The organism is Amycolatopsis albidoflavus (assembly GCF_039525725.1).
In the GTDB taxonomy this organism is placed as follows: Bacteria; Actinomycetota; Actinomycetes; order Mycobacteriales; family Pseudonocardiaceae; genus Amycolatopsis; species Amycolatopsis albidoflava.
This window is the reverse complement of record NZ_BAAAHV010000013.1, coordinates 115,343-200,902: the sequence shown is the minus strand read 5'-3', so window position 1 is coordinate 200,902 and position 85,560 is coordinate 115,343. Positions and strand designations below refer to the sequence as shown.

The window sequence follows — 85,560 nt, the reverse complement described above, 5'->3', positions numbered from 1 at the left end:
GCATCACCCAACGCCTTGTCAAAAGCCTTATCCACCGCACCCTTCGCATCCGCCACCGACGGCTGCCCGTTGGCGCCCAGGCCGTCGATCGCCTTGTCCGCGGCATTCTTCGCGTCCGTCAAGGCCTTCTGAACAGCCGGGCTCTGCCCCTTCGCGACACCGTCGACCGCGCCGTCGACCGCCTTCTTCGCCTCCGAGGGATCCACCGGGAGCTGCCCGACCGGCACCCGGTTCCCCGGTGTGCCGCCAAGAGCGTCGATGGCCTGTCCGGCCGCCTGTTTGGCCTTGTCGAGGGCTTGCTGGGCAGCCGGGTCGGTGGTCTGCCCCTTCACCCCGTCGATCGCGTTGGTGGCGGCCTGCTTCGCGGCGTCCAGCGCCTGCTGCGTGGCTGGATCGACACCGCCGGCGGAACCGGGAGAGCCCGAGCCGGAGCCCCCGGAGCCGGAGCCCGGGGCACCGGAGCCAGCACCGGAGCCCGGGTCACCGGCACCCCCGCCGGCGGGCGACCCGCCTGCCCCGCTCAACCCGCCGATGGCGTTGTCGGCAGCCTGCTTGGCCTTGTCCAGCGCCTGCTTGGCAGCTGGGTCAGTGGTCTGGCTCTTCACTCCGTCAATCGCTTTGTCTGCGGCCTGCTTCGCCGCATCCAGCGCCTGCTGCGTCGCCGGGCTGGCCCCGCCCGATGCCGACGGGTCGCTGCCGGACGGCGGCCCCGAACTCTTGTAAGCAGGCGCGTTCGGCGACTGCTGGTTCAAGCCCTGGTCCAGCCCCGGAGTCGGCGCTGGCGGCGCGCCGGTGCCCGAACCGCTGCCGCTGCCGCTGCCGGTGCCCGAACCGCTGCCGCTGCCACTGCCGCTGCCCGGATCGCTACTGCCGCCAGAGCCGGAACCGCCGCTTCCGCTCCCGGAACCGCTGCCGCTCCCGGAGTCACCGCTGCCGGAACCGGAACCGCCCGAGCCGGAACCGCTGCCGCTGCCGGAACCGCTCCCGCTGCCCGAACCGCTCCCGGAGCCGCCGCCCGGAGTGCCCGTGATGATGTGCAGAGGCCGAAGATCGCCGCCTCGCGCCGTGTACTGGTTGCCCAGTCCCTGAAGCAACTGCTGCAGTTCTTTGACCAGTTCAACCTCGGCCTTCGCGGCCACGGCCTGCATAGCGGCCTCGTAAATACTCGCGTTCTGCGGGTCGGTCTCGGCACCGAGCGCCAGCGCGTCGACCGACAGCTGGGCCTGCGTGTGCGAACCGTCAACCGCCTGCCACCAGGCACTGGAGAATGCCTGGATGGCATGGCCGATGCTGTCGCAGATCGAGCCGTACCGTTGATTGTTCAATGTCTGATACAGCTCTTCGCTTTTGCTGAGCAAGTCGCCGGCGTACCTCTGGAACTCATCGCCCGAGGCCCCCTGCAGACTGTCCTTCAGCGCCTTGAGTTCCGTGGTGAACGCACTGTTCGCGTCACCCAGCGCTTTAGTCGCCGCATCGACCTTGTGCGCGTAGTCGTACCAAGCCTCGGCCTGGTGATTGCTGCTGAGGCCGGCGTGCGCGCCGTCCCTCGCATCGTTGTGGGTCAGGTCCGCAGTTGCCGCGTCGATGACACCCCAGGACGTGTACTGGCTGACGTTCAAGGCCGGCGCCGCATCGTTGAACTGGCCGACGTCTTGCGGTGAAGAATCAGACATTGCAGAACCTCACTGGGAACCGTTTCTTGGGCGATCCGAAAGGGACCGATCAGGGCAGGTCAGATGACCGTCGAGCCGTGCTGCCGACCGCTCGGCAACGCGCGGAAGGCAGCAGTCGGGGGTTGTCGTCGGTCGATCCGCAGGGGAAATCCGGAGAGTTCGAGTCGGAGTTGTCCGACGGAGGAGGCGCGCTCTCCGGCGCAGACAGGAGGTGCGCGGAGCTTTCGTGCGCCAGGCCCCGAACCTCGGCGTCGGGTCGACGAACTGGCCAGCTCCGTGCAATGAATCGTCACTTCCGCAACTTCACCGGGTGAATACTCCCGGTGAAGTTGTTGATTCTCCGGGACTGATAGAGGAAACAATTGGACCGCCACAAGATGCTCACTTCTGGTAGTGATTCTTCTTGCTCGAATCAGAATCAGCCGGCGGAGGAGGCGGAGGAGGCGTGGAAGCCGGAGGAGGAGGCGGCGGCGTGGAAGCCGGGGGCGGCGGAGGCGGAGGCGTGGAAGCCGGCGGAGGAGAAGGCGGAGGCGCGCTGCCCGGCAACGGCACCATCTCGAACGGCGCGTTGGGCAGTCCGGGAGCGGTGAAGGTCTGGCCGCCCATGTCGCCGTCGATGCTCTTCTCCATGTCCGTGACCGCGGACTTGATCTGGTCGGCGTTGTTCCCGTCGATGCTGTCGAACGTCGACACCAGATTGCCTAGGAAGGACTGCATGTCCTTGCACGCGGTCTGCAAATGCGACGCGTGCTCGACGATCGCCGTGGCACGGTCGTTCACCAGCTTTTCGAGCCACTTCGCGAGATCGAACACGCCGGCATCCGGGCAGCTCACCCCGAGCGCCTGAAACGCGCTCATGTCGGAAAGGATGTTGCCCAGGTTGGTCGCCGATTTCTGGATGGCGTCCTTGTTGTACTGGGTAGTCATTTCGCCGCCTCACGCATCCGCGGGGCCGGCGATGCCGGTGTTCTGCAGGAGGTCGGCGGAGCTTTCGTGCACCTCGACCCGGAGGCCGGCGATGCTCTTGGTGATCTGGTCCGCGTTGTCCCCGTCGACGTTCTTCACTCCGTCCACGACCTGATTCAGAGTCGAATCCATGGCCGCGAGAGCCGACTTGAGGTTCGCCGCGTGCGCGACGACACCGTCGCGGCGGTCGTCTGCCACCGCGTCGAGCCACTGTGCGAGATCGAAGTTTCCGAACTTCGGCAGATCGGCCTTCAGACCGTCGAAGGCCGACATGTCGTCCATGATGTGCCCGAGCTCGTTCGCCGCACCAACAATGGCGTCGGGATTGTATTTTGTGCTCATGTCGCCTGCTCCTTGCCTGAAAGTTGCGAGATGTCGGCGCGCGGCGTGCCGGGTCGCACCCGGCACGCCGCGCGCGCACTAGTGCAGGCCCTTGCCGCCCCGGCTGTCCTGCTGCTGCATCGCCGCCGCGCCTGCCTCCAGTTTGCCCCTGAGGTTCTGGAGGTTGCCCACGTTCGCGTGGAGCGAGCCACGAAGGTTGTCGCACAGCTGGTTGTAGGCGTCCGCGGTGGACCCCTTCCAGTCGACCATGATCTTCTTGACGTCAGCTTCCAGCTCGTCGGTCTGAGCTTGGATTTCGCTCGCCTTCCGGGACATCATGTCGACGCAGGTCTCGAGAGTAGTGTAATCATAGGTGATTGTGTCGTCGGCAGACATGAACCTGGGTCCTTTCGTTCAGGTGGTCAATTCTTCGGAGCAGGGATCAGATTCCGAGGAAATCCCCGGTGTCCATCGGAACGTTCAGCACGTCGTGCATGTTCTGCTCGTCCACCGCGCTCTGGTTGTTCGCTTCGGCGCGGATGTCTTCCGCCATGGTGTGCAGGTGCTTCAGCACCGACTGCCGAACCGATTCGACCCAGTGGTCGCAGGTGGAGCTCAATGCACGGGTCGCAGCGCTGGGGCTGGCCGCCAGAGTGGCGTCGACCTGGCTCTTGAGCTGGTCCAGCTGTCCGCTGATACTGTCTGCGGTCTGGTCATGGCGGCTCGCCTGCGTATTGATCGTGGCGGGACTGAGCTGAGTTGAATGAGACATTTGCTCCTCCTTGCGGTAACTCCGGTCGAAACTGCACAGCCGAAACAACCGCCCGGCTATACCCTCGATTTTAGTTCCCTATCTGATACTCGCCCTCGATTCGCACTGCTCCGGACGGACTAGAGGGATTCCCCTCGCGAGAATCCCGCCCGAGTCATTGCGCCGCCCCGCCGGCCGGGCTCACCGCGGCGTCAATGCTGAGCAGCGGCCCTGCCGGAACCAGCGCGAGCAATTCGGGCGGCACCCGCTGCGCTGCGGTCCCTCCGTATCCGAGTGCACTCACGACGTCCGGATTCGCCAGCGGATACTTCATGCCCGTCTCGGTGATGAGAAAAGCGGCTCCCGGTGGGGACGCCGCCGTCGGCTGCTGCTGCACCAGCGCCCCGCCGCCTGCGGAGACGGCGATCCGGTCCGCTGTCGCGCCGGCGACGTGCGAAGCCACCGGCATGGCCCGCGCCTCGACCTCCGCCGCCGGGCGTAGCGCTCCCGAGACTCGTTCGGCACCGTTCTGGTCAGCGGTGAAATCCATGCACGGGACCGAATCCACGGACGGATTCGCGATGGTCGGCGGCTGCGGCGGCAACCCGTCGCCGAACTGACCGGACGGCGAGGTCTGCGGCAGCCCGGTCATCGCCGTCGGCCCGACCGCGATGGGCTCCACCGGCAAGCCTGGGTATGCCTTGGCGGTTTCCGGAGCGGCGAGAACCAGCGCGGCAGCGGTCGGCGTCACCGGCACCACCCCGTCCTGGCGCACCAGGTAGAGCTGATCCGAGCCGATCGCGGTGTTGCGCACCTGGTAGATCTGCCCGGCCAAGGTCGTCCGCCCGTTGATCATCGGGCCGGGCTGCCCGACGCCGGGCGTCGGCGGTGCCTGGAGATCCGGCCCTTGCGGCACGGAGTTCAGCCAGCCGGACGTGACCAGGACCGGCGGAGAGGCCGCGTAACCCAGCGATTCGAGCGCCGAACGCTTCGTGATGCGATAGCGCTTCCCTTGCCACACCAGGAACTTGCCGCCGTCCGGCGCGGACACCAGGAATGCCTGGTTCGCCGCCAATTGCTGGCCGCCCGGCTGGCCCAGCAGCAGGGTGACGACCGGGCTTCCTTGCTGACCGCCGTCCGGCGGCTGGACGCACACGGTCCAGGTGCCGGTGCTCAGGCTGCCGGCCGCCGGGATCCCGTCGGGCGCGCCGGGAATGCCGATCGGCTGCCCGACCGGCGCTCCGGCAAGCGACTTCTGGGCGACCGAAATGACCTGGCCGGTGCTCGACTTCCCGCCCGCCAGCCGGGCCGAGGAGTAGTTGAGCACCGGGCGCAGCTGGTTGTCGAGGTAGACGTAGCGGGCTCCGCTGTCCTTGTCCATCACAATAGAGCCGGATTGCCGCCACGAGGTGTCGCCTCCGGGCACGAAGATCCCGACGATCCCGAAAATGGCTGCCATGATGCCGCCGAGCAGCAGGCCAAGCACCGTTCCCGAAGTCAGCCGCCGGTTCGGCGGCTGCAACGCGTCGGGGCGGCCGTGCACCACGGCCGCCGCCAACCGGCCCACCACGAAGAAGTAGGCCTGCACCTGGTCTTTGCGAGATTGCATCAGCCCGCCAATCCGCGCATTTTCATGAATACGTCCAGCACCTGAAGCAGCAGCGGGAGAACCGCGATCGCGGTGATCGACTCCAGGATCTCCACCACCCGCCCCCAGTACGGGCGCAACCGCCGGCCCGGAACGATCCGGCCGAACACCAGCAACGCCACACCGGCGAGGAGGACCGGCACGCACACCGCGACCAGCCTTCCGGTCTCGCTCTGCGCGTTCGCCGCGGCGACCAGGTTCGCGGCCACCGCGACGATCGCCGGCCCGGTGATCGCCCACCGTTGCACCGCACCGCCGGGATGGCGGGAACGCAGGAGCAAGAGAAACGCGATCACCAGAGTGAACGTCGTCGTCCAGCCGTCGTGGGAGACGACGGCCATCGGCAGCAGTACCGCCTGGGCCGCGCCGAGCCCGAGGTGAAGCGACATGGAGTAGGCGACGACCGCGGCCCCCCGCTCCACCACGACCTCGGCCGGCACCGGCTCGATGTCCTCGGACAGTTCGTCGGCGCCAGTGGGCAGCATCGGCAGGGACAGCCCAGACAGCCGGAAGGCCGTCTGGGGCACGAAAACTCCGATGACGAGCGAGACCACCAGCCCGATCGCGGCGGCCTGTGCCCCGGTCAGCCCGGTCGTCGAGCCGATCAGCCCGGCGGTGCCTACGACGAGCGTGAACAGGATGGCACCGGCGAACAACAGCGCCGCGTCCGCGACCGCGGTCAGGCCGGCGAACAGGAAGAAGATCAGTCCGGCAGCCGCGCCGGTCAGTCGCATCGGCACCGTCGCGACCGGGTCGGCCAAGCCGATGAGCAGCGAACCGCCCAGTGCGCCGTACGCGGCCGCAGCTCCGGCCACGATGGTCGCGGACGCCGAGTCGGCCGCGGCGCGCGCGACGAGTGCGCTGCCGAGCAAGAACAAGACCGCGATCGACAATGCCGTCAGCGCCTGCACCCGGACAGAACCGGCACCGGGAAGCAGCCACAGGCCGAACGCCAGCGCCAGCGCCGCGATCAGCCGGAACATCCACCGGCTGTACCCGGGAGTCCACGCGCTGCGATGCTCGCGAACCTGCTCGCCGACACCGTCGACCAAGTCGTCGTAGTCAATCGCAGCGAGCTGGTCCGCGCGCGGCCGGAAGTACACCGTTTCGCCGTCGAGCAGGTTCAGCTCCGTCAGCGTGCGGTCCTCGTCCAGCGGCGGCTGACCGAGCCGCTGGACGATCCATCCCTCGTGGTCCGCGCCCTGTTCCACCAGGTCGCCGCCGAACTGGGGCAGGATCGCGGGCAGCAGGTCGGCCAGAGCCGCTTCGGCCGGCAACGCCACATCGACGGTTTTCTTGCCGAGGACGAAATGTAGCCTAGCCGAGCTTGTTGTGCGATGCTGTGTCTGCTCTTCCATGTGGTGTCCGGGTCCTTTCCTGCCAGGGATTACAGACCGAGAACCGGCCCGAACCTAGCCACGACCAGCCAGGTGCACGCGCCGTTCGCGCCGATCGGGCCAAAACAGGGGAAGTCCCCCCACCGGAGGGAGAGCACCGTGAGCACCGTCCTGTTCGCGAGGCGGGCACGACGGCCGAAACCGGCCGCACCCGCCGACGAAATCGAGCTTCAGGAACCGCCTGCCGTCCCGGAGGACACCGGCGGCGGCATCAGCTCCGTGTTGATGTACGCGCCGATGGGCCTCGGCTCGATGGCGATGGTGATGATGTTCGTCCGGCCGGGTTCGGGCGCGCTCACCTACATCGGCGGCGGGATGATGCTGACGTCGGTGGTGGGCATGCTGATCGTCCAGCTGGTCCGCGGTTCGGTGACCCACAAGCAAAAGCTCCACGGTCATCGCCGCGACTACATCCGCTATCTGACTCAGCTCCGCATCCGGGTCCGTCGTTCGCTGGCGGCGCAGCAACGCGCGGCCCGCTGGATCCATCCCGATCCGGGTGCGCTGTGGTCGATCGCGCTGGGCTATCGGCTGTGGGAGCGGCGGCCGGCGCACGACGATTTCGGCGAGGTCCGGCTCGGCGTCGGCACCCAGCGGTCGTCGCTGGCGCTGATCCCGCCCGACACCAAGCCGATCGAGGACCTCGAACCGCTCGCGGCCCACGCGCTGCGGCGTTTCCTGAAGGCTTACACGACCGTGCCGAAAGCGCCGATCGCGGTATACCTGCGCGGTTTCGGACAGGTCCAGCTCAGCGGGGACGACGAAGTCATCCTCGGCTTGGCGCGCGCGGTCATCGGCCAGCTCGCCACCTCGCACGCCCCCGGCGACCTCAGGTTGGCTGTCTGCGCGGCCGAGGACCGGATCGAGCGGTGGGAATGGCTCAAATGGCTGCCGCATCACCAGGACCCGGAGACCCGGGACGCCGCGGGAGCGGTGCGGTTGCTGGCGAGCGGAATCGACGAGGCGGAACTGCTTCTGGGCGGACCGGCTTTCACCGGCCGGCCCCGGTTCGAGCCCGACACCCCGATCACCGCGTCGGAGCCGTTCGTTGTGCTGATCCTCGACGGCGTCCCGGTTCCGGGCGACCACCGCGCCGCGGACGAGGGTTATCGCAACGCGGTCGTGCTGGACGTCGCCGGCTCGCTCCCCTGGCACCAGCGGCCCGGTGTGCTGTTCCTCGACGTCGACGCGGACCAAGCACGGACGGTGACCTTCGACCGGCTCGGTAAGGCGCACGCCACTCCGTTGTGCGTGCCGGACAAGCTGAGCGAGATCGCGGCGGCCGCGCTGGCTCGGTCGATGGCCCGGTACCGGGTCGGCGAGGTGACCGAGGACGACGAGCCGATGGCCGCCGACTACGACCTCGCCGCCCTGTTGGGGATCGGCGACGTGGCGCAGTTCGAGCCGAACCGGTACCGGCGCGAGCGGATGACCGCGAAACGCCGGCTGCGGGTGCCGATCGGCATCAGTTCCACCGGCGCGCCGCTGGAACTCGACATCAAGGAGGCCGCCGAGGACGGCATGGGCCCGCACGGGCTGTGCGTCGGGGCCACCGGCTCGGGCAAGAGCGAACTCCTGCGCACGCTGGTGCTCGCCCTAGCCACCACACACAGCTCCGAGGATCTCAATTTCGTGCTGGTGGATTTCAAGGGCGGTGCCGCGTTCCTCGGCTTCGATCAGTTGCCACACACCTCCGCGGTGATCACGAACCTGGCCGAGGAACTGGAGTTGGTCGACCGGATGCAGGACGCGCTGACCGGCGAAATGAACCGGCGGCAGGAATACCTCCGCGCGGCCGGCAACTACGCGTCCCGCCGCGACTACGAAGCCGCACGGGCGCAGGGGGTGCCGCTCGAGCCGATGCCCGCGTTGTTCATCGTCGTGGACGAGTTCAGCGAGATGCTGTCCAGCAAACCGGAATTCATCGACACCTTCGCGATGATCGGCCGGCTGGGCCGCAGTCTCGGCGTGCATTTGCTGCTCGCCTCGCAGCGACTCGACGAAGGCCGGATCCACAAGGTCGAAACCCACCTGTCGTACCGGATCGGACTCCGGACGTTCTCCGCGATGGAGAGCCGCAGCGTGATCGGCGTCCCGGACGCCTACGAGCTGCCCAACAGTCCCGGAAACGGCTACCTGCGCCCGGACACGCAGACGCTGATCCGGTTCAAGGGGGCGTACTCCTCGGCTCCCTACCGGACCAGGCGGCACAACACCTCGCTGGAGTCGGTTGAACAACACGTGGTGCCCTTCGGTGTCCGGTACGTCGAGCCGATCGCCGCGCCCGAACCGGAACCGGAGCCCGAACCGGACGACGGCAAGGAAGCCACCGACACCATGCTCGACGTCCTGATGGAACGGTTGTGCGGCGTCGGGCCGCGCGCGCACCAGGTCTGGCTGCCGCCGCTCAAGCGCGCGGCCACGCTCGACCAACTGCTTCCTCCGCTGGTCGACGATCCCGAACTGGGCCTGCGCCCGGTCGGCGATCTGCAGTCCGGCCGGCTGGTCGTGCCGATGGGCCTGATCGACCTGCCCGCACAGCAAAAGCGCGAGCTCCTGATCGCGGATCTGTCCGGCAGCAAGGGAAACGTGGCCGTCATCGGCGGACCGCAGAGCGGCAAGAGCACGATGCTGCGGACGCTCATCGCCAGCCTGGCGCTGACCCACTCGGCGGCCGAAGTCCAGTTCTACTGCCTGGATTTCGGCGGGACTCTGACCTCACTGGCCAAACTGCCGCACATGGGGAGCGTCGCGAACCGGCTCGACCGCGACCGGGTCACCCGGACCGTCTTGGAGATCACGAACCTGATGGCCCGCCGCGAAGCGATCTTCTCCGAGCACAACATCGACTCGATGGCCAGCTACCGGCGGGCCCGACGGGAGGGCAAGTACCTCGACGCAGACCCGTACGGCGACGTGTTCCTGATCGTCGACGGCTGGTACACCGTCCGGCAGGATTTCGAGGACGTCGAGGAGCGGTTCACCGAACTGGCCGCGCGCGGGCTGTCCTTCGGCATCCACCTGGTCATCGCGTCCAATCGGTGGTCGGAGATCCGGCCGTGGCTGCGGGACGTGCTGGGCACCAGGTTCGAGCTGCGGCTCGGCGACCCGGTCGACTCGGAGATCCAGAGCCGTTTCGCGGCAACGGTTCCGGCCATCCCCGGCCGGGGCATCATCCCGGAACGCCTGCACTTCCTCGCCGCACTGCCCCGGATCGACGGTCAATCCGAGACCGAAGACCTGGCCGACGCGGCCGTCGAACTCGCGGAGGCGCTGGCATCGCCCAATGCACCGCGGGCACCGAAGGTGCGACTCCTGCCGAACACCCTCACCGTGGCGGAACTGCCCGGCCCGAGAGCGCCTCGTCCGACGGCGGAGATGCAAGTGCCGCTCGGCATCGACGACGTCGAGCTGGCTCCGCTCTGGCACGACTTCGATGCCAGCCCGCACCTGCTGATCTACGGCGACGCGGAAACCGGGAAGACCAATCTGCTGCGGCACATCGCGCGTTCGATCGCCGCGCACCATACTTCGTCCGAGGCCCGGGTGATGTTCGGCGACTTCCGGCGGGAGCTGCACGATTCGATCCCGCCGGCGCACCAGCTCGAATACGCGGTCGGGACCGAGGCGCTCACGAAATCCATCGCGGGCGCGGCCTCGGTGATCAAGGCGCGGATTCCGGGGCCGGAGATCACGCCGAGCCGGCTGCCGCTGCGCGACTGGTGGAAGGGCGGACGGCTCTACATCATCATCGACGATTTCGAACTGACTGAGGCGTCCGGCGGCGGCCCGCTGGACCCGCTGGTCCCGCTGCTGCCCCAGGCCGCCGACATCGGCGTGCACGTGATCATCGCGCGCAGCACCTCCGGTGCCAGCCGATCAATGATGAATCCGGCGATCCGGCGGATGTGGGAGCTGGGCACCCCGGCGCTGCTCCTGTCCTGCCCGAAGACCGAGGGCGCGTTCCTCGGCAATCTCAAGCCGCGGGTGCTCCCGCCTGGACGAGGCCAGTTCGTCAACCGGCGGCGCGCGGTCCGCCTGGTGCAGACCCCGATGGCCGAAGGCACCCAGCCGAAGGACGGCTCCTGACCGCCGGGATGCGCTCGGCGCGGACGGCGTCGAGCGCATCCCGGAGTGCGGTCTGCCGGAAACGAGGGCCGTAACCGGGAGGTTCCGCGAAGCGGCGGATTCTCCGTACGGCCGCGCACCGTCGGCTGCTGGGTATTGTTATTCGACGTCGAAGCAGTATCTCTCGTACGTGGACCGGTCGGCGTCGGCCGTCCTCCCGGCGGCGGCGCGCTCGGAGAGGCGAAATCCTCGCCCAGATGCCAGTAGCCGCCTGCGTCAGGCCAGCCCGCGGCATAGCGGATCTCCGGCAAAAACGCTCAGCCCTGCGCTTCCTCCGCCGAACCCGCCTGGACCACCATGTCGATCAAGTCCTCGACAGCAGACTGGGACAAGTACGGGTTGACGAAGGTGAATTTGAGGCAGACTTCCGGCAGGCCGGACGGGGTGGCCACGTCCACTCGACCGACCGAACCGCCGGTTTCCCGCATCAGGCGACGGCGGATGCCGGCGTTGATCCGGCTGATCACGTGCGATTCGCCGTCCGCGACCGGCAGGTACCGGAACACGACGACGCTCAGCTGAGGTTCGGACACCAGACGCAGCCTGGGGTGGGCGCTGATCCGATCCGCCGCGTGGACCGCGAGATCGAGACACGCGTCGACGAGTTCGGCCATCCCGTCCCTGCCGAGGACCCGCAAAGTGGCGACGATCTTCAGCGCGTCCGCTCGCCGGGTCGTCTGCAACGTCCGGGCGAACCGCCCGACGTACCCGGCTTGCTCGTCGTCCCGGGGATTCACGCAGGCGACATTGCAGTCGAGGGGAATTGCCGTCGCCGGGTCGCGCAGCAGCATCGCCGCGGCGGGAGCCGGCTGCCAGCCCAGCTTGTGGAGATCCAAGCTCACCGAGTCAGCCCGTTCGATGCCCCGGAACCTCCCCCGCGCCCGGTCGGAGAACATCGCCGCACCGCCGTACGCGGCATCGACGTGAAACCAGGCCGAATGGGATCGGGCCAGGTCGGCCAGGCCGTCCAGCGGGTCGACGGATCCGAAGTCGGTCGTCCCGGCCGTGCCGACAAGAGCCATCGGGAACTCGTCTTCGGCCAGCCCGGCGATGCGGTCGGCAGCCGCTCCCACCAACATCCGATTTTCGGCGTCGATCGGCACCGGAATCACCGCGTCCTGTCCCAGCCCGAGCACGCCAGCCGCGCGCTGGATCGACAGGTGCGCGAGTTCGGAGGCGAGGATTCGCGGCCGCCGGCGCGTTGGCCCGATCCCGTTCTCGAACGACGCGCCAAGGCTGGATTGCTCGCGTGCGAGCAGAAGGGCCAGCAAATTCGACTGAGTGCTTCCCGGGGTGAGCACGCCGTCGCCGCCGGAATGGCCGAGAAGGTTCCACAGCGCAGCGATCAGTTCCCGTTCGAGAGCGATTCCCGACGGGCCGCTTTCCCAGGCGTCCACCGACTGGCCGGTCACCCCGGCCGCGAAATCGGCGACGGCGGCGATGGCCAGCACTGGCGCCTGGAGATTCGCGGCCACGGTATCGGCGGTCAGATCGACGATGCCGGCGACGAATCCGCGCAGAAGCTCCGGCCAGTCCCTGCCGCCCCGCCCGCGGTCCGGAAGGATTCCGCCGGCGAGCACCGCCGCGACGACGTCGTCGACCTGGCCGGGACGGCCCGCAGGCAAGGCGGTTTCCCGGTCGCGCATTCCTTTGCGGATCTGCTCGACGGCGGCGACTGCGAGATCGGAAACGGCGGTCAGGCCGACGTCGCTCGCAGCGAGCGACGATTCTTCGGAGCGGGCCGAAAACATCGGTCCGGGCATCGAAATTCCTCCACTTGCGCCAACTCGGATCACGACCGCGGCAACAGGCGGTCCGCGATGTCCGCGAACGCACCTCGCCGCAGGAACGCAGTTGCCTTCCCCGGAACGCGCACTCACGAGCCCCGGCTGCGCAACCTTGTGCGACTCAGCGCTAGATCACGCCTGCCCGCATCGCGTAGGCCACTGCCTGCGGCCTGTTGCGCAAGTTCAGCCGGTTCGTGATGGCGTAGATGATGTTCTTTACGGTCCGCTCCGAATAGCTCAGCTCGACCGCGATCTCGGCAGTGTCGAAGCCGTCCGCCATCAGCCGCAGCACATCGACCTCGCGCGGTGCCAGCCTGGACGAGCTCAGTCCTTGTGGAGCAAGGACTTCGCGATGCAGCCGCTCGGTGTCCTCCAACAGTTGCGCGAGAAGCTTCGGCGGGAGATGCGCACCGTCCGCCGCGGCCGAACGGACACACTGCGCCAAGCGGTCTTCGACGGTGGCCGCGGCGCGCGAGAGGATGGCGACGGTCTGGCATTCGACTGCCACGACCAGTTCGACCTCCCGGACTTCGTTGGCGATCAGCACGATCGGCTTGTCCAGTTCGTCGGCGGTCCGGCGCAGCAGATCGACTTGCTCGGCGGAAAACCGGTCCATCGCCAGCACCACGACGTCGACCGCGTCCCGTTGTGGCTGCTCGACGACGTCGATGCCCGTGTCGGCGTCCAATTGGCCGGCCACCCCGGCCACCGTCAGCGCGTCCAGACCACGGATGGTCACGCGAACTTTGTCCATGATGGCCTCCACATCAAACTCGGTTGCACCGATTCTCGGAGACCCGTCTTCACGCCGTCTCCACGTCCGGCCTTCGGCGCCCCGAAGCGGGCCTGGACCTGCTGAAATCGGGGCCATCCCGGCGTTTGTTCACTATCGGCGACGTGCCCGTCCGGGCCGACGTCGCTGGCCACGCGTACCCGTACTCGGCGGTAGCCCTGCCGGAAAGAGCCTGGCCGGCACATCGTTGGCGGCATGCCTTCCCCGGGGAACGGCGCTACCAGAGATGAAGTGACCACAATGGACCCAATGGACCCCGCAACGCTCAATCACCGGGAATACGCCATCCTGTGCGCAGTCGCCGAGGGCCGGGCCGAAATGCTGGTCGGCTGCGAGCCCGGCCTGACCGTCGACGGCGGCTGGTGCGACCGCGCCGCCGTCTCCGTCCTCGTGGCGGAACAGTGGATCGCCCCCGTCCGGCCCGCCCCGGTCGGCGAGCGCGTGCCGGCCCAACTCACCGGACCGGCCCGCGACGCGCTCGACCGCTGCCGCCCGAAGACGGCGTGAGCCCGCTGCCGCCCCTCGGGAACCTGCGGTTGAAGACCGGATTTCGCGAACCTGTCCGCGGTGCGAACCGGCACTGCCCAGCGCCGTCGACCTCGTTCGCGGCCGACTCTCCGGCCGCACGGCACCGACCGGGTCCAAGCAAGCACCAGTCGGCCGGAGCAGCAAGCCGGCCAACCGACTGGACGTCATCGAACGGGCGGTGGAGCGGGTTTCGGGCACGGCAGGTCGCCCAGCATGCTCGCCGAGGACGGCGCGCTGTCCGCGAAGGACCGTCGACGACCCCTGCGAATGCCCGTTCGCGGACCTGAAACCCGATGGGCGGGCCGCACGAGCCGTGAACCCGGTATCTTTCAGGCAACCGCTAAAGACTTTCGGCTTCCTTCTTCATGATCAGGTCGACGCCGGTATAGCCGCCGTCGACCAGATAGTTGGCACCGGACACGAACGACGAGGCGTCACTCAGCAGGAACTTGATCACCTCGGCGATCTCCTCCGGCCGGGCGTTCCGGCCGAGCGGGGTCAGCTGGCCGGCCTCTATCGACGGCTCTGTCGACATGCCGGTGTCCGCCCACCCCGGCGAGACGGCGTTGACCCGGATCCCGGCCGGCCCGAGCACATTGGCGAGGCTCCGCGTGAGGTTGATCAATGCGGCTTTGCTCGCGGAATAGGACATCGATGCATACGTCCCGATCATCCCGTCCTTGCTGGCAAGGTTGACGATCGAGCCTCCCGGCGGCATCGACTTGGTCAAAGTGGTCGTCACCGACAGCACGGCGCGCAGGTTGATGTCGAAAACCCGGTCCCACGACTCCAACGTGAACTCGCCCCAGCGCTCGAATTCGATCGCCCCGGCGTTGTTCACGATGCCGTTGAACGGCCCGGACGCCGCGAGGTCGGCGAGCACTCGCGCGGTTTCCGCACGGTCCGCGAAATCGACCCGCACCATTTCGACGACGCCGAGGCCGGTCAACTCCGCGGCTTCTTGGTTTCCGCTGTTGTACGTGCCGACAACGGACACTCCTTCTCGCACCAGCAGTTCGGCCACCGCCCGGCCGATTCCCCGCGACGCACCGGTCACCAGCACGCGACCACCGCTGAACTCCACCTGTCCCACCTACCCTTTCACCTGATACAGCTCGGACTTCCGGCACAGCACCATGGACTCGTCGGCGTGCAGCCACGTCTTGATCCGGGCAAGCGCGTCGTCTACGGCTGGCAAGGACACGTCACGATGCGTCACAAACCGCAGCCGGCCGGCGATCTCCGAAGCAAGCACCCCGTACCGGGACAGGCGTGCGATGGCCGACGTTGCGTCCGGCACCTCCGCCAGCACGATGTTCGTCTCCGGCTGGTTCACCTGCCATCCCAGCTCGGCCAGGCCGCTGGCCAGCCTGCGCGCCTTCTCGTGGTCTTCCGCGAGCTGCTCGATCCGGTCCAGCGCGACAAGCCCGGCAGCGGCCAGGATGCCGCCCTGCCGGACTCCCCCGCCGAGCATCTGCCGCGCACGCCGCGCACGCCGGATGAAGTCCTCGCTGCCGGCCAGCACCGAACCGACCGGTGCGCCCAGCCCTTTCGACAGGCAGACCTGCACCGAATCCACGCCGCCGGTCAAGGCCGCCGGCGGCACGCCGAGTGCCACCGCGGCATTCCACAGCCGAGCGCCGTCGAGATGAACCCGGAGCCCGCATTCCCGGGCGACGTCCGTCAACTCCGCCTGTTCAGCGGGTGGCATGACCGCACCGCCCGCCGCGTTGTGCGTGTTCTCCAAACAGAGCAACGTGACGTCGAGCTCGTTGTAGTCGGCCCGTCGCGGCGGGCAGATGGCCCGGACCGAAGCCGGACTCGGCCGGCCCGGGCCGGCGTCGTGGGCGAGCGGCATCGGCATTCCCCCGGCGAAAGAAGCGGCGGTGCCGAGCTCGTCGACCAGGATGTGCACGTCCCGTGGCGCCAGGAAAGCGTCGCCCCGCCGGAGATGAAGCATCATCGCGACCAGATTGGCCATCGTGCCGCTCGGCATCCAGAGCGCCGCGGGCAAGCCGAGCAACGACGCGACCGTCCGTTCGAGCTCGGCCATCGTCGGGTCGGCGTCGAGAACGTTGTCCCCGACGACGGCGTGTGCCATGGCGTTGCGCATCCGGCGGTCCGGCGCAGTGACCGTGTCGGACCGGAGATCGATGGTCTCGCTGTGCGGATTGTCCATCGCTACCCGATCACTCGTGATCGCACGTCGCGCGTGCGATGGCTGTTCCGGAGATCGCGGGTCAGATTGATCCGCTTGAGCCAGCGGTCCTGGCCGTCGAAACGCGCGGCGAACGCCCGACGGCCGTGCACCACCCGGTAGTTGTCGACAAATGCCAGGTCGCCCGGCTTCAGCACAACTCCCGTGGCGGCCGCGCGCAAACTGTCCTCCGTTTCGCCGATCGCGGCACTGGCTGCGTCGTCCAGTCCGGACATGAACTCGGCGTCGAACCGCAGATAGGGCTGAGCAGCCGGGCCGAAGAGCACCGGCCCTGTGCTCGGCCGCGCGGCGGTGCCGGTGTGCGAATCGTCCGGGTGGAACCGAAACCGGTCCTGGCGCAGCAACTGTCGAGTCTCGGGCGAAAGCACCGCATCGTCGATCCGCGAGACCGAGGTGGCTACCGCGTCCGGATTCCGGAGACAGAAAAGCGAGACATAGTCGGCGCGGCAGGGATGATGGACGTCCTCGGTGTGCAGCGAGAGCGCGGTCAGGCTGCTGGCGCTGGTTTTGGAGTTCGCCGCCTGCGGGGCCGGGCACACGTCGTGCACGAGCCGACCGTTCTGCTGGGTTGACCAGCAGAACGGATCTCCGACCAGCGAGCCGCAGAGCAGCAGCACCAGTTCCTCGCGCAGCCCGGCACCGGTTCGCTCAGCGGCCGCCCAGTTCTCCGGCGTCGGCGGCAGATCGGTGCTCACCGGCAGCCCGGAGACCAGGAAGACCTCAGACTCTCGCTGCCGGGCCCTGACGAGAAACTGCCGCAGCCGCAGCGGCAGCCCCTCTGCCGCGGGCCTGACCTCCTCCGCGAGACTGCCAGCGTCTCGCGATCGGGCCACGCCGAGCAACTGATCGAGGAGGCGTTCGACTTCTCCGGCCTCGGCGGGAGCAAGGACGATTCGCTCGACGTCCGTGCCTGCCCGCGACGAGGTGCCGGAACTTTCCGTTGTCCGACCGACTGTCATTGTCATGCGCCAAACTGTCGGTCACCGCCGACCGGTTGCGTAGCGCTTCGGAGCCGTTCGAGCAGGAATGCCAGCCCCTTCCGACTTTCACGTTCCGGACGCGAGTAACCCGTCTCAGTGTCCTTTCCGGACTCAACGACTTCCCCTTCCGTGGCACCAGTGTGATTCAGCGGCAGTTCGGGCAGAGTCGGCATCCGGACGGCTCTTCGTGCTGCGTACCGCCGTCCTGGGCACATACGCTTCCAGCCGGCAATGATTGCCCGCACAACGCGCGGGTCTCGTCAGCGTCGCCCGAGAGGCCGGTAGCACACATGGGAACCGTAATCGCGACCAGTGCGACGCGGACGCACGCCGCGCCCTGCCCGTGCCCCGTCCCGGGATGCGCCTGGCGGGGCATCTGCCCGGATCACGATCCACGAGCCGAGACCGAGCCGGACGCCGACCTAAACCGGCTGATGCGGATGCGCCCGTTCGGTGCCGGCCGCAAACGGCAACGTGCGGCAGCCCGCTACGAGACCCGGTATCTGGTGAAATCCGCAGTCTCGGTCACCAGCATCGCCGAGCGGCGCGAGAACCCGGTAGCGCCGGTCCGACAGGGAAGCCGGATAGTGCATCCTGATCCATTCGCCTATCTGCACGACCGGTATTCGAACCGGCCTCAAGCCGGTCGTCCAACGACGACCGGCACCGACGAGGAAACCGAGACCCGGCCGGCGGATCCCGCCGCCGGCGAGCCCACCTCGCCACCGCCCGTTCCTGTCGCCGACGAGGCGGATCCGGCGGAGACCACCGCGCCCACGCCTGCGACGCTGGCGAGTCTCCTGAGGGCGAAATCCACGCCGCCGGTCCCGGCGGCCGCGACGGCGTCCCAGTCAGCAGCCGGGGACGCGCTGCCCGCCGCGCGCCGTCGTCGGGGCCGGCGGGTGAGCGTTTCCCCCGCGGCAGCCCGGTCGACGCGGCGGGCACGCCGCCGGCAGCCTGGCCGCGCAGCGGACTGATCCGAGGGTCGTGTTCCGTTGCGATCGCAGGGGATTGCCTCCCTGTGATCGAACACCTTCGCGGCGGTTCGCTGACCCGCCGGTCACACGGCGGACCGCCACGAACGGACGCATGTGAACTGCCCGTTCAGTCCGGCCCCCGGCAGATCAGCGAACCCCGTTTCTCGCATGAGCACAGACTCCGGACGCGATCGCTCGGCTGCTGCCCCTTCGGACCTGCGCCGTCGAGTCCATCCGAACCACCAGGCCCGGGCCTAGCGCCGCTTGTCTGCGCGGCAGATCCCGCTGCGCCCGTCTGCCGCGCACCACACACGATGACCGCACGAACATCCGGCGACTGCCGCCGCCCGGCCGGCGACTCCGCCGAATCCAAGCGTCTGAATCGTGCACTACGGACAGCACACCGAGCGTCCGCACGCAAGCGGGGCGGAGGCCTGGTGTGCTGTTCCGTTGGCTCGGACTGGTCCGCCGCACAGCGGTGCTCTGGAATCTCCGCCCGCCGGCAGGTGCGGCAATGCGCGGATTGCGGACCTTCCCACGCATGGCTCCGCCGAACTGCGCCGTCGCGGATCGCGACAACACGCAGCAATTCGGACCGAATCGAAAGAGTGAATCTTCAAACAAGTCATGTCACCGGAAATCAGCTTGCGCCCGGCAAGCAGATCGCATGCCGTTTCAGACCGGGTCACGCAGACGCTGAGCCGCCCTCCGAGCCAGGCCATTAAAGGTCCGGCCCGCCCCTCCCCCGCCGTAACAGTGAGGCCCGTCCGCGATCGCCCGGGAAATGTTATCGGAGGGCAAACTCACCCCTCCTGAGCACGCCGAATCCGTCACCCCACCGGACGGCAAAGAGGATATTTCGCCCGTCCGGAGCCAGCAAGTACGACGCCTGCCGCGGCACGTTTCCCGCGCGAGGCGCGCGAACAGGTTCCATTGCCGACCGGTCCGACCAGACCGCCGCGCGCCATCCGCAGCGGCTACCCGGCGAGCCGCGCCGCCAACTCCTTGAGGACGGATTCGAGCTCGCCCGCCAGCGCGCCGCCGTCTTCCGGCCCGGCCGGCGACGCCGGCCGGAAGACGACCAGCTCACCGCCGGGATTCTGGCGTTCCTCGGCGAGGAGCACTGCTTCCTGCTCATTGATGATCCGGTTCAGGACGTCGTTGACGTCGCGGAAAGTGTCGCTCATGTGCTCGCCCTCCATATACTGTCCGGCTTGTTCTGTCCTCAAGTATCAACGGCCGTTCTTCATGTCTTCTCCATCGCATGACCGGGCCGCGGCAGCCTCCGCGACGGCGACATGCGAGAAGCGCACACTGATCGGCCGACGGGCAACCGGTCCCGCGGCCGCGCTGGGACCACCGGCGCCGCGAGCAGCCCTGCCCGGTTCGGAGAATTCCGGACAGGACGAAAGCCGACCGTTTTTCAGCTTTTGCCGCTCATTTGAGCGCCAGTGATTTTTTCGTGCTCGTCGCCATTCGCCGCAGCCGCGCGACAACCAGTTAGACATTCACGAATGCGGACAAAGAGTTGAAATTTCCCCAATCGCCACGGGCAGGCTGACGTGGCGTCAATGACCGGACGCATTCAGCGAGCCGCGCGCACTTCCGTGCGCTAAAGTAACCGCCGAGCTGCGCTAGAGTGAGCAAATGTTGATCTGCGTAACGAAGGGCTGCAGTCGCGCCGGCGCCGCCAGCGCGGGAGACAAATCGATCTCCGGCATCACGAGCGTGACGCCGGCGTGACGGCAATTCGGGACGAAGCGCATGCCAGCGAAGAGCGAACCGGCACTCCGTGTTCAACTGCTCGGCCCGGTCCGGGCGTGGCTCGATGACAGCGAGCTCGATCTCGGCGGTGCCCGGCAGCGGCTCGTGTTCGCGATCCTCGCGCTGAGCGCGGGCCAGGCGGTGTCCCGCGAGGAACTGGTCGACGGCGTGTGGGGCGAGAAGCCCCCAGCCAAGGCGGCGGGCATCCTCCACACCTACATCTGGGGCCTGCGGCAAGTCCTGGAACCGCGGCGCCGTAAGGAAGATCCGCCAGCGGTGCTGATCTCGCCAGGTTCGGGCTACGCATTGCAGTTCGCCGCGGACCAGCTCGACGCGCAGCGTTTCGGCCGGCACCAGGACGCCGCTCAACGGCACTGGCAGCGCGGCGCACTGCAGCCGGCCATGAGCGAGCTCGAGGCCGCTTTGTCGTTGTGGCAAGGAGAGGCGCTCGCCGGCCTGACCGGTACCGTCGTGGACTTGCACCGGACCCGGCTCGCCGAGTCGAGGCTGGCCGCGCTCGAACGGCTGGCGGAAATGAAAATCCTCGTCGGCGACGACGACGGAGCGATCGCCGGCCTGCGCAGCCTGGTCGCGGACCATCCGCTCCGGGAGAAGCCGTTGGCGCTCCTCATGACCGCGCTCTATCGCGCGGGCCGCCGGGACGAAGCCCTCGATGCCTATTCCGGCGCGGCACACCGGCTGGACGCCGAGCTCGGCATCGAACCGGCGGCGGCGGTCCAGCGGGTCCACGCGCAGATCATCGGCGGCGAACCGATCGCACTCCAGAACCGCGGCACCGTCGTGGCCGCCCAGGTGCCGGGCGAGACTGGGAGCGGTTCCGCCCGGCCGTGGTCCGCTGTCCCGCCAGCACCTCCCGTTCTGATCGGCAGGAAGGCAGAAGTGGCATGGCTGCACGCGCTCGCCGACGGCCTGGAGCACGGCCGGGGCGGCTGCGGCTGGGTCGAGGGGGTACCGGGCATCGGCAAGTCGGCACTGCTCGCCGCCGCTTTCACCGGACGCCGGGCGGTCTGGATCGCCGGCGAAGAAATGGGCCGGCACGCCCCGCCCGACCGGTCGAGCGCGCACGACCAGCGGCTGGCCGGTGTCGATCGCATGCTCGCTCTCGTCGAGCAGCTGTGCGCCGAGGGTCCGCTGGTCGTCGTGGTCGACGACCTCCAGCGCGCCGACGAGACCGGCGAGCTGCTCTGGAGCCGGCTCACCCGGCTCACCCGGAGGCTCCCGTTGGTCCTGGTCGGTGCCTGCCGAACGTTTCCGCGCACCGCCGGGATCGAGCTGTCCCGGGACGCGATCAGCGCCGCCGGCGGCCGGACGATCGCGCTCGGCCCGCTGACCGCCGAAGAAGTCGGCGAGCTCGCCGCCCGCCGGCTCGGCTCCCCGGCATCGTCCGTGCTCGGCGAATATCTGGACGGCGCTCTCGGAAATCCGTTGTATGTCAACGAACTGGTGGACAGATTCCGCCGGGTCGGCAGGCCGGAGACAGGTGCGGTGACCTCCGAGCCCGACGACCGCCTCCGCGCGGATCTGCGGGCGGCTCTGGCCGACACCGTCGCCCGCCGCCTCGGCTTCCTCACCCCAGCCACCCGGAAGATGCTCGAGTGGGCGGCGTTGCTCGGCACCCGATTCGATCTCGGCGACGCGGCCGTCGTCGTGCACTCCTCCCCGGCAGACCTCATCCCAGCGGTCGAGGAGGCGACAGCGATGGGAATGCTGGTGGACACCGACCGCGGGCTCGACTTCCGCAGCGACGCGGTGCGGCGCGCGCTCTGCGAGGACCAGGAGTCGGCGGTGCGGGTCGCGAGGCACCGCGCGGCCGCCGAAACGCTGGCGTCGTCCGGAGCGCCGGTCGAGCAGGTGGCCGCGCAGTTGCTCGGGGCCGCACCGGAATTCGATCCGTGGGTGGTCCGGTGGCTGCTCGCCAACAGCGACGCGGTGGGCACCCGCGACCCGTTCCTGACAGTCGACCTGCTGGAACGCGTCATGGCCGCGAACCGGATCAGTGACGGCGACCGGGAACGGCTGGCCGTCCACCGGGCGCGCTGGCTGTTCTACTTGGGACGACGGCCCGAGGCCGAGGCCCGTGCCGTGCTCTCGACCACCACCGACGCCGAGCATGCCGCCGAGATGCGCTGGATCGTCTCCCAGCTCATCCACGACGGAGGCCAGTTCCGGGCGGCGCTCACCGACCTCGAGGACGCCGAGCGCAACCCCGAAGTCCCGGACTTCTGGAAAGCGCGCTACAAGAGCCTGCGTGCCCGTTTCGAGCGGACCGGGCTCGACGATCTGGAAACCTCGTCCCGCACCGCGCTGGCGGTGCTGGACCAGCTGTCCGGCCCGGCCGACCCGGTGGCGCTTTCGGAGGCGTGCCAGGAACTCTGGTACGTCGAAACGGTGCGGCGCGACCACGTCGCGGCGCTGGCTCACGTGGACCGCGCGCTCGCCGCGACCGTCGGCGTTCCTAATCTCGCCCGGTGGCAGCTGCACCTGCTCGACAACCGCGCGTTCAGCCTGCAGAACCTCGATCGTCTCGACGAGGCGTCCGAAGCGCTGGCCCGGATGCGAACGCTGTCGAACCACGTCCGGCCCCGGGCTAGCCGGCATCACGTGGCGACCGCGGTGCACTGTTACTGGCTCGGCCGCTGGGACGAGGCGCTGGCCGAACTCGACCTGATCGCGCAGTCCGCAAACCGGGCCGAATTCTTCGATCTGCGCCCGCAAACGCCGCTGCTGCAATACGGCATCGCGGCGATCATCGCCGCGCAGCGCGGCGACGCGAGGACGTTGCGCACGCAACTGAAGGCGGCCGACGCCCATCCGATCCTGACCCTGGGCGACATGGAGAACAGCGACTTCTCGGTCGTGGCCCGCGCCATCGACGCCGGCCGGACCGGCGGCCCGGATGCCGAACTGGCGCACCTCGACGTCCTGCTGGACCTGGACTACGGCCACACCACGCTCCGGCACCAGTGGACGCCGATGATCGTCCGCCTCGCCCTGGCCGCGGGCGATCGCGCCCGGGTCAAGGCCGCGCTCGACGTCAGCGAAGCCGAGGCCGTCCGCGAAACTCCGCCGGCCCGCGCGAGCACCGCCCTGACCTGGTGTCGCGGCCTGGTCGGCGACGACCCGTCCGCTCTGCTGGCGATCGCGCACCGGCACGGCGACGTCGGCCGTCCGGTCGAGATGGCGGCGGCGCTCACCGACGCGGCGGCGGCGCTGGCCCGGCACGGCGAGAGCGAACGCGCGCACCACACCTTCGGCAAAGCTCTGATGCTGCTGACCGAATTGGGCGCCGCGGCCGAGATCGACCGCGCAGTCGGGCGGATGAACGACCTCGGCGTCCGGCTCCAGGACGTCGCCGACAGCCCGCTGGTGACCGGCTGGCATTCGCTGTCAGACCTTGAACGACGTGTCGCGGAGCTGGCCGCGGCGGGAATGGCGAACGTCGAGATCGCCGTCGAGTTGACGATGTCCCGGCGCGAAGTACATTCACACCTGTCCCGCGCTCTGCAGAAACTCGAAGCCGGTTCACGAGAGGAGCTCGCGGAAATGATCACTTCTGCCGTGGACCGGTCCGAGCCGGGCGACACCGCCGAAGCCGGCGGACGATGACGAGGTGCCAGGCACGATCGTGAACGACGGACAACAGAATGCGGCGACTTCCGGTCCCGAGCCGTTGCGGGTCGAGGTCCTCGGCCCGATACGAGCCTGGCGCGGCGAAGCGGAGATCCGGCTGGGCCCTACACGCCAGCGGGCCTTGTTCGCGGTGCTGGCCATGCGGCACGACCACGTGGTCAGCCGGAGCGAACTGGTCAACGCGGTGTGGGGCCACGACGCGCCGACCACCGCTGAGGGCAGTGTCTACACCTACGTGTCCGGCTTGCGCCAGGCCTTGGAACCGGACCGCCCACGGCGTGCCGCGAGCACGCTGCTCCTTTCCGAGGGAACCGGATACCGGCTGCGGCTGGGCATGGACGCGCTCGACGTCCCCGGGTTCGAGACGTTCGGCGCCGCCGCCGCCGCGGCGCTGGCCGACGGCGACGCCGACCGCGCCATCGAGGCCGCGGACCGCGCGCTGACGCTGTGGCGCGGCGAGCCCCTGTCCGGTCTCCCCGGGCCGTTCGCGGCCGGCCTCCGAGACCGCCTCGGCGAAGCGCGCCTCGGCTTGCTGGAAACCCGCGCCGCCGCTGATCTGCTCGCCGGGCGGCACGCCGAAATCGTGGCCGAACTGGGCACCCTCGCCGCCCGGAATCCGCTTCACGAAGGATTGCGCGGCCTGCTGATGACCGCGCTGTACCGGTGCGACCGGCAAGCGGACGCGCTCGATCAGTTCCGCCAGTTCCGGCAGGTGCTGGCCGCCGAACTCGGCGCGCAGCCCGGACCGCGGATCGTCGACATCCACCGGCGGGTCCTCGCCAACGACTTGCCGGCCGCCGCGCCCGCACCGAAGCCGTCGACGGCGGTCGGGCCGCGGTGGTCGACGGTTCCGCGCCCTCGGTCCTCCGGCCTGGTCGGCCGCGGACGCGAACTGGCGGTCCTTCGCAACGCCGCGTCGGCGCTGTCGGACGGCCACGGCTGCCTGGTGTGGCTGGACGGCGAACCGGGAATCGGCAAGTCCGAGCTGCTGACCGCCGGGCTCGGCGGCCTCGACCCGGAGGCCGTCCAGCTGTGCTGGGGATCCGGCGACGAGCTCGCCCAGCGGTTCCCGTTGCGGGCCATGCTCGAGTGCCTCGGCGTCGAACCGGGATCGCCGGACGCCCGGCGGGCGCGGCTGGCCGAGCTCGCGCAGCGTCTGTCGGACGGGCAGGACCCGCTCGGCGGCGACAACACCCTCGGCGTCGTCGACGGGCTGGTCGACCTGGTGCGGCGGATGTGCGCCGACGGACCGGTCGCGCTGATCGTCGACGACATGCATTGGGTGGACGAGGCGAGCCTGCTGGTGTGGAACCGGCTCGCCCGGTCGGTGCCGCAGCTCCCGCTGCTGCTGGTGGGCGCGTGCCGGCCGCTGCCCCGGACGGCCACCCTCACCGCGCTCCGCAACACCGTCGTCAGCCAGTCCGGCGCATTGGTCGAAATCGGCAGGCTTCCCGAGGTCGAGGTCAAGAACCTGATCACGACGATCGTCTCCGCCGCGCCCGGGCCCACCCTGCTGAGCCTCGCCGACCGGGCGGCCGGGAATCCGCTCTATCTCCGCGAGCTGATGGACTCGCTGATGCGGGACCGGGCAGTGCTCGTGGCGGCCGGGACGGCCGAGGCGAGCGCCTGGACCGAAGTGACCGCTCCGACCTCGCTCGCTTCGGCGCTCACCCACCGGCTCCGCTTCCTGCCGATCGGGGCGCTGGCCATACTGCGGCACGCGGCACTGCTCGGAACGGACTTCCGGCTCGAAGACCTTTCGGTCATTTTCGCGCAGCCGCCCGGCGAACTGCTCCCTTCGATCGAGGAGGCGATCGTCGCCGGTGTGCTGCTGGCCGACGGCGACCGGCTGTCCTTCCGCCACCCGTTGATCCGGGAAGCGCTCTACGACGGGATGGCGCAAGCGGTCCGGGCCGTGCTGCACCGGCAGGCCGCCCAGCGGCTGAGCGACGCGGGGGCTTCGATCGACACCGTCGCCCGGCAGCTCACCGCGGTGCCGTTCACCGCGGACTCGTGGGCGATCGGCTGGGTATTCCAGCACGGGGAGAAGATCGCGAACCGGGCTCCCGACGTCGGCGTGGAGCTGTTCCGCCGAGTGGTCGAAGCCTGCGATCCGGACGATCCGCGCTGCGAGCAGCTCACTGCCCGGCTCGCGCGCGTCCTGTACTGGCTGGGCGAGTCCCCAGAGGGTGAAGTCCGGTCCGTGCTCGCCTCGACCGTCGACCCGGATCTGGCCGGCGAGATGCGCTGGATCCTCGGCTGTATCCACTACCGGCGCGGAATGGATCGGCAAGGCGTGGAAGCGTTGCGCGAGGCGGCGAACGCGCCGAGCGTATCGGCCGTCTGGCGAGCCCGCTGCCGCGCGTTGCTCGCCGGACGGGAGGCACTCGGGCTCGGCGAACGCGACGCGGCCGAAGCCAATGCTTGGCGCGCCATCCGGGAGGCGGAGAAAGCGGGCGACCTCTTCGCCAAAGGCTACGCGCTGGAGAACCTCTGGCTGTTCCGGTCCATCGACCGGGACCACGCCGACGGTCTGCGGCTGGTAGACGAAGCGCTGCGGTCCTTGGAGATCGCGTCCGGAGACCACGACGTCGACTCGACCGTCGCGCATCTGAGCCTGAGCCTGCTGGACAACCGGGTGTTCAGCCTGCAGAACCTCGACCGGCTCGGACAAGCCGACGAAACGCTGCGCACCGCAGAGGAATTCGTCCGGCGGCATCAGCTTCCGGGCGGGCTGGCGGCCTCGTCCGCCGTCAACCACTACTGGTCCGGCCGGTGGGACGCGGCGATGGCCGTACTGGCCGCGTCCGTCGACGCGCGCGGGCTGGACATGGCCTTTCGCGGTCTGCGCGAAAGCGGTCCGATGATGTTGCTGCTGCACGGCGTCGCCGCGCTGATCGGCGCGCTCCGCGACGACAGCGAAGTGGTCAGCGCCCACCTCGCCGCGGCAGACGAGATCCCTATGCTGACTTCGGCCGACCGGGAGAGTTGCGACTTCCTCATCATTGCCGAGGCTCTGGCGGCCGAGCGGGAAGGCCGCGGCGAGGCGTCGCTGATGGCGCTCGCGCCGGTCATCGACGAGCGATACGCACCGATGATGCTCCGGCACCAGTGGCTGCCGGACGCGGTGCGGATCGGGTTGCAGCTTGGCGAGACCGCGACCGTGAAGCGTGCGCTGGAGATGTGCGAAACCGAAGCGAGCCGGGAAGTCTACCCGGCGCGGGCCGCGGCGGCGGCGGCCCGTTGCCGGGCAATGGTCCACAACGATCCTGACGCGACGATCGCAGTCGCCCGGCATTACGAGCAGGCCGGCAGGCAGGTCGAAATGGCGCAGGCGCTCGAAGACGCCGCCGTCCAGCTCGCCCGCGCGGACCGCGGCGAGGAGGCGTGCGCCGTCGCGGGCAAGGCGATCCGGACGTACCACCGTCTGGGCGCGAAGTGGGCGATCCGGCGTGCCAAGGAACGAATCGACGCGGCGTCGCATGGTGTCTGATGCGATCCCGTGGCTCGCCGGCCGATGACTCGCGAGGCGAGGCCGTCGGCCGGTCGTCCGGGGGTACCATCGGAGGAACCGGCAGCGCGCCTGAAGCCGACCTCGAACCAGATTCCGGCTGTTCCGGTTGCAACGAACCGCGGCGCTTCCCGAGGAGCTGCGCCCGCTGTTTTCGGTCCCCACTGCTACCCCGCGAGCGGAACATGAGAACAACGATCCCGATCGGTCACGCGGTCTCGAACGCTCATTCCCCGCGATTGGCGGTGCCGGCCGCCCGACCGCGCGCCGCGATCCGGGAGGCCCGGCATGGCTGAGCCCGGCGCGCTCTCCCTCCAGGTCCTCGGATCGGTGCAGGCGTGGCGGGGAACCCACGAGGTCCCGCTCGGCCCGGCCCGGCAGCGAGCCGTGTTCGTCATGCTGGCGCTGAACAACGGACGGCAAGTCGGCCGGCACGAGCTGATCGCGGCGGTGTGGGGCGACGACCCGCCGTCGAGCGTGAACGGCAATATCCACACCTATCTCTCCGGCCTGCGGCGAACACTGGAACCGGACCGGCCCCGCCGCGCCGCGGGCACCTTGCTGACAAGCGAATCCGGCCGGTACGGCCTGCGGATCAGCGGCGAGAACATCGACGCGGTCCGGTTCGAGCGGCTGATCGTGGCGATGCAGGCAGCGACAGATCCGGCGGACGTCGCCGCAGCCGCGCACGAAGCGCTTGCCCTATGGCGGGGCGACCCGCTGTCCGGCCTGCCCGGGCCGTTCGCCGAACGGGAACGCGATCGGCTGGCGGATCTGCGGCTCTCCGCGCTGGAACACCAGGCCCGTGCGGGGCTGGATCTCGGCCGCCACCGCGAGCTCGCCCCGGAGCTCGCCGCGCTGGTGCGAGAGCATCCGCTGCAGGAATCGCTGCACGCGTCACTGATGCTGGCGCTCTACCGCAGCGGCCAGCATGCCGAAGCGCTCGAGGTGTTCCAGAACGCGCGGCGGACGCTCGTCCGGGAACTCGGCGTCGAGCCTGGACCCGAATTGAAGGAGCTGCAGGCCCGGATCCTGGACCAGGACCCGGATCTGGCGGCCGCCCGGCCGGCCGGCGCCCCGCGGCGGCCGATGCCGCTGGACGCGGTGCCCCCGAACGTCAAGCACGAACTAGCCCAGCCGGAACCGCTTCTCGGGCGCGCCGCGGAGTTGGCGCTGCTGCGCAGGCTGGTCGACGACGTCCGGGACGGCCGGGGCGGGGCGGCGTGGGTCGAAGGCGACATGGGCATCGGCAAATCCACCCTGCTAGCGGCGGCGCTCGCCGACGTCCGCGGCACCGGCGGGCAGCTGGGATGGGCGGTCTCCGACGAGTTGCGGGCGCGAGTGCCGTTGCGGGTGGTACTGGACTGCCTGGGAATCGACTCGGCTTCGCCCGACCCGGCCCGGTCGGCACTCGCCGGCGAACTGTTCCCGGCGGAAAAAAACGGCGGGCTGTGGGGGGAAACCGATTCCGGCCTAACCGCTGTCGGCCGGCTGCTGACGCTAGTCGACGAACTGTGCGCACAGGCCCCGGTAGTCCTGGTCATGGACGACATCCAGTGGGCGGACGAGATGAGCGTCCAGTTCTGGCGACGGCTGTACGCCGCAACCCGTCAGCTGCCGCTTCTGCTCGTGGCAGCCGCCCGACCCGCCCCGCGCAGCAATCAGCTGGCCCGGCTGCGCCACGATCTGGAGACCCGCGGCGGGCAGATCCTCTCCCTGCAGCCGCTGACCGATTCCGAAGCGGTACGGCTGCAGGAGTCGGTTCTCGGCGCGTCCGTCGGCCCAGCCTTGCGCGAACTGGTCGCGGAAGCCTACGGAAGTCCGTTGTACATCAAGGAACTCACCGACGCGGTGCGCCGGGAGAACACGCTGGTGTCCGCAGACGGGGTGGTGGATTTGGCGAGCACCGCGAGTTTCTCCGCGCCCGGTTCGCTCGCCGCCACGCTCCGCCGCCGCTTGCAGTCCTTGCCCGGCGAGGTGCAGGAGACGCTCAAGGTCGCGGCGTTGCTCGGTACCGAGTTCACCGTGACCGAACTCGCCGCGGTGATCGGCAAGAGCCCGCTGGAGCTGGTCACGTTGCTGGAGGACAGCGTGCGCGCCAACCTGCTGGTGGACTCGGGTACGAAGCTCGCTTTCCGGCACGCCGCGCTGTGGCACACTTTCTACCACTGGAATCCGGCGCAAGCGCATCCCCGGCTGCACCGGAAAGCCGCCGAAGCGCTGGCCGGGATCGGCGCGCCGGTAACCGGCATCGCCGAGCAGCTGGCGATGGCGAATGTGATGGACCAGTGGGCGCTCTCCTGGCTGGCCGATCATCACGAACCTCTGGCCAGCCGCGCCCCGCAGCTCTCCGCCGATCTGATGTCGATGGCGCTCGACGAGTGCCCGCCGGAGGATCCGAACTGGGAGGTGCTGGCTGCTGCGACGGTCAAAGTGCTCTTCCGGCTCGACCGGGATCCCATCGAACTCGCGAAGAAAACCCTTGCCGTCGCGAAAGATCCGTACCGTGCGGCGGAGACCCGGCAACTGCTGTCGGTGATGCATGTCCGGCACGGCGAAACCGCCGAAGCGGTCGCCATGCTCGACGCGGCCGCCGGCGACGAGGAAGTTCCGGACCTATGGCGCCGCCGGCACAAGCATCTGCTCGCCAATTTCCGCCGCGGCGGCCTCTACGACTTGGACACTGCGGAGTCCTCGGCGAAGCGGGCCCTCGACGCGGCCGCGGGCGACGAATACCTGACCGCGCACGCACTTCAGACGCTGTGGCTGGTCTCCTCGGTGCGGCGCGACCACGAGGCCGCCCTGGTCCACGCCAACGCGGCGATCAACGTGGTCCAGCCGGTCGCAGAACTCGCCGATTTGCACGTCGACCTGCTCGACAACCGGTTGTTCACGCTCGAGAACCTCAACCTGCTCGACGAGGCCGACAACACCTTGCGCACCGCGCACCGGGTGGCCGCCGACCATGCCCTGCCAGCCGCCCTGCAGGTCTCCGCGGCGGTGCACTACTACTGGGTGGGCCGGTGGAACGAAGCGGTGGTCGAACTCGACTCGGTCACCGAGGACGGGCCCGCCATCACGTTCTACGGCTTGCGCGAGCCGCCGGCCGCCGTGCTGCTGCTGCACGGCGTCGCCGCACTGATCGCCGGGCGGCGCGGCGACGCGATCCAGGCGGCGGCGCACCTCGACGCGGCCAACGCGTTCGGCCCAGTCACCGAAGCCGAGCGGGAAAGCTTCGATTTCCTTCTCATGGCCCAATCGCTGGAAGCCGAACAGCGCGGCGACCTGCACGGCGCGCTTGCGGTGCTTCGGCCGATCCTCACCCCGACCTACGCGCAGATGATGCTGCGCCACCAGTGGCTTCCCTACGTCGCGCGGCTGGCTCTGGCGGCGGGCGATCTGGGCCAAGCCCGGCTGGCGCTGACGATCTGTGAGGAGGAGGCCGCGAAAGAAAGCACGCCGGCCCGGGCCGCGGCGGCCGCGAACTGGTGCCGGGGCCTGTTCACCGGCCAGCCCGCGCAGGTGCTGACCGCTGCCGACAACTACCGCGAGGTCGGCCGGCCGGTCGAGCTCGCGATGGCGATGGAGGACGCCGCCGTGTTGCTCGCCAGGACCGGCGAGGCCGGGCAGGCCGCCGCCGCGTTCCACCAAGCGACCCAGATCTACGCCAACCTGTCTGCCAAATGGGACCTGGAACGAGCGCAAACCCGCCTCGCCGAGTTCGGCCTCCACCGCGGCGCCGAAGAGGTGCCACTGCGACCGGACCGCGGCTGGGCCTCGCTCTCGCCGGTCGAAGTGGAGATCGCGACCCTGGTCGCGGCAGGCCGGTCGAACCCGGACATCGCGGCCAAGCTGGAACTTCCCCGGCGCACCGTCCAGGCACACGTGCACCGGCTGCTCAGCAAGCTCGATCTTCCCTCGCGCACTGGGATCGCCGGCCACGTCGCCGACCGCACGAGCTGAGCGGAGACCAGTCCGGCGAACCTCCGGACTGGTCTCGCTGTCCGGCGATCCGACGGCGGGGGGTGCCGCCTGCAGTAAGCAGTGCGCCGACACGGGAACGTCTTGACTGCTGCGGCGGGCGCGTCCGGCGAAGCCTCGACACCCTTCTCGAAGCTCGGCCGCAACCCGCCTGAGGACGACGAAGACTGATCCGGCGCGCGGCGCGGGCGAGTGCCCAGGTGTTCGCCGGGCCGCGATCGCCGGGCAACCCGCCGCTCGGATCTGATGCCCGTGGCGGGGCCATTGTTCCTCATCAGCGCCGGTACCCCCCGTGGCGTACGCCAGCGACAACGCCGGGGTAGCGGCCGACGGGGTTGAGGATGTACCACCGCGTGGTCCAGCGCAGCAGGGCGATCCGGGAGAACCGCCATTCGCCGGCAGCGTCGATCAGCGCCTCGTTGCAGAAATCCTCTCGCAGCTGCGCCAGCGCCAACGCGGCGAGGATCGAGGCGGCGACGCCGGTACCAGTTCCGTCGTAGCCCAGCCGAAGGAGAAGCGCTCGTCGGTGTCAATCGCCAGCCGCAATCTCCGCGACACGGTCGCTGAGTTCCGTTCGGTCGGGCCGTCCGCCGGGCTTCGACCTCGATCTGGTGTGGCCCCTTCCCCCGAGCAGGCGGGATTACGTGGCAGACCCAGGCGTCGCCGGCCACGAGTTCGTGCATCCAGAAGTCAATGCCCGCGCCGTCGGCGGGCGGGTCGATGTCGGCTGTGCGTCCGATGCCTGGTGAGCATGATGACAAGTGCCTGCAGGATGAGGTGCTCGCCGCCGAATTCCGGGTGGCCCAGGATTTCGGCGTGGAGTTGAAGCTGATCGGCACCATGCTCACCGGCACGGAGGAAGTGGTCAAGCGGCTGCACCGTACGTGGGATGCCGGTTTCCAGGACGTGACGACGCGGCTGGACGAACCGGTAATCGTCCGTACGGCCGGGGAACGGGCTCAGTCTTTACGTCAACAATTTTGCCCGATTGTACACATTGGTGTACGCCACCCTTTTAGGTATTTTATAGTGAAGCTTGAAAAGTTGACAAGACATGATCGCTCACGCCTGCTTCTTCACGAAGAACAGATCAGTGGACGACTTTGACCCGTTGCGAAGGTGGGGCTCGACCTCAAACTTCCGCCAGAGTGCAGAAAAGGAATTTTATGCACAAAGAGATCGTTGGCGTCTTCCCTGGACAGGGCTCCTATGCACCAGGACGTCTCGCTGAATTCGCGGACGAGCCTGCCGTGCGGGAGATACTGGAAATCACGGACGCCGTGGGCGCGGCGCATGGAATAGACCCGGTGTCCAGCCTGTTGCTCTATCCCGATGCCCCTGGCATCGACGTGCTGGCTCAGAATGCCCCTGAACGCCTGATGCTGGCGATTTTCGCAGCCGGAACGACCGGACACGCGATATTGTCCACGATCCACGGCGTGTCCTTCGACGTGTTTCTTGGCCACAGTTTCGGCGAGATCGCGGCGCTGACGGCTGCCGGAGCGTTCACCGTCGAAAACGGGGCGCGGGTGCTGTGTTTGCGTAGCGAGGCGCTGCGATCCAGTCCGCCGCCCCCGGGAGGGCTCGTGGCTGTGCCCCTTCCGGCGGACCGGGTGGAGCACCTACTGCTCGGAGGCGGATTCCACCGACTGGAGATCGCAGCCGTCAACGCGCCACGGCAAAGCGTCGTTTCGGGGCCAGACGACGAACTGGAACGGTTTGCAAGGATAACGGCGGCTCTAGGTGCACCAGTGAGCCGCCTGCCGTCTCCCTACATCTTCCACAATCGCCTGTGCGAGCCAGCGGCCCGTGCCTTCGCCGAGTCGATTGCGTCGGTGGCGACGCAGCCGCTCACGGCCAGAGTCTTCTCCAGCGTCGAAAACGGCTTCTATCCCGACAGCGAGACCGCCCGCGCGGCACTGCCAGGTCATCTGACTCGACCTGTGCGCTATCTCGACGCCGTGCGGCACCTGAACGCGCACGGCGCTGACACCTTCGTAGAATGCGGTACGGGGAACATTCTCACGGCCTTGGCCTGCCGGGCCGTCGCCGATGTCAGCACAGTGGCCATGTTCGGCGAATCCCCGCTCGCTTCGCAGCTGGAAAAGATCCGGACCGCGGCGCCGGCACGAACGAGCGAGTCTGCCGCGAGCGGCACAGCGCGAACCGTGAATCCCGCCCCGAGTGTGCAGCCACCGGCCAAGCAGAAGGACATCAGCAGCTCGCCAGAGACGGATCTGGACCGGGACCGGCTCATCGCCGAACTGTGCTCGGCCTACGCCGACCATCTGGGATATCCCGAAGAGGTCTTCACCTCGGACGCCGATCTGGAAGCCGACCTCGGTGTCGATTCGCTCAAGCGAACCGAGCTGCTCAGGTGGACCGCGGACAAGTATCGCCTTGGCACCCTTCCCGAGGGAACTCGTACCGGCGACTACCCGACGGTGGCGGCGATCGCGGAACTCATTCTGCGGCCCGGCGAGGCGCAGAATGTCTGACAGCGGGAAACTGACTGAATCCGGCCGAGCGGCCGCCGAGGACATCGCAGGCAGGGCAGAGACACCGTTGGTCGCGGTGGTCGGCATGGGGCTGGCCGTGCCCAAAGCCAACAATCCCGCCGAACTGTGGGACCTGCTGTGCGACTCCGAGCCGGTTTTCAGCGAACCAGGCGAGCGCTTCGACCTCGCTCGGTTCTGGTCGCCGCCGGAACCGGGCACCCCCGACCGCACCTACGCCCGGCTCGGCGGCTACATCCACGACTTTCCGGTACCACCAGCGCCGACCGCATCCGAAGATCCTGAGGAAGGCTCGCCAGGGCCGGCATACGCCCACATCTGGCTCAAGCACGCCTTGCGTCAGGCCATGGAGCCGGTTACGCGGCGTGCTCAGGACCGCTGCGGCTGCTACGTAGGCAATTCGGTGCAGACCGGGCAGCGGCTGGAGGAGAGTTTGGCCGCGCACGCCGCGGCCCAGGCCGCTGACCGTGGCCAGATCTGGAAGGCGGCGCGCCGGAGCTTGCCGCACGCCGGTTCCCTGACCCGCCACTTGCTGCCCGATTTCCTTGTCCAGGAAGCAGTCGACAGCGTGCTGCCGTCCGGTACAGAGATCATTTCCCTGGACACTGCTTGTTCCTCCGCCCTCTACGCCATCGACCTCGGAGTACGCAAACTGCTGGCCGGACAGCAGGACATCACGCTGTGCGGTGGTGTCGAGGAGATGACGTCCTTGGCCGCCGTGCTGTTCTGCCAATTGAAGGGTCTCACCCCAACCGAGGACGTACGGTCGTTCGATGCCGCCGCGAATGGCACCCTGTTCACCGACGCGGCCTGTGTGGTGGCCCTCAAGACCGTGGACCGTGCCCAGGCGGACGGTGATCGGATTCTAGGCGTTCTGGCCGGTTTCGGTGCGGCATCCGATGGCCGGGGCAAGGCCATCTACGCACCCAACCCGACCGGGCAGACCAGGGCCATGGCCCGCGCCCGCGCCATCAGCCATCTGCGCCCCGCGGACGTCGACTGGATCGTCGCCCACGCGACCGGAACGGTCGCAGGTGACAGTGCCGAGCTGGCAAGCATCCGGCTGGAAATGGACGGGCACCCGGTAGCGGTTACGTCGAACAAGTCGCTGCTGGGACACACCGGATGGGCTGCGGGAGCCGTCTCCGTAGTGCACGCTCTGCTGGCCATGCAGCACGACCGAATCCCCGCGCAGCAACGCTTCCAGCGACTACCGCACGATGCCCAGCCCGGCACGGTGGCCATCAACACCGAGGACCGGCAGTGGCCGGCGCGGCAGGATCGCCCCCGAACTGCGGGAATCTCCAGTTTCGGCTTCGGTGGCACCAATGCGCACCTCATCGTACGCGACCGGCCGGCCGAGGGAGACCGATCCGCGCGGCCGCTCGTCGACGACCCCACGGTCCTGGTCGGCTGGAGCGCTCTTCTGCCCGGTGACCCCGACCGCGCCCGCGTCCAGCGGTGGTTGCGTGAGGGCTTCCCGAAGGGTTTGAGCTTCGGGACGGTGTATCCGGAGCCGCCGTTCGCCGAGGTCCGGCTTTCCCGGAACACCCTGCGGGACACCGATCGCACCCAGCTGATGGCCGTGCAGGTTGTCGAACGGTTCCGCCAGGAGCACGGTGCGATGTGGGAGCCGCTGACAGAACGCACCGGCGTCTTCTCTGGTTATTTCGAGCCCCCGCGTCTGCTGGGGACCGCGGTGAATCGGATCTACCGCGACACATACACAGCTATTGCGGACGATCTCACCGCTCTAGGCCGGGACACGGCGGCCGCCGCCTTGCGAAAGTTCGCCCACCAGGTAGATCAGTCAATCCCGCCGCTCACTGAGGACGTCTTGCCTGGCTTGATGCCCAACGTCGTTGCCGGCCGTGTCGCCAACCGCTTCGACCTGCACGGTCCCAGCGTCGCGGTCGGCGCTGGCCGTGACTCGGTCCTCTGCGCGGTCGACCTGGCGCAACAATATCTGCGCAGCGGAGATCTCGATTTCGCGCTGGTGATGGGCGTGTCCGGCAACGCAACCGAGTGGGCGGCCGAACTGACCGGCACGCAGACCGCCAACATCGCCGAAGGCGCCTTCCTGCTGGCCCTGACCCGGTCCTCGATCGCCAGCCGGTTCGAGCTGCCTGTTCTCGGTGTGGTCCGCGCCGTTCCGCAGAGCGGAGCTTCCTACTCCGTTCAGGTCAACGGCACTGGGACAGACACGACATTTCTTTCCGCGGACGGTGCCGTGGCCATCCTGCGCGCTCTGGAGGAACCAGCAGAGCGCGTTCTCGTGACCGGAACAGAAGCACGCCCCTCCGCTGCGGTCGAGGTTGTTCCTCGTGCGGTCGCGCGCCGTCTGGTCATGACCCGGCGCGCCGATTGCGGCACACCAACCCGCCCCGCCCAGCCTGCCATCCCACCGCGCACTGCCGTACTGACCAACGATCCCGCCGTCGCCGCCAAGCTGGCCGATTACGCCCGCGCTTATTCCTGCATCGTCATCTGCACCACGCCAGGATGTGCTGCCCCGACGGTGCATACGCTGATCGCGATCAACGAACACAGCCTGGAGAACATCGACTCCGGCCTCGACACGATCCGGCATCTCCGTGTGATCGCTGCCGTCGGAGCAGCCGGCACCGGGCCCCAGCGCCCACCGGCCGACCTCACCCGGCTGCACGAGACATACTTTCTCGCGGCCAAGAAGTGGCATTCCGGGTTGCGTGGCAACGGATCGATCGGCTGCCTCTTGCTCGACGGCGTAGCGGCGAACGCCATCCACCCTCATGCGAGCCTGTTCACTGGAACTACCCGAGCACTGAGCCGGGAACTTCCCGACAACGAGGTGTTCGCGATTGCCACCACTGATCATGACCTCGCCGCCGGACTGGCCCAGCTGAGTTTCGAGTCGGCCCGGCGACGCAACTTCCCTGCCGTTGAATACCGTGACGGCGTCCGGACCGTCCACCACGGCATGGACGCGCCGGTGCGCAACGATCACGGCAGTATCCAGGTCACCGATGAATCCGTGGTCGTGGCTGCCGGCGGCGCACGCGGGATCACCGCCGAATGCCTGCTCGCGCTCGCCCGCCAAGCTCGGCCCACACTGTGGATCCTTGGCACGACCCAAATCGGCCAGCAGCCGAGCAACAGCGACATCTCGCTCGAGGAGTTCGCCGCCACCCGCAAGGAATTCCTGCGACAACGGCTGGCCGAACACGTTGGCAGTTTCGCCCAGCACAATGCGGAGTTCGACCGGCGGCTCCGTATCCACGAGGTGCACCGGACCTTGCGGCTGTTGCGCGACCGGCTCGGCGAGGATCGGGTGCATTATCTCGTCTGCGACGTCACCGACCAGAACGATGTGGATACGGCCGCACGGCGCATCCACGATCAGCACGGACGTATCGACCTCATGTTGTTCGCCGCCGGGATCAGCCGACCGGCCAACCTGGACAGGAAAACCCTCGCCGACTTCCGTACGGTTCTGAACACCAAAGTCGCCGGCTACCACAACCTTCGCCAAGCGTTCAGAGAGCACGTCGCAACCTGGTGCAGTTTCGGTTCCATGGCGGCCACCATGGGTCTGCCAGGCGAGACCGACTACGTGGCAGGCAATGAATATCTCCATACAGCGGCTGCCTGCAGCCCGCATCGGGAGTTCGCCATCGCCTGGCCGGCTTGGACGGACACCGGCATCCTGGCAACCTCCACCCTGGTCCAGGCCGCCGCGGCGCGCAGAGCCGAGAACACAGGGCTGTCCCCGCGAGAAGGGGCGGCCCATTTCCTCAACGAACTGGCCACTCAGCGCGACCAAGCTCCCGTGGCTTACTATGGCGGCGCGAAGGAAATTCAGTACTACGTCGACCGAAGCCCGAAACCGCAGACGAAACCCGTCGCCGTTGTCGACGCGGATGTCTCCCCCGCATTCTTCCTGGACACTTGCCTGGAAAATGCCGCCGACCATGCGGTCTGGCAGCACATTTTCGACCCTCTGCGCGATTCCTACCTCGCCGATCATCTCGTCTCCGGCCGGCCCACCGTTCCCGCCACAGTCGAACTTGAGATGGCCGCGCAAGCAGCGACTGCGCTGGTGCCCGGCACCCGCGTACGCGCGTTCTCCGACGCCAGGTTCACGGCATTCCTCCAGACGACCCCGGACAGCACCGGATCCCGCTGCCGCATCACCGCGCGCCTGCTGGAGACCGACGGCGCACACACCCGCGTCGATGTACAGATCACCTCGGACTTCGTTCACGCCAACGGCACTGTCCTCGTCCGAGACCGGCCGCACGCCCGATTCACGGTCCACCTCGTGCCCGCCTACCATCCCCCCATCCCCCCGCAGCAGTACTGGCAGACCGACCGCTCCGGCATCTCGACAGACGATCCATGTGTGCGTTCCGATGCTGTCGTGCGCCTCAGCGGACCTTTCGACGTCCTGCGCGACTGCCTCTCTGACCGGCACACGGGCAGCGCCGCCCTCGAACTCAGGATCGGGGACGAGTCCGTGTTCGGAAGGTTCCTCATGCCAGTCGTAACACTGGATGCCCTGGCCCGGACCGCGGTCCTCATCCAAGCACGCCAGCGGCAGAACTCGATTTCGGTGCCTACGTCAATCGATTGGATCGAGATCCACACAACACACAACGATGGCCTTCTTGCAACCCGCCGTGATGGTGCGGTGATTCTTCATGCCAGCGCGACCGAAGCGACAGCGACCGTCGACTGCACTGCTGTCGCCCCTGATGGCCAGATCCTCCTGCGGATCAAAGGATTGGGCACGAAACCAGCCATCGGGCATAGAGACGAAGGACATGCCGGGACCAGTCAGTGATCACGTGCTGGCGACCGAAGTTCACTGCACCGGTGCCGCGCATCGAGGCGATAGGCGACCTCGGCCTGCGCGACTGGACCATCGGCGGCACTGACGATCGCGATCCGATCGAGCAGGCCCGAGGTCCGCGGGCGCGAATGGGTCGAGCGGGCGGGGCCGTGCCCCAGCCATCACAGGGCAGGGTCTCGATCCGGTTCAGGCTGGCTTGTCGACCAGTCCGGCCGCCGTCACGAAGGAATCACGGTCACCAACAACGCGGCCAGGTGCCAGCGGCTGGCCGCGCGGCTCGTCCAGCACGGCCAGGTAGAGCGATTCGGCATCGAAGGCTCCGGCGGGTGCACCGCCGCGCCGCAACACTCGCGCTGGTGTCCGCTCCGAAGTCCTGGTCGTGGACGTCCCGTGCAGACAACGCGGGAACGCCGACGCAGCTGCCAGCCAGGCAAGAGCGACCCAGTCGACGCGGTGGCCAGTTAGTGCCGCAGTTCAGTCGGCCGGACCCGCTGCGCGTCCGCGGCGTGACCGGAAAGGCATCCGATTCGCCTCGCTCCGCAACCGGACTCGGCCGGAAGGCACCGCTTTCATTCCGCGCCGTCCGGCCAAGATCGCGAAGGACCGCCGAATTCACAACGAGGTCAGAATCAAGGCGCCCGCGCCCAGCAGCAACCCGGCCATCTGGCACCGTCCCAGCCGCTCGCGATCAATGGCGAGCGCCAGTCCGAGCGTTGCGGCGGGAGCCAGCGCGACCAACGGGCCGACCACGCTGAGCAGACCATGGCCCAACGCGAACAGATAGAACCCGAACCCGCCGGTGTCCAGCAAACCGGCGGCGAGGACCAGACGCCACCGGACGCCCACCCCGCTGCCCCGCCTCAAGGCACCCCCGGCGATCACGGCACCGCACGCCACCGAGGCGAGGCGGGCCCCCGCAAGCGGCCACAAGCCCGCAACCGGCCCGGGCGCGGCGATGAATGCGAGCTGCAGCCCGAGAAGCAGCCCGGATAGCGCCGAGAGACCCATAGTGCGCAGCACGAACACTCCGCGACGGTCCTCGCGGGCGACCATGCTGACCAAGAATGCGGCACCGACCGCACAACAGCCGCCGACGAGCGCGAGCGGCGATGGCGCGTTCTCCACGACAAGCCCGATCACCAGCGGCACGAGCGCGGTGACCATCGCCGCCACCGGTACCGCGACCGCCGCGCCCTCGGCCGCCAGCAGCCGATAGAGCAAGACCAGCCCAGCCAGCCCGGAAAGCCCGGCTGCGGCGCTCCACAGGAACGTGACCGGCGTGGGAAACGCAATGCCTCCGACCGCCAGGCAGACCGCCACCAGAGGCAATGTGACAATCTGCGCCAACGTCACCACCGAGACAGCCGAGGCGCTCCGGCTGGCCCGGCCACCCAGGAAATCGGCCGCGCCCCAGCCGAGCGCGGCAAGCGCACCGAGGACGACGGCGATCATCTCAGGCCGGACCGAACTCGCGCTCGATCCGCTGAGCCGGCCCGGGAACCACCGCACAGCCTTGCCGGGTGCCGCAGCAAGGCATCTCGGTCGCGCGTGCTTACCGGCGTCCAGTTCGTCAGCGCGCACCGGCACGTCGGAACACCGTACTGTGATTCCGCGGATCGCGCGGCAGCATCGCCCACGGGCGTCCGCCACCGCCCGCCCGCCCCGGAACTGGCTGTCGCGCCAGGCAAATGGGCTGTCTCGTTCTCGTCCGGCGACTGCGGCACCGGCACGTCGGCGTCGATCTCGAGCCACGCTCGCGCCGACAACAGAAAATCGTCCCGCTGCGGCCTCAATCGGCCGATCAGCCTGCAGACATGCCGGCGAACCGACGCTCCCGCGGCGACAAAACCGTGCGGACTGGCCACGACGCCGCCACCTCCAAGATCACCCTGATCCGAGCGGCCGCCGAGAGAATCAGCACGCCGCGCCGCCTTCCCGCGAACACCGATTCGACTGCTGGACAAGATTTTCCGGACACGATCACGGGTGGGCCGCCAGTCATCGCCCAAGGCCGGAAGCACGGAACCAATGACCGCAACAGCGTCCGGCCGAGGACCACGTGGAGGACCGCTCAGCCGAGTGATCTCATTTGCCACGCGCCGCCCGGATCGCACCGTTGCGGAGCATTGGCCGACGCTACCACGTCGACGTCGAGGCAAAAAGGACAGAAAGGGCACCAGTTTCTAGCTGAAATACTCTCACCATTTTTGCATTGTCCGAGTTCGCCCGCCATCCAGTGTCGGCACAAGAAACTCCCCCTTTTCCGTCCGCGATAACTTCTTGCGGCCGGAACTTTCCATCATACGGATGACCGGGTCACCACAGCGGACCGGCACATGCGCATGTGACCACGATCCACCCGCTCGCGCACGCACCCGAGGGGGCGTTTGGGCAGAGTCGGTGACTGTTTCACATATCCCACCCGGCCGGCGACACTCGCACACTAGCCTGCGCGAAATACGCGACACGCGTATTGTCCCCGACCGGTGGAGGATGCGTGCTTCAACGCGCATTGAGCAGTTTTATCATTCGTCCGGCCATTTCGCCGGCCCGAGTATTCGCAGAGATCAGCACAGTGGAGCGGCCGAAACCGGACGCCGTGTCCCTTCGGCGCGCGGTCGTTCTCGGTGCGAGCATGGCGGGTTTGCTCGCCGCACGGGTGCTGAGCGACCACGCCGAGGAAGTCGTCGTCATTGAGCGCGACGACGCTGACGTGAACGCCGGTGCGCGGCCGGGCGTCCCGCAAGGCGGCCAGGTGCACGCGCTGTTGCCGGCCGGCGCGGTCCAATTGGAGCGCTGGTTTCCCGGCTTTGTCGCCCAAGCGATCGAAGGCGGGGCGGTGGTGCCGCCGGAGGACGGCTCCCGCGCCCAGTTCTTCGTGAATGGCGACCTGCGAGTCGCGCCTCCGATCGAACAGCACACTCCGGCGCTGATGAGCACCCGGCCGTTCCTTGAAGCACTGGTGCGCCGCAGGACGCTGGCTGCCGACAACATCCGGCTGGTCAACGGCCGGGCCGACGGGCTCGTCTTCGACGGCGGCAAGGTGACCGGTGCCAGCTTCGTGCCGAACGGTGCCGCGGCAGCCGTAGCTGCGGAGGCCGGCCTCGTAGTCGACGCGATGGGCCGCTCCAGTCGGCTCGGAGACTGGCTGGAGGGAAACGGCTGGCCCCGGCCGCCGATGCGGCGGATGCCGATCAAGCTGAACTACGCCAGCGCGATGTTCGAGTACGACGAGCGGGTCAGCTCGCTGTGGTCGGTGGTGTCCCAGGCCGGCCCCGACCCGGATGCCGGGAGCCCTGCCCGGATCGGCGGGCTGCTGCGGGTCGAGGGCGACCGCTGGATCATGCTGGTCTCCGGATACGACGACGACCGCCCGAGCCGCGACGCTCGGGATTACGCCCGGCGATGCCGGAAGGACTTCCCCGAGGTGTTCGGAGACATCGCGGAGCGCGCCAGGATGGTCGGCGACGTCACCACCTATCACCAAGCCGACAGCCGGCGACGCGACTTCCACGAGGTCACGCGATTTCCGGCCGGGCTGATCGCGGCGGGCGACGCCATCGCGTCGTTCAACCCCGTCTACGGCCAGGGCATGACCTCGGCCGCGCTGCACGCGTCGTGCCTGTCCCAGTGGCTTCGCTCGAACCCGTCGCTACGGGAACCCGCTACGGCGTACTTCGACACCATCCGCGTTGTCGTGGACGCCGCCTGGCAGATCTGCACGTTCGCCGACCTGGAATTGCCGCACGTCAACGGCCCGCATCCGCGCGGCTACCGGCTCCTGCGGTGGTTCAGCGGGCAATTGTTCGAAGCGGCCATGACCGACGCGATCACCAACGACCGGCTGGCGAGGGTCACCACGATGCTGGCGCATCCGAACTCGCTGGCAAACTTCCGCACCTTGCTCCGAGTCCTGGCGGTTCGCCTGCGATCCGGTCTCGCCTCGCGCCGACCACGAACGCGGTGATCCCCGCCCCGCGGCCCACGCCGCGGCGAGGACCTGGGCACCGCCTCCCGAGAGGAACCTGGATCCAGGGCTCTGGGAAGGAAACCCCCGGCACGCCGGGGGTTTCCTTCCCGGTTCCGGCCACGCGAGTCAAGAATCGATCGGCCGGCCCACGTCGCTGAACGGCAGCGCTGCCTCGGCGAGTTCGCTCGCCACCCGGCCGAGCCAGTCCAGGTCCCGCTGCTCGGCATTCCCGGCGAGCCGGGTGACGAGCACGGCACGAATGTCCTGCAGCGCCCAGATCCACGCCCAGGTCGTGCTGCCGCTTTCGATCCGCACGGTGTTCCCCGCCGCCGGGATCGTGTGCACGGCCTGCAGCAGCACGGAACGGCTGCTGGCCAGCGCCGTCCGCGCGGGCGGCCTGGCCTCCTCGTCGAGCTTCGGCCAGACGAGGAGCGCGAACCCCGGATCCGGCGGCCCCGGCGCGGCGATCACCTCGTCGAGCAACGCCAGGATGTCCGTGAAGTTCGTGCGGAAGAACCAGATCTGTTCCGGGGTGAATCGCCCGATCACCCCGGTCGAAGTTTGCTCCCACGTCCTCACGCGACTCCCCTTCGGTCAACTGCGTCTCCACAGCAAAGCCGCTGGACAGCCGGACTGCACCAACGCGGGCCAAACCCGAGTCGGACAGATACCGGTTGAGGGCGGTACGGGCACCCGCGGAGCCGGCCCGTACCTGTCCGGTCACACCCGCCGCCGGCCCGCGGTGAGAAGCACCATGCCCTCCACCGTGGTCACATCGAGTGTTTCCAGTCCGGCCGAGTCGAGCCAGGCCACCAGTTCGCCGACCTCGAACGCACGCACATTGAACGTCTGCTCATGCCGCTTCTGGAAGTACCGATAGGCGGGCCGCCGGGCACGGAGGAAGGTGAAAGCGGAGAACCGCCCGCCCGGCCGGAGGCACCGGCCGACCTCCTGAAGGACTGTTCGCGGCTCAGGCAGCAACTGCAGGGCATTCGAGCAGTTGACCGCACCCAGGGATCCGTCGGCGAACGGCAGCTGCAACGCGCTGGCCCGCACTACGGGAAGCTCGGGCAGTGCCCGCTGAATCGCGGCCAGCATCGCAGTGCTGAGGTCAAGACCGACCACGTGGCCGCTTCCGACGTGCTCGGCCAGCGTCCGGGTCCAGCGCCCGGCCCCGCAGGCCAGGTCGAGCAACGGGACGTCGGCGACGTCGAGATGCCGCCGCAGGTAGTCGTCCTCGTCCCCGGGGGCCAGCGCGCCGTCCCAGTTGTCGCCCATGATCTTGAGAAACGCCGCTCGCGTCACCTCCTCGTACTGCGGAACGTGCAGCGGATCCTGCAGATAGAACGGGCCCAGGCCGGGCTTCATGCTGATCTCGGGCGCGAAATCCGGGTAGCCCTGGCCGGTCGTGTACTCGTGGCCGCAGGTCCGGCAATCCAGGCCGGCGCGGCTCGTCCCGAGCTTTCCCCGGCACACCGGACAGGCGATCGCGGACCGGAGCCGGGAGTCGAGGCGGTCAAGATCGAACATCGGCGCTCCGGGTGATCGAGTGTTCCGCGCGGGCACCGAGAAATGCCAGCAGCGCAGCGGTTTCGGCCTCCCACAGAGCAGATACCGCCGGGCCGTCGAGATGCAGTGCGTCGCGCCATTGCCGATCGCGCCCGGCATCGGTCGCCGACCACACCGCGGGCGAAGGCCACACCCGGCCGAGCGTGTCGAGCGGTCCCCGGCTCTCCAAGTCCGGCCGCTTGAGACAGCGCCGAAGCCGATGCCGGTCCGCATCCGCCAGCGCAAGCGGCGCAAACGCTTGTTCGATCGCAGGCGCCTGGTCCGGGAAATGCGCGAAGAGATATACCAGGGCCAGCCCGACCGGCTCCGGCGAATCAGGCTGAGCCAGGCCAAGCAGCGACCCGATCCGGCCGCCCATGTCGTTCCCGGTCCGTTCGGCCAGGACGCCGAGCAATAACAGTGCACGAGCGTGCACAGTGGATTCATTCGCGCGCCGGGCCGCGGTGACGAGCCCGGCGGCAAGGGCCGCCGGCAGCCCTGCCGGATCCGGGCTCGCGCAAACCAGTTCTTCGAGAAGATGGTAGGCACGATCGAGCCGAGCAGGCTCCGTGCCCGGCTCGAGCACCTCGCGGAGTTCGGCGGGAGTCTCCGGCCCAGAAGCGAAAATGCGGCAGCCGAGCCGCCCGGCCTGCCCGGCCATCTCCTGGGGGTCGGTGAGCCCGGCCCGTTCGGCACCAGGAATCCCGGCGGTGGCCGCCGGCGGGCTGACCCGGGCGAAGAAGGACTCGAAGCCGGCCGGCGTGATCGCGAGGATGAAATGTGCTTCGTCGGAAACGACACGGAACGTGTGCGGACGATGCCGGGGCAGGAAGGCCGACTCGCCGGCGCCGACGGTGCCGGCCACCCCGTCGACGGCGTATTCGATTTCGCCCGACAGCACGTAAAGCGTTTCGTCTTCCCGGCGGTGCACGTGCGGCGGCGTCGCATATCCGCGCAGCGCTCGTTCTTCCACCAGGCCGACCATGCCGTTGGTGCCGGCGGCGGTCGCCCGGACGGTGAGCAAGCCGCCGAGATGCCAGCGTGCCCGCTCGTCATCGGTGGGCGTCGTGGGTGGCAACGACATCGCGTTCCTTTCAGCGAAGGACCGGGAAGGCAGCGGACGCGGCCCTCCCGGTCGCGAGCCGGACCACGTTCTCCGGAGTGGCCAAGGAAACCAGTACATCCGCAGTCCGCATCACCGCACGGTCCGGAGGAGCGGCCACCGCCGGCACGAAGTCGCGGAGGTCGAGCAAGTGGACAGTCGCTTCGACGACGCGGGTCAGGAGATAGTCGGCCGCCCGCATGCTGCCGCCAACGGTGTGCAGCAGTCGATCCCCGTTGCGGCGAGCCGCCTGGAGCGCCGAACCGGTCGCGTGGGGAAACTCCGCGATCAGGTCTGCCGCGGAATGCGCCGCGGACCAAGCTTTCGCCGCTGCGGCAACGCCGGCCCGCGGGTCCGGGCCGTTCATCAGCCGCCCGAAGTACGCGGCCGCGTCCGGGACGTCGGGCGTTCCCTTCGCATCTTCGCTCTCGAACAGGTTGACAGTCGTCCGCGCACCTCTGCTCACATGTGCGTACAGTTCTTTGACGGACCAGACGCCGAGCCCAGGAAGTTCCCACGAGCTGGCAGACAGGTGCCGGCCCGCGTCGAACCACCGCTGCCACAAGTCTTCCAGCAGGTCGATGTCGCCGTCGAGCCCCACTGCCCGCGAATCCATTATGTACTCCTCATGCTGAGACGGAATGCCGGTGTGGTCTCGTCGGCATCATCCCATCCAAGCACGATTTCCGGGCTCCGCCAGACGGAACCGCCCGAACCGGGCGCGCACGCCGTCCAGAATTCCGGCCAGCCGCTGCAATCGATCTTTCCCGGCCATTCGAGCACGACCGGTCGGCTGCTGCTGCCAGCCGACCGGAAACGCGGCCGCCATCTCATGGAGGGCCGCCATCCGCAGCGTCGCGGAAAGCGATCGAAAGCCGTCGTGTTGTCGCTGCGGGGTCATGCAATTCGACCGAACGCTCAAGGGGCCGGGCCATACGGCAGCGGTGCCAGGTAGAACACCCGCGGGTTCGACACGGGCCGCGACAGGCGATCGGCCAACCGTTCCGTGTCCAAACGGATTCCGAACCCGGCCCCTGCGCACATCGACATGACGAACTCGAGCACGCAGTCAAAACCGCCGCGAGCGATGGCGCGGCCGGCGATCTCCGCGGCGGGCCGCAACCGCACTGCAGATCCGGGAAATCGCATGTGCAGTGCCGCAGTCATCCACAGGCGCAGCACCTACCGCGGCACCCGCGGACGACCGGCAGGTGCCAGCCGGTCGGCCGCGGGCCGTCTTGGCTCCGTGCCCGGTATTACAAGCTGCGCTCCCACTGACGATCCTGCCTCGGTCCAGGCCGGCCCCACCGGGCCCGCTGGTACTCCCCGCGGCCAATTCGTCCCGGCGTGGCAGGGAGCGGCCCGCCGATGGGATCCGTCTGGCTCTGAGCCCATTGCTCCGCGTCCGGCCGCATCAAGCCAATGCGGACACTCACCGCCCGCCGGCAGCGCCGCCCTGTTCGGGTACGGGACAAGGAAATCGCCGGAGACAACTGCGTTCACGCATCACCAGCCTCGCCATCGAGAACCAATCACGCTGTTTCCGCATACCAGGACTCGGCCGGCAGCGCTTCGTTGTCCGGGGTCTGCCAGGACGCCTCGAGCCTCCTGGTTCCGTCCGCTGCGACGACCACGCCCCACCGCTGCCGGAGCGGCGGGTGCCGGCGACCCGGCGTTTCCACCGCGTCTGCGGGATGCAGGAAAAGATTCCGAGAACCTGCCATGACGACCTCCTGATACCCGGCGGCGCACGAGCGATGCCAACGTGATCACGATCACAAACTGGCCGGCGAGAAGGAACCCGGGCAGGCCAACGGAGCGCGATCGGCCAAGGGTCTTACCCCCGCGATCATCCGTTCTCCGGCCGCGGAGACCGAATGCGAGCAATTTCCGGTCCGGTGCCCCCGCCGGGCAGGCGCGCAGATTCCCGTTCGCACTGAGATCGTTCCGCCCGCACGAATCTGCCGCCGAGAAGCGGACGCGCGCCCGGCAACCCGCCCGGAAGCGCCATACCAGCTTCGGATTGTTCGCTCCGCGACAACAGACCCCGCGGAGACCCGTCTCCCGCATTGTCTGCCTCACGAAGCGCTCTCGCACAAGTCGGCGATGGCGAGTCCGAATGGGCAGTAAACACTGCACGTACGATCCGGCAGGCGGCGGATGCCGCAACTCGAACCGACGCGAGAGCCCCGAACCAGCGAGAAGCATCGACGGCGACAGCCCAGGCATGCCAAGCCAGGATCAGAGATGGCAGCGCCGAACGTCGACGGGAAGCGCACTCCGCGTCGATGCCGTGGCCGCGTCGTCATCCCTGCCATGGTTGGCCCACTGTGCGCTGACGGTTCACCGGATCGTGCCGACAGGTCCGACTTCGCTTTGACGAGACACGCGAGGGGCACACCATCGGCTCAGCGAGGGATCAACCCGCAGTCGCCCTCCGGCCCATGCTCAACGCGGCGAAATCGGACAGACGCGAGCACCGCTCGAATCCGCCGCGGAGCGCTCCTCGCGTGCTCGCACCGAGCGGTCGTCGAAAACAGTCCGCATCATGCCTTGCGGGCGATGTCAATCGCGAAAGCCGGCATCTCCCGTACATCCTGCCAGAATTCCTCGCCATGCTCGGCCACTGCGGATTCGGGCGCGACGACCGGATGCCGGCCGAGGTCAACTAGACCGGCCAGGCGGAGCGCGGCCTCGACCACGCCGAAGGGCCAGAAATACGACTCGAATTCGAAGGGGCGCTCAGCACCCGCCCACACCGTGGCGCAGGAACGGCCCTCCGCGTGATTGATCTCGACTGCATACAGGCCGTAACGGGCGTCGTCCGCGAGGATCCCCTAGTCCGCCTCCGGATTCGGAAAGAGAATCACCAAGTCGCCGCCGGGCCGCAGGTTCGCGCTCATCCGAAGCAGCACTTCGTCGATCTGCGTCACGCCCTCGGTCCAGCCGATCAGCCAGGCCGGGGTGACGACGTCGAACTCGCCGAGCACCTCCGGGGTCAGCGCGTCGCGCACTTCATTCGTAATCGTGGCCGGGCACTCGGCCGGTGCCGTCGCCGATCGCCCGGACCAGCGGCACGCGGGCGATCAACGTGGTCTCCGGGGAGAACCGGAGCGCGAAGCGCACCAGATCTTCGGATTCGCAGCTCGGCCGGGGCCCCAGCGCCATAATGCAGACCGCGGCCGGTTCCAGGACGAGTTCGGCATGCGGCGGGATCACCGGCGACGCCAATTCCGATCGCATCTGCCGCCAGGCCGCCCGCCCGTTCGGGTCAGGAACGGCCCGGCCCAGCCACACATTCTCGTAGTCGGGGCTGTACACGTCGACCAAATGCGCCGGGGACGCGGAGTCGTTCCTGATGGTCAACGACGCGACCACCGGCCGGCCACGGCCGGTCCACCGGGCGCTGCCCTGCCCGGGGACCACGTGCACGTTCATCGCCGTCAGTTCCCTTCGTTTGCCTGGCTCGACTCGTTTGCCCGGCCCGACCGAACTGGTCCCGCGGCCGGCCGAGCAGTCGGCGTCCTCCGCGCGGCACCGGCACGGTCCGCCCCCTCGTCGGTGTCCAGCACCCGGACAACCTCGGCGATCGGGTCCCCGGGCGCGGCGTTCCGAGCGAGATCGGCACCGCACTGGGCCAGCTCAACCAGCCCGTCCGGACGACCGGTCCGCGGCTCGAGCAGGATCCGCAACGCTCCGGCGACGATCTCCCATGCACCGCGGACCGCTCCGGCCGCCGCGAGTTCGCGCACCCCGCCGGCGACTTTGGCCAGCGACACCAAGTCACCCGCGAGAGCCAACTCGGCCGCCTCCGCGCCGAGCGTGCTCAGATCGAGGCGGTGCGGTCCCGCGAACGCCTGCACGGCACGGACCACCGCGGCGCGATCGGTGCCGTCGCTGGTGCCGAGTCCGACCGCCAGCGCTTGCCGGATTCCTGGGCCGACCGGGCCGGACGTTTCCGCTAGCGCCAGCAGCGCCGGGCCGCGTCCGACCCCGTCCGCTCCTGGCTCGGCAACGCGCACGATGCTCCTCGCGACCAGTTCCCGGTCCGCCGGCAGCACGAACGGCCAGCAGCTGATGAACTCCGCGCGCCGGCCAAATCCGCCGTCGCGTCCCCGGATCTTCGGCAGCATTTCGCGTACTTGCTCGTCCCGGTTCCCGGACAGCCAGCGTGACAGTTCGTTGCCGGCCCGCGACTGCACCTCGTTCGCCCGGCGGGCGACAGACAGCGTCTCCGCCTCGGGCAGTCTGGCCAGCGCCTGCCGGAGATCGTGCGGCCACGGCTCCCAGCCCTCCCGTGCGGCGCGGCGCACGCGCTCGAGCAGCGCCTCCGGTTCGACAATCCCGTCCGGGCGGGTGGGGGTCGCCATCAGCAGCGGCCGCGGCGCGTGCACCAGCCCGGCGACGATCTCGTGCAGCCGCAGCATCAGCAGGCCCGGTCCGGCGTCCGGCCGGCGCTGGTCAGCTCCGGCGCATTGCCCGACCTTGCTGCGCCAAGGATCCGCCGAGGGCAACGAGTCGAACGCCGGGAACGGCGCACCCGGCATGCCCCGCGCCACCGACAACGTCGCGGCCAGCACCGCCAGTTCAAGCTCGGCGAACTCGTCGGGCTCAGCCAGCAGTCGCCGCGGCCAGTCGATCTCCTGCCCGCCCCGCAACACGCCCAGGCTCCCCAGCGCGGAACGCAGGCCGGTTCGATCGGCGGTGGAAACGGCGACCAGACCCGCGAGAACCCGCTCCAGCGACATTGCCTCGACCGGCCAGCCGGGCGAACTCAGCAACGCGGCGATCTCGACCGCGAGTTCTTCCGCTGAGGCGATGACGCCGTGCGGCTGGTGCGGCTCCCCGGTTCTGGTCCCGGGAACGGGAAAAGGAACGGCTCGGCTCCCCGCGCCCGAGCTGTCTGATCGCCCAGTTCCGTCCGAGACCGCCGCAGCGCCCGCGGACGGCCGAGGCCGGAGGACCGCGGCCATGTCCGTCGTCAAGTGCCGTGCCGCGAGCCTCCGGACCTCCGCAAGCACGTCCTCGTCCGGAAGCCCCGGCCAGGGTTGGACCGAACCGCGCACCGCATCGGCATGATCGGGCTTGCGCGTGAGCACCGCGTCCAGCCACGCGACCTGCGCCAGCGCCATTCCGCGGTCCCGGCGTAGGAAAACTGTCCGGGTCGCAGCCAGCAGGCAGCCGTCCTCGACGCGACCCGCCGCATTCGCACGGATCAGCTCAGACTGCGCCAGCGCTGCCACCGGCACGTGCGGGGCACCCAGCAAACGCAGAAAAGCAGCCTCGCGCACGCCGACCTCTTCGGCAGTGGGCGCGAGCCGCCTGTACATCGCCAGATAGCCGCGGACGTCGCCGACCTGACACCGGTGGCCCAGCGTCTGGACGCACCGGTCAAGCACTTCGGCACGGCTGATCCGGCCGGACGCGACAGCCTCGAGAACTGCTTCGGCGAACCCGTTCCCGTCCCAGCGCACGAGGTACCGCCCGGTTCCCTCCGCGTCGAAAGTCCGCAGCAGTACCGGATCCCACGCCGCGCCGGTCTGCGGAGCGCCGGACCGCGCCCAGCCACGCGCGACCGCGTCAGTGGCCGGGAGACCGACACCGGCCATCCCGGCCACTTCGCCGATCAACCAGATCTGGTCGCGTCCGATCCGATCCTGCCGGGCAAGCCTCGCGACCAGGTCGGCCAGCCACTCGCGCGGCCTGCCCCGCAGCATGCGGACGAGCAGCTGCCCGACCGGTATCCCGGACGCACACCCGTGCACCTCGGCATACCGGCCGAGCCAGCGTGCGACCAGCAATGTCGAGGGCAGGATGGCAACACCGGCGAGAACGAGCGCAGCGCGCTGCCGACGCCAGCCGGGGCCAGCGCGATCGCGCAGTGCCCGCTCGAACTCGCGAAGCGGAGCAGCGAGCTCCGCAGCTGACTGTGGTGGAAATTCCTCCACGAACTCTACTACGCCGAGTGCGGCGCCTTCCTCGAGAATTCGTCTAAGCCGGTTCCATCCGCTCGCGGGAACCGGCTTGCCCGCCACGACTGCCGCGTCGTCCATCCGGCCGACCCCATTCACGACACCGGCTAGCGGCGCGTGAATCCGTCCGCAAAGGACAGAACGCTGGAAGGAATCGAGACCAGGCCGGACTCGCTGGACGTGCAGCGAGCGACAGAGGCCGCTGCCGGGATCCGCCAGGCCGTCCTGACGTCCGAGTCGAGTGCCATCGTTGACCTCCTTTAGGGACGCCTGTTCGCCACACCCAGGAAATCCATACAAGACAACCCCATTGGGCATCGAAACCCGGCTTGAACGGAAACTGAATTGCGGGAGTTCCGCATCCCGTGCCTGAACTTCGTTCAATCTAGCATCCGGCTCAGCGGCACTCGCCCGGATCCGCCGCAGATGGCACAACGTCCAAACTACGTTGCCCGAAGAAGCAATGGGTCTAAACCATATTCGGCCGAGACGGCGCAACCTTCACCGCTCCGCGGGCCGCACGGCAGTACTTCCGCATATCAGTGAACATGAATTTTGTACAGGTTTCACGATTCCATTGACTGTGCCGACGCGGCGGCGGGCGCACCGGATTCCCTCACTTCATCGGGGCCGCCACATACTCGAAGCGAGCGAATGCCGGCCGGCGGACAGCGCCGAGCGGTTGCTTCCGCCCTGGGTGTTCGTCGTCTCACCCCGCTTGCGACCCGGCACGATCGCCTCCGAGCCGCGAGAATTCGGGCGATGCCGGAGTCGCGGCAGGCCGAGCGGCTGGGAACTCGAAGCAGTCGCCGGAGGCATGATGTCCGTAAAGGGAACGGTGAGGGACGCAGAGCACTCACCGTTCCCTTTACGGACGTCAAAATCACTTGCCGCCGAGATAAGGAACCCCAGCACCCGTACACGCTGCCAGACATCAGCGATTCCCGTACCTCGAACCGATGGCGCTCAACGGATACCCCCATCCAGTTCGGACAGTCAGCACCGCCGGCGAGCGGTCACGGCGAGGGAAGCACCACCATCGCGGAGCCGCCGCCGCGACGGCGCGGCTCCGCAGCGGCCTGGATCACACCGCCCGGCCGGAACTCCAAGCCGACAGCCGCACCGATTTCGGGAGTGGGGGTGAACGTCATGGGAGCGAGCGTGAAGCTCTGCCCCCGTTTTTCCAGCTGCGCCCGCTCCGGTGAGTCCAGGAAGGCTGGTTCCGCATCGGTTTTCGCCCCGTTGCGCTGCGAGGCGCGCGGCGCGGCGATCGCGTCCGGCAGGCTCATCCCGAGGTCCAGCCGGTTCACCAGAGTCTGCAGCACGGTGGTGATGATGGTGGCACCGCCAGGAGAACCGACCGCCAGCAGCGGGGTTCCGCCACGCAGCACGACAGTCGGCGACATGCTGCTGCGCGGACGCTTCCCGCCCGCCGGCAGATTGGGGTCGGGCACGCCCGCGGCGACCGGCTTGAAGCTGAAGTCGGTCAACTCGTTGTTGAGCAGGAACCCGCGGTGCGGCACGGTGATCGCCGATCCGCCGGTCTGCTCGATGGTCAGCGTGTAGGAAACGACGTTGCCCCACCGGTCCGCGGCCACCAGGTGGGTCGTGGAGGTGCCTTCGTACGGCTCGTCGGTTCCCCGCCCGGGAGCGCATCCGCGACCCGGGCTCTTCGGGTCGCCGGGCGCGACCGGGCTCGGCAATGCCGAGGCCGGGCTGATCAGGCAGGCACGGTCCCTGGCAAAGGCCGCCGACAGCAGGCCCTCTTGCGGCACGGCGGAGAAAGCCGGGTCGCCGACCCACCGATTGCGGTCCGCGAACGCGATCCGGCTTGCCTCCAGGTAGTACTGCAACGCCTGCACCCGGTCGCCCGAGGACAGCGGGAAGTTGCCCAGAATGTTCAGCGCCTCGCCGACCGTGGTGCCGCCGGACGAGGAAGGCGCTATGCCGTAGACATCCAGTCCGCGATATTGCGAGCGGGTCGGTTCCCGGTCCAGCGCTTGGTATCGGGCCAGATCTCCGGTCTGCATCAGCCCGGGCCGGAAAGTCCGGTCGGAGCTGGCAGCTACCGGCGGATGCTGCACGGTCTGCACGACGTCCTGGCCGAGAACGCCGCGGTAGAGCGCGTCCACGCCGTCGCGGGCCAGCAGCCGGTAGGTGCTTGCGAGGTCCGGGTTGCGGAACCGCGAGCCGACCTTCGGCAGTTGGCCGCCGGGCAGGAACAGTTCCGCGGTCGGGATGATATCCCGGAACCGCGCTTCGTTCATCTTCGTCTGGGCCTGGAACTCGTTGTTGACGACGAAACCCTCGTCGGCGATCCGGGTGGCCGGACGCAGGGCCGAGGAAAGGGGGATGGTTCCCCACTCCGACAACGCCCGCTGCCAAGTCGCCGGCGTTCCGGGCACCCCCACCGACAGACCGGAATTCACCGCCTGGTCGAACGGGACCGGTTGTCCGGTCGAGGGATCGACGAAAGAGTCCGGGCGCATCGCGGCCGGTGCCGTTTCCCGGCCGTCGATCGTATGCACCTGATGCGTGCGGGCGTCGTAGTAGACGAAGTAGCCACCGCCGCCGATGCCCGCCGAATACGGTTCCACCACGCCGAGCGCCGCGGCAGTCGCAACCGCCGCATCCACCGCGTTGCCGCCGCGGCGCAGGACGTCGATTCCGACCTGCGACGCATACGGGTTCACGCTCGACACCGCTCCGCCGGAACCGACCGCGACCGCCGCCTTCGCCGGCGGCTGGCCGCCTGGCGACGGCACCCCGGACGGCACGCCGACCGCCGCCGTCACGCACCAGACAGTGGCGAGCAGACTCGCGCAGACCTTCACAAGTTCCTCCGTGCTACCGCAAGAAAAAGAACCCCGCCCGCGTCGCGGTCATCGAGGATTCCCAGTTCGGCCAAGGCAATTCCGGAAGCGGATGCCGCCAGCGAACTCTAAGCTGCTCCGCACCGGCCGGTCCAGGGAATTAAGGAAAGTTTGACCTCCGCAATTCGGTGTTGGCAACCGACGCGTTACGGGGATGGAATGGTGATTCCCGAACAATGCGCCCGCATTCGGGTCAGGTCGCCTTGCAGTCGGCGGGACCAGCCGAGGCGGAGGCTGACGCTGCCGGTCGCGGCCCGGCCCGCTTCGTCTCGTCATCCGCGAACGCGCCAGCACTGCGAGCGGCGACGACAGCCAACGACGGGCGGCGGCCGGTGCCCCGCAGCCGACTGGGCCGACCCGGTCGGCAAATCAGTCGGCGGCAGCGCCAGCGCCGGCGGGCCGCGTAACCGTACGCCCGGCGGCAGGTCTTCGAACAACACCACGAGACAGTCTGCTTGTGCCAGAATCACGCGCGGCAGCCGTCCCGGTACCGCCCAGCAGCGCCGCCTCGCGCATCAGCAGCGGCCCGGCGACCGACAACCGGAGCGGACACCGCGGCCAAGCCCGCCGTCAACGGCAGAACCACCGCGCTGTCGCGAATTTCCACCCGCCAATCGCGCTGCTGCCGGTAGTAGTTGACCGCTCGGGCAATCTCCGCGGGCACTCAGCCCGGCTCACCGGCCGATGCCGACCATCCGTCGAGGCTGCCTGGCACCTGGCTGACTTCCGCTTGCCACGTCACAGTTCGAGAACCATTTCAGCGGCCCGCGCGGCGGGGCAAGGTGCCGCCGCGCCACAATCTGCGCACCGGCCGTCGAGGCTCTGGTGTCGGATCAACGTCGCTGCCGCGCGGACCCGGTAACCGACCAGGTCTGTATCCCATTTGGCGGCCGGCGTGGTTGGATCCGACATCTCGATCGTCATTGTTGTCATCGGTGTCACGACCTTCAGCTTGATCTGGCTGAAGCGTCTGGCTCGGCTGAATCTGTGAGTCGGCGCTCCCTGGTTTCCGGACTGCCCTATCGTGACGCGGGCCACTTCACGTTGTCTCCATGAGCCGTCGCCGACACGCCGCAGCACGCTTCCCGCCGCTCCCGACGCACGCGCGCTGCCGGGTATCCCGCCAAGTGTCCGGCGCACAAACGGGCAGTCGAAGGCCTGCGGGAATCGCCGCGTACACGCCAGTCCGAGACGTGGATCGCATGATGTGTCTGGCCGATCCCGGCATAGCACGACGAAAGCCGGTGCCCCGGAGGGAGGACCTCCGCCTCGTGACCAACGCCGAGCGGACGGCACCGGCGTCCGCCGCCGACAGCAGGAAGCGCCTCGAAGCACTTCTAGCACAACTTCGCCGACTTGCCCGCAGCCAGTCACACGCCGCGACGACGGGCAGCGGCCGAGTGGCGAGAGACAGTTGCGCACGCGGGCGCGGTGTCGGGGAACAGACCGCCGGGCGGGTCGCGGTGCCACCGCGGAGGCTTCGACGGCACCAGGTCCGGCGGCTGCACCGGCTGCGGCGTTTCCGCCTCCGCCACGAATCGGGCAGCGACGATATATTCGCGAAACCCCTGGTCCGCGAGATCCCGACCATGCTGCTCGGGCGCACATTGCGGGCGTTCAGATCGCCAGCCACGAACACTGCCGGCGAAGCGAAGCAACTCGCCGCGAGCACTCAGCGCAGGCCGTCGCCTCGGTCCGCCCCGCTGCCCGACGAGCCATCGCGGCCGCACACCGCCAGTTCGTCAAGCCAAGAAGACAGACTTCGGCCTCCGGCCGCGACCATCGCAGGCCGAGCGTCGCCATCGCTCGGCCGTACGCATCCGGTCAGCTCAGCCGCCGACGCGGCCCGGCAGCGCTACGGGCGTCGCGCGCACGGCGCATCGCTGCAGACCCCATGTACAAACGGGCCAAGGCTAACAGCAAAAGACTCCCGTGCCGGCCCGGCGATGGCCACATCAAACCAGGTGGGACCAGGGTTAGGTTCCCACGTCCCCACTCTCCTGTGCAGGTGGTCTCGATGGTGTACATACCGGAAGCCCGCAAAGCTACCGTGGTCGATTACCGGAAGAATCTCATCGCCGCCGCCGAAAGGTATCTGGCCGAGTACGGGTGGCGCACCCAGATCATCGACAATCAATTAATGCTTCCGCTCAACGAAGAGTTGATCGGGGTCTCCATTCCGATCGGGCGCGCCGGCGAGTTCAACCACCACCTCGCCGTGCACGGGCTGTCCTACCCCATCGTCGCGCTGCCGACACCTCGCGAGCGCTGGGTCTTCTTGGCCTCGTGTGCCCCTTCCAGCCACCACCTGCCGACTGCGCATTTCGTTGCACTGCTCCACCGTCAGCACCGGATTCCGTTGCCGCCCAGCCAAAGCGCGAACGGTCAGCTTCGCTGGATAGCCGAGCCGCACAGCCGACCGGCCTCGATTCCCGATGTAGGCCCGCTCCTGAAGATCGCCCGCCTCGCATCTGTGGCTCGTTGAGGCTTTTCTCCCGGCGGCAGCGAACAAAGACTACTGCCGCGAGAGGAGCAGGGCACGATTCCTTGGCCCTGCCGATCGCCCCTCGGTTCAGATTTCCGGAAAGCGCGGATAACCGATCCCCGGAGACCGGCAGCATGGGTGCCGGACGAGCGACTCCTGCAACTCACGATGTTACGGCCATGACTGCCGCTCGGCCACCGTTCCGCGCTTCCCGAGACATCCGCGACAAGCGGCACCCGCTCCTCGGCATCCGTTCGAGCGACAGGCAAACGACGTACAGCTGTCCGCTGCGACGGGCGTTGCCGGTCATCGGCCATAAACCTCAACCTCCGCCGTCCGGCACTCGTGCTTCGTCGTACGCCGAACGCGACCGAAGTCGGCCGACCGCCTCGCCGACTAATATCAGCACGGCACGGCTGCATCTCAGCGGGTGATCGACCGGGCAGGATCCCAGAGCACGGCAGAGTGCCCCGTCACTTACGCGCGGTCGCGCAGACTCCGCCGGACAGTTCGAGTCAGATTGCGCGTGCGATTCCGGGAACCACTGTGTCGCTGGCGTCCGCCGAAGCTTGGCCGACGGCAGATCGGACCTGCCAGCATGCCACCGTCCTGGACAACGGACGTTCGCGCCCAGCGACCCAGCGACTGTCGAAGACGAACGAAATCGATCATTGCCCTTATGGGCAGATACGGCAGCCAAAGTTTAGTCGTGCGTGCAACAGACTTTTGGACGGGTGAGCCCGGACCCATAATACGCCTGCCGACGAGCCGCACTCCCGGCCGTCAAGAAGGCACAGACTTCACCGCCTGGGGGCGACCGTATTCACAGACCTGACCGTCGTTCATTGAAGTCGATCTTCGGACAGCGAGCGCTCGCGAGCAGCAGGCGCTCGCCCCCGACCATGCCGTCAAGATCAACATTTCCTGACAGCATCCAGCCCGCCAACCACGAAATATCGCAGATTGGACCGGAATGCCCACTGTCGCCTTGATTCTCTCGATCGTGCTCGCCGCACTTTTTGTCGCCGGAGGTGCCGCGAAGCTGATTGGAATTCCCGCGATGCGCGCGGATGCGGAGCGGTTCGGGCTGTCCTATCCGGGGTTCCGCCTCATCGGACTGCTGGAGTGCGCCGGCGGCACCGGGTTGCTGACCGGATCGCTGTGGAAGCCGCTGCCCGCGTTCGCTGCGGTCGGTCTTCTTCTGCTGCTCGCCGGTGCCGTCGCGTACCACGTGCGGGCCAAGGACCCGGTGCCCAAGACGGCAGGACCCGTCGTCGTCGGCCTGCTCGTCGCAGTGGCCGGCGTCCTCCAGATTGCCGGCTGACCACCACACGAGCCGTGACGCCTTCGCCGCGGCAGACTGGGACATAAAATGGAAAAAGTCGGCGTGCAGCACATCGAAGCCGCCCACGTCCAGATGCTGGATCCCCTTGATTGTGATCGCGCGGTGCGCACCCTTCCCGCATTGAACGCCGTTGCGGACCTTGGCGGCCTTGTCACCGCCGCAGGATCTGCCGTACCCAATACACGCGAAGTAGCTGACTTCTCCTTTCCGGAGTGCCTGGCGGCAATGCGCGACTTGGGCATCTTCGCAGGTTCGATCAAGCGTCATGGCGCCGAGCCGGTAGAGCACGTTCCCGGATTAGAGGCGGCCCTTCTGAATCTGAGCGGGAGGACGGGCATGATTCCACGCGACACGATTCATCATTATGCCGTCTGGAACCCGCTGGGGCTCCGTGAAAGGTTGTACACTGGCGAGCAGATGGAGATTCTGCTGAAGTCGTCGGTGCGCCGCAGCCTGCCCAAGATCACCGCCGCGATCGAACTCTGCGGATCTCTTCACGAAGTCGATCCCGCGGACATCGAGTTCACATTCAAGGTCAACGAACTCGTGACGTCATTGCGGTCGATGGAAGATGCGATCGAAAGCGTGGTCGCGACCGTCACGCCAGAATTCTTCGCCCGCTCCTTGCGTCCGTATTTCGAGGAGTTCCGAGTGGCCGGACGATCCTATCTCGGCCCGGCTGCCGCGCATGTCCCGCTGGCCTTGATCGACCTCTGTCTGTGGGCCAGCGATAACGGCGACGCCGCGTACACGGAATTCTGGGAAGATTCCGCCGAACACGCATTGCCGCAATTGCGCCCACTGTACGACAGATGGCCGCGGAAACCTTCCGTTGTGACCCGAGTCGCCGACGCGCTGCGGGCGAGACCCGACGTCCCAAATGTCAGAGCAAGCGCCGAGGCAGTCTCGCGCGCGCTGCGCTCACTGGTGAACTTCCGCGGAAAACACTACACGATCGCCAAGAAGGCTTACGCCGAGGAAGTCGGGCTGTACACCACAGGAAGCGGCGGCGGGACGATCGCATTGCTCGATCGGATCATGACGCTGACCCGCGACAATTCGCTCCTGATGCGCGATTCCCGCCGACGCGCCGACAGCGCCCGACGACAGGCGGGAGCGAAGCAGTGCGAATCGTGATCGTGGGAGCGGGGGTCGGCGGCCTGGCGGCGGCACTGTGCCTGCACGCGGCCGGCTTCAGCGACGTCAGCGTTGTCGAAACCGCGCAGGAGCTTCGGCCGCTGGGCGTCGGATTGAACATCCTTCCCAACGCGGTCCGAGTCCTGCACGAACTCGGCCTCGAGCGGGCACTGTCCGCGAATGTCATCGCGACGCGCGAACTTGCGCTGTACAACCGGCACGGTCAGATGATCTGGAACGAGCCGCGCGGAATATCCGCCGGGCACAGGTGGCCGCAATGGTCAATTCATCGCGGTCATCTGCAGTCCGTTCTCGCAAGCGCGGTCCGTTCTCGCCTTGGCCCTGAGTCGATTGTGCTTGGTGCTCGACTGTTGCGGCACCGCCTTTCGTCAACAGACGAAGTGACACTGGAGTTGCAGTGCCGTACCACAGGTTCGGTGCGGTCGACGGAGGCGGATGTCGTGATCGGAGCGGACGGAATCCGCTCCGCCGTGCGAGCGGGACTCTACCCGGACGAAGGGCCGCCTCCCGGCAACGGAATGGTGATGTGGCGCGGCACGACTTGGTCCGAGCCATTCCTCACCGGCAGTTCGATGATCGTGACCGGGGACGATCGGCACCGAGTCGTGCTGTACCCGATTTCCCGGGATCCGCGCTCCGGCCGGGTGCTTGTCAACTGGGTCGCCGCGCGTCCGGCCGCTCTCGGCGATCCGCTGGCCAGCGGCGACTGGAACCGCCGAGTACCGGTCTCGAAGGTACTGGAGCACTTCGGCGGCTGGCACTTCGACTGGCTGGACGTCGGGAGCGTCCTCGCCGGCGCCGGCGAAGTCCACGAGTACCCGATCGTAGATCGAGACCCGTTGCCACAGTGGACGTTCGGCCGTATCACCTTGCTGGGCGACGCGGCCCATGCGATGTATCCGATGGGCTCCAACGGCGCGACCCAATCGATCCTCGACGCCAAGGTGCTGGCCGGGGCGCTGGCCGACGGCGACACTCCGGACGACGCCCTGCGCGATTACCAGGATCAACGACGCCCGGTGACCGCCGCATTGCAGGCGAATAACCGCCGGATGGGCCCGGAGATCGTCATCGACATCGCACACCAGCGCGCACCGGACGGCTTCCGGAACATCGAAGACGTCATTCCCGCGGCCGAACTCGCGGAAATATCCGCCCAGTATGCGATGACCGGAGGTTTTGACGTCGCCGCGGTCGACGGCCAACCGCGGGTCAACATCCGAACGCAAGCGAAATCGAGGCAAATCTGATGAGCACCGTAACGGAACGACCGGCTGGCGCCCTTCCGATCGCCGTCGTCGGAATGGCTTGCCGGTTCCCTGGCGCGAACGGCGTAGAACAGCTGTGGGAGCTGCTGCGCACCGGCACCGACGCCAGCATGGAAACCCCGCCCGACCGGTACGACGCCGATTCGCTCTACTCCGCCGAGCCGGCACCGGGCCGGGTGATCAGCAGACGGGCAGGCTACTTGCGCGCCCCCGACCTGTTCGACGCCAAGTTCTTCGGGATGTCGCGTGGAGAAGCCAGTAACCTCGATCCTCAGCAGCGGCTCCTGCTGACCACCGCCTGGGAGGCGTTGGAAGACGCGGGGCTGGTGCCTGATCGCTTGGCCGGCAGCCGGACCGGAGTTTATGTCGGCAGCATGCACACCGACTACTGGGACATTCAAGCGCGTCGCGGGCTGGACGCACTCAACCCGTCCGCCGTCTACAACTATCGCTGCCAGCTGTCCGGGCGTCTTTCCTACGCGTTCGACCTCCGCGGCCCGAGCATCACGTTGGACACCGCCTGTTCGTCGTCGCTGGTCGCGATCCACCTCGCGTGCCAGAGCCTCCGCGCAGGGGAAACGACGCTGGCGCTCGCCGCCGGCGTCAACCTCAAACTCATTGCCGACGAGGACGTGCTGCTGTCCCAGGTCCGGATGCTGGCTCCGGACGGCCGATGCAAGTTCGGCGATGCCACGGCCAACGGATTCGCCCCGTCCGACGGTGTCGGGGTCGTCGTTCTCAAACCGCTTGCCGCCGCCCTGGCCGACGGCGACGCGGTGCACGCGGTGATCCGCGGCAGCGCTGTCGGCAATGACGGAGCGAGCAGCGGATCGGTGCTCGCTCCTTCGGTGGAAGGCCACATCGACATGTTGCGGTGGGCGTACGAGAACGCCGGCGTGGATCCGGCCGACGTCGACTTCGTCGAGGCGCACGGCACCGGCACTCCGATGATCGACCCGGTCGAGTTCGCCGGCCTCGGAACGGTACTCGGCGCCAGCCGCCCGCCCGACCAGCCCTGTTTCGTCGGTTCGGTCAAGACGAACATCGGACACACCGAAGGCGCCGCCGGGATCGCAGCGCTGATCAAGACTGTGCTCTGCCTCAAGCACCGAAAGATCGTCCCCAGCCTGCACTACGACAATCCGAATCCCGCGATCCCGTGGGCCGATCTCCCGCTTGTCGTCCCGCGCGAGCTCACTGCGCTGCCCGACCGCGGGCGGCTTCCCGTCGCCGGAATCAGCGGCCAAGGGATCTCCTCGGTCAACACCCACATCGTGGTCGAGGCTGCCGACCCCGCTTGGACGTCCGCGCGGCCCGCCGCCGGGACAGACCAGGAGCACCTGCTGGTGCTGTCGGCCCGCACCCGGTACGCGCTCGACGAACTCGCCCGCGCCTACGCCGATTTCCTCAGCACCGGACGCGCGGACCTGGCACTGCGCGACGTCTGCCACACTGCTGCGAACCGACGCCAACACCACAGCCACCGGCTGGCCGCGGTCGGTTCCTCGCCCGGCTCCCTGGCGAGGAAGCTCCGGGCGTTCCTCGGCGGCAAGGCCGGCGCTGACGTCCGAGTCGGCGAAGCGATCGGCGAGCACAACGGACTCCCCCAGCGCTCCGGCGACCTGGTCGCGGCAGCGCACGCCTACGTGCAGGGGCGCCCGATCGTGTGGAGCGACGTAGTCGGCGACAATGGGACGTTCGTCCGGGTGCCCACCTATCCATGGGAGAACCGCAGCTATTGGCTCGACCCGGTCGAGCGCACGGCGGCGGCCGGGAGCGCGTCATGACGTCGGCGGCGGTGCTCGCCGGCGTCGGGGCATGGGTTCCGCCGAAAGTGGTCACGAACCAGGAACTCGCGGCGCGATTCGGCGTCACCGACGAATGGATCCGGCGTCGCACCGGTATCGCCCAACGCCATGTTGCCAGCCGGGGCACCGCCACGTCGGATCTTGCCGTCGAAGCCGGCAGACGGGCACTGGAATCCAGCGGCATCGGCGCGGTCGGCTGCGTGGTGCTGGCGACCGCTACTCCGGACCATCCGGTGCCCGCCACAGCACCGGCGGTCGCGGATCGCCTCGGCCTTCCCGGCGTACCGGCCTTCGACCTCCACGCGGTCTGCACAGGTTTCCTATACGGGATGGCCGTCGCCTCGTCGATGATCAAAGGGGGTGCCGCGGAGAGCGTGCTGCTCATCGGCGCGGACACATTCTCGACCATTCTGGACCCGGCAGACCCCAGCACCTTCCCCTTGTTCGGAGACGGCGCGGGCGCCGTCGTGCTCCGTGCGGGCAACCGGTCCGAGGACGGAGCCGTGGGCGAATTCGTCCTGGGCAGCGACGGCAGCGGCGCAGACCTCATCATGGTTCCCGGCGGCGGCGCGCGGCAGCGATCCGAACCGGACGCTCCGGCCTGGTCTGCCCAGCATTTCACCATGCACGGAAAGAAGGTTTTCACCAAGGCCGTCACGAGAATGGCCGAGGCATCCGCCCAGGTTCTCCGGGCCGCCGGGATCGAACCAGCGCAGGTCGACCGGATAGTCGGCCATCAGGCGAACATCCGGATCCTGCACACGCTGGCGAGCCAGCTCGACGTGCCGGCCGAACGGCTCGCCGTCAACATCGACCGGGTCGGAAACACCTCCGCCGCCTCGATTCCGCTCGCCATGGCCGATGCGGCCGCTGACGAATCCCTCAGCTCCGGCGACCGGGTGCTCGTCACGGCCTTCGGCGGTGGCCTGACCTGGGGAGCGGGCCTTCTGAGCTGGCCGAAGGTCTCCGTACTCGCGCCGCGCTGAACATCCTGCTCGGTCCTCGAATCGCGATGGAGAACGAAACCATGAACACCGAATTGCCCAAGCTGGCGACCGTCCTGTCCACTTGGTCGGATGTCGAACCCGAAGAAATCAAGGAAGACGACACCCTGGACGACCTGGACGTCGACTCGATCAGCCGGTTGGAGCTCACTCTGGCCCTCCGGAAGACCTTCAACGTGGAAATCGACGAGGAGGAGATCTTCCGAGCCAAGACTGTGGCCGATCTTCTGTGCATGATAGAAACTGGCAAACAGGGTGCCGCAAGTCGGGAATAATACCCCGCCGCCGTTGGTGTCTGCTTGCGGCAGCCGCACGCTCGCCGCGAGCAGACACGGCAATCCCGATGGGTTGCCCGGCCGGGCGTCAAGCCCACAACCAGGCACCGGATTTGGGCAGGTCTCCGCAGCTTCGGGCACTCGACAGGCGAGGTTCCGGCCGTGCGGTGACAGGTTGCGCAGTCCGGTGTTTTCGTGGCGCTGATCAGGCAGCTGGCTGCGAGTGGTGTTGGCGGCGAGCGGCGTTCAGCCGCGGCCAGTAGCGGTCGGTGAACCGCAATTGCTCGCCGGGGTGCGGGCGTTCGGCGCGCACGATGACCCGCGTGCCGGGCGGTGAGATCGGCCGAACCGGTCGTCAACGCGGCTGCCCATGCCCGTTCGCGCACCTCGCCGTCGGCGGCGCAGGCCAGTGACCGCACGCAGGCGGCAATCCGGTCGACCGCGGTGGTGGTCACGGCGAGCCGAATTCGATCGAGCTAGGTGCAGCCTCCGGTTGCGGCAGTACCGCACGAGTCGTGGGTGCCGCCGCTGGAATCGGTGCGCACCAGCACTATCCTGCCGACCCGTCCCTCTGCCCGGGACGGTAGTCGAGCCAAAGCTGCCACCAGGACATGCTGGTGATCGGCGGCGGTATTGCTGCCCGCGGTGCCCGGCCACTACATCACCGCCAGAGGCTCGCCGGGGGGCCGGTACACCCACACGGCGGAGGAAACCCCAATCCCTGCTTGAAGCCCGGTACGGCACATTCCTTGTCCGGTGCGCCGTCACTGCCGTGGCAGCCCAGTCAATGCTCAACGGATCGTCGGCATCGATCCGTTCATCGGGCGCGTTCGCCGGCTCGTTCCCGTGTCGCTGCGGCCGTACCGGTGTCGTCGGCTGGGGCGGCGAACAGCCGGGACGCGGTCGGGTCCGACGCCATGCTCCCGAACACGCCCGGTTCGGCCCGCGCCAGGTCGTCGCTCAGGAAGCCACGGCCGAAAGCGACGGTGACCGCCAACTCCAGCTCGGTCCTCGCCCGGATTGTGCGCCGCCAAGGGTTTCCGCCACAGCGCCGATGTTGTCGACGACGTCGCGCCAGCTCAGCTGCCTCAGCCGTGCACAGCGGCAGGGCTCCGCCGACCTGCGACACGACGCATCGAACCGGACCCGCCGCCAGCAAGCCGCGGGTGGACCCAGCGAGGCTTCGGCACCGAAAAGGCGTCCTCGAACAACGTGAATTCCAATCTCAGAAAACAGAATTCACCCAGGCCAGAACATCTTTCCGTCAAGTGGAACGAGTCACCCGCCCCGGTCGCGCGAAAACGCAGGTTAGCGATAAATCACATGATTGTGGGTGCCATCGGAATTGGTGATGTCGGTGCCTGGCCCGGTAGAGCCCGAAGTGTCCGCCGGAGGCGGCGCGGGGGCAGGACCAGGAGGCGGGGCGGGCGCGGGACCGGGTGCGGGATCAGGAGGCGGGGCAGGCGCGGGACCGGGAGGCGGACCGGCACCCGGCAATGGCACCATCGCAAAAGGCGCGGCCGGCAGTCCGGCCGGGGTGAAGGTCAGCCCGCCCATATCAGTGCCCACGCTCTTCTCCAGGTCCGACACCGCGTTCTTGATCTGATCGGCGTTGGATCCGTCCAGACTGTCGAACGACGTGACCAGATTGCTCAGGAAGGATCCCAAGTCCTTTAACGCGACTTGCATGCGCGCCGCATGCGCCACGATCGCCGCGGCCCGGTCGTTGACCACCTGTTCCAGCCATTTCGCGAGGTCGAACACTCCCGCATCGGGACAGCTCCCTGCCAACGCCTCGAACGCGCTTGTGTCCGCGAGGATATTCGCGAGCTTGTCCGCAGACTGCTTCACTGCGTCCTTGTTGTACTGTGTCGCCACGTCAGCCTCCTCAGTTGCGCTGCTTGCACGTCGCCGGTCCTGCAGCATCTTTGTCGTGTGCCCGTGCCGGACGGCAATGCGGCAACCGGAACGTCCTGGCTATCTCTGTTCACGTGTCTCACTCTGCGGCGAGCCGCCTATCGCCGAATCCGTGCCCTCAGGGCCAGTCAGGCTCAAACTAGACAACCCCGGCAGTCCGGCCCACGATTCGCGCGAAGGCCGGTGCGGCAGCTGTTGTTCCGGCATTGACGATCGGTCACGCGCCTCTCCGACTCGCCCCGCACGTGCTCTCGCCTGCCCATGTTTGGCTCGGCGGCGGCCAATGGCGTCGCGGATGTGCACGCCGCTCGCCTTCATTTGGCAACGGCAGCCGAAAAACGGAGGAAAGACGATGCCGACCGCAGCCGCGCGCCAGCTTGCCGACGTGCCGGTCGGACTGAGACCAAAGTTGACGGCTTGTCGACTTCTCCTTTCGACAGCTTCCACCGGAACGTGACAACGCGTAGTCGTCAGCGGAACTCTAGAGTTCCGCCGCCCCGCCGATCGCCCGTCGGCATGCGCCCGGACGGACTAGGGGGATTCCCCTCGCGAGGCGGCCAATTCCGGTGTGGGAGCGCTGAAAAGTCTCTGCGCGAGACGGGTCGGGCGACAGCGTTGTCGAGCCCCGGCGGATCGCACCGAAGCCGGCGGGCTCAAGCAGACAGGCGGGAGCGGTGTGTCGGAGCAGGTGGCCGAACCGCCGCCGGAGTCCGTGATGGAGGGCGAGATGACCGACAGCCTCGGCTGTGACAAGCACGTCCCCGCCGGCCGCGATACGGGAATTCCTGACGTTGCTCGCATCAAGGCCCTTACCCCGCGCGACCACACCTCCGCGAAACGCCCAGGCAGCTTGACGAACGCGATGCACACTCCGCCGGCGCGAGGCATCCGGCCGTGTAGCTCTCGCTGCCGGCGACGCCGCTGAACGGCACAAGCCACCAGCCGGATCCCTGACCGCACCCACGCACGTGCGAGCTTGGCAGCCATCGAGTTCGCCGCCGCCGAAGCGGCCGCTGCGAGGGGGTCACAGGTAGACCAAGATACGTCCTTCGTTTCCCGGATCAGTTTCCACGCGTCGGTAGTACTTGACCAGGTGCGGCTGCTCCAGGATCGCCAGCACTCTCCGCCGCAGTGTGCCGGACCCCTTGCCAGGGATCAGTTCGACGCTTTCGAGCTTCTGGCCGGCCGCCCGGAAGAGCGCGGAACGGACAGTCTTGGCTATCTCCCGGTCGCTGCGGAACATGCCGTGCAGATCCACCATCAGAGTTCGGCCCACACTCACTCCTCGCTGATGTCAATTGAATGCGATGCTGCCCCGCAGCGGACGTGCTCAGCAAGCCGATCGCCGGCTACACCGCGAACGGGCGACGCGACACGACCCTCTGCCGGCCGGAGCCTCGGCATCCGGACCGAGGAGGACGGCGAGTTCCTCAACGACGACGGTCAGACTGGCCGGATCCCAAATCAGTCCGCCATGGCTGGTGACGATTTCCCGGTGCCGGGCTGCCGGGTCGAGCGAACTGCGCCAGTCCACGACCCGGTCAGCAGCCGAATACACGGACAAGAACGGCACGGCACCGGGGAAAGGGCCCGTCAAGTCTGCGCGGAGCGGTGCGCAGCAGGCTCCCCACCGGCAACTGGGACGCAACAGTCCGGGCGTTCCCACCGCGCCGAGGGCGCCGAGCGCAAAGAGGTGCGCCAGCAACAGCGGGTGCACCGCCAGCATTCTGGTCAACGGCGAGCCGAGTGTGATCAGACCGCGCACCTGCTCCGGCTGGCGCGTAGCGACGGCACGGGCGAACTGGCCGCCGCGGCTGTGCCCGATCACGATCGCCGGCGCCGACGCAGTTTCGACCAGCTCGCTGAGGGCATTCCCGACCGCGTGGGCAGTCGCTTCACCGCAGTCGACGCCGAATCGGACCGGCGCGACCTCGACCCGGCAGCCCAGACGCTTCAACAGATCCCCCATCGGAGCGAGCAACGCCGGAGTACTGCCCATGCCGCCGACGAGCAGCACCGGCAGCCCGCGGGCGTCCAGCGGCGGGTCGAGCCACAACGAGTGCCGCTCGATCGCTCGCCGCTGCGTGTATGCCTGCGCTTCGTGCCTGGCCAACGGCAACGCCGAAGCCAGCCGGCTCAGCAACCCGCTGCCGGCCGCCGCACGGCCGTTGCCGGTGTTCTGTCCAGCCGCACCGCTTTGTGCCATCGGATTCACCTCTTCGGCATCGACATGACGACGGGCGAGCCGTGTCAGCCCGGCGTGGACTGGCGGCCTGTCTCGCGTGCGCCGACGATGCCAGGTTCGATCCCCGCGCACCTCTGGTCGAGCTTCGGCGTGCACAAACGTGGAGGCAACCCTGCACCATCAGCCGGATGCGGTGGGTGAAGAAGCGATGCCCCGGACGAGAACTCCGTGCCTTGCCAGGTCCTCTTGGCTGGCCGGCAGCGGTTTGCGCCGCCCGCGAGTCCGGAATGGTTCCGGCACACCTGTTTCGCCGGTTCGCCGATGCTCCCGCCAATCGTTTCCGTGCGGCAAGGATCCATCTCACGACGACGGTGTCCCCGCTGCGCCGCAGTGCGGCGATGCAGTCGGGCGCAGGCGGCGCAACACTCCCGATCGGCCCCAGCCACTGGCGCCGGCCTTTCCCGCCCGGGACCGAATTTTCCGTACGACCCAGCATTCGTCGCCCGCCAGCGCCGAATAGGCCCGTCCGGCAGCCTCGGCATGAGTTCGTCCTCCGGAACCGGCACAGCGGCCCGGCCCGACGCGCCCAGGGCCGACCGGGCCGACCGTTCTCCCCTGCCCTAAGGGGAAACAATCGCTGAATCAACGACCCATCCGGGCCTCGCCGTCTGCGACGCGGCCAGCCCCGCCATTACCATAACTAGGCACCGGGCGAACTCCCGCCAGATGCGCAGGTTTCCGGGTAAAAGAACTCGGTACACGCTTCCTGCCCACAGCAAAACACGCGGTCAAGGTCGGTCCCGACCGGCGAAGTCTGCCAGCCGCACGATCGTCCGGATGCGCTCGGACCGGCGGCGACAGACGAGAAGTCCTTCGCATCCGCCTCTCCGGGAGGGAGTACATCGCCATGGCTGAACCGATCCCCTACGCGATTGCCTCGGACGTTCTCTCCCCGAGCCCCTGTCCCCGAGGCCCGACGCTCGCCGTCGCGATCACCACCGCGATCTGCGGTACCCAGACGCTCGGCGTCGGCTACATCACGATGAGCTCGCGGCTGCACACCCAGGCGTACCGCCATCGCACCAGCGACATCGTCGTCACCGTCTTCAAGGGGACCGCAGCCACCATCTACGGCGAACAGCTCCAGCATGTCGCGGTACACCGGCCTGGCGACTCCATTTTCATTCCGGCAGGTGTCCTGCACGCCGCCGTCAACCTCTCGGTCGAGGAGGTTCGTGCCGTCGAGTCCCGCACCGATCCGGCCTTCAGCGACGACGACATCGAATCGCTACCTAGTCTCGATCGGACCGTCGCCGCCATCGCCGCCGCGATCCAGGCTCAGTACGAGGCCGGCGCGCTTCGTCGGCAGCCATCGGCTGCCTGATCGTTCGCCGCGAAGACCGCTTGCCTTGCCGGAACTGTCGATGGTCGCGGCTTTCTCGTCCTACCTCAACGACCTGGTCCGCGCACCCGAACCCGCGCCCGGCCGTTGTTCGCCGATCGGAAGAGACCCGCGGCGACCGCCAGCCGGTCGACGCGATCTTCGGGAGTGCCTGCGGCAAGCTGGAAGTGGGCGGAGACGATGGCCGACCTATACGAGAAGGAGGCCTGTCGCATTCCAAGATAGATTCCTACGAGTCGCGGCCCGATGATGCGAAAATCCTGGCCTGGCACTTGCCGGCGAGTCGCCGGAGGAGGGAGCATTGTGCTCCGTGCTGCGACGATACGCCCCCCAAGGTGCATCATCGCAGACTCTGCGGCTTTATTCTGCTAGTGAGCAAGCAGGATCGTTTCACCGAATCGGCCGGGGCCGCCAGCCGCGCCGCCGATACCCCCTCCCCTGCAACAGCCGCCGGATCACGCTTGACCAGCGGCGGACGCCGGCCTGTGACGCTTTCGCGCTGCGCCGCGGCCGGGAGACTGCGTTCAGCCACGACCAGTTCCTTCCGGTTCGTCGTGCAAAGACTCGAAGTGATCGCTGACGCGCTGCCGAACTCCCCGGCAAGGTCCCGCCCACCGTAGTGAGCAGATAAGCGTTCTCGACAGTGGACCGCTCGCCAGGCACCACTATGTGCAGCGCCAGGAACGCCGCCGAGAGCACGATCGACGCTTCGGATCACGGGCCGGATGCACTACAGACGATGTTCTCCCGCCTGCCGAATCTAGCCGCACCAGCTCACTCTTCCCAGGCTCAAGCGCGCGGACAGCCTATTTAGCAAGCCGGACTGCCCCGCCGCTCCCACTCCCTTAAATGAATATCAATTTATCCTCAAACTACGCCTCGCACGACCTCTCGGCGCGGGCGACACAGGCCAGTCACCTCGCCGAATCAATCCTGAAAGTTCGCGAGGAACGCCGAATCCTTCCGTCCTCCGCGACAAGACCTTCGGCAGCATTGGCCGCCGTCGCTCCCGCCGACACGCTCAGACATGCCAGGCGTCCCCGGAACCGCGACGCCCGAGCTCGCTTGCGATTCCGCTGCGTCATCGAACGAACGCAGCCGGAGAATGATCTTCCGCACGAACCGTCCGACCCGGCCAATGGCTCGACCATCGGACACCCTTCACCGAATACACACAGGATTCCTCAGCAAATACACAGGAAATCGGTCGCGCCCGCTGGTTTCCTGCTTCACCGAGACTGAGCGTGCCCTTTGCTGACACTATGAATTTACTTGCCGGCCAAGGTCCGGCACGGTTCCGTTGCCCACGGTCAGCCCCGCGAGAGGTGCACGCGACACCAAGTCGTTAGCAACTTCGCGTAACGCCATCGTTCACCCGCCCGGGGCACTGGCCGACAGCGTTGGCCGAAATATATGCTCACAGTCACGACTTCCATCGAATCCTCCTCGACATGTGGCACTAACGAATGACTCTTCGATGGTTGCGTCGTCGACCTACTCACCTCAGCAAAGGGCATGGGGCTTCGTGAACCAGGGAATCGCCGCGGTCGCACCCGGCCGGAATCCGTCGCTCGTCGCACATCTTCCCGATTCCGATTTTTCCGATATTTCCGGAAAACTGGAGAGGCGGCTGCACCACGTGTTCGAAGCGTCCGCGGAACGGGTACCAGGTGCCGTCGCGGTGGAATGCGACGGCACCGGAATCACTTACGCGGAACTCGACGCTCGCGCGAACCGGCTGGCACACCGCCTCCGGGACCGGCTCGGCACTGGGGCACGTATCGCGATCCTCGTGCAACGTTCGTTCGACACTTACGTGTGTCTGCTTGCCGTCGGCAAGGCCGGCGGAACATTCGTGCCGATCGATCCGGCCTCTCCGCCGGACCGCATCTCCTACATCGTCGAGGACGCCGGCGTCGATCTTCTGCTGACGACGGCCAGTCTCGCCGCGGAATCGGTGCGCGCGGCCGAAGTCGGCTGCGCGGTGCTGGAACTGGACACTGCGGCCGCCGAGCTCGCCGCCGCGCCGTCGCACCGGCCCGATCCGGACGACGCCGAGGATCCGGCCGCCTACATCATCTACACCTCCGGTTCGAGCGGGCGGCCCAAAGGCGTCGAAGTCGGGCAGTCGAGCATCACGAACTTCCTCGACGTCGTCCCGGGCGTCTACGACGTGCGCCCCACCGACCGGGTCTACCAGGGCATGACGATCTCGTTCGACTTCTCGATCGAGGAGATCTGGCCCACCTGGTCGGTCGGCGCGACACTGGTCGCCGGGCCGAACGATTCGCGCCGGCTAGGCGGCGAACTCGCCGACTTCCTGGAGCAGGCTCGCGTCACGATGCTGTACTGCGTGCCGACCCTGCTCGCCACTATCCCCCGGGAACTGCCGCTCGTGCGAGCGATCCTGGTCGGCGGTGAGGCATGCCCAGGACAGCTCGTCGAGCGGTGGAGCCGCCCCGGGCGTCGGATTCTCAACACCTACGGCCCGACCGAGGCCACTGTCACCGCGACCTGGGGCGAGCTGCGACCCGGCCGGCCGGTCACCATCGGCAGGCCGCTGCCGACATACTCGGTCGTTCTGCTGGACCACGGCCGAGAACCGGTGCCGGACGGCGAAGTCGGCGAGATCTGCTTGGGCGGCCCGGGCGTCGCCCGCGGTTACACGGGCCGCCCGGCCCTGACCGCGGACCGGTTCATCCACCATGTACTGGCCCCGGCGGGCGGGCGGCTGTACCGCACCGGCGATCTCGGCCGCTGGACCGCAGAAGGCGAGATCGAATACCTTGGGCGTGCCGACGCGGAGGTCAAGATCCGCGGTCACCGGGTCGATCTCGGCGAAATCGAGAGCGTCCTGATGGAGGACCCGGACGTCGCCGAGGCGGTGGCGGCGATGAAACCGGTGACCCCGGACGGCGAACCGGAACTGGTCGCGTATGTGGTGTCCGGAACGGGAAGCAGGGGCGACGAGGTGATCGGCAGGCTGCACGCGTCCGCGCGCGACCGGCTGCCCGCCTACATGGTCCCCGGTTACGTCGATTTCCTGGACGCACTCCCGATCATGCCCAGCGGCAAGGTGGATCGGCCCCGATTGCCCGCTCCGACCGGGCGACGGTTCGCGCTCGCCGACGGCCCCGTCGTGCCCCCTTCCAGCGCACGGGAGGCGCAGGTCCGCGCAGTCTGGGCGCAGGTTTTTGGCATCGAGGAGGACTGCCTGTCGGTCGAGGCGGACTTCTTCGCCGACCTCGGCGGGCACTCCTTGCTGGCCGCGCGCGTGGTGTCGGCGCTGCGACGGCAGCCCGGTGGCTCGAACACCGCAGTCCGCCACCTCTACGCACAACCGACCGTTCGCGGCATGGCCGCCCTGCTCGCCAAGACCAGCGCGGGCGGGCCAGCCGACCGCCCGGCCCCGCTGCGGCACCGAGGCCGCCGGATCGCCGCCGCCGGATCGGCACAGCTGGTCTCGATCTACCTGCTGCTGCTGGTGATCACTCTGCCGGTGTCCTATGTGTACAGCCAGAATGACGGCGACGTGTCGGTCTCCGTGCTGATGCAGCTGATGATCGCGATCCTGATCAGCTACCTCGGCGTGCGCTGGCTGGTGCCGCTGGTGCTGGCACGGCCGCTGGCCGCCGGGATCCGGCCGGGCCGGTACCGGCTGTGGGGCCTGGTCTACCTCCGGCTATGGCTGCTGGACCTCATCCTCGCGGTCGGCCCGATGCCGGTGGTCAGCGGTTCCCCGTTGATGCCGGCTTACCTGCGGGCGCTCGGCGCGCGGGTCGGCGGACGCGCCACGATCGCGACCAGTTCGGTCACCCTGCCGACGCTGGTCCGGATCGGGCGGAACGCCTCGATCGGCTACGGGGCGGTGCTGCGGCCGTGGCGAGTCGCCGACGGCTGGGTCACCGTCGCGCCGATCACCGTCGGCGACAACGCCTTCGTCGGGGCCAACACCGTCCTCGAACCCGGCACGACCGTGGAAGCCGGTGCCGCGTTAGGAGAACAGTCCGTACTCGGCGAGGGCGGCACAGTCGGCACAGGCCAACGTTGGAGCGGTTCCCCAGCCGCCCCGGCGGCGAAACTCGAGCACGCCGCGGAGGCCATGCTCGCGGCCGGAGACCGGTTGCGCGGCTGGCGGATCGACCACTATGCCGCGGCATTGGCCGGGCTGTTCAGCCTGGAGGTCGGCGCAATCGCGATGATCGTCCCCGGAGTCGCCTTGGTCTGGTGGGCACTGCTGAGCTACGGCGTGCTCGCCGGCCTGGTCGCCACTGTGGCGGCGGGCCCGGTCTTCGTAGTCACGGTCTGCGCGGTGGTCGCGATCGGGAAACGCCTGGTGCTGCCGCGCGTGCCGGTCGGCATCCACCCGGTCCGGACCTGGCTGGGCATCCGCAAGTGGATCACCGACAAACTGCTGGAATTCAGCCTGCAGTTCACGAACTCGCTGTACGCCACGCTCTACACGACGCCGTGGCTGCGGCTGCTCGGCGCGCGCGTCGGCCGCCGCGCCGAGGTCTCCACCGCCGCCCATCTGGACCCGGATCTCCTTACTCTGGGCGAGGAAAGCTTCGTCGCCGACATGGCCAGTGTCGGCTGTGCGACGTTCGCGAACGGCCGGATGGCCTTCCTGCCGACCGAGATAGGCAGCCGGGCGTTCGTCGGGAACGCCGCGTTCGTGCCGTCCGGGTCCCGGCTCGGCGACGGTTCGCTGGTCGGTGTCAGCACGGTGCCGCCCTACGACGGCGTGCCGGACGGCACCTCGTGGCTCGGTTCGCCAGCCATGCACCTACCACGGAGGCAAGAGAGCGGATCGTTCGCCGAGGAAGAGACTTTTCGCCCGCCCCGCGACGTGGTCGCGCACCGGCTGGCGGTCGAGTTCTGCCGGGCGACGCTGCCGGCCTCGGTCCTCGGCGTGAGCTTCTACCTGTACCTGCTCGCGCTGTCCGGCTTGGCCGAGGGCAACGACCTGCCGATCCCGGCATTCGTGTCGCCGTTCCTGGCCGTTCTCGCCGGCCTCGCGGTGATCGGCTTCTGCGCCGCCACCAAACGAAACCTCATCGGCAGTTACCGGCCGAGGGTAGAACCGTTGTGGAGCCGGTTCGTGCGGCGGGCCGAGTTCGTGACCGGGCTCTACGAAGCGGCGGCCGTCCCGGCCGGGATGGAGATGCTGGTCGGTACGCCCTTCCTGCCGCCGTTGCTGCGCTGGTTCGGCGTTTCGGTGGGCCGGCGCACCTGGATCGGCACTACCTACCTGACCGAGTTCGACCTGGTCCGGATCGGCGACGACGCCTGTGTCGGCTCCGAATCGTCCCTGCAGACCCACCTTTTCGAGGACCGCGTGATGAAAATGTCCTATGTGACCGTGGAACCCGGCGCGACGATCGGCACCCGCGCGATCGTGCTCTACGACTCGGTAGTGGGCTCGGAGGTGTCTCTCGGCTCGCTGTCGTTGCTGATGAAGGGCGAGCACCTGCCGGCGGGAACTCGCTGGCACGGCATTCCCGCGCAGGGCTTCAGCACGATCGGCGCAGCGTCGTGAACCGGCCGGTGGCACTCGTCTACCGGGGGCCCGCTTCCGTCGAGGGCTGCCCGGAGGCGGTCGCCGGGCTGCTGGCGGAAAGCAGGTGGGGATTCGACGTCCGGTACGTCGGCCCGGGTGAGCGAATCCGGTTAGGACAGTCCTCTTTGGACACTGCCACGCTGTACGCGCAGCCCGGAGGCGGAACGCTGAAGAAGGCGTTCAACCACCTTCGGGGGAACCGGGACGAGGTGCGCTCGTTCGTCCGGCACGGCGGCCGGTACCTCGGATTCTGCCTCGGCGGATACCTGGCCGGTGCGACCCCCGGATTCGACCTGCTGCCCGGCGACACCGACCAGTACATCGGCTCCGCAGATGCCGAACTGGCAACCGGCGGCAACGCGCTGGTCGACGTCCGCTGGCGAAACCGCCGGCAGACGATGTTCTTCCAAGACGGCCCGCACTTCTGGCTGAACCGGGGTGCCGAGGCGGACATCGTCGCCACCTACCGCAACGGCCTGATCGCGGCGATGACGGTGCCGTTCGGGGCCGGCCGGGTCGGTGTCGCCGGACCGCATCCAGAAGCCACTGAGGACTGGTTCGCGGACGCCGGGCTCTCCGTGCCCGCGCCGAGCCGGGCCGCCGCGCACGAGCTGGTCGACGCGGTGATGGCGAGCGTCCGGTGAAAACGAGACTCGCCGGCATCGACGCCACCCGCGGAGTCGCCCTGCTGGGCATGATGGCTGTGCACTCGCTGTACGAATCCGACGCGCAAGGCCATCCGACTTGGTCGTTCGCGATTTTCGGCGGCCGGGCGGCAGCAACGTTCGCTGTGCTGGCAGGCGTCGGCATCGCATTCATGACCAGCCGCCGCCGGGTCCGGCGGGCGGACGCTGCCGGCACCGCCGCCGCGCTGGCCGCTCGCGCGCTGGCGGTCCTCGCGATCGGACTGGCGCTCGGCTACACCGACGCCGCGCTCGGCGCGGTGATCCTGCCGTACTACGCGATGATGTTCCTGCTCGCGATTCCCCTGGTGTTCCTGCCGACGTGGGCTGTCGCGGTCGCCGGCGGGCTGCTCGCCGGCGGGGTACCGGTGCTCAGCCACTTCGCGCTCGACCGGCTGCCCCATGCCACTCTGCTGAACCCGACGATCGGGTACCTGCTGCGCCATCCACTCGACCTGCTCGCCGAACTGTCGCTCACCGGCGAGTACCCGGCATTGCCGTGGATGGCCTATCTGTGCGCGGGCATCTTCGTCGGCCGACTGGCTCTGGCGCGGGTCAAAGTCGCGGCATGGCTACTGGCCGGCGGAACCGCGCTGGCCGTCGCCGCGACGGCCGTGTCCTGGCTGCTGCTGCACCACTACGGCGGGATCGCGCACATCCAGGCGACCATCCCGCAAAGCATCCTGAGCGCACCCGAGACCCAGGAGATGCTCGCCCTCGGCGGTGACGGCACGGTCCCGACCGTGACCTGGTGGTGGCTCGCCGTCGACGCGCCGCACACCAGCACCACGCCGGATCTGCTGGGCACCACCGGCACCGCGATCGCGTTGCTCGGCTTGATGCTGCTCGCCGGGCACGTCACCGCCAAGTGGCCACGACGGATCATCGCGGCCGTACAGAAACCCCTGGCCGCTGCGGGCAGTATGACGCTCACCCTTTATACCGCGCACATCATGTTCATCAATTCCGACTACGACGTGTACAGCGCTGGCACTGGTTACGCGCTGCAGGCCACCGCAGTGCTGCTGATCGGGCTCGGCTGGCGAGCCACCGCCGGACGCGGCCCGCTCGAGTCGCTGGTGTCCACGCTGTCCGCGCAAGCCCGTCGGGCAGCCACGGCAGGCAAGCGGAGGCGGTGGCCACGCCGGACACTGGCGGCGGAGGGAACCTGATGAACCGAAGGCGCTTCCTCATCGGGGGCGCTGACCGGCCGCGATTGCTTGACGGAGCTCGGGATCGCGGCTTTCGAGCCCGATTCGCGGCAGCTCGCGCTTCGTCTACCGCGGCGACGGCCTCGGCCGAAGGCTGCCCGAGGCCGTCGCCGCGCTCCTGCTCTCCCGGTACCGCGTCGCATACACCGGCCCCGACGAGGAGTATCAGCTCGACGTCGCCGAGTACGACGACGAGCCTCAGGAATGCCCTGACTGGCGACGAATGTCCAGCAGATGATGCTGGAGCTCGTGCACGGTGTGGACGGCGAGCCAGCGCAGTGATCGCACGACGACTTCGGGATAAGGGACGGTAAGAGTGCGCTCCCAGTCCTTGGGCTCGAGCCGGCCGAGCGCGTGGGCGAACAACTGCGCGGCGTCCCGCAGCTGGCGGGCGACGTCGGCCGGTCGCTGCTGCAGATATCCGTCATGGTCGGCTCGTTCGTCCCGCCCCATGGGCTCGGCGACCGGAGTTTCGCTCCGCCGAGCGGCAAGCAACCGTTCTCTTTGAACCAGCAGCACATCGCGCATGTGACAGGCGTACTCGAGAGGAGACCAGACCAGCGGCGTCCCACGCCGCCGGAGTGCCTCAGGTGCACCGCGCAGCAAGTCCGCATACTGGTCGGCGTATCTGGCAATCAGCACCGGCACCTGCTCAGCCGTCGTCAGATCATATTCGAAATCGCATTCCGCACAACGCATCACCGGCCCACGATACCCCGACCAGAGCAGCCTGTCCGGGTCCCGCAGTACGCTCGGCCACGCCGAGCTCGACCGGTTCCCGGATGCGATTCTCCGACTCCGACAAGCAGGGCACCGGCTTCGGACCATCCGGAGAAAGGCGACGCATCCCCTTCCCGATGTTCGACACCCGCTGCCGGCCGCCGCGGAGGCGCTGCGCCAGCAGCCTTCCTGCGGAGCGCATATTTTGGCACCATCGTCGCCTGGCGTCCCATCACGAAAAGAGACCGATGTGCCCCAGATTACCGTTCAGTATCCGTTTGCCCTGGCTGCCGGATTCGACACAAGGCGATTCGCCTTGACGTTGCACACCACCGCCGCCGACCTGATCGACAGTCCCCTGGCGGGTTTCAAAACCCGGTTTCTTGTCCTCTACGACACCGTGGTCGGCGACGGAAGCCCTGGCCACCACATGGTTCACGCTCTCGTCGAGATCCGGCCCGGCCGCACCGATAAATGCAAGGAACAATTGGGTGAAATGGTACTCCGCCTGCTCGAGACGCACCTAGTCCTGCCCGGCGGATCCTCGGTCCAGGTCACCACCGAGATCAGAGAACTGCACAACTATCGCCAGATCATTCTCCCCCGAACCTGACTAGGTCGCGTCAAGACCCGATCCGGCAGGCGGACAGGTCGCGGCCGCAAGCACCGATCCGCTGCGGTTTCAGGCCAGCGCCTCCCGGCACGAACTCCCCCCCGTCGGTTCGAAGCGAGTGCCGGATTCTCCGCACCGGACAGCCGCGACGAATCCGTGCCCACCGTCCCGAGGCCGCGACAAGCACCCCGGTTGCCTCGGCTGCGGTTCTTGCCAGCAAACAATTTCCGAGCTGGACAACGCGAGCTGAAATCACTCGGGAGCACCAGTGGAGCAGGGGTGCCGACGCGTTCGCGTTCGTCCGCCAGCCCGGAGGTGCACGCTCGCACCGCAAGGTCCGGCATGCCTTCGACGGTTCAGCGAGCGGCTCGATCCCCTCCGATATCGCCGCAGTTACCGCATCCGCTCGGTTCGCGCCGTCCGAACCGGCTGCGCTCCGGCCGCTGCTGGTTGAGCTCCGCTCCGCGGAAATCATCGGCCACGGTGCGGCGCCACCGAGTTCGGATTCGTCCCTGTCCAATGTCGCATTCCGCGGCGGCGGTCGCCGCTTGCGCCCGATCAGCGGTGCTCGTGAGGGTTTCTCCCCGACTCAGGCCGCGGAGGACTCGCCTGGCCGGGTCCGGCCCGATGCATGATCTGCTATGCGCAGGATCGGGCGGCCACCACACAAATTCTCAGGAAAGCGAGCATCGGACTCCGATGAGCTACCCACAACGAGGGGACCGCACGCCGGGACTGTGGTCCGCACTGGCGTCGAAAGCCGGAGCGTCGGCGGAATCCGCCAGCGGCAACCTTCTCGGGCGGATCAGTTACGCCGGCGAACCCGCCGAGCCCGTCCTCGCCGACGGCGCGCCACGCCTGACCGCCCATATGGCGGCCAAAAACCTTGCCACGACCGAAGAAGTATGGCAAACCGACCGTCCGGTGCGATCTGGCACGGCCGGCGAGGCCGTCTTCGCCGAAGACGGCGAGCACCTGTTCTACGCGGTGCGTCTCGGGCCCCAGCCGACCTACCGGGAACGAGTGCGCGACCTGTACGAGAACGCCCTGGAGTTCACCTGGAGCCGAGGCTACACCGATCTGGTTCGCATATGGAACCTGATCGGCGAAATCACCGGCCGCAACGCGGAGGGCGTCGAGATCTATCGCGATTTCTGCACTGGCCGGGCCGAAGCATTCGCCGCTTTGGCGGATCGGTTTCCGCGACTGTCGGCCGCCACCGGGATCGGAACGCTCAGTCCCGGAATAGACCTTTGTTTTCTTTCCGCGAAACCGGGCCGCACCACCCACCTGGAGAATCCGCGGCAGACTCCGGCTTATCAGTACCCGTCCGAGTACGGCCCGCGGTCGCCGAGCTTCGCCCGCGCGACCTTCCTCCGGGACCAGAATGCCGGGAGTCTGTTCGTATCGGGCACGGCCAGCATCCTGGGCGCGGACACCGCGCATGTGGACGACATCGCAGGACAGACGCTCGAGACCCTGCGCAACATCGACGTGCTCGTCGGGAGCGAGAACCTCGGCCGGCACGGAGTGCGCGGCGACGGATACACGGTGCGGGATCTCGACCAGGTCAAGGTCTACGTCCGCGATTCCGCGCACATCTCCACCGTCCGCAATATCTGCTCACTGGTGTTCTCTCCCGGTTCCGAGATCGCGTACTTCAATGTCGACGTCTGCCGGCCCGATCTGCTCGTGGAGATCGAAGGGGTCTGCCGATGAGCGCTGGACCGCAGGAAAATCGCGTCCGGATCGCCATCGTCGGCGCGGGCCCCAAAGGCACTATGCTGGTGAACCGATTCGCCGCCTACGCGGCGTCGAAGGCCGGCGCGCTCGAACTGGAAATCGATGTAGTCGAACCATTCGCTCCCGGCTCAGGCCGGGTGTGGCGCCGGGACCAGCCGTGGTCATTGCTGACCAACACCACAGCATCCGAGGCTACGGTATTTCCGCTCGGGCCGCCAAGCCTGACCGGGCCGAGCGTCCACGGCTGGGCAGTCATGCTGCGCGAGGGCCTGATCGACGGGTCTCCTGAGCAGTGCCGGGAGTATGCGGCGACAGTCGGGCCGAGGACCGCGGTGAGCCGCGCTTTCTACGGAGCATACCTGGAATGGGCGTTTCGGTTCCTCGTCCGGCAGGCTAGCGGGACGGTCCGGATCCGAGTTCATCAGGGAAGCGCCGTGTCGATAGCCGACCTGACCGACGGCAGCCAGCGACTGACGGTGGACAACGGAGTCGGTGTCCTCGATGTCGACGCGGTCGTGCTGGCGCAAGGGCACTACGCAGTCGGCGCCGCCCGGCTCGAACGCGCGAAAGCCAGTGCGGCACAGGCACTGGGGCTGGTCCATGTCCCGCCGATGCCAGCGGCCGAAGCGGACCTGTCCGGCATCAGGGCAGGGGAATCAGTGCTTCTCGAGGGGCTGGGACTCTCGTTCTACGACTACGTCACGTTGCTGACCACCGGGCGCGGCGGACAGTTCCGTTCGGATGCCCGGAACCTCCGATACCAGCCGTCGGGAGAGGAACCGGTGATCTACGCGGGTTCGAGGCGGGGCATGCCCTATCCGGTGCGCGCAGATTTCTCTCCCGCCGGAGAACAGCCTTTCGTGCCTCGCTTCCTCACCGAGGCAGCGGTGGTGGCGCTGCGCGAATCCGGGCCGGGGATCCGCGACTTCACCCGGGATGTGTGGCCGCTGCTGGCGAAAGAAGTAGAATGGGCGTTCTACTCGGTGCAATACACCCAACTGCACGGCACGCGCGGATTCGAAGATTTCTCCGCACGATACGCCGCGACGGACTGGGACTCCCCCGGCATGCACGAACTGATCACCGGGTTGTTCCCTCAGCGGTGGATGCAGTGGGACTGGGACCGCGACGCCAAGCCGTCGGCGGGGAGACGGTTTCGTGATCCCGTCGAATTCGGTGGCTTCGCGGCCGATTACCACCGTGCGGTGCTGGACGAAGCCGCCGCCGGTGTAACACGAAGTCCGCGACGCGCGGCGACTGCGGCATTGCGGCGATTGCGCGAACCGGTGCGGCTCGCGGTCTCTCATCACGGCATCGCGGGCTCGTCCTATCGCCGCGACGTCGAGAACTGGTTCGACGGCCTGTCGAAATTCTTGGTCTGGGGTCCCCCTCCCGTGCGCGTGGAGGAGTTGCTCGCATTGCTCGAAGCCGGGGTAGTGCATCTTATCGGCCCTCAGACCCGGGTGACACTCGACCGCACCAGCGCAGCCTTCACGGCTGAATCACCGATGGTGGATCGATCCCGGGTCACCGCTCGTGTGCTGATCGACGCCCGCTTGCCGGCAACGGATGTGCGCAACGCGACCGATCCGCTGATCGCCTCGATGCGCGCGGCCGGAGACTGCCGGCCCCATCTCATCAGCGACGCGGCCACACCACCGGGATACCTGGTGGGCAGCCTGGATGTCACCGAGAACACCTTCTCCTTGGTGCGCCGGGACGGTCAGGCGCACCCGCGCCGTTTTGCCTACGGCGTTCCGCTGCGCGGAATCCTGGGGCCGTTCGGTACCGCCCTTCCCGCCGTCGTCGAGCACTGCGACGCAATCGTCGCGACCGCTTGCACAGTGCGCGCAGCGACCAGTCCAGCTGCCGCCACGGCAAAAACGAAGGTCGGAACCACGCCTCGCAGCGCAGTGCCGCACGACGCACTGGGCCGACCCCACGCTGCTTCCATGGCGTTCCTCGCGGAACGCCATGGCGAAATCTCCTGACCGGACGGTGGCGCTCAGGGCGGTGCCCGGTGTCAAGCCGCCGGCTGCGGTCGCCGGACCGTCCGACCGGCGGCCCAAGATCCTCGTGCTGGCGATCTGCTGTTTCAGCCTTTTCATCGTCGGCCTCGACAACACCGTGGTGAATCTGGCACTTCCGGCGATCCAGCACGACCTCCATGCCGAGGTCTCCGAACTCCAGTGGACCATCGACGCGTACACGCTGACGGTCGCGAGTCTGGTCATCCTGAGCGGTTCCACCGGGGATCGATTCGGCAGGCGCCGCACGTTCCTCGCCGGGCTCGGCACTTTCGCACTGGGCTCATTGCTCTGCAGCATTGCACCGAACGCCGGGCTTCTCGTCGTTTTCCGCGCCGTCCAGGCGGCAGGCGGCTCGCTGATGACACCTTCGGCATTGTCGATCATCAGCAGCGTCTTCACCGATCCTCGCGAACGAGTGCGTGCGCTCGGCGTATGGAGCAGCGTCACCGGATTGAGCATGGCAATCGGTCCCGTCGCCGGCGGCGTGCTCGTGGGCGCGGCCGGCTGGCGGTCGATCTTCTGGCTGAACATTCCGATGATCATCGCCGCTGCGGCGCTCTCCGTGCGCTTCGTCCCTGAATCGAAGTCCGCTCGGCCGAGGACGTTCGACCCGATCGGGCAACTGCTCGTCCTCGTCGCGCTGACAGGTGCGACGTTCGGCATCATCGGTGGCCGGACATACGGATGGGATTCACCGGTCATCGTGGGCTGTTTCGTTCTCTCCGGCATCACGACCGCCGTGTTGATCACCCACGAACGCCGGCACCGGGAGCCGCTCGTGCAGCTTCGGTTCTTCACCAGCATCGCCTTCACCGGAGCCAATCTGATCGCAGTCTGTGGATTCTGCGCATGGTACGGATTCCTTTTCCTCAACGCGTTGTACCTGCAGAACTCCCGGGGGTTCTCCCCACTCCACGCCGGCCTGCTCACCCTGCCGATGGCAGTGATGGTCGCGGTATCCTCTCCGCTGGCCGGACGGATCACCGCCGACGGCGGACCGCGACGCCCTCTCCTGGCCAGCGGGTTCGGCATCGCGCTCTCCGGGCTTCTTCTCGCTCGAATCACTCCGCACACGTCCATCGGCTATCTGCTGGCCGTCTACGCGTTGTTCGGGCTTGGCTTCGGCGCCGTCAATGCTCCGATCACCAACGCCGCGGTCTCCGGAATGCCGCTCGCACAGGCCGGAATGGCCGCGGCAGTGGCCACCGCCAGCCGCCAAGCCGGCGCTTGCCTCGGAGTCGCGATCCTGGGTTCGGTCGCGACTTCTGAAGCACACGACACCACCGCCGCAGCCCCGAACGGACCGGCCGGGTGGTGGATCATCGCCGCCTGCGGCTGCGCCGTGCTGGTACTGGGCACGCTGGCGACCGGCCGCCGGGCACGCGATTCGGCCTGCCGGGCGTTGGGCTCCGGCACAGGCGATACTTGACGGCCAGGGAAAAGCGCCGGACCAATTCGCCGAGTGCCCGGTCACGGAACCGGCGAACCGGACGCTTCGAGGACCCGAGTCCGGCGTCAATTCTCCGGGTCCACTCGGACGCCGCGTGAATACACCGCCTCGACTCGATGAAGAGCCGAAAGATCTGCGAGGGGATCTCCCCGCACGACAACGACATCGGCGTCGTATCCGGGCTTCAGCCGGCCCTTGCGATGACCCAGCCCGCAGACGCGGGCGGCAATCGAGGTCATGCTCCGCAAGATCGCGGTCGGATCCATCCCGAACGCCGCCAGGCGGTGTCGGGCGTACGGCAGCACGTCATGCGGCTTGTACGGACCAATTCCCGCGTCAGTTCCCGCGACGATCGTCGCACCCGCCGCGTACATCGCCGCGAAGTTAGCGATGATCTGGGGCATCCGCCGGGAAACCGCCGCCGGCATCACCTCGGCGAGCCGGGGCAGGACTCCGGCCGTGGCTCCGAGCGCCACGCGTTGCGAGACAATCCGCTCGACAAGCTCATGCCCAGGCACGTCGACTCCCTCCGCGGACCAGAAGGTGACATGCTCCAAACCGTCGGCTCCGGCATCGACGGCGTCGAGGACCGAGCCCAGGCCATGCGCGTGCGCCGTCACCGGGATGCCATGCAGATGCGCCTCCGCTATCGCGGCGTGCAGGGCCTCCCGGGTGAACTGTGCGCGCTCCTGCGAGCTGCCCGGCGTCATCGTGCCACCGCTGGCCATGATCTTGATGACGTCGACGCCGCGTTCGGCGTGCGCGCGCACCGCCGATCGCAGTTCCGCAGGACTGCCGGCGGCGACCTCCCCGCCGAGAAAGTGACAATGGCCATTCACCGAGGTAATAGGTGGCCCGGCCGCGACGATCGTCGGCAAGTCCGCAGCTCCGCGAAGGGCCAACGACAAGTAGTCCCGGTCGCCGAGGTCGCGGACGGTTGTAATCCCGCTGCGCAATGCCGTCCTGGCCGCGATGCGCATCGCGGCCAGGACGGCATCGTTGTCAAGTCCGGCAAGCGAGGCCACTGGATCGGAACTTGCGTCGAAGGCGAGATGCACATGCGGATCGACCAGACCCGGGATCAAGGCAGCGCCCGCGAAATCCACCACGTCCTGGCCATTCGGCAGATCGGCCGCGCAGCCGACTCCGGATATCTTCGCCCCTTCGAGAATGACGACAGGACTGCCGGATGACCGAAACTCTTCACCGTCGAAAATACGCGCGGCTCGCAGCACCGTAATCCCAGAGTTAGCGCCTCCGCCCACGGTAGACATGCAGCCGACAATATCAGAGGACGACGAAGAGATCAGCGCAGCCGGACTTTCGGTCCACGAGGGGGATATCATCGCACTTGAATTCCGAAAGGTCCGTCATCGAACTCAAACCCCGTCACAGGACGGATCGGCACCGACTCGCGTCGCACGCCTGGCCGGTCAGGAAGGAGCCCTGACGCGTGACGTCCGGGCGCGTCGAGGCAACGTTTCGACGACACAGCGGTATCACGCCGGGGTTCGAAATACCATAAAGTTAATCGTCGAATACCGGGAGATATATCTCTGTTCCCGCTCTTGCCACTCCGGACGTCACGCACCCGAAACGTTAGCCGCCGGGGCGACACCTGGCCAGGGAAACAGTCAGAAACCACAAGGAATCTTCCCGAACGGGCAGAGCGAACGCGCGAGCGATGCCTGCGCTTGACGCGCCTCGACACCGTGCCCGAAGGTAGTCGGGCGAGGATGCCTCGGCGTCAATCAACGAGGTTCCCGGCCCCAGTTGAGGCATCCTCGCCCGATGAAGAATGATCGCGCTGCACGCTCTGCCGCCGGATCGATCGAATACCGCCCTGCGGACTTTCCCGGCAGTCGGCAAGACAACTCGGACAGGTGCCGGGAAGCATCTACTGCTCGTCGATCTCGACAGCCGGACACCAGACTTCAGCCGGACCAAGACCGGCCGCCTCCCAATCGCCGCCGGCACACCGGCGAGAGTCGCCTGCCGGTCGCCGGGCACGAGGCAGGCGGGCATCGATCCCGCCGACAATGTGAGACGTCAGCACCGCGGAGACGAGCCGACGCGGACGACCCCCAGTCGTTGAGCAGTTCGGCGGCGCATTCCGGCGGCCTGTTCCCGGACGGCGTCGTCTCCAGGCATCGGCCGGGACATTCCGTCGACGGCAGCAACGGGCTGGCCGGCCGCACCCGGGAAGACCGCACCTGCCGGAACCGGCTTCCTGCTGACCAGCACGATCAGGCAGCAGCCACAGCCGGCCGGCAGGCAGGTGATCGCAGATGCGACGGCACGTCGACCCAATCCCGGTCCGGGTCGCGCGGCGGGCGAAGCGGCGTCCTCCGGCTGAGGGCGGCGGATGTGCGGCTACCGAGCCGGGCAGCGCAGACATCGCGATCCATGCCGGGCTCAACACCCCTCTCCTGCCAGTCAAGCGCCCCGGCGGTCAGACTCGTCCTCGGACCTCCCTCGTGCCGGCTACCGGCGGATCGGATCAGGGCAGTCGACGCGCTCGGATGACGAGAGGCAAGCCGGCCAGGGCGGCGCGGCTTGCCTCTCGCGACCAGAGCGGCCTGAACTCAGCAGCGAACGATCACCGCGGCGACCGGTCCGATCCCGTCCAGCCCGGCCGGGGATCCGGGCTTTTCTCCGGCCGCTGCGATCGGCGCTCTTGCCGAAGGCGAGCCGAACCTGCTCCGGCTCGTCCGGACTGTACTTCCGCTGCGCCGCGGCAAACCGGCGTCGACACGCCCACGCTCAGCGCGTCGGGCATTCCCCCTGAGGTGCGCCGGATCCGGACGGGGGAGATGC

Annotated in this window: 58 protein-coding genes and 1 pseudogene; 25 read left to right on the top strand and 34 right to left on the bottom strand. The window is 68.1% G+C overall.

Annotation, left to right across the window (positions count from 1 at the left end):
- From ABD156_RS24505 to eccD, 7 genes and pseudogenes are all read right to left on the bottom strand, one after another.
- Positions 1–1,673: pseudogene (locus ABD156_RS24505) on the bottom strand (hypothetical protein); the annotation flags it as partial.
- A gap of 381 nt (positions 1,674–2,054) precedes the next feature.
- Complete coding sequence (locus ABD156_RS24500; RefSeq protein ID WP_344278065.1) at positions 2,055–2,600, bottom strand: hypothetical protein; 546 nt, start codon at positions 2,598–2,600, stop codon at positions 2,055–2,057.
- Positions 2,601–2,609: 9 nt separating this feature from the next.
- Complete coding sequence (locus tag ABD156_RS24495) at positions 2,610–2,981, bottom strand: hypothetical protein (protein ID WP_344278062.1); 372 nt, start codon at positions 2,979–2,981, stop codon at positions 2,610–2,612.
- A gap of 78 nt (positions 2,982–3,059) precedes the next feature.
- Positions 3,060–3,356 (bottom strand): WXG100 family type VII secretion target, encoded by a 297-nt coding sequence (locus tag ABD156_RS24490; RefSeq protein ID WP_344278059.1) that lies wholly within the window; start codon positions 3,354–3,356, stop codon positions 3,060–3,062.
- Positions 3,357–3,402: 46 nt separating this feature from the next.
- Positions 3,403–3,732, bottom strand: coding sequence for a hypothetical protein (locus ABD156_RS24485; protein ID WP_344278056.1), 330 nt, complete (start codon positions 3,730–3,732; stop codon positions 3,403–3,405).
- A gap of 154 nt (positions 3,733–3,886) precedes the next feature.
- Positions 3,887–5,320, bottom strand: a complete 1,434-nt coding sequence (gene eccB / locus ABD156_RS24480; RefSeq protein ID WP_344278053.1) for a type VII secretion protein EccB — start codon at positions 5,318–5,320, stop codon at positions 3,887–3,889.
- A complete protein-coding gene (gene eccD / locus ABD156_RS24475; protein WP_344278050.1) occupies positions 5,320–6,717 on the bottom strand; it encodes a type VII secretion integral membrane protein EccD in 1,398 nt (465 codons plus the stop codon). Before eccD ends, eccB begins: the two co-directional genes overlap by 1 nt.
- Before the next feature lie 138 nt (positions 6,718–6,855).
- Between eccD and eccCa the strand changes: the two genes are divergently transcribed.
- Positions 6,856–10,845, top strand: coding sequence for a type VII secretion protein EccCa (eccCa, locus tag ABD156_RS24470; protein WP_344278047.1), 3,990 nt, complete (start codon positions 6,856–6,858; stop codon positions 10,843–10,845).
- A gap of 296 nt (positions 10,846–11,141) precedes the next feature.
- Here the strand turns inward: eccCa and ABD156_RS24465 are convergent, their stop codons facing one another.
- Positions 11,142–12,647, bottom strand: coding sequence for a pyridoxal phosphate-dependent decarboxylase family protein (locus tag ABD156_RS24465; protein WP_344278044.1), 1,506 nt, complete (start codon positions 12,645–12,647; stop codon positions 11,142–11,144).
- Positions 12,648–12,798: 151 nt separating this feature from the next.
- Positions 12,799–13,425: a helix-turn-helix transcriptional regulator gene (locus ABD156_RS24460; protein ID WP_344278041.1), complete on the bottom strand. Its 627-nt coding sequence runs from the start codon at positions 13,423–13,425 to the stop codon at positions 12,799–12,801.
- Positions 13,426–13,713: 288 nt separating this feature from the next.
- On the opposite strand from ABD156_RS24460, the gene ABD156_RS24455 reads away from it, so the two are divergent.
- On the top strand, positions 13,714–13,971 hold the full coding sequence (locus ABD156_RS24455) for a hypothetical protein (RefSeq protein WP_344278040.1): 258 nt from the start codon (positions 13,714–13,716) through the stop codon (positions 13,969–13,971).
- 361 nt (positions 13,972–14,332) lie between these two features.
- On the opposite strand, the gene ABD156_RS24450 is transcribed toward ABD156_RS24455, so the two are convergent.
- From ABD156_RS24450 to ABD156_RS24440, 3 genes are read right to left on the bottom strand one after another with little or no spacing between them, the layout of a single operon-like run.
- A complete protein-coding gene (locus ABD156_RS24450; RefSeq protein ID WP_344278037.1) occupies positions 14,333–15,076 on the bottom strand; it encodes an SDR family NAD(P)-dependent oxidoreductase in 744 nt (247 codons plus the stop codon).
- Between the two features lie 9 nt (positions 15,077–15,085).
- Positions 15,086–16,171 (bottom strand): threonine aldolase family protein, encoded by a 1,086-nt coding sequence (locus tag ABD156_RS24445; protein ID WP_344278034.1) that lies wholly within the window; start codon positions 16,169–16,171, stop codon positions 15,086–15,088.
- 2 nt (positions 16,172–16,173) lie between these two features.
- Positions 16,174–17,175, bottom strand: a complete 1,002-nt coding sequence (locus ABD156_RS24440) for a TauD/TfdA family dioxygenase (protein ID WP_344278031.1) — start codon at positions 17,173–17,175, stop codon at positions 16,174–16,176.
- 305 nt (positions 17,176–17,480) lie between these two features.
- Between ABD156_RS24440 and ABD156_RS24435 the strand changes: the two genes are divergently transcribed.
- Positions 17,481–18,167: a hypothetical protein gene (locus ABD156_RS24435; RefSeq protein WP_344278028.1), complete on the top strand. Its 687-nt coding sequence runs from the start codon at positions 17,481–17,483 to the stop codon at positions 18,165–18,167.
- Positions 18,168–19,144: 977 nt separating this feature from the next.
- Here ABD156_RS24435 and ABD156_RS24430 read toward each other — a convergent pair.
- On the bottom strand, positions 19,145–19,354 hold the full coding sequence (locus ABD156_RS24430) for a hypothetical protein (RefSeq protein WP_344278025.1): 210 nt from the start codon (positions 19,352–19,354) through the stop codon (positions 19,145–19,147).
- Between the two features lie 577 nt (positions 19,355–19,931).
- Here ABD156_RS24430 and ABD156_RS24425 point away from each other — a divergent pair.
- The 3 genes from ABD156_RS24425 (at position 19,932) to ABD156_RS24415 (ending at position 31,056) form a co-directional block, all read left to right on the top strand.
- Complete coding sequence (locus tag ABD156_RS24425; RefSeq protein ID WP_344278023.1) at positions 19,932–23,558, top strand: ATP-binding protein; 3,627 nt, start codon at positions 19,932–19,934, stop codon at positions 23,556–23,558.
- 4 nt (positions 23,559–23,562) lie between these two features.
- The gene (locus ABD156_RS24420) at positions 23,563–27,075 is read left to right on the top strand and encodes an ATP-binding protein (protein WP_344278021.1); all 3,513 of its coding nucleotides are present in this window, start codon (positions 23,563–23,565) and stop codon (positions 27,073–27,075) included.
- A gap of 306 nt (positions 27,076–27,381) precedes the next feature.
- The gene (locus ABD156_RS24415) at positions 27,382–31,056 is read left to right on the top strand and encodes an ATP-binding protein (protein ID WP_344278018.1); all 3,675 of its coding nucleotides are present in this window, start codon (positions 27,382–27,384) and stop codon (positions 31,054–31,056) included.
- A gap of 292 nt (positions 31,057–31,348) precedes the next feature.
- Here the strand turns inward: ABD156_RS24415 and ABD156_RS24410 are convergent, their stop codons facing one another.
- The gene (locus ABD156_RS24410) at positions 31,349–31,528 is read right to left on the bottom strand and encodes a hypothetical protein (RefSeq protein ID WP_344278015.1); all 180 of its coding nucleotides are present in this window, start codon (positions 31,526–31,528) and stop codon (positions 31,349–31,351) included.
- Positions 31,529–31,767: 239 nt separating this feature from the next.
- Here ABD156_RS24410 and ABD156_RS24405 point away from each other — a divergent pair, with 239 nt between their 5' ends.
- The 3 genes from ABD156_RS24405 to ABD156_RS24395 are packed head-to-tail and all read left to right on the top strand — an operon-like array spanning position 31,768 to position 38,412.
- Complete coding sequence (locus tag ABD156_RS24405; RefSeq protein ID WP_344278012.1) at positions 31,768–32,181, top strand: hypothetical protein; 414 nt, start codon at positions 31,768–31,770, stop codon at positions 32,179–32,181.
- 59 nt (positions 32,182–32,240) lie between these two features.
- Entirely contained in the window at positions 32,241–33,572 is a 1,332-nt protein-coding gene (locus ABD156_RS24400) for an acyltransferase domain-containing protein (RefSeq protein WP_344278009.1), read from the top strand.
- The gene (locus ABD156_RS24395; RefSeq protein ID WP_344278006.1) at positions 33,565–38,412 is read left to right on the top strand and encodes an SDR family oxidoreductase; all 4,848 of its coding nucleotides are present in this window, start codon (positions 33,565–33,567) and stop codon (positions 38,410–38,412) included. Before ABD156_RS24400 ends, ABD156_RS24395 begins: the two co-directional genes overlap by 8 nt.
- 621 nt (positions 38,413–39,033) lie before the next feature.
- On the opposite strand, the gene ABD156_RS24390 is transcribed toward ABD156_RS24395, so the two are convergent.
- A complete protein-coding gene (locus ABD156_RS24390; protein ID WP_344278004.1) occupies positions 39,034–39,873 on the bottom strand; it encodes an EamA family transporter in 840 nt (279 codons plus the stop codon).
- Between the two features lie 1,183 nt (positions 39,874–41,056).
- Between ABD156_RS24390 and ABD156_RS24385 the strand changes: the two genes are divergently transcribed.
- Positions 41,057–42,388 carry an NAD(P)/FAD-dependent oxidoreductase gene (locus ABD156_RS24385; protein ID WP_344278001.1) on the top strand — a complete coding sequence of 444 codons (1,332 nt, stop codon included), beginning with the start codon at positions 41,057–41,059 and terminating at the stop codon, positions 42,386–42,388.
- A 129-nt stretch (positions 42,389–42,517) separates the two neighbouring features.
- On the opposite strand, the gene ABD156_RS24380 is transcribed toward ABD156_RS24385, so the two are convergent.
- From ABD156_RS24380 to ABD156_RS24320, 13 genes are all read right to left on the bottom strand, one after another.
- Positions 42,518–42,970 (bottom strand): hypothetical protein, encoded by a 453-nt coding sequence (locus ABD156_RS24380; RefSeq protein ID WP_344278000.1) that lies wholly within the window; start codon positions 42,968–42,970, stop codon positions 42,518–42,520.
- Positions 42,971–43,111: 141 nt separating this feature from the next.
- Entirely contained in the window at positions 43,112–43,921 is an 810-nt protein-coding gene (locus ABD156_RS24375) for a methyltransferase domain-containing protein (protein ID WP_344277998.1), read from the bottom strand.
- A complete protein-coding gene (locus ABD156_RS24370) occupies positions 43,908–45,023 on the bottom strand; it encodes a cupin domain-containing protein (protein WP_344277995.1) in 1,116 nt (371 codons plus the stop codon). Before ABD156_RS24370 ends, ABD156_RS24375 begins: the two co-directional genes overlap by 14 nt.
- A gap of 10 nt (positions 45,024–45,033) precedes the next feature.
- Positions 45,034–45,657: a maleylpyruvate isomerase N-terminal domain-containing protein gene (locus tag ABD156_RS24365; protein ID WP_344277992.1), complete on the bottom strand. Its 624-nt coding sequence runs from the start codon at positions 45,655–45,657 to the stop codon at positions 45,034–45,036.
- Positions 45,658–45,705: 48 nt separating this feature from the next.
- Positions 45,706–45,942, bottom strand: coding sequence for a hypothetical protein (locus ABD156_RS24360; protein WP_344277989.1), 237 nt, complete (start codon positions 45,940–45,942; stop codon positions 45,706–45,708).
- A 17-nt stretch (positions 45,943–45,959) separates the two neighbouring features.
- Positions 45,960–46,223 carry a hypothetical protein gene (locus tag ABD156_RS24355; protein ID WP_344277987.1) on the bottom strand — a complete coding sequence of 88 codons (264 nt, stop codon included), beginning with the start codon at positions 46,221–46,223 and terminating at the stop codon, positions 45,960–45,962.
- 350 nt (positions 46,224–46,573) lie between these two features.
- Positions 46,574–46,765 (bottom strand): hypothetical protein, encoded by a 192-nt coding sequence (locus ABD156_RS24350; RefSeq protein ID WP_344277985.1) that lies wholly within the window; start codon positions 46,763–46,765, stop codon positions 46,574–46,576.
- 822 nt (positions 46,766–47,587) lie between these two features.
- Positions 47,588–47,743: a hypothetical protein gene (locus tag ABD156_RS24345; RefSeq protein WP_344277982.1), complete on the bottom strand. Its 156-nt coding sequence runs from the start codon at positions 47,741–47,743 to the stop codon at positions 47,588–47,590.
- Between the two features lie 135 nt (positions 47,744–47,878).
- Entirely contained in the window at positions 47,879–48,055 is a 177-nt protein-coding gene (locus ABD156_RS24340) for a hypothetical protein (protein WP_344277979.1), read from the bottom strand.
- 1 nt (position 48,056) lies between these two features.
- Complete coding sequence (locus ABD156_RS24335; RefSeq protein WP_344277976.1) at positions 48,057–48,479, bottom strand: copper chaperone PCu(A)C domain-containing protein; 423 nt, start codon at positions 48,477–48,479, stop codon at positions 48,057–48,059.
- 5 nt (positions 48,480–48,484) lie between these two features.
- Positions 48,485–51,094 carry a hypothetical protein gene (locus ABD156_RS24330; protein ID WP_344277973.1) on the bottom strand — a complete coding sequence of 870 codons (2,610 nt, stop codon included), beginning with the start codon at positions 51,092–51,094 and terminating at the stop codon, positions 48,485–48,487.
- Positions 51,095–52,029: 935 nt separating this feature from the next.
- Positions 52,030–53,847 (bottom strand): gamma-glutamyltransferase, encoded by a 1,818-nt coding sequence (ggt, locus tag ABD156_RS24325; RefSeq protein WP_377926001.1) that lies wholly within the window; start codon positions 53,845–53,847, stop codon positions 52,030–52,032.
- A gap of 505 nt (positions 53,848–54,352) precedes the next feature.
- Positions 54,353–54,550 (bottom strand): hypothetical protein, encoded by a 198-nt coding sequence (locus ABD156_RS24320; protein ID WP_344277970.1) that lies wholly within the window; start codon positions 54,548–54,550, stop codon positions 54,353–54,355.
- A gap of 1,353 nt (positions 54,551–55,903) precedes the next feature.
- On the opposite strand from ABD156_RS24320, the gene ABD156_RS24315 reads away from it, so the two are divergent.
- The 7 genes from ABD156_RS24315 to ABD156_RS24285 all read left to right on the top strand — a co-directional run bounded on the left by ABD156_RS24315 (position 55,904) and on the right by ABD156_RS24285 (position 63,229).
- Entirely contained in the window at positions 55,904–56,371 is a 468-nt protein-coding gene (locus tag ABD156_RS24315; RefSeq protein WP_344277967.1) for a hypothetical protein, read from the top strand.
- A gap of 973 nt (positions 56,372–57,344) precedes the next feature.
- Positions 57,345–57,695, top strand: a complete 351-nt coding sequence (locus ABD156_RS24310) for a DoxX family protein (RefSeq protein WP_344277964.1) — start codon at positions 57,345–57,347, stop codon at positions 57,693–57,695.
- Positions 57,696–57,743: 48 nt separating this feature from the next.
- Positions 57,744–58,853, top strand: coding sequence for a monodechloroaminopyrrolnitrin synthase PrnB family protein (locus ABD156_RS24305; RefSeq protein ID WP_344277961.1), 1,110 nt, complete (start codon positions 57,744–57,746; stop codon positions 58,851–58,853).
- Positions 58,850–60,124 (top strand): flavin-dependent oxidoreductase, encoded by a 1,275-nt coding sequence (locus ABD156_RS24300; protein WP_344277958.1) that lies wholly within the window; start codon positions 58,850–58,852, stop codon positions 60,122–60,124. Before ABD156_RS24305 ends, ABD156_RS24300 begins: the two co-directional genes overlap by 4 nt.
- Entirely contained in the window at positions 60,124–61,929 is a 1,806-nt protein-coding gene (locus ABD156_RS24295; RefSeq protein WP_344277955.1) for a type I polyketide synthase, read from the top strand. Before ABD156_RS24300 ends, ABD156_RS24295 begins: the two co-directional genes overlap by 1 nt.
- Entirely contained in the window at positions 61,926–62,936 is a 1,011-nt protein-coding gene (locus ABD156_RS24290; RefSeq protein WP_344277952.1) for a beta-ketoacyl-ACP synthase III, read from the top strand. Before ABD156_RS24295 ends, ABD156_RS24290 begins: the two co-directional genes overlap by 4 nt.
- A 41-nt stretch (positions 62,937–62,977) precedes the next feature.
- The gene (locus tag ABD156_RS24285) at positions 62,978–63,229 is read left to right on the top strand and encodes an acyl carrier protein (RefSeq protein ID WP_344277949.1); all 252 of its coding nucleotides are present in this window, start codon (positions 62,978–62,980) and stop codon (positions 63,227–63,229) included.
- Between the two features lie 817 nt (positions 63,230–64,046).
- On the opposite strand, the gene ABD156_RS24280 is transcribed toward ABD156_RS24285, so the two are convergent.
- From ABD156_RS24280 to ABD156_RS24265, 4 genes are all read right to left on the bottom strand, one after another.
- Positions 64,047–64,226 (bottom strand): hypothetical protein, encoded by a 180-nt coding sequence (locus ABD156_RS24280; protein WP_344277946.1) that lies wholly within the window; start codon positions 64,224–64,226, stop codon positions 64,047–64,049.
- A gap of 311 nt (positions 64,227–64,537) precedes the next feature.
- The gene (locus tag ABD156_RS24275; protein WP_344277943.1) at positions 64,538–65,107 is read right to left on the bottom strand and encodes a hypothetical protein; all 570 of its coding nucleotides are present in this window, start codon (positions 65,105–65,107) and stop codon (positions 64,538–64,540) included.
- 1,063 nt (positions 65,108–66,170) lie between these two features.
- Positions 66,171–66,422, bottom strand: a complete 252-nt coding sequence (locus ABD156_RS24270; RefSeq protein WP_344277940.1) for a Smr/MutS family protein — start codon at positions 66,420–66,422, stop codon at positions 66,171–66,173.
- Positions 66,423–66,476: 54 nt separating this feature from the next.
- Positions 66,477–67,352, bottom strand: coding sequence for a hypothetical protein (locus tag ABD156_RS24265; RefSeq protein WP_344277937.1), 876 nt, complete (start codon positions 67,350–67,352; stop codon positions 66,477–66,479).
- A gap of 886 nt (positions 67,353–68,238) precedes the next feature.
- Between ABD156_RS24265 and ABD156_RS24260 the strand changes: the two genes are divergently transcribed.
- The 4 genes from ABD156_RS24260 (at position 68,239) to ABD156_RS24245 (ending at position 76,148) form a co-directional block, all read left to right on the top strand.
- Positions 68,239–68,715 (top strand): cupin domain-containing protein, encoded by a 477-nt coding sequence (locus ABD156_RS24260; protein WP_344277934.1) that lies wholly within the window; start codon positions 68,239–68,241, stop codon positions 68,713–68,715.
- Positions 68,716–70,258: 1,543 nt separating this feature from the next.
- Complete coding sequence (locus ABD156_RS24255) at positions 70,259–74,272, top strand: Pls/PosA family non-ribosomal peptide synthetase (protein ID WP_344277931.1); 4,014 nt, start codon at positions 70,259–70,261, stop codon at positions 74,270–74,272.
- Complete coding sequence (locus tag ABD156_RS24250; protein ID WP_344277928.1) at positions 74,269–74,937, top strand: BPL-N domain-containing protein; 669 nt, start codon at positions 74,269–74,271, stop codon at positions 74,935–74,937. The genes ABD156_RS24255 and ABD156_RS24250 overlap by 4 nt, the downstream gene beginning before the upstream one ends.
- Positions 74,934–76,148: a heparan-alpha-glucosaminide N-acetyltransferase domain-containing protein gene (locus ABD156_RS24245; RefSeq protein ID WP_344277925.1), complete on the top strand. Its 1,215-nt coding sequence runs from the start codon at positions 74,934–74,936 to the stop codon at positions 76,146–76,148. The genes ABD156_RS24250 and ABD156_RS24245 overlap by 4 nt, the downstream gene beginning before the upstream one ends.
- Before the next feature lie 237 nt (positions 76,149–76,385).
- Here the strand turns inward: ABD156_RS24245 and ABD156_RS24240 are convergent, their stop codons facing one another.
- Positions 76,386–76,886: a DinB family protein gene (locus tag ABD156_RS24240; RefSeq protein WP_344278073.1), complete on the bottom strand. Its 501-nt coding sequence runs from the start codon at positions 76,884–76,886 to the stop codon at positions 76,386–76,388.
- A 271-nt stretch (positions 76,887–77,157) separates the two neighbouring features.
- Between ABD156_RS24240 and ABD156_RS47865 the strand changes: the two genes are divergently transcribed.
- The 4 genes from ABD156_RS47865 (at position 77,158) to ABD156_RS24220 (ending at position 82,722) form a co-directional block, all read left to right on the top strand.
- Complete coding sequence (locus ABD156_RS47865) at positions 77,158–77,520, top strand: 5-carboxymethyl-2-hydroxymuconate Delta-isomerase (RefSeq protein ID WP_350539862.1); 363 nt, start codon at positions 77,158–77,160, stop codon at positions 77,518–77,520.
- A 699-nt stretch (positions 77,521–78,219) separates the two neighbouring features.
- The gene (locus ABD156_RS24230) at positions 78,220–79,239 is read left to right on the top strand and encodes an FkbO/Hyg5 family chorismatase (protein WP_344277919.1); all 1,020 of its coding nucleotides are present in this window, start codon (positions 78,220–78,222) and stop codon (positions 79,237–79,239) included.
- Positions 79,236–81,254 (top strand): FAD/NAD(P)-binding protein, encoded by a 2,019-nt coding sequence (locus ABD156_RS24225; RefSeq protein ID WP_344277916.1) that lies wholly within the window; start codon positions 79,236–79,238, stop codon positions 81,252–81,254. Before ABD156_RS24230 ends, ABD156_RS24225 begins: the two co-directional genes overlap by 4 nt.
- Positions 81,238–82,722, top strand: a complete 1,485-nt coding sequence (locus ABD156_RS24220; protein WP_344277913.1) for an MFS transporter — start codon at positions 81,238–81,240, stop codon at positions 82,720–82,722. Before ABD156_RS24225 ends, ABD156_RS24220 begins: the two co-directional genes overlap by 17 nt.
- Before the next feature lie 86 nt (positions 82,723–82,808).
- Here the strand turns inward: ABD156_RS24220 and ABD156_RS24215 are convergent, their stop codons facing one another.
- A complete protein-coding gene (locus ABD156_RS24215) occupies positions 82,809–84,017 on the bottom strand; it encodes an amidohydrolase family protein (RefSeq protein ID WP_344277910.1) in 1,209 nt (402 codons plus the stop codon).
- Positions 84,018–85,560 lie beyond the last annotated feature (1,543 nt).

Excerpts from the sequence above, each read along its gene's own strand:
- ABD156_RS24500 (WP_344278065.1), bottom strand. The coding sequence starts at position 2,600 with ATGACTACCCAGTACAACAAGGACGCCATCCAGAAATCGGCGACCAAC.
- ABD156_RS24495 (WP_344278062.1), bottom strand. The coding sequence starts at position 2,981 with ATGAGCACAAAATACAATCCCGACGCCATTGTTGGTGCGGCGAACGAG.
- ABD156_RS24490 (WP_344278059.1), bottom strand. The coding sequence starts at position 3,356 with ATGTCTGCCGACGACACAATCACCTATGATTACACTACTCTCGAGACC.
- ABD156_RS24485 (WP_344278056.1), bottom strand. The coding sequence starts at position 3,732 with ATGTCTCATTCAACTCAGCTCAGTCCCGCCACGATCAATACGCAGGCG.
- eccB (WP_344278053.1), bottom strand. The coding sequence starts at position 5,320 with ATGCAATCTCGCAAAGACCAGGTGCAGGCCTACTTCTTCGTGGTGGGC.
- eccD (WP_344278050.1), bottom strand. The coding sequence starts at position 6,717 with ATGGAAGAGCAGACACAGCATCGCACAACAAGCTCGGCTAGGCTACAT.
- ABD156_RS24465 (WP_344278044.1), bottom strand. The coding sequence starts at position 12,647 with ATGCCCGGACCGATGTTTTCGGCCCGCTCCGAAGAATCGTCGCTCGCT.
- ABD156_RS24460 (WP_344278041.1), bottom strand. The coding sequence starts at position 13,425 with ATGGACAAAGTTCGCGTGACCATCCGTGGTCTGGACGCGCTGACGGTG.
- ABD156_RS24455 (WP_344278040.1), top strand. The coding sequence starts at position 13,714 with ATGGACCCCGCAACGCTCAATCACCGGGAATACGCCATCCTGTGCGCA.
- ABD156_RS24445 (WP_344278034.1), bottom strand. The coding sequence starts at position 16,171 with ATGGACAATCCGCACAGCGAGACCATCGATCTCCGGTCCGACACGGTC.
- ABD156_RS24440 (WP_344278031.1), bottom strand. The coding sequence starts at position 17,175 with ATGACAATGACAGTCGGTCGGACAACGGAAAGTTCCGGCACCTCGTCG.
- ABD156_RS24435 (WP_344278028.1), top strand. The coding sequence starts at position 17,481 with ATGGGAACCGTAATCGCGACCAGTGCGACGCGGACGCACGCCGCGCCC.
- ABD156_RS24430 (WP_344278025.1), bottom strand. The coding sequence starts at position 19,354 with ATGAGCGACACTTTCCGCGACGTCAACGACGTCCTGAACCGGATCATC.
- ABD156_RS24425 (WP_344278023.1), top strand. The coding sequence starts at position 19,932 with ATGCCAGCGAAGAGCGAACCGGCACTCCGTGTTCAACTGCTCGGCCCG.
- ABD156_RS24415 (WP_344278018.1), top strand. The coding sequence starts at position 27,382 with ATGGCTGAGCCCGGCGCGCTCTCCCTCCAGGTCCTCGGATCGGTGCAG.
- ABD156_RS24405 (WP_344278012.1), top strand. The coding sequence starts at position 31,768 with ATGCCCGCGCCGTCGGCGGGCGGGTCGATGTCGGCTGTGCGTCCGATG.
- ABD156_RS24400 (WP_344278009.1), top strand. The coding sequence starts at position 32,241 with ATGCACAAAGAGATCGTTGGCGTCTTCCCTGGACAGGGCTCCTATGCA.
- ABD156_RS24395 (WP_344278006.1), top strand. The coding sequence starts at position 33,565 with ATGTCTGACAGCGGGAAACTGACTGAATCCGGCCGAGCGGCCGCCGAG.
- ABD156_RS24390 (WP_344278004.1), bottom strand. The coding sequence starts at position 39,873 with ATGATCGCCGTCGTCCTCGGTGCGCTTGCCGCGCTCGGCTGGGGCGCG.
- ABD156_RS24385 (WP_344278001.1), top strand. The coding sequence starts at position 41,057 with ATGGCGGGTTTGCTCGCCGCACGGGTGCTGAGCGACCACGCCGAGGAA.
- ABD156_RS24375 (WP_344277998.1), bottom strand. The coding sequence starts at position 43,921 with ATGTTCGATCTTGACCGCCTCGACTCCCGGCTCCGGTCCGCGATCGCC.
- ABD156_RS24370 (WP_344277995.1), bottom strand. The coding sequence starts at position 45,023 with ATGTCGTTGCCACCCACGACGCCCACCGATGACGAGCGGGCACGCTGG.
- ABD156_RS24365 (WP_344277992.1), bottom strand. The coding sequence starts at position 45,657 with ATGGATTCGCGGGCAGTGGGGCTCGACGGCGACATCGACCTGCTGGAA.
- ABD156_RS24360 (WP_344277989.1), bottom strand. The coding sequence starts at position 45,942 with ATGACCCCGCAGCGACAACACGACGGCTTTCGATCGCTTTCCGCGACG.
- ABD156_RS24350 (WP_344277985.1), bottom strand. The coding sequence starts at position 46,765 with ATGGCAGGTTCTCGGAATCTTTTCCTGCATCCCGCAGACGCGGTGGAA.
- ABD156_RS24335 (WP_344277976.1), bottom strand. The coding sequence starts at position 48,479 with ATGAACGTGCACGTGGTCCCCGGGCAGGGCAGCGCCCGGTGGACCGGC.
- ABD156_RS24330 (WP_344277973.1), bottom strand. The coding sequence starts at position 51,094 with ATGGACGACGCGGCAGTCGTGGCGGGCAAGCCGGTTCCCGCGAGCGGA.
- ABD156_RS24315 (WP_344277967.1), top strand. The coding sequence starts at position 55,904 with ATGGTGTACATACCGGAAGCCCGCAAAGCTACCGTGGTCGATTACCGG.
- ABD156_RS24310 (WP_344277964.1), top strand. The coding sequence starts at position 57,345 with ATGCCCACTGTCGCCTTGATTCTCTCGATCGTGCTCGCCGCACTTTTT.
- ABD156_RS24305 (WP_344277961.1), top strand. The coding sequence starts at position 57,744 with ATGGAAAAAGTCGGCGTGCAGCACATCGAAGCCGCCCACGTCCAGATG.
- ABD156_RS24295 (WP_344277955.1), top strand. The coding sequence starts at position 60,124 with ATGAGCACCGTAACGGAACGACCGGCTGGCGCCCTTCCGATCGCCGTC.
- ABD156_RS24290 (WP_344277952.1), top strand. The coding sequence starts at position 61,926 with ATGACGTCGGCGGCGGTGCTCGCCGGCGTCGGGGCATGGGTTCCGCCG.
- ABD156_RS24285 (WP_344277949.1), top strand. The coding sequence starts at position 62,978 with ATGAACACCGAATTGCCCAAGCTGGCGACCGTCCTGTCCACTTGGTCG.
- ABD156_RS24265 (WP_344277937.1), bottom strand. The coding sequence starts at position 67,352 with ATGGCACAAAGCGGTGCGGCTGGACAGAACACCGGCAACGGCCGTGCG.
- ABD156_RS24260 (WP_344277934.1), top strand. The coding sequence starts at position 68,239 with ATGGCTGAACCGATCCCCTACGCGATTGCCTCGGACGTTCTCTCCCCG.
- ABD156_RS24240 (WP_344278073.1), bottom strand. The coding sequence starts at position 76,886 with ATGCGTTGTGCGGAATGCGATTTCGAATATGATCTGACGACGGCTGAG.
- ABD156_RS24230 (WP_344277919.1), top strand. The coding sequence starts at position 78,220 with ATGAGCTACCCACAACGAGGGGACCGCACGCCGGGACTGTGGTCCGCA.
- ABD156_RS24225 (WP_344277916.1), top strand. The coding sequence starts at position 79,236 with ATGAGCGCTGGACCGCAGGAAAATCGCGTCCGGATCGCCATCGTCGGC.
- ABD156_RS24220 (WP_344277913.1), top strand. The coding sequence starts at position 81,238 with ATGGCGAAATCTCCTGACCGGACGGTGGCGCTCAGGGCGGTGCCCGGT.
- ABD156_RS24215 (WP_344277910.1), bottom strand. The coding sequence starts at position 84,017 with ATGTCTACCGTGGGCGGAGGCGCTAACTCTGGGATTACGGTGCTGCGA.